This window comes from Aestuariibius violaceus (genome assembly GCF_040779325.2).
GTDB lineage: Bacteria > Pseudomonadota > Alphaproteobacteria > Rhodobacterales > Rhodobacteraceae > Aestuariibius > Aestuariibius violaceus.
The window spans coordinates 1,102,317-1,215,261 of sequence record NZ_JBFONT020000001.1 but is presented as its reverse complement, the minus strand read 5'-3'; the positions used below and the strand labels follow the sequence as shown (position 1 = coordinate 1,215,261).

The following is a 112,945-nucleotide window of genomic DNA, read 5'->3' as shown; positions in this document are numbered from 1 at the left end:
GATCTCCTCGTCTTCCACGCCACGGCCCCTGTCTTTGATGGGCCGGAGGACCACAACGGCTGGCGGAACGCTGATGAGATCCGCTTTTGGTCCGCCTATCTCGACGGCGCGTTCGGCCCGCCCAGTGGCCATCCGGTCGTCCTCGCAGGCGTCGCCAACCTCGACCCGGTCGATGGCGAAGGGCGGCCACAAGCAATCAAGGACCTGCTCGCCCGGCCCGACGTTCAGGACCCGCGCCCGGCCAGTGAAGGCGGCGTCGCCACAGCCGACCCCGACCACCAGGGCGACCCAGCGCTCGACACCGTCGACTGGCCCGACGGCGCTCCCGGCAACTTGCGCGTCGCCTACATCCTGCCCGACGCCCGGCTCACCATTCGCAACGCTGGCGTCTTCTGGCCAGCCGACCCCGATCCTGCCCTCTTCGGGGAAGACGGAAACGCCGCCGGGCCGCACCGGATCGTCTGGGTCGACATCACCCTGCCTTGACCCGCCCTCGACCCCCGGCTACCCCTCGCCCGCCAGCGAAAAAGGAGCCGTAACGATGCCGAACCCGTCCCTACTGATCCTGCCGGGAGACGGCATCGGCCCCGAGGTGATGGCCGAGGTCCGCCGCATCATCGACTGGTTTGGCGCCAACCGCGACCTTGCTTTCGACGTCAGCGAAGGCCTCGTCGGCGGCGCCTCCTATGACGCCCATGGCACACCGCTCACGGACGAGACGATGGCCGAGGCGCAAGAGGCTGACGCCGTCCTCCTCGGCGCGGTTGGCGGGCCGCAATACGACGACCTCGACTTCCCGGTGAAACCGGAACGCGGCCTTCTCCGCCTGCGGAAAGAGATGGACCTCTACGCCAATCTCCGCCCTGCCCAGTGCTTCGACGCGCTCGCCGATTTCTCCTCGCTCAAGCGCGATGTCGTGGCCGGCCTCGACCTGATGATCGTGCGCGAGCTGACATCCGGCATCTATTTCGGCGAACCGCGCGGCATCATGGACGACAACGAAGGCGGCCGCGTCGGCATCAACACCCAGCGCTACACGACCGAAGAGATCCGCCGCGTCGCCCGATCGGCGTTCGAACTGGCCCGTCGCCGGGGCAACAAGGTCTGTTCGATGGAAAAGGCCAATGTCATGGAATCCGGCATCCTCTGGCGGGAAGAGGTGCAGTGGGTCCATGACAACGAATATCCCGATGTCGACCTCAGCCATATGTACGCCGATGCAGGCGCCATGCAGATCGTCCGCTGGCCCAAGCAGTTCGACGTCATCGTGACCGACAACCTCTTCGGCGATCTCCTGTCCGATGCCGCCGCGATGCTCACCGGATCGCTGGGCATGCTGCCGTCGGCCTCCCTCGGCGCGCCGATGGCGAACGGCCGCCCCAAGGCGCTTTACGAGCCCGTCCACGGCTCGGCCCCCGATATCGCGGGCCAGGGCAAGGCGAATCCGATCGCCTGCATCCTCAGCTTCGCCATGGCGCTGCGCTATTCCTTCGACAAGGGCGACGAGGCCGACCGGCTTGAGAAGGCGGTCGAGCAGGTGCTGGCCGACGGTGTCCGCACCGGCGACCTGATCGGCGAAGACGGCACCAAGCCCGTCAGCACCTCCGGCATGGGCGACGCGATCCTGGCCGCGCTCGACAAGGGCTAATTCTCAGGCATCGAAGCGGCCGACCGACCCGCATCGCGGCGATCCGTCGATCCGGCAGCGTCAGCGGCTTGCATCCCGCGCCGGTTGCGGTAGCGGTTGACGCAACGAAAGGGATCTGCCGATGACCCAGAACGCCCGCGGCGCGCTCCTCGCGCTGGCCGCCTTCGGTCTCTTTGCGAGCCACGACGTCGTCGTGAAGGTGCTGGGCGGGATCTACTCGCCGATCCAGATCGTCTTTTTCAGCGTTCTGCTCAGCTTCCCGCTCGCCACGCTGATGCTGATGCGCGACTCGAAGCCGGGAACGCTCCTGCCGAAGCACCCCTGGTGGATGGCCGCCCGCACCGCGGCGGCCGTCATCACCGCGCTCACCGCGTTCTACGCGTTCTCGGTCCTGCCGCTCGCGCAGGTCTACACGATCCTCTTCGCCTCGCCGCTGTTCATCACGATCCTCTCTATCCCGATCCTCGGCGAAACGGTGCGCTTCCGCCGCTGGGCGGCCGTCATCGTCGGACTGGTCGGCGTCCTGGTCGTCCTCAATCCGGCGACGACATCGCTCCAGATCGGCCACGCCGCCGCGCTCACCGCCGCCCTCTGCGGCTCCTTCGCCTCGGTCGTCGTCCGCAAGATCGGGCGGGAGGAGCGGATGGCCGTCATCATGCTCTACCCGATGATGACGAACTTCTTCGTCCTCGGCGCGGCGCTGGCCTTCGTCTACGAACCGATGCCGATCGAACATCTGGGCCTTCTCGCCGTGATCGCCGTGCTGGCCTGGTTCGCGACACGTCTGATCCTCACCGCCTACAAGACGGCAGAGGCGGTGATCGTCGCCCCGATGCAGTATTCGCAGATCCTCTGGGCCACACTCTATGGCCTGCTCTTCTTCGAAGAGATCCCGGAGACGAATACGCTGATCGGCGCGGGCATCATCATCGCAAGCGGCCTTTACATCGTCCTGCGCGAAAGCCGCTCCGGCGCGTCCGAAACGCAACCCGTCCTCCGCACCCGCTCCCGGCCCGAGACAGGCACCACCCTGCGCGTCGGCCCGATCCTTCACGCAATGGCCCGACGGACCGAGGCGGAGCCCAAGAACAGCCTTGCAAAAGAAAGCGACGCGCAGTAGGCCCCGCGCACGGTCGGAGTGTAGCTCAGCCTGGTAGAGCACTGTCTTCGGGAGGCAGGGGTCGGAGGTTCGAATCCTCTCACTCCGACCAATTAAATCAATAGCTTATACCAATGGACGTACAATCAATAAGTCCTCGGTTCGTGTCTGATCGATGGCACCAAGCAGCCTCATCACCCCCGAATATAGGGGCACCTAAGCTATTCATTTCTCGGTTTTTTCCTTCACCTCTGGCTTGATCCCACGATGTGGTCCGACGATAGCGCTCGGGCTTGCGGGTTAGCGAGGCGCGGCGATCGCGGCGAGGATGTCGTCGCGACGCTCGAACGCGTTGGGTCGCACGTCGATACAGGAACAACCTCTCTCCTGAAACGACGACAATCCAGGGAGCGGGGTAAGTGAACCTGACTATTTCGCCAACCAAGCGCTCTTCGTTTGGGGTCCCCTTTTCGCACCCGCCATCGTCCTCGGACCAGTAGCGGACAGAGCTTCATGCTCGCGGTACGCGCGCAGCCATCAGAGGTAAGTGGCCCTACCAGTCAGGAGATCTGTGCCTTTCGACCGATCTTTGCAGGGGTCTGCCGCTGCTTTTGTGCGACAAGGGCCTCGAAGCGGGCCAGAAGCTCGGCATTCTGCCTTTCCTCGTTGAACTCTTTCTCCACCTTCGCGCGGGCGGCCCGAACAATCGCCGTGAGGTCCACATCGCTCCGCGCCAGTCGCGAAATGTTGCTGGCCAGACCGTCGACTGACCCTTCTTCCGACAACAGCCCGCTTTCGTCATGGCGCACCAGTTCGGGGATACCGGAATGACGGGTCGTGCAAACCGGCGTGCCGAGAGCCATCGCCTCCATCAGCGTGACGGGAATCCCCTCCTGATCGCCGTCGGGGGCCGTGATGCTCGGCAGTAGGAAGGCATCGGCATCGGCAATGTGTTTCAGCGTGTCCGAATGTGACAGCGGCCCGAGGAAACGCACGCGCGCGCCCAGACCGGCGGCTGCGACCTGCGCCCGAAGATCGGCGTCGAGTGGCCCGCCGCCGCCGATATCGAAGCGCCAGTCAAGGTCGGGATCTGTCTCGGTCAAACGCGCGAGCGCATCTATCGCGACGGAGAGACCCTTTTTCTCGACCAGGCGACAGACCGTCACCATGCGAAACTGCCGCCCTGGCGGTCGCGGCGCAAAGGCATACCGGCTGACGGGTATGCCCAGGTGATGCGTATCGACCCGATCGGCAGGCGCGCCTGCGTCGATGAGCATCCGCGCGAAGGGACGATTGACCGTTAGAAGCGCATCCCCGTCTTCAAAAAGGGGACGGTACTTTGCCAGACCGCTGCGCCGTGCCTCGACCACGACGTCACGTCCGTGGAAAATCGTGACGAGAGGCCTTCGCTTGTCCCAGCCTCTTTGTGCCCGGGCAACTGCCGCGCCCCGGTAGCCGAAATGTGCGACGACGACATCCGCGTCGATCTGGCGCCGCCAGGACCACGCAGCCTGCGCTTCGGTAATCCGGTCACCAAGCCGGTCGGGCAGAAGCGCCGCCGCGCGCAGAGGCGGTGGTGGCCAGCGCACCATGCGCACCGCCTCCAGTGCCCGTACATCGGCATCAGACAATCCTGCGTCGGCTTCGCTCTCCCGGCAGGCGACCGTGACCTCATGCCCGTTCCGCAATGCATAAAGCACCTGCGAGGTGACGAAGGTCTGCGACCGCGAGGGAAAGGTCGAGGCGCAGAAGCACATCTTCATGAGGCCTCCGCGGTTGCAGTTGGGGCTTCCGCCGTCTCGGTTGCCTTGCGCAAAACCGACATGAATGTTTCGTACTGCTCGGCAAAATCGAGCTCGGGGCGCTTGGCATAGTCCAAGGCCCTCTTCGACACCTCGTCATAGGCATCGGCGTCGAACCAAAGCCGCCGCAACTCCGATGACCATTCGGAAACTGGGGCATCATGCGGCAGCACCACGCCGCCCGGCCCGATCGCCTGCGGCAGCCCGCCCCGATCCGATCCGATTACAGGGATGCCGCTGCAATGGGCCTCAGAGGCGACCCGCCCCCATGCCTCTTCCCATTGGCTTGGCGCAAGCAGGACCCGCGTGCGGCCATACACCTTCGACATGTCCGATGTGCGCCGCATGAAGGTGACGTTCTCGAGGGCGTCGATCTCTGCCTTGATCTGCTCGAACAGGCCATCCCAAAGGGTCCAGGCCTCGACAAACAGAAAGGGAATGTCTGAATTGGCACGTGCCAGATCGCGCGCGATCTCATAGCCCTTCTTGGGGTGAATGTTGATAAGCGTGGCGAATTCGCGCGTGGTGTCGCAGCGATACTTCTCGAAATGAATCGTGGGTGTGATCACCGTGCAGTCTATCCCGTATTCGCGCGCGTAGCTTCGCGCGGTGAACTCGGAATTGGCGATGAAATGAGCACCGGGAATGGCGCTGACGTCGCCGTCGTTCTCGGCAAACTCGACATTGCGCAGGTAAAGCACCACAGGCACCCCCAACTCCGCGAAGCCAAGCCCGAGAGCGGCGGATCTGCGGGTCTGTACGACCACGACATTGGGCCGGAACCGGTCGACTGCGGCGCGAATGCGGGCGGCATCGATCGGCTCCCAGGTGCGCATGACCTCGTACCCCTGGCTACGGTCAATGCTGAACGGCCGACCGGTGAGCTTGCGTTGCACTTTCATGCGGAAGCCGAAAACCCCCCGGCCGGAGAAACCGCAATACACCGCACAATCATGCCCCCGGGAAAGGCTTTCGCGGATCAGGTGATCGGTGCTGTTCTGCGTACCGCCGCTGGCCTCGGGCAACCATCCGTTGCCGCCGGCGAAGAGGATGCGCATGGCTTTTAACTCCGTTCAGTTCAGGGCTTCGGCGGTCTCTGCGCAGTGCGTTGTCCACCACGCGGATGCGGTTTCATGCAGCCGCTGATCGGCGGCGTAGAGTGCGATGATCCGTTCCACCGTATCGGGGCCGATATGGTCGCGCTGCGTCCTTGCTCCACGCGTGCGATTGGTGTGGGCCAGGTCACCGGGGCGAAGGCCTGCAACCTTGATCAGGCCCTGTTCCATCGACGCGAACGGGATCGGATGATCGAGCACCAGGCGGTCGCCGTCGCAGACGTAATCCGATTGCGGGCGAAAGTGAAAATATCGCATGACCTGCTCTCGAAAACGCCGATCTCGCACCAACCGGTCGACGAAGCGGTCGATCGGCAATCCCGCAATCATGTGGGCCCCGAATGCGCGGTCCGTCGCATTTCGGCCCCCACCTGAAAGATAGTCGTAGGCCGACAGGAAACGGTCGACCGGATCCCTCAGGATCGCGAGCTTCGGGCATTTGGCCCAGGCTTCGGGGCAGCTTTCGCGGATCTCCGCCCAGGTGCGGTGTCGCACGCGATAGCCGAACAACGCGTCCTCAACTGAGGTGCCGGCATTCTTCGGAATGTGAATGAGTATGAGGCCCCGCTTGAGGTAAACGCGGTCGAGCGCCGGATCGTAGAGCGGGGTGGCCGAAGCGATCATCCGACCAGGTGCAAGCCGCCAGCCAAGCCTTTGGGCAAGAGGGGTCGGTCCGTTCATCGGTGCCTCCATGTCCATCCGGCGGTCAAGCCGGACGTTTCCTGCTACGCCGGGATAGTCGCCCGGCGCCTTTGAGTGTCAGGTCCAGCGCCTCGCCCAGCGTCTCGCGCCCATATCGGGACGTCGCGAAGATGGCGGCGAATGCCACGTAACAAAGCGCGGTGCCGATCAGCAGCCGCGTCAGCGCGGTCTCCGGCAACGCGTGGCGGCCAATCAGAATGCCGACATAAGTCACGACGCCTGCGCAGAAGATCGGCAAGATCCGCCGCATGATCGTGTCGCGCCGCACCGGCCCCTTTCGGCCGACCAGCCACCAGAGCGGAAACAGCTTCGCGACGGAAACGGCCGCATAGGCCTGCGCGAGTTCGACCACGCCAAATCGGACGCCCCAGGCGAAGGCCAAACAGGTCACGATCGCCGAGGCTAGGCCCCACCACGCCATCTCGATCGTGCGGGCCTGGCTGATGAACAGCCAGCCGGTTGGATTGGCAAGCGGTTGCGTAAGGCCGGCCACGCCAAGCGCCGCAAAGATCGGTGCCGCCGCCGTCCATTGCTGCCCCAGCAGGAAAGGCACCGCCGTATCGGCCATCGCTGTCAAAGCGGCGACGCCGGGCAGGATCGCGAGTTGCATCAGCCCGAAGACGCGGAAGAAGGCGCGCTCATAGCGGGCGGGTTCGTCCTGCAGGCGCGACAGGACCGGCACCATCACCTGCGACAACGGCTGTGCCACGCGCGCAAGCGGAAAGAGCAGAAGCTTGTAGGCACGGTCGTAGAAGCCCAGGGCCTCGCCACCCCAATACCGTCCGATCAGCACGTTATCGAGGTTGCGCGACAGAAAGTTGGTCAGCTTGAACCCGGTCAGGCCGCCACCGAACACGACCAAGTCGCCGGTCCCGGCCGCCCAGGCGGGCCGGCCAGGACGCCAGGGGATCCAAAGCCATACCAGGCCCGCGCCGAGGGCGGCACCGGCGACCGTGCCGGCGACCAGCGCCCAAGCCGACGGCGCGACGAACGCCCAGGCGATCGAGGTTCCCAACGAGACGATCGCGGCGATCCCGGCATTGATCGCCAGCCGTCCGAACATCATACGCCGGTTGAGCAACGCATAATGCTGCGCGCCGATCCCGGTCAGCAACATCGTCAGCGCCATCGCCTGCACAAGAGGCGTCAGATCCGGCGCTCCATAGAATTGCGCGACGAGCGGAGCTGCGAGTATCAAGATAAGCGTCAGCACGCTGCTGACCGCCATGTTCAGCCAGAAAAGCGCGTTGAGTTGGCCGTAGGTCAGGTCGCGCTTCTGCACCACCGCCTGCAGAAGCCCCATTTCCTTGAACATCGACAGGAACGCGATGATCGGGCCTATCATCGCGATAAGCCCGAAGTCCCGCGCCTCGAGCATCCGTGACAGAATCAGGACCGACGCGATCTGGCAGACGACCGTGACACCCTGACTGAGGGCGGTGTGAAAGCTGCCGCGCAGCACGGTTCCACCAAAGCTCGTTGGAGCGTCGGTTTCCACGATGTCGTCCGGATGAGGGCGTGTCATCAGGTCTCTGGGTCCAGTTTCGGGTTCGGACATGCACTGGTTTCGACAGGGTTCGGCATACTGGTCGGCTCGACTTTTCGAAAGCGGAACCGGCGGCTTGGCGGTTTTCGGCGGATAACGGCGGATGCCGCAGCGGCACACGCCATCAGCCGTATTTCGTGCGGTGCCAGCCTGTCGATACGAGGCCCTCAACCCTTGGCTGCGAGAGCAGAAAAAGTGGCAGGGCAGCCCTTCCGCGCCTACAAATTCAGCGCAGTCGGCCAGCCTTTGCGCATCGGTGGCGCGCTGCTTTGACCGCCTCGCCGGTGTGCAATACGTCCATCGTTGACGATGGCTGATGGAGCGGCATTGCGATGACGTCTGACCTTCTGGTCGATACCAGCCGCGCGCCGCGTGTCCTGTACCTCGTGCACGACCTCGACGATCCTGCTGTCTGGCGACGTACAGAAATGCTTCGGCTGGGCGGCGCCTCGGTGACGCTGGCAGGCTTCCGCCGCGGCGATGGTCCGTTGCCCGAAGACGCGCTTGTCTTGGGGCATACGCGCAACGGGCGCATGGCAGAGCGGGCTTTGTCGGTCTTGCATCAACGGCTGCGACCAAACCCCCGTTTGCGGAAGATGGGGCCGTTCGACGCCATCATGGCCCGCAACCTCGAAATGCTGGCCCTCGCGGTGCCGCTGGCCCGGCAATCCGGCGCTCCGCTCACCTACGAGGTGCTCGATATCCACCGGCTGATGGTGGGCGCCTCGCCCGCCTCGCGATTGCTGCGGCGTATCGAGCGACGGCTCTGCCGGCACGTATCGCGGCTTGTCGTTTCATCACCGGCCTTCCTTCGGAACTATTTCGAGCCCTATGGCCAGTGTGGTGCAGCCGCGGTGCTGGTGGAGAACAAGGTCTTGTCCGGCCACGACTTACCCAAGCCCGTCTTCCCGCCCGCCGGTGACGGGCGGCTTCGCATCGGCTGGTTCGGAATCCTGCGCTGCCGCACCTCCCTCCACTGCCTCGACGCGATAACGCGTGAACGGCCCGGCCGTTTTGAGGTCGTGCTTCGCGGAAAACCGGCCCTCGATGCGATGCCGGACTTCCACGACGTCGTGTCCGCCAATCCTGACCTGCGCTTCGAAGGGCCGTATGCCTATCCGGATGATCTGCCGCAGATCTACGGAGAGGTCGATCTGGCCTGGCTGGTCGACCGCTACGACGAGGGCGCGAATTCCGACTGGCTGCTGCCGAACCGCCTGTATGAAAGCGGCATGGCCCATGTCCCCCCAATTGCGCTGGAAGGGACGGAAATCGCGCGGAGAATGGCGTCGCTCGGCATCGGCATTCGGTTGCAGCGTGCCGATGCCGCAGCGGCCCTCGACGCCTTGGACACTCTTGGACAAGAAGGTCTGGCCGAGCTGAGAGAGGCGCAAGCTGCTTTGCCCGAGGATACCTGGCGTGCCAGCCCGGACGATGGGCGGCAACTCCTGTCACAGATGCTGGCGCTCCCGAAGACTGAACCCAAAACCGAACTGCCGGATGGCGGCGTGTTGATCGTGGTTCCGACACTCAACGAAGAAACGCATGTGGGCGCCGTGATCGACGGTCTTGCACCATCCCTCAGGCGTCTGGCCGCAGACGGGCGTGTGGTGCGGTTGGTCATTGCGGATGGCGGGTCGACGGACGCAACGAGGCAGGTCGTGCGGGAGCGGATAGAGGTGCATCCCGACCTCGACCTGCGACTGATGGACAACCCTGACAGGCTGCAAAGCGCGGCCGTCAACCAGGCGGCACGGGACCACGGAAAAGGGATGACCTGGCTGCTGCGGATGGACGCGCATGCCCGTTATCCTGATGACTATGTAGAGACGCTCCTTAGCGAGGCGGGCCGCTCCGGCGCGGCAAGCATCGTGGTTGCGATGCGCGCGATCAGCGAAACACCGACGCAGAGGATCATCGCACGCACCCAGAATTCCCCCCTCGGCAATGGCGGCGCGGCCCACCGCACCGGGAATGCCGGCCGCTTTGTCGATCATGGGCATCATGCGCTGATGCGGATGGAGGCGTTTCTTTCCGTCGGCGGGTATGATGCGACCTTCTCGCATAACGAGGACGCAGAACTCGACCTGCGTCTTGCTCAGGCCGGACATCGGATCTGGCTGACGCAGCGCACCCGCCTCGACTATGTGCCGCGCAAAGACATCGCGTCATTGGCGCGGCAATACCTGCGCTTCGGCGCGGGACGCGCGCGAACGGTCCTGAAGCACCGGGCAAAGCCCCGCTTGCGTCAAATGATACCCATCGCGATCGCGCCTTCGGTCGCTTTGCTTGCGTTGGCGCCGGTCCACTGGATTTTCGCATTGCCGGCGCTGGCGTGGCTTTCGGCTTGCCTGATTGCGGGCGGCCTTCTGGCAGTCGGACAACGCGACCTGTCCGTCATCCTCTGCGGTCCCGTCGCGGCAGTGATGCAACTCGCGTGGTCGGTGGGCTTCTGGAACGGGCTTGCTGCAGGGGCTCCGCACCCGGCGCCGCTTCCGGCGCCCGAAGCATCGGTCGAACTGCCGGACAGGATCGCCGTCGGCGTCTGCACGTTCCGCAGGCCCGGCCTGATCGACACGCTCGCATCGCTGGAGAAGCAGCAGATGCCTAGCGGCACGCGCCTATCCATAATCGTTGCCGACAATGACGACGATCCCACGGCGTTTGAGCTTGTCGAACGCTTCGCCTCGGGCTCGGGGCATGACGTGATCTATCGCCACGCACCGGCCGGAAACATCTCGGTCGCGCGAAATGCGGTGCTCGAGGCGGCGCGCTCCGGTGGTTTCGCGACCCTGGCCTTTATCGACGATGATGAAATCGCGCCACCGAACTGGCTGCAAGGTCTCGCAACACGATTGGCCCATGACGATGCCGATGTCGTGGTGGGTCCAGTTCGTGCGATTTATCCGAACGATGCGCCCGACTGGATGCTGAAAGCGCGCCCCCACGACACGGTGCCGGAACTTGGGTCCGACGGACGACCCATCGCGGGCCACAGCTGCAATGTGGCGATGGATTTGTCCCACCCCGCCTTGCAAGAGCGTCACTTCGACCATGGCCGCGGCCTCTCGGGCGGGGAGGACACCGCGTTTTTTCACGGAGCCGTCGAACAAGGGGCCAGGCTGGCGCTTGCCCCCGAGGCGTTGCTTGAGGAATCCGTGCCGTCGCATCGGGCGCGGCTGGGCTGGCTGCTGAAGCGAAAGTTTCGCATGGGGCAGACGCATGGCACTCTGCTGCGCAGCGGGCCGGCACGTTCCCTTCCGGGGCGTTTGCGCCAATTCGCGCTCGCTGGCGCCAAGGCCGGATATTGCGGGGGCGCGATGGTGCTGTCAGTGCCTTTCGCCCCGAAACGGAATGCGGCGCTTCTGCGCGGCGCGCTGCATGTCGGCACGCTGGCAGGTCTGACCAGCGCACGCACCGTCACGATCTACGGAGGCGCGCCGCACGACACAAAGCGGCCGCGCGCGGCGTGATGATCATGGCATGGGCGCCGACCCGTCGTCTCCCGACCGCGCCTTCGGGGCCGCACCCGTGAGCGCAGAGGCCGAAAGCCGCACCGTCAGCGTGATCATCGCGGCGTACAATGCTGAGGCGACACTGGCACGCGCGATCCGTTCGGCCCTTGCCCAGCCGGAAGCTGCCGAGGTGATCGTCGTCGACGACGCCTCGCCCGACACCACACTGGAAATTGCGCGCGACGAGGCGGCGCGCGACGCGCGGGTGAAACCTCTGAGCCTGGCGCGCAATTCCGGCCCCGGCGCGGCCCGTAACCTCGGGCTCGACTCTGCGACATCGGACTTTGTCGCGGTTCTCGACGCCGACGATGTGTTTCTGCCTGGACGGCTCGCACGGCTGTTAGCCTGCCAAGATGCCGAAATGATCGCCGACAACATCCTTTTTGCGACGCAAGGCGCGCTTGGATCTCTGCCCGATATCTCCGATGAGGAACCGCGGTTCGAAACAATCGACGCGGCCGCCTTCGTGCGCGGCAACCTGCCGCGCCGTGGCATTGCCCGGGGGGAGCTCGGTTTTCTGAAGCCGCTGATGTCGCGCGATTTCCTCGAACGGTATGGATTGCGCTACGATCCGGATCTTCGGCTCGGCGAGGATTTCGATCTCTATCTCAGGATGCTCCGGGCAGGGGCAAAGCTGCGGATGACACGTGTGCCGGGCTATGCGGCACTGGTGCGCGCGGAATCGCTGAGCGCGCAACACGGAACGACCGAGTTGTCGCATTTCCACGATTGCCTGGCCGGGCATGTGGCCGAACGCTCCGGTGACCCCTCGCTCGATCGCGCGATGCGCACACATCTGGCAACGGTGCGCGGCAACCGAGATCATCGCGCCTTTCTCGACACAAGGCGAGAGGACGGAAATCTGGCCGCATTGCGCTACGCAATGGCGGCGCCGATGCGCCCGTTTTCGATCGGCTGGCGGATCCTGCGGGACAAGCTGGGGCTGAGCGTCCGCGCGGGCGATGCCGTCCCCGACGGCGCGGCGCGGCTGCTTCTGCCGATGGAAAGGGACCTATCCGCGCCTGGCGGCAAGCTCTAGGCCGACGCCCGAGGGAACCGTCGCGCCCGCGGCATCTTCGGGCGAAAGTATCACGCGCGCCGTCCGCCAATGCGGCACATATCCCAATGCGTGCAATCCTGCCGATCCAAGCGCCACGACGTCCAGATGGTGCGCTTCAGCAAGTCGTGCCAGCCGGGCAGCAAGGCGCCGCTGATGCCCCTCATCGTGGGCGCCGGGCTGCAAAATGGGTGGAACAGTCACGCGCACGGCATCCTCGGGGGCCGGCACCGTCTCGATGCTGTCGGCTGGCGCCAGAACAACGCATCGCGGGGTCGGGACAACCTCCGCCTTGCTCACGGCGAGCCTCCGCCGCATCCGGTCGGTGACGCTGACGGCGAGATCAAGCGCCATTCGCGGATCCTTCGCAAAACAGAGTGCCGCGCCGGCTGCATCACGACCCTTCAGCGCCGCGACCAGCCTCTGGTAGCGCAGCGCCCGCGTCAAAAGGCCATGCCGTGACCGCAAGGCGGCATCAAGCGCCGCATCCCGGGCGCGAAGTTGCTCCGCCAGTGCGGAGACGCTCCCATGTGCCTCAACCAGCCGTTCCAGCGTCGGCACGGAAAGCCGATGAGAAATCGATCCTGCATGGCGGCGATAGAGGTAGGTCGGATCAGGCAGCAGGCACAGCCTCGCGCCACCAACGACGAGACGAAGCAGCAGGTCGAAATCCTCTCCAATCCGCAGCGTCTCGTCATAGCGCAGCGGTCCAAGGGTGCGGCGACGGATCATCGGCTTCAGGTAGCCGAGGGAGGCGACGCCGCGCCGCGCCACATCGCTGCGCACCAGTTCGGCCGGGGTGATCTCTTGCGCGCCGGTCATGCGCCGCTCCTGCAACAGCGTCCGTCCGGTCGTCGCAGGATCCCCGAAATGCAGAAGATCGTCCGCCACAATGTCGGCGCCGGTCGTTTGCGCCGCTGCGATCAGCCGCGCCAGACGGCTCGGGTGGATCAGATCATCGGAATCGACGATCGCGATCCATTCCCCACGCGCCGCGTCGAACGCCGCATTGCGCGCTGCGGCGGGGCCCCCATTCCGCTCAAGCAAGATGGGCCGAACGCGCTGGTCTTCGGCGGCAAGACGTTGCAGGATCTGCCGGCTGTCATCGCCCGACGCGTCATCCACAACGATGAGTTCAAGCGTCTTGTGAGATTGGTCGAGGACCGACCGCACCGCCGCTTCGAGATAGTCGGCCCCTTCGAAATTCGACATGACGACGGACACCATGTCCGGGGCTGCACCATCGCCGGTCACCGCGGTCATTCGGGGCCGCGCGGGTTTGTCATCCATGCGAGACGCCAAGTCGGGCGCTCAAGCGGCGACTTCTGAACGCTCCATACGCCCCGTCGGTTGGTACAAGGCAACGATACTTCGAGAAAGTGCGGGTCGCAATGTAACGAAGCGTTTCCAAGATCGTCCTCGCATGCCGTAAAAGACCAAGTCCACTCGACCAAGAAATCTTGATGACTGATGGCCCCGTGTCATCCGGATTTCTTGGCTGAAATCCGGCGAAGGCAAACATCCATCCTCGGCTCGGCGGTGCCCTGCCTGCCCCGAACGCCCAATTGCCGAAAATCCGCGCAACAGGGCGTCGAACTGCACGTCTCATCGTCAACACCGTCTGGACACGACCAATCGGTGGTCGGAGAAGCAGTGGGGGCCGGGTAAGTTACCTAAGCCTCACCTTGAAGACTGCGACGTGACGGGGATGAGATAACGCATGACGCTCCGCTCAGACCGTCCGTTGCGCATCCTGTTCGGAAGCGCCCATCCCTACCTGCCGCAGATGTATGGCGGCGCGCAGTCAAGCACGGATGAACTGGTTCGCCATCTGCGTATGCGCGGCCATGAGGCGGCCGTGCTGGCGGGGCTGACCGGCGAGGGCTGGCTCGGATTGCGCGGGCGGGTGGCGCTGAAACTCACGAGGCGCGGCTACGTGCGCGACGTTCAACTGGGATATCCGGTCTTTCGGGCATGGTTCGCCGAACAGGCCGTGGCGCGGGTCGTACGGGATTTCCGCGCCGACGTGGCGATCTTTCAGTCGATGCGGCCGGTGCCGCTTGCACAGGCGGTGGCGGGTCAGGACCTGCGGACGTTCATCTACCTGCGCAACGTCGAAAAGGGGGATCTGGGCGGCCCGATCGACGCGCTGTCAGGTGTGCGATTTATCGCCAACTCCGGCTTCACCGCCAGGCATTTTGCCGAAACCGACGGGATAGATGCCGATGTGCTCTATCCGATGATCGATCCGGCCAAGTACCGCGTGGATGCGCGGCGCGAGAGCGTTGTTTTCATCAATCCGCACCCCAGCAAGGGGGCAGGCGTGGCGCTTGACGTGGCCGAGCTTTGCCCGGACATTCCCTTCACCTTCGTGCGTGGATGGGGCCTGTCACCCGAGGATGAGGAGGTCTTGCAAACCCGCTTGAAGCGCCTGCCGAACGTGACGCTGCTACCCTCGACCAACGATATGCGTTCGGTCTATGCCATGGCGCGCATCGTTCTGGCGCCCAGCCAATGGGAAGAAGCCTTCGGGCGTGTCGCCGCCGAAGCGCAGGTCAGTGGTATACCCGTCGTGGCCTCAGCCATCGGTGGTCTCCCCGAGGCCGTCGGACCCGGCGGCCGCCTCGTCGCACCGGACGCACCGGCGGAAGACTGGGCGCAGGCGATCCGTGCACTGCACTCCGACGAGCAAGCCTATTCCGCTGCGTCGGAAGCCGCACGCGCGCACGCCGCGCGACCGGCCATGGATCCCAAGCGACAGATCGATCAGTTGCTCGAGATCCTGCAATCCTGAATGCCCGTTCACAGCCTTTCGCTAAAGACCTGATACATCGCGGTCGCGACCGTCCCAGAAAGCTTTGAGTCCACGTGGCATTGGCGGCTTGGACCTTGCCCGAAACACTTCAGCCCGGTGTCTCGCCCACTTCCGGCCGGCGGACTGTTTCTGTCGTCATCTCGGGCAATGGCATCCGCACTTCAAGCACGTCACCGCCGGACAGGCGGTCGGTGCGGCTCACGATCACGGGCGCACCTCCGTTATCTTCTTCGCGGAGAAGAAGCAGATCGGGCGAGACTTCCGCAAAAGGCCGCACAAAGCCCGATCCGGTGCCGAGCGCGTTGGCATACAACGCCGCCTCTGTCTCCATCCGGATGCGCAACTCGGCGATGGCAGCTCGCTGATCCTGGATGCCCTGCACCACCTCGCTGGCGCGCGCATTGGCAAGGTCAAGGCGATCCCGGCGTGCCTCGTTGAGGCGTTGTTCCGCATTCAGTCTAGACGTCTCGACTTCAAGCAGGTTCACCTGCTGGTCGGCAAGCCTGCGCTGCAAATCACGCTCGCGCGCGGCGGTCGACAAGCCGCGCTCCGCCAGTTGCTGGGCATCGGCAAGCTCGTCCTCCACGAGGGCCAGCTGCTCCTCCCGCAATTGCGCTTGCTGGCCAAGCCGGTCGATCCGGTTCCGCAACAACGTCTCGAGCTCTTCGATCTGCATCATGTTCGAGTTGAAGGCCGATGCGCGCGACTGCATGATACGCGCCTCCTGCGCGACCAGTTCTTCGCCCAGAGACGCCTGAGAAAGCTCTTCCGGTACAACAATCTCACGACCGTCCCGCTCGGCAGTGAGGCGGGCCAACGTCGCCAGCCGCCGCAACAGCTCTTGCTCGAAGACACGGTAGTTGCCCTGTGCGGTCAGCGCGCTGCGATCACCTTGCAGGAAAGACGCGCCGGGCCGATCAATTCCGCCGGCCAGGCTCAGTGCCTGAACAACCGTCATGCCCGGCTTGAAAGGATACTCACCCGGGGCGCGGACATCGCCCAGAACATAGATCGGCGCATATTCCGCGATGGTGACGACCGCCTCGATCTCGCCGCGCAATCCTATCCGGTCCCGCAGCCGCGTGGCGATCGCATCGGCGATCGTTTCGGTCGTCAAACCTGCGGCCTCGACCCGCCCGACAAGCGGCAGGGTAACGCTGCCATCAGACTGAACCGTGACCGATCCACCGACCTCCGCCCAGGCGGTATAGCTTTCGCTGACGGGATCCCAGCGACCGACCCTGATCTCGAGGACCTGAAAGGGCGCGAGGGTCGGCACCTGGACGCCATCCTGCGACATGGCGGCTGCTGGGGCCAGCAGCAGCCATATCATCGCACTCATTATCCCGTGACGCAGCCGTCTGTCAGGCATAGGTTTCGCGTTCCTCGTAGCTTCCGGACGGCACATAGCGCCGCGCCTTGGCCAGATTGGCGCCTTCAAGGACCGTGGTTGCCAGACGCTCGCGAAAGCGCGGATGATCGCGAAGCCCGTCTGCAACGAAATCCGGCAAGACCCTGCCCCAGGGCACGCGCAGGATCGTCGCATCGTAGCTCCCGGCGAGCGGTTCGGCACTCGTCGCCCGGTCGAGAGGCGGCAGAAGGACGAGGATATGGTCATACCGTTCCCGCAGATCCGCCGCGACCTTGTCCGGCACGGACACTTTCGCGCCCTCCCCGGCATATCGTTCAAGCACCTCGACAAGATGCGCGTTGTCGATCCCGTCTCCGGCCTTGAACCCTTTCCCGGCGTAATCGATGAGCAGCACTTTCCGCCCGCGCGTTTCGGCAAGGCGGCGTGCCAGGTCGGCCGGCAGCGCTTCAGGATCGGCAAGTCCGTCGCCGATCGCCGCGATTGCGGTAATCGTCCCGCCGGGCTTTTGCCGTCCCGCTTCGCAGGCCTGGACCAAACGTTCCAGGGTGCGGTCGCGCGCCGCGGCGCCATCCTTTCCGCCGGCACGCGGCAGCAACCCGGCACAGGGCACACCGACCTCGTCGCGCATCGCAGACGCCGTGCGCAACGGCTTTGGCGCCAATTCGCGCGCGGCACCGATCATGACGCCGAAGAAACCGCCCAGAAGCATACCGGCGAACAGCATACGTTTTTCCTGCGGGCTCGATGCCGCCTTCGGCACTTCAGCGGGAGAGATCACCTTGACCGAGGCGATCGGAAAGCCCTGCTGTTGCATGGTGACTTCGAGACGCGCCAGATAGTCGCGATAAACCTGCGCGTAAGTGTCGGCGATCGCCTCGAGCTGCTCCAACTGGCCGCGCAGGGCCGCGTTGTTTTCGGTCCCATCCGTCATCGTGGCGAGGTTCCGGCGAAGGGCCTGTTCGCGCCCCCGCGCCATGTTGTAGCTGACCCGCGCAGATTCCGTGGCCTGTTCAAGCTCGATCCGAATGGCCTCTCTCAGGTCCTCGATCGTCCTGCCAAGCCCTTCGGCTTGCGGATGCGTTTCGCCCGACAGGTCGACCAGCCGGTTGTAGCGCAGTCTGGCGTCCAGATACTCGCGGCGCAGCTCCTCGACATTGCTGTTCACCCGACCCTCGGCCAGCGGGACCGTGATGATGTCCTCGCCATCCGCCGCGCGGGCGACCAGCATCTCCATGCTTTCAAGACGCGCCTCGGCCTCTGCGGCGGCCGCGGCGGCAGAGACGAGTTCGCTCGCCAGTTCCGATTGCTGCTGTTCGGTAAGGAGGTTGCCACGCGCCTGCAAAAGATCGTTCTCGACGCGGAATTCCTGAACGCGGGCGGCCGCTTCCAGGCTCTGACGCTCCAGCACTTCAAGCCGTTCACGCAACCATTCCTCCGCACTGCCCGCCACGGCGGTCGTGGTCTCCAACTGGAAGCTTTCGTAGGCCGTACCATAGCCCCGGGCGATCCGCGCCGCGCGTTCGGGATTGTAGCCGCGATAGCCGATCTCGATCACGAGAGAGCGACCCGATCGCGACACAGACAGCCGATCCCGCAGAAGCGACGCCGCGCGGTCGCGGTCGGTCTCGGTGAAATCGAAAGTCGCCCCGCTTGCGCCGTCGGTAGGACCATCGGCCTGTCCGTCCTGACCACCGGTGGTCACGGGCTCAGGCGGGGGCGGCGACAGCAGACGCGCGATCGGATCGGTCAAATCCCCGATCGCCCGGGTCACTCTCTGCGTCGCTCCGATCGGCGGGGACATGAAGTCTTCGTCCTCCTCGAGGTTCAGCAGATCGACCACCTGCAACGCCAGGGCCCGCGATCGGATGATCTGGATCTCGCTCTGGATTGCCGTGTCCGACCGGGTGGCGTTGGGCAGAGGGGAAATCTCGTTCAGCAGATCCGCGCGTTCTTCGTCCAGAAGAACGGTCTCGACGGCCGTATAACGCGGGACCGAGCCAAGGATCATCAGAACGGCAAACACGATCCCGATACCGGCGCAGATCGCGACAAGCAGCATTTGCCGGCGGATCGCCCGCAGGATGCTGCCGATATCGATGCGGGGATCTTCGCGATATCCGCCGACAAGATCGGGTTTCTCCTTTGTCCAAGCGACGCGGCGTTCCTCAAAGGGTCGGGTCATTTGGAAGGCTCCGGATGTGTCAGGATCGTTCGGCGCGATGGGGTGCGATGACATCTCATGCGGCCACACCATGGCTCGAAACGTAGGAAGGTCGCGACAGCCGCGTCGCGTCATACGCAGTTCGGCGACGATCGATCAGACTGAGAAGTACAAAGGCGACAAGAAAGGTCCCGGCGGTGTGCGGTGTTATGAAATCGACCTCGGCAACCGATCGTGTCAGGAACATCATGCAAAGCGCGGTGAAGACAAGCAATGTACCGCCATTGCCGGGGCCAAGCGCCACGACAAGCGGCAGCGTGAACAGCAGCAGGCAAAGCGCGCCGGTGACGACAAGGCCAAGCGCACCCAACGCCACATAGGCCTCGATCAGCAGATTGTGGAAATGAAAGCCCGTCCGGGCGGTGATGTAGAACGTCTCCCACAACGCCTCCGCCTCCGGCCGGCCGCGCACCCAGAAGGCATTGTATCCGGTTCCCAGAAGGGGACTTTCCCTGCCGAATTCCAGCGCCCTGTTCCAGAGATACGTGCGCCCGGTCAGCGTGGAGTCGCTGCCGAAGGCGGCGAAGAGCGCGTCGAACGCGCCGCCCCACCAGGCTGCCAGCCCGGCGACCATGGCCGCGCTGACGATGAACAGGACGGCCGCGAACCGCAGACCCGGCGCAAGCCCGAGGACAAGCCGCATCGCCAGCACCGCACTGATCGCCGCGAACCCCGATAGCAGCGATGTCGCCGAATCCGACATGACGAGCAGCACCAGACCCAGCACCAGCGTCGCCAGCGCCAGCGGCAGCAGCCGGGGCGGGCTGCGAAAGGCCCAGAACAGCGAGGACGAGAACAGGATCGCGAGACTTGCGTAATATCCCATCTGGTTCTTGGACGAGAACGCGCCGTTAAAAGCGTAGGTGCCATCGATGTAATCGTAGGAATAGCCGCCCATCATCGCGGAATAGATCAGCACCATCAGGCTGCCGACCGTTCCACCCAGCATGAGATTGGCCCCGCTGACGATCCTCGCGGCGATCATTCCGCAGGTGAAGGTAACTCCATACTGGATCCCTGCGCGCAGCGTCGTACCGGCGGCATCGCTCCAGGCGGTGGAGGCCACGAAGATCGCCGGCACGGTCAGCAAGGCCAGCACACCCGCCGGATGTACCAGAAGGACCCGCGGCGCCAGCATAAGCGGACCGAGCCACAGACCGTAAAAGACGAGGATCGAGATTGCGCCGAACTGGGTGGAATAGGCGAAGACGAACAATGACACCGCGATCGCCGGAACGACATATGCGGTGTTCCGGTCAGGCTCGATGATCGCGCTCTGTCTCAGGTCCATCGCGCTGAAGCTTTCGGGAAGATTGTCAATTCGGGACCTCGACGCCCTGCGCACAAAGGATCGACGCCTCGAACGCGCAGCCCTCACCGGGTGCTGTATACGCGACCCAGTCGACCTCCATGTGCTGCGGGGCATCCTCGGCACGGAAGGTCCCCATCCAGTCGGTCAGCGTATCGGTCGACCAGAGGCTCAGATAGATCTTCTGCGGCTCGTCGGGCAGGTCCCCGTCGGCTTCGGTTCGAATGAGCTCTCCGTCGACATACCATCGCAGGCGGTCTGCTTCCCAGATCACCGATAGCGTAAGGAAGGCGCCGTCATCCTCCATCGGATGCAGTTCCTCGTTGCGGTTGTCGTCGCGCAGATGGAAATTCGTCTGCAGCACCGGCGCGTCGCGCGCCAGGAATTCGAAGTCGATCTCGTTGTGGGGCCGGTCCTGCGGCGGCCCGATGAACGTGAAGAAATTGACGTTCATGCCATGCGCGTAAGGCACCTTCACGCGTGCTTCGAAGGTTCCGTAGTGAAACCGATCCTCCGACTGGATTTCCGCACAGCTCAACGCCCTGTCGCCCTCGGCGTCGTCAGTCAGCGACAGAACGAGGGCCCCGTCACGGACTGCCACGCGGTCGCGGTGCCACAGACAGCTCTGATGGGGGCCGTTGGCCCAGCCGTCGGACACAAACCAGCGGTCACCGTCCAGCGCGTCGAAAGGTTCGAAGAATGAGGCGCCATCGGCACCCGCACCCCCTGCCCAGAATGCGAGAGCAAGCACACCAAAGGCACGCCGGCAGGTCAAGAATGCTGCGGGTGTCACAGTTGCACCTCCGATTGAGGAATACGCTGTTTTCTATAGGACCGCCGACAGTGCGACAAATGGCTGACGGGACACTGAGCATATACCTGCCAGCCAGTCGCGATCATTGCGTGAAACCCGGCCACATTTCGGCAAGATCCCGGCCCAGAAAATCCGACAAGCCGGCATTTCGGGCCGACAGGTGCCGAACGAGGAAGTCACGTGTGCCGTCGCTCAGCGCCTCTGGCGGCGCGTCCTCGGTCAGCACAGCCCGCGACACATGGTTGAACCAAACGCGATAGGCCTTGTGCATCGCGCGCGACCGCAGCGGCGCATTCGAGCCGAAATAGCGCGCATATCGGTACCGCACGAGGTAGCGTCCAACCCTGTTCCACCGCCGCAGTGTCGCCATCCGTCGCGGATAGCGCGTGCGATTGTGCCAATTGTCGGCATTACCGACCGACAGTCGGTCGATCTCCAGATAATCCGTTACCCCGTCGAGCACCCTCTGCCGATCGGCATTGAAATCCTCGAACAGAAACACGTGCATGCGCTCCGGGCCGAGCGCTTCGCGGTAGGCGCGCAGCCTCGGGGCGTAGGTCGACCCCGCAATGATCGACGGCTCGGCGCTCAGCGCGCGTTCGAGTGTCAGGTGGGTCCGGCCACTGCGCAGAAGGTGCCAGTACTGAGAGACCGCCCGCCGGACCGGGTCGCGCAGCATGATGATCGTCTTTGTCCGGGAACTGCGAGCGATGCGGTGAGGCCCGACGTCAGACATGAGGTATGTCGTGCTGTCTTCGCCAAGAACCGCTCCCGCCGGGGCGTCTGCGAAGCGCTCGGCGTACCAATCGCGCATCGCCGGCCCGTCCGGATCGCGCCAGATCAGTGACCCGTCCTGAACACTCAGAAAATCCGGATGCGCGACCGGATCGTCGGCATCGTGGAAATAAACCTCGTTCGGCGCCATCCAGACCCGGGGATGCCGGTCCAGGATCTGGTGTAGCGAAGTCGTGCCGCATTTCGGCGCCCCTCCTATTATGAAATCCGGTTCCACATCCGCTCCTTCTATCTTTGCGCTGCATTGGCAACGCGCGATGCGTAATCGAGAGCGGCAGACCAACAATGTCACGACGCGTTTCAACGCGTGAGCACTTGCGGCGTCCCACCCAAGCCTAACGCCAAAGATGAAGTCTTATTTCGCCGTGCCAAGCCGGAGTGCAAAAAAGATGGGCGCAATTTGGCTCATTTACCCAAAGCATTTCGCTGTGGTAAGAAACAGGGATGTTACAGAAATATGACAAGAAGCCGGTCAAGGCTTCGAATTATGATTTAGATAATAAAAATAATGCGCTAGCATGGAAGATTGCACGCCAGGCCGCGATCTGGAGTCCTGTTGTCGCGTTGATTATTTGGCTTTTTCTCGTCTTCAACCCCAGTACATATGATTTCGCGACAGGCAATTTCCGCACGGCGCGGGAATATACAATCGTCGAAATGACGACCGCTTTTGCATTTCTTGCGGCAGCACTGATCGCCACGCAGACTGCAATCCGGCACATTAAGTTTGGCGGCAAAGTCCAGTCCATCGCTTTCTTTATTTTCGCCGCAATCGCTTTCGTCATGGCGATGGAAGAGACGCAGTGGGGCCAGCCGATTCTCGGCTACCAGATCCCCGGCTGGATGGCCGAGGTCAACGAGCAGAATGAATTCACGTTTCACAATGTTGGCGCAGCGCAGGGACGGGCAGAGATATTCTACTTCGCCTTCATTCTGGCGGTTGCGGCGCTCTATCTGCCGCGCGTACCGGGCATTCCGCCCCGAGCCTGGATGGATTTCCGGCCGAGGCGCGCGCTGCTGCCGCTCTTGGGGTGCATCACTTTCACCGCGTTGTTGAAGGCCGTCGACCCCGTGCTCATACCGGCGGCGGCTCCCGCGGGCGCGGTGCGCTGGACCACTGAGATTACCGAGCTTTACATCGCGATTTGGTCCGTCGCCTACGCTTTCGACAGGCGTCACTCGACTGCGTAGACTTGGCACACATCTGAAGACAGCACCGCAAACGAACGCGGTGTCACGTGCTGCCATGCCGCAAAGACAGGCGCTCCAGTCACGCGGCATCTGCCTCGGCCGGCGCGGATCGAACGGGACGGCCCGATGCGGCGATGTGTCGTTCCGGCGCCTTACGCGACGGGTGGTCCGATTGCGCGACAAAGCGGCATGACGCCTCCCAATCAGGCGGCGATGCCATCTTCCGACCGAAGCGGTCCGCCCCGGCGGTTTGCTGCCACCCCCAACCGGTCGCCGCGCACGTCATTGCCGATCCCCATGCGACGTGCCGACATTGCCAACAATTAACGCTATAAGTTCATCTGCAATAAGGTCAGCGCTCCTCTGACGACCAATCGGACCAACTGACCATATCAGATTTCAACCTATGGTTGCAATCTGATTACTTACGACTGAAACTCCCGCCACGATAGATGTCGGCGCGGGAATCAATCCTTCGCAGCCTGCCCAACCCGACGAGCGAAATCGATCCAGAGCGCCCTGCGCGTTCAGCACCGTGCCCTGACAACCCCTACACCCTCACAACAAAAGGTTTGCCCATGTCCGAAAACTCGAACCAGCTTTCTGAGTCCCAAGTCGATTTCAGCGTCAAAGACAGTTGGAACGGTGGATATGTCGGCTCTCTGGTAATCCAGAACACGTCGTCCGATGCGCTGGACTCGTGGTCGATTGTGGTCCGGTCCGACGATCTGGACATCAAGGATTCCTGGGGCATGACCGCCACCGATCTGGGCGACGGCACGATCCTGCTCGAAGGCAGTGGTTACGGCGCCTCCCTCGAACCGGGTCAGACCATTTCCGTCGGCTTCACCGCCTCTGGCGATGCGCCGGACACGCTGGACATCGTGTCGCCCCCGCAGGATCCAGCGCCGGACGACACAAGTCCCTTCGACAGCGATGATTACGCTCAGGTGCTCGATCTCTCGATGGATTTCTACTACGCCCAGTATTCGGGCGATCTGGACGAGGATCATCCGATCGAATGGCGCGGCGACAGCGGCCTGGAAGACGGTGCCGATGTTGGCCGCGATCTGACGGGCGGCTTCTACGATGCAGGCGACCACGTGAAATTCGGCCTCCCCCAGGCCTATACGTCGACGATCCTGTCGATGGGCGCGCTCGAATTCGAAGACGGATACCGCGCCGCGGGAAGCTACAACGACGTGGTCGCGCATGTGTCGTGGGTCACCGACTACCTGTTGCGCAGCTATGACGACAACGGCACCGCGGACCTGTCCGATGATGTCTTCTACGGTCAGGTCGGCAACCCCGAGGACGACCACGCCTATTGGGGTGCGGCCGAAGATATGGACATGGAACGCCCGGCCTATGCCATCACCGCCGATCAGCCCGGCACCGAAGTCACCGCCCAGGCCGCCGCGGCGCTGGCATCGGGTGCATTGCTGATGCGCGAAACGGGCGACGACAGCCGCGCGGACACGTTGATTGAAGCTGCGGAAAGCCTGTTCGCCTTCTCGGTGCAGTATCAAGGCACCTACACGGACGCCATTCCCGAAGCCGCCGACTTCTACGGCTCCCACAGCGGATACGAGGACGAAATCGCCTGGGCCGCCACATGGCTCTACGAGGCGACAGGCGACGAAGAGTACCTCGCCAAAGCCGAAGAGTACTACCAGCCAAGCGGCACCTACTGGGCCATGACGTGGGACGACCAGTCGATGGCGACCGCCCTGAAACTCGCGGAGTTTACCGGCGATCAGAAGTATCTGGACGATCTCGACCAGCATTTCGATCACTGGCTCTATGTCGTCGATCGTCTGGACGGGACCGACACCAATAACGGCCTGGCCTGGATCGACGAATGGGGATCGAACCGCTACGCCGCAAATACGGCCTTTCTGGCTCTGGACTACGCCCAACTCCTCCGTACGCAGGAAGAGGATGATCGCGCCGACGAGCTTACCGCGTTTGCCCGCGATCAGATCGACTACATGCTGGGCGACAACCCGGACGAGTTCAGCTACGTCGTCGGCTTTGGCGATGATTTCGCGCAACAGCCGCATCACCGCGGCGCGTCGGGAACCGATCACGTCGGAGCGGACGGCGACAATCTGTACGACCTGAACGGCGCGCTGGTGGGCGGCCCGGACCAATCAGGAAACTATGTTGACGACCGAACCGATTATGTCGGGAACGAAGTGGCGATCGACTACAACGCTGCATTCTCCGGCGCGTTGGCCGGATTGCTGGACGATTCCATTCTATGACGGTCCTCGGTCGACGTCCCTGCGGGATGCGGCAGCCGGTCAGGCAAGGATCCTGAACGAAGTCGCAGAACCGGACATGCTTCGGCCGCTCCGACCGTGGACGGTGATCGCTCGAACCAACAGCGCAACCATTGGCGACCAGACACCGGAGCGCCAAACACCGGAACCATCGTCCAGTTCTTTACGCTAGAACTCGCCATTGGCCCCGGGCGACAACGCTTGAATGAAGCTTCCTTTGCCGCTTCGGTCAGGATCAACTTGTCGAACGTCAGGTCAGAAAAGCGCACCTAAGCCGGGCATTCTCTTGCCCGAGCTCTTTCAGGCGCCGCAGGTGCGTCCAACGCCTCCTGCCGTGGCTTATGACGATGCCGTTGAGTGTCTCGCGTCCCCACCATGGTTCATGACGTCGAAAAGGATGCGCGGCATGCCGCGACCGAGACCTCGTCGGCCTATTCGGCGGCAACCACGCCGTCGGGCTGGGGGGCCGGTTCCGTCGCACTGAGGCAGAGCCTCAGAAGCGGCGGCACGGTGAGGAGCGTCAGGAAGGCCGACATTGACAGCCCGCCCACGACGACCGCGCCAAGACCGCGATAAAGCTCCGACCCCTCGCCGGGGAAGATCACAAGGGGCAGCATCCCGCAGATCGACGTCAGGGTGGACATGAAGATCGGGCGGATGCGGTTGCGTGTCGCTTCCTCGATCGCCTCGACCGGCGGCATTCCGTCCTCGCGCAGGTGGTACAGCGACTGGTGCACGATCAGGATGGCGTTGTTCACGACGATCCCCACCAGGATGACGAAGCCCAGAAGCGTGAGCATGTCCAGCGGCTGCACCTGGAACAGGTTCAACAGCGCCAGCCCGCCCACACCGCCCGCCGCTGCGACGGGAACGGAGATGAGGATGACAAGAGGCAGGACGAAAGACTCAAAGAGAACCGCCATCACGAGGAACACGATGACCAGCGCGACCAGCAGGTTGATCTGGATGGCCGACCAGGTCTGGCTCAGCTGGTCGGCGGTCCCGGACACGGTCAGGCGCACACCGTCGGGCAGGCCGCCCTCTGTCAGGGGCGTGACGACCTCGTCCTGCAGAAGCTCGACGGCGGCCTCAAGCGGCAGCGCGTCAGACGGGCGGACCTCCAGCGTGACGGTGCGCAGCCGGTCGCGGTGGCGGATCTCGGTGGGGCCTGCGGTGACGACGACCTCCGACAGCGCAGAGACGGGCACGATCTCGCCCGATGGTGTGACGACGGGGTAGCGGCCGACATCCTGCGTGCGCTGGCCGGTCCGAAGCTCGGGATCGCCCTTGAGCACGAGGTCCAGGCGTTCGGCACCAACGGTGATCTCGGCCACGCGCAGGCCGTCATTGAAGGCATCCACCGTGGCGGCAAGGGCGGAACTGTCAAGGCCCGCATCCGTCAGTCGCAATCGGTCGGGGATAAGCCGGACCTCGGGCGCGCCAAGCTCGAGCCCCGGAATGGGCCGGAACTGATGCCCTTCGGAGCGCGGCAGAAGGCCAGAGACCATTCCGGCGGCCTGTCCCGCAACGGCCAGGATCTCGTTCAGGTCCTGGCCAGAGATGTTCAGCTCGATCGTGCGCCCCCCGCCGACGCCGCGCCCGAAAAGCGAGGGCTGCGTCATGAAACCGAAGGTGCCCGGCTCGGCAAAGATGGGACGCGACAGAACAGGGATCAGCTCCCCCGCACGCTGGCCGTCCACAGCGGCCGCCCCGACGAAAGAATTGCCGGGCGTGGCCACGAAGAAGAAGCTGTCGATGGCGGGCGTGCCGTCTTCTGTTTCCAGCGCGGGCGCCGCGTTCCAGATCGGCTCGGCCAAGTCTTCGATCCGCTGGGCGATGGTCTCGGTCGTATCAAGGTTGTAGCCCGGCGGCGGGATGATCAGGCCGAAGACAAGGTTCCGATTGCCCTCCGGCAGATATTCAAGCCGCGGCAGGAAGGCCCAGGTTGCCACCGCCGCGCTGCCGGCGATGATCGCGACCATGGCAATCCCGACCGTCCGCATCCGCACGGTGACGCGCACATAGGCCATCACGGCCGACTTGAAGGCCCTCGCGGCGTGGTCGAGGCCCCAGAGGCGCATCGTGGTCTGCGTACCGCCGCTTTTGAGTAGCCGCGAGGCCAGCGTCGGGATCACCGTGACGGCCACCAGCAGCGACAGAAGGACCGAAACCGAAATGGCGACGGCGATGTCGCGGAAAAGCTGCCCCGCCTCCAACTGCATGACGAGGACCGGCACGAAGACAAGCACCGTGGTCAGCGCAGACACGAGGATTGCGCCCCAGACCTGCTTTGCACCCTGATAGGCAGCCTCCCGTCGACTGAGCCCCTTTTCGCGCAGGCGATAGATGTTCTCGAGCACCACGATGGCGGCATCGACGATCATGCCGACGGCAAAGGCGATACCGGCCAGCGAGATGACGTTCAGCGTTCGGCCGGTGACGGCCATGGCGACGAACGTGGCGACGATCGAGACGGGGATGGCCAGCGACACGACCAGCGTCGCACGGGGCGATCGCAGGAACAGCATCAGGATCGTCGCCGCCAGGATGCCGCCGATCCAGATGTTCTGAACGACGAGGTCGATGGCGCCCTGGATATAGATCGTCTCATCATAGACCTGCCGCATGATGAGGTTCTGTTCGGCGATGGGCCCGGCCTCCAGCTCCGACAGTGTGCGGCGCACCTCCTCCATCGTCTCGATCACGTTCGCGCCCGGTTCGCGCACGATGTTGAAGGCCAGCCCCGGCTCGCCGCGGAAGCGCAGGCGGGCGGTGGGCTCGCGATAGGCGAAGGACACATCGGCGATATCGGCGACCCGCAGCCGCCCCGCCGAGCCATTCGCGATGTCCGACCGCAGCACGACAGAGCCGATGGTCTCCACCGTGTTCAGGCTGCCCTCGGCGCGCACCACATAGCGGCGCTTGCCTTCCTCCACGTCGCCGGCGGAAAGCGAGATGTTCTCGCGCCGCAGGGTGGCCACGATCTCGGGCACCGTCAGGCCGAAATTGGCCATGCGGCGCGGGTCGATGACAATCTGCAGCTCGCGCGAGACCCCGCCGAAGACGTTGACCGCCGACACCCCCTCGATCCGCTCCAACCGGTCCTGCACGACATCTTCGAGGAAATCGCCATATGTGGGCATCGGGCGGGTATTGCCCTCGCCCGCGCGCAGGATGACCCAGGCGATGGCGCTGTCATCGGCGCCCGAGGTGTCAAGCGACGGCTCGTCGGCCTCCTCCGGATACCCCGAGACCCGGTCGAGGCGGTTGGACACCAGAAGCAGCGTCTGGGACATGTCGGTCCCGATGGCGAATTCCAGCGTCACCTCCGCCTCGCCCGTCTGCGAACGCGAAGTCATCAGCTCCAGCCCGTCAAGCCCGCGCAGCGCCTCTTCCTGCGGATTGACGATCTCGCGCTCGACCTCCGCGGGGGCCGCGCCGGGCCAGTTGGTGGAGACGACCACGATGGGCTTGCGGACATCCGGCGCCAACTGGATCGGGATGCGCGACACGGCGATCAGGCCGAACAGGACGGCCATGATGACCGCCGCCATGACCGCGACCGGCCGGTCGATGGCAAGGCGGATCGGATCCATCAGTTCGCCGCGTCCGTCGCCGCGGCTGTCGGCTGCGGCGCGGCTTCGGATGGCATCGGCGCGACCGGCTGCCCGGGGCGAAGCCGTTCGTTGCCGCGGATGACGACCGTATCGCCCTCCGCCAGACCCGAGACGACCTCGAACCGGTCCCCCACGGCCAGGCCGACCTCGACGGGCCGCGGTTGCGCGATCCCCTCTTCGACGACGAAGACGGTCCAGCCGCCCCGCGCCTGAACCAGCGCATCCTTCGGCACCGTCAGCAGATCGCGCGGCGCGGCAATCGGGATCATCACGGTGACCGACTGGCCAAGCGCCGTCGTGCGCGAGGACGCAAGGTCCGGCGCGGCGAAGCGCACCGGCCGCGTCCGTGTCGCCGCCGTTTCGATCGGAAGAAGCGCGCGCAGCTCGAACTCGAACTCCGCACCGGTCTCGGTCCGGGCATCCACACGCAAACCGGGCGTCATCAGGTCGATATATTGCGCAGGCACGCTGGCCTCGACCTCAAGCGTGGAGGTATCCAGCAGCCGCACCACCGGCGCGCCGGTCTGAATGAACTCGCCCGGATTGACCAGAACGTCCAGGACAGCACCGTCGAAAGGCGCGACGATCGTCGCCCGCTCCAGGTTGTAGGCGGCTTCGGCGCTGGCCGCCTGCGCCACGGCAAGACGGGCTTCGGCCTCGGCAATCTGGCCCTCGACCTCCAGAAGCGCCCCTTCGGCGTCATCGAAGCGGCCGCTTGAGAAGGCGCTCGTCCCTTCAAGGCCGGCAATCCGTTCGAACGCTGTGCGCGTCGTGTCGAGCCGTGTCTGGGCCACGGCCAGCCCGGCCTCGGCGACCGCCACCTCGGCCTCGGCACGGCGCAGAAGGATATCCAGCAATTCAGTGTCCAGGCTCACCATCGGATCGCCTGCGGAAACAGGCGCACCCTCGACCACGTCGACCGAACTGACACTGCCCGCGACCCTCGTGGCCACCTGCCCGTCGCGGGCCGTCACGACCTCGGCGAAGATCGGCACCGTCTCGGCAAAGCGGCGCATGTCGACCGTCTCGACACCGACCGAAGACGGACCCTGCTGCCCCATCGCGGGCAGGACGACTGCAAGGGACAGGATCGCGGCTATGCTGACGTTCCGTAACATACGGATCTCCCTAACAGTGATGAATACAACTAGGCCAGATTTTGTAGAGTCACGCCTCGGTGAAGGCGGCCACCTCCAATGGTCCGATGGAAGGTCTGGCGATTGCGCGGACGGCTCAATCAAATCGGCCTGCCGATTTACCCAGATACCGAAACCGTACCAAACAGAGGCAGAGATGCTCTTCGACACTTTCGGAATCGATAGGAACGCGCTCTCTGCCCGTCCGGAACGCTGACGTCTGGTCAGGCAGGGCAACTGACACAGATCAATGATCCACGGCGTTTTGTGCCCCATCTTCGCGGCATAGAAGAGATAGGACCACCCATGTCGCACACCCCCCACGAGCTGGCCGATGAATTTCCTGACAAGGCCGACCGTATCCACGATCTCAAGATGAAAGACGGCAACTTCCGAAAGCTGACCGAGGATTATCACGAGGTGAACCGCGCCATCCACCGGGCCGAGACGAATGTCGAACCCTGCTCTGAGGAACACGAGGCCCAGCTGCGCCGGCAGCGCCTGTTCCTGAAGGATCAGATCGCTGCAAAACTTGGCTGAGCAGGGCCGCCTGATAGGCGATAACACTCTCTAAACCAAAAACCGAGGCACCGTCCCTCAACCCAAGAGGGACGGCCCTAAACCCCTGCCCGATGGCGCGCGCGGAAAGGCAGGCGCAAGCTTCGATCCGTAACCTGCGATCGGAGCCCAGCCATGACCAAACGCCCTCATCCGAAACCTGTCCCCGCACCCCGCCCCGGCCCGCGCGGCCCCACGACCTATCGCTTCACCGATTGGGCCGCATTTTAAGGAAACTCGGGAAGCGCCTCACGGCGCATCGCCGCCATCAATCCTGCATCCCCCTTGCCAGACGGCGCACACGCTGTCATATGCCCCAGTGCGACACGATACGTTCGACCGTTCCTTGCTCCCTCACCGGCCCAAGTTCTTCGATCAGAGCTGACGACGCCGGGCCATCGCACTTCCGCGGATGGCAAACAGACAAGGAAATCTCACATGGCCAATGGCACAGTGAAATGGTTCAACACCACCAAAGGCTTCGGCTTCATCGCGCCTGAAAGCGGCGGCAAGGACGTCTTCGTCCATATCTCGGCCGTGGAACGCTCGGGCCTGACCGGCCTCTCCGACGACCAGAAGGTCACCTACGATGTCGAAGCCGGCCGCGACGGTCGCGAAAGCGCCATCAACCTTCAGCTCGCCTGAGCCTGACGATCTTGCGGAGGGGCCTGGCGGCTCTTCCGCACTCTACCCGAACAGCGATGGCGGCCGGTCCCCCCGCGCCCAGGCTTCCTCGTCAGCGCGCAGGATCGCCCGGTTGCGCTCGCGGATGATCTCTTCGCTTTTCAACCAGTCCAGGATCCGCATTTGCGCCCATGTCGCGAGGATCCGATTGATCCGCGGCTGATAGCCATTGCCCGTGGCGCGAAAGAACTTGGCAACGCTCTCATCTAACCACAGCGTTACCTTCACCTTCTTCTCGCGCACGTCGATGTCGCGCTCCAGCGTGTGCCACGCCTCGGGCACCTGGCTACGCAGGCTCTCGCCATCGGTGATCATGTCCTGAGTGTCCTCCGCCATCAGCTTCACGAGCTTCTGGCGGGCGATCCGTTCGGTCTTGGTCATGCGGGTCATGGGCCTGTCCTCCTTGGCGTGGCAAACCCTCGCCAGAAAGGGTTAACGAATCGGCGGAGGACCGCGCGGTCCCCTCCGACGTGATGCTGACCAGATGCCGACAGTATGCCGCAGCGGGCATTTTTTCTTGCCAGATCGCGTTAACCGGGCCATATGCGGCCTTGCGACGTTACCTCTATCGACCACTGTTTCCTTCGCGGCTCAGTCACTCGAAGACCCTGACGAAAGCCAACCCGCTGCACTCCCGCGAGCGGTAAGATGTAAAGGAAACAACGACATGCCTAATGGCACCGTGAAGTGGTTCAACACCACCAAAGGCTACGGCTTCATCGCGCCCGATGGCGGCGGCAAGGACGTTTTTGTCCATATCTCGGCCGTGGAACGCTCGGGGTTGACGGGTCTCGCCGACAACCAGAAGGTTACCTACGACCTCGAGGCCGGACGGGACGGACGTGAATCTGCCGTTAATATACAGCCCGCTGACTAAAGCCCTTCTGGCGTTGGCCTTTTCGGCCAGCGCCGCCATATCTCAGGATGCGGGGGAAGCGGCCTTCGCGAAGGCGCTCGCGGATCGCATCCAACCCATTTCCTTCAAGGAAAACAGGGAATTATGCGGCTATATCGGCCGTGACGTCTTCGGCAATCCAGCCAGTTCCGAAATCCGCGTCGGCACCTACGCCACCTGCACCCTCCCCCCCTGGCCGGACAAGCTGGACGTGACCGCGACGTTTCACACGCACTCCACCTATCACCCTGATTACATTTCGGAATTTCCATCCCCCGACGATATCGAGTCCGATCTCGCCAAAGACCTGAACGGCTACATCGCCACCCCCGGCGGCCGCCTCTGGTTCAACGATACGGCCGGCCGCACGATACGTCTCATCTGCACAACCGGTTGCGTCCCGCAGGATCCCGAGTTCCAAAAAGAGACCACAGACCCCGACCTTTCGATCTACAGCCACGCACATCTGCGCAAGATCTTCTCAAATTAGTCTTGGCAAGACGCGGAATGCCTAAGAGGCCCGCGGACCGTCCGGTCCCAAATCGACAGCCTTCTCCACCAATAGGGCACCATCTGGCCAAGGACGCATAAGTTCTTGCACCGCCTCCTCTTTTTCGAAGAGCCAAGTGTCGAAATCATCCGGAGCAAGGATCACCCCCATCCGATGATGAATGTCCTTCACATCGGCATTCGGCTCACAAGTGACGGTCGCGAACTGCGGAACTTCGACACCTCCGGGACCGTGCCAGACGTCATAAATCGCAGCAAAAGCGAGCAAACCTCCGTCCTTCGGCTTGATGGACCAAGCAGTCTTCCGGCGGGTTTCGCCCGTCCACTCATACCAACCGTTTACAGGGACGATACACCGCCTCACCCCTTGAAACGCCGATTTCGCAAAGAGCGTCTCGGACCGGGCGTTGACGATCACCTCCATGACGGGACGACCGCGCGCATTCGTCCTGCCCTGCGGAATAAGCCCCCAACGCATCCGTTCGAGGCGATCTTCCACACGGCAACAAAGCTCCTCCCCCGGGGCGATGTTCAGCCTAGGCGGATCCGCAGCGCCTTGTTCGGAAAGGCACAGGAAGGTGCAGATCTCAGCATGTCCAGACGTCAGAAAGAACCGTCCCGGCATCGGTTAGTCAGACACGCTCTCGACCAGATCGACGACCGCGGGGCCGAGTGCGTCGACGATAACGGACACCCCCTCTGCGTTCGGATGGATCCCGTCTGGCTGCATGAAGGCAGAGGGGCCGTCGCTATCCGAAGCTGCAAGGATGCCGTCAAACCAGGACGGGACAAGTGATACGCCAAATTCATCGGAAAGCTCAGGATACATGCTATCGAAGGCGGCCTTGTAGTCAGGACCGTAGTTTGATGACGCTTCCAAACCGACCATCAGCACTTCGACATCCGCCGCCCGGGCCGCTTCAAGGATCCCTGCAAGGTTCTCACGGCTCACCGCCGGATCGATTCCGCGCAGAAAATCATTCCCACCAAGCGCCACGATCATCGCATCGACCTCCGGTGTGAGCGTCCAGGCAACTCGGGCCAGACCCCCGGCCGTCGTGTCGCCGGAAACGCCCGCATTGATCAGCTCTACCTCATAGCCTTGATCACGCAGCCACATCTCCATCTGCGGGACGAAACCATCGTCCTGTGGAAGTCCATAACCCTGGGTGAGGCTATCGCCAAGCGCAGCGACGACGATCTCGGCCCGCGCCCCGCCGGCGATCACCCCCGAAATCAGCAAAGCCGTCCCAAGGTTGCGCCCACAGCGAAGCGCCCCATATCCCCTCGTGACGCCGCTCAGGAGGATCTTCATGGCCGATACCGTCCTCGCTCTCAAGGACGCGACGCTCTCGCTCGATGGAAATGCCGGCCGGATCGAGATCCTCCACGGCATCAGCCTCGACGTCACGCGGGGCGAAACGCTTGCGCTCGTGGGTCCAAGCGGGTCGGGCAAATCCTCACTCCTCATGCTCATGGGCGGGCTCGAACGCGCCACCTCCGGGTCGGTCACGGCCCTCGGCCAGGACTTGACGGAGATGAACGAAGACGCCCTCGCCCGGTTTCGCAGGGATCATATGGGCGTCGTCTTCCAGTCCTTCCACCTCATTCCCACGATGACGGCGCTTGAAAATGTGGCAACCCCCCTGGAACTGGCGGGAGAAAAGGACGCCTTCGACCGCGCCGGGGCGGAACTCAAAGCCGTCGGCCTCTCCCACCGCGCCGACCACTACCCTACGCAGATGTCCGGCGGCGAACAGCAGCGTGTCGCGCTGGCCCGCGCCTCCGCCCCCCGACCCGAAATCCTTTTGGCCGACGAACCTACCGGCAATCTCGACGAAACGAACGGCTCGGCCATCATCGACCTTCTCCTCGGCCTGCGCGACCGCCATGGCGCGACGCTCGTCATGGTCACCCACTCCATGAGCCTCGCCGCCCGCTGCGACCGCACGATCCGCCTACGCGACGGCCGCCTCGATCTGCCCGCCCACGCCGAGGCCGCTGAATGACGAACCTTCAGCGAGAAGCGCGGGCACATGCCCGAGCGCCGAGCGGATGCTGAGCACCGCCGTCCGCTTCGCCCGCCGGGAACTCCGCGGCGGCCTGCGCGGCTTCCGTATCTTCCTCGCTTGTCTCGCCCTCGGCGTCGCTGCCATCGCTGCCGTCGGCTCCGTCCGGGCCGCGATCCAGGCGGGCCTCGAACGCGAAGGCGCAGCTCTCCTCGGAGGCGATGCCGAACTCCGCTACACCTACCGCTACGCGACCGAGGACGAACGCGCGTGGATGGACGCCAATGCCCTCGCGGTCTCCGAAATCGTCGACTTCCGCTCGCTCGCCACGACCGGCGAAGGAACCGGCGCCGACCGCGGCCTAACACAAGTCAAAGCCATCGACGGCCTCTACCCCCTGATCGGCGAGGTCGTCCTGACCCCCGACATCCCGCTGGCCGATGCGCTCTCCGGTAACGGCACCCTCCCCGGCGCCGTGATGGAGCGTCAGCTATCCGACCGCATGGCGCTCGCCCCCGGTGACACCTTCCGCCTGGGCACGCAGGATTTCGTCCTGACCGCCACGATGATCGACATTCCCGACGCCAATGCCGGCGGTTTCGCCCTCGGCCCCACGACCATCGTCCTCCTCGAAGACCTAGCCAATTCCGGCCTGCTCGCCGAAGGCACGCTCTTCGAAAGCCGCTACCGTCTCGACCTGCCTGACGGCGCCAATCTCGACGCGCTCCGCACGGAGGTGGAACAGACGTTCCCCCAGGGCGGCGCCCGCTGGTCCGATGCCCGCAACGGCGCCCCCGGCATCGCCCAATTCGTCGACCGCCTCGGCGCCTTCCTCGTGCTCGTCGGCCTTTCCGGGCTGGCCGTCGGCGGCGTCGGCGTCTCCGCCGCCGTCCGCGCCTACCTTGCGGGCAAGACCAGCACGATCGCCACCCTGAAGACCCTCGGCGCCACCCGCGCGACGATCTTTCTGACCTACTTCCTGCAGGTCGGCGCGCTGACCATCGTCGGCATCGCACTCGGCCTGATCCTCGGCGGCGCCCTCCCCCTCCTTTTCGCGCCTCTGATCGAGGCCCGGCTGCCCGTCCCGGCGGAATTCACCATCCATCCGGCGCCCCTGGCCGAAGCCGCCCTCTACGGTCTCCTTGCCGCCCTCGTCTTCACCCTCTGGCCGCTCGCCCGAACCGAGGATGTCCGCGCCGCCACCCTCTTCCGCGACGGGGGGGAGGCAGGCGGCTGGCTCCCCCGCCCCGGATACATCGTGGCGACCTTCGCGATCCTTGCCATCCTCATCGCCGCTGCGGCGACCCTCACCGACGCGCTGACCCTCACGCTCTACACAGCCGCCGGCATCGCCGGTTCTCTCGTGATCCTTGCGCTTGCCGCGCTCGCCGTCCGCGCCCTGGCCCGCCGCTCCACCACCGCCGCGCGCGGCAGGCCGGCCCTTCGCGCCGCGCTCGGCGCCATCGGCGGGCCGAGGTCCGAGGCGATCTCGGTTGTTCTCTCGCTCGGCCTCGGCCTCACCGTCCTCGCCTCGGTCGGCCAGATCGACGGCAATCTTCGCCAAGCCATCGCCCGCGACCTGCCCGAGGTCGCGCCGTCTTTCTTCTTCGTCGATATCCAGCCCGACCAGCTCGAGGGCTTCAACGACCGCCTCGCGACCGACCCCGCCGTCTCCCGCGTCGATACCGCGCCGATGCTCCGCGGCATCATCTCGCAGATCAACGGCCAGCCCGCCCGCCAGGTCGCGGGCGATCACTGGGTCCTCGATGGCGACCGCGGCGTCACCTACAACGCCGCCCAACCCGAAAACACCACTCTGACCGAAGGCGAATGGTGGCCCGAAGACTATACCGGCCCGCCCCTCATCTCGTTCGCCGCAGAAGAAGGCGCGGAGCTCGACCTCGAAATCGGCGACGAGATCACCATCAACATCCTCGGCCGCGACATCACGGCCACGATCGCCAGCTTCCGCGAGGTCGATTTCTCTACCGCCGGGATCGGCTTCATCCTCTCGATGAACCCTGCCGCCCTCGCAGGCGCGCCCCACACGCACATCGCCACCGTCTATGCCGAACAGGAGGCCGAGGCGCAGATCCTCCGGGACCTCGCCAACGCCTATCCCAACATCACCGGCATCGCCGTGCGCGACGGGATCGCCCGCGCCTCCGACCTGCTCGACGGGATCGCCGCCGCTGTCTCCTACGGCGCCGCCGCCACACTCTTGACCGGGTTTCTCGTCCTGATCGGCGCCGCCGCCGCGGGCGAGCGGGCGCGGACGACCGAAGCCGCGATCCTCAAGACCATCGGCGCCACCCGGCGCCGCATCCTGACCAGCTTCGCCCTGCGCGCCGCCCTCCTCGGCTTCGCTGCGGGCTGCGTGGCGCTGCTAGCGGGTATCATCGGCGGCTGGTCCGTCACGACCTTCATCATGGACACGTCCTACGCCGTCATCTGGGGCTCCGCCCTGCCGATCATCCTCGGCGGCATCGCGGCCACGCTACTCGCGGGCCTCGCCTTCGCATGGCGCCCGCTCGCTGCACGGCCCGCCCAAGTCCTCCGCGCCCGCGAATGACGCCGGAACCCTTCCCCACCGCTGGCGTTCGCTAGCCATGGCCTACGAACCAAAACGACGCGGCGACTGGCCCGCAGCCCCCGTCATCTACGAGATCTATCCACGCTCCTTCCGCGACACGACCGGCTCGGGCGAAGGCGACCTGAACGGCATCACGGAGGGGCTGAGCCACGTCGTGGATCTTGGCGTCGATGCGATCTGGATCTCGCCCTTCTTCGTCAGCCCCCATGCCGATGGCGGCTATGACGTGGCCGACCACCGCAATATCGATCCGCGCTACGGCACGCTCCGCGATTTCGAAACCCTCGTGGAGACCGCGCACAAGCGTGGCCTCAAGGTCATGATCGATCAGGTCCTCAACCACACCAGCGACAAGCACCCCTGGTTCCAGCGCGCCATCGACGGCAACAGTGACTGCGCCGACCGCTATGTCTGGCGCGATCCCAAACCCGACGGGACGGCGCCGAACAACTGGCTCTCCCAGTTCGGCCCGCCCGCCTGGACGTGGAACCATAAGCGGCGGCAATACTATTTTCACCAGTTCCTCGCAGGCCAGCCGTCGCTCGACCTGCGCAACGAGGTGGTCCAGGACAAGCACCGCACGCAGATCCAGTGCTGGCGCGACCGTGGCGTCGATGGATTCCGCTTCGACGTCTGTACCTCCTACCTCTTCGACCCCTCCATGAAGGACAACCCCCCGGCCTCGCCCGACGTCCAGGACAAGGTCTCGGGCGAGAACTTCGTGCCCTACACGTATCAGGACCATGTCTACGACATGCTGCCGGGCGACGGCGTCGACTACATGAAGAAGTTGCGCGATTGGGCGGGAGACGACGCCTGGCTCTTGGGCGAGATCAGCTCGGGCAACCAGTCCATCGAACTCGCCTGCCGGATGACCGCACCCGACAAACTCGACGCCTGCTACACGACCGACCTGCCCGAAAACAAAGGCAAGCCGCGCGCCATCGCCGACATCCTGTCGCGCGAGGACAAGCCCGGCGCCGCCTGGTGGATGTCGTCCCACGATCAGCCGCGCCACCTGACCATTGCGGGCGACGGCTCCGACCGAGACGCCCGGCTCTTCGCCATGCAATGCGCCCTGCTGCCCGGCCCGTGGCTCGTCTTCCAGGGGGAGGAACTGGCCCTTCCCCAACCGGACCTCACGCGGGAAGAGACGACCGACCCGCTCGACCTCCTCTACTGGCCGGACGGCCCCGGGCGGGAAGGCGCGCGCGTCCCGATCCCCTGGCATGAAGGGGCGGACAATTTCGGCTTCACCTCCGGCACGCCCTGGCTGCCCATGCGCTGGCCGTCCGGAAAGGCAGTGATGCGCCAGGCCGATGACGGCGGCGTGGCGGCGTTCTATCGCAAGCTCACCGAAGCGCGCCGGACCCACGGGCTCGGACGGGGCACGGCAGAGGTCGCAGACATCGCCGACGACTACATTGAACTTTCTCTCAAGACGCCCGAAGGCAATTTCCGGGCCGCCATCAACCATTCCGGCGAAGGGCGCGCCCATCCCGACGGCTGCGGCGATCCGGTTCTTATCAGCCACAAGGGCGACGGCCTGCCGCCCCGCAGCGCCGCGCTCTACACCGCCTGAGCCCGCAGATCCCAGCGCCGGAGGGGCCGCCACAAGGTAAGGTTTCTCTGACTTGGCGAAAGGTCGCCGCCAAAACACTCTCTTCCTGCCAAGCGGATGCCGCGTTTACCGCTATGACGGTCAAGCGCCTGAGGGACGTGTGGTTCGGGGAGAGTGCGAAGAGACATGGTTGGTCAGACTGCCCATCAGAGAGCCCCCCTAGCGGGGCGCGGCGCCGCATGAAGGCGCTCAGCCTCCTGTCCTCCCTTACCGAACGGCACCTCGAACTGACCTTGAAGAGCGGACCGCACCGGACCCGCGTGCTCGACCGTCCGGGCCTCTGGCTGCCCGAGGCCGAACGCGAGCAGATCCGCCAGACCGTCACCGCACTCGCCGCTAAGGTCGAACCGCGCGGCGCGCTCGATTATGGCGTCTTCCTCGACGACGCGCAGGTCTGGTCGCAGCTCTGCCTGACGCTGGTCTACGACCGCCAGACCGGCACCCTCATCGCCTTCAACGCGCTCCGCTGGATCGATCTTGAGGAGACAGGGCGCGAGCCGATCCTGCATCTGGGCCTCGCCATGGTTGACCCCGATTACCAGTCGCGCGGTGTCTCGTGGATCCTTTACGGGCTGACCGTCATGCTCGTCTTCATGCGGGGCGGGCTCAGGCCGATGCGGGTGACCAGTGTCAGCCAGGTCCCCGCCGTTGTCGGCCGCGTCGCGCAATCCTTCAAGGACACCTACCCCGACGGCAAGGCCGACCGCCCGCGATTTCGCCACCTGCGCATCGCGCGCGCGATCATGGCCGATCACCGCGACGCGTTCGGTGTCGGTGACGATGCGTGGTTCGAAGAGGACGGCTTCGTCATCCGCAATGCTTATACCGGCGGCTCCGACGCGATGAAGAAAGCCTTCGACGAGGCCGCCCACCACCGCGACGCCTATATCAACGACCTCTGCCGCGAGACGCTGGATTACTCGCGAGGCGACGATTTCCTTCAGATCGGCGAGATGGACCTTTCGATCGCCCGAGGATACCTCCTGCGCGATGTCCCGCGCGACAGCCGCAAGGCGGTCCTCATGGCCGGTCTCTTCTCGGTCGTTCAAAACTGGGCCGCCCCCGCCGCCAGCTGGCTGAACAGCAAGCGCGAATGGCAGGGCCTGCGGCCGGCGAAAGCTTCAGATGTTTGATTATTCCGAATTCACCACCCGTAACCTGGGCTTCGTGACCGGGGACGAGCAGCAGATGCTGCGCGACGGCCACGTCTTCGTCTGCGGCACGGGCGGGATGGGGGGCGCGGCGATCCTGGCGCTTGCCCGCGCCGGCGTGGGGCGGATGACCCTCTCGGATATCGACAGCTTCGAGATGTCGAACCTCAACCGACAGGTCTTTGCCTGGACCGACACGATTGGTGTCCACAAGGCCGAGGCGACGGCGGAACAGCTTCGCCGAATCAACCCCGACATCCAGCTCGAGGTGCTGCATGACAACTGGGCCGATCAGGTCGACCGGATCGTCGCCGACGCTCAGGTCGTCATCAACGGCACCGACGACCTCGGCGCCTCGCTCCTGCTCTACCGCACCGCCCATCGCACCGGCCGCCCGGTGATCGACAGCTACGCCTCGCCTTTGCCGTCGGTCTATGTCACCGGCCCCGACGAACCCGCACCGGAATTGAGGCTCGGCTACCCGACACGCGACACCGCCTGGAACGCCCTGACCGATGCACAGCGCGACGCGGCCTTCCAGGCAGAGGCGGAGTATGTGCTGACCCACTCCAGCTCTGCGTTCCACATCGACCTCGCCCTTGCCGGAGAGGTCGCCGCAGGCCGCCGCAGCCGTATGTCCTTTGCCCCGATGGTCATCACCTCGGGCATGCTGATGGGCTACGAAGCCATCGCGGCGCTTATCGGCAGGAAGACCCGCACCGATTGCCGCGGCTGGTTCCTCAACCCCTACGCTGCCCGCGTAGAACGCCCGCGAAATCCTGCGATCGCGGCCCTGATCCGGCCGATCGTCCGCCGTAAGCTCAAGCGGATGATGGCGGAATGACCTCGACCGGCACCCTCTACGCCGACGCCTTTGTCTCGGTCCTCGCCGGTATCTCGCTCTTCGGCCTCCGCTGGGGCGTCTCCAAGACAGGCGTCACCGGCCGGATGCGCCGGATGTTCAGCTTCGCCGCAGGTGTGCTCGGTGTGTTCTACCTCCTGCGCGTCCCGGCCTGGCTGACCGAAGCCGATTTGGCCGACCGCGCGGTGATCGCCACAGCCGCGCTGATCCCGCTCGCCATGACACTCGTCGCCGAAACCGCCGTCGGCCGCCACGCCCCGCGCTGGATCAAGCTGATGATGGCGGTCGGCACCCCGGCGTTCATCCTCGGCGCGCTGGTCCTACCGTCCTCTACCGGCCGCATCTACCTGCCGCTCCTCCTCGTCTTTCAGGTCGCCACCTTCATCGGTCTCGCCCGCCTTCTGTGGAGCCAGGGGCTCGACCTCACCCTCGCGCAGCGACGCCTCGCGCGGACCTTCGGTTTGGTCATGCTGGCCGCCAGCCCGCTCGTCATCACTGACTTCTCCTTCACCAACGCCGGGTTCCCGCTTCACCTCTCGGCCCTTGTGATCCTGGTCGGTGTCTGGCTGATCGTGTCCGCGTCCAGCTGGACGGTCCGGCCCACCATCGCACTGGCCGCCTTGGGCTGCTTCGCGGCGCTCGCGACCTTGGGCGGGTTCACCGTCGCCTTGTCCGCCGGCGCGAACCCGGTCACCGCGACCGCCTTCCTGCTGGCCCTCCTGATCTTCGCCGCCATCATTGGCGAAGCACTGCGGCTCAAGGCCGGCACCCTCGCCGGTCGTCTGACAGAATTCCTCGTCATCCCACCGCGGGACAATCAGGAAAGCGACCTGCTGATCCGCCTCGCAGGGCTCGACCCGATCACGCTGGACAGTGCCGAGCTGTCCGAATTCGACGAAACCGCGCTCACCCGCACCTTCGGCACACGGCCGCTCTGGACACCGGACGGCACGACCGACGAGGATACGACCGAACAACTGACGGAAATCCTCCGCCGCACCACAAGCACCCATATCCTGGCGACCGATATCGCCCCCCTGCGCCTCGTCGCGCTCCAGCTGTCCCCCGCCGAAGCGAATGCACAGGTCGAAGGCCTGCTGGCCGCAGCCGCCTGGCGCCTCCGCACAAAGGCCACGCCATGAGCATCGAGATACGAACCGGCGATTTCGAGGCGTTCTTCCAGGCTCCGTTCGAGGCCTATGAGGGTCAGTCCTACGTCTCGCCGCTCAAGGCCGACCTCAAACGTTTCGTTTCACCCGCTGAGAACCCGCTCTTCGACGGCGCGGACGATATCGCGATCTTCACCGCCCATCGCGATGACAAGCCCATCGGGCGCATCACCGCCCATGTCCACCGTGCCTCGAACGACGCCCACGGGCTCAACACCGCCTATTTCGGCTATTTCGACTGCGCCGACGATGCCGAGGCCGCCCGCGCCCTGCTGACCGCGGCCGAAGAGTGGGCCAAGGCCCGCGGTTTCGATACCCTTGTCGGCAACTTCAACCTCACCGCCATGCAGATGATCGGCGTCCAGACCGGCGGTTTCGACCACCCGGCCTATTCCGATTGCATGGCCGGCCCACCCCACCTTCCGCGCCTTCTGGAAGCCAACGGCTTCAAACCGTTTTTCCCTATGTCGACCTACGACATCGACCTCGCCGACTGGGACAGACGCGCCGGCCCCGCCCGCACCCTACCCACCGACCTTACCTTCGCCCCGATCACCCGCCGGACCCTCGCCGCCCGGCTGGACGATGCGCGCCAGGTCCTGAACGAAAGCTTTTCCGACAACCCGATGTTTGTCCCGGTCAGCAAGGCGGAGTACGACTTTCAGGCGAAGGACCTGAAATGGGTCATGGATATGCGCCTCTCCGCCGTGGTCCACTCCGAAGGCAAACCTGTCGGCGCGCTGATCGCGATCCCCGATCTGAACCCGCTGCTGAAACGGATCGGCTCGCAACTGTCTCTCTCCACACCCATCCACTACATGCACCACAGGCTCACCAACCGCCGCATGGTCGTCGTCTATTACGGCGTCCTGCCCGCGTGGCGCGGTCGCGGGCTGACGCTCATCATGCTCGACCACGTCCTCCGCGCGGCACTCAAGGCGGGATATCGGCAGGCGGGTGGCACCTGGATCTCGGAAGAAAACATCGCAAGCCTCCGTCAGAAGGAAAAACTCGGCGCGCGAACACTGCAATCGCTCCACCTTTTCCGAAAATCTCTGTGACGCTCGACCGTCAGACCTTCCTCTCCTGCGCGGCAGAGGCCGGGCTTGCGCCCAGCATTCACAACACCCAACCCGCCCACTGGACGCTGCGACCCGACGGCACCGTCACCCTTCATTGCCGCAAGGACGCCGCCCTGCCCGTCGCCGACCCGTCGGGCCACGACCTCCTTCTCAGCTGCGGCACCGCGCTCGAAGGCTTCCTGATCGCGCTGTCCCGCCACGGGCGTACCGCGTCGGTCACCGCGCTCGACGGCACGATCGGCGCCGATATCGCCACGCTCTTTATCACCGAAACCGACGCCGGTCCCGATCCGCTGGCCGACCACGTCAAGGCCCGCACAACCTATCGCGGCGGCTTTGCTCCCGCGGAGGATCGCAAGCAGGCCATCACGAACTGGGCGGCCAACCAAAACGACGTCGCCATCGTCACCGAAAAGACCCGCCTGCGAGAGATCGCGAAATACGGCGACGCCCTTGCCCACAGCATTCTCCGCAACGATGGCTTCCGGGAAGAGCTTCTGGATTGGAGCCGCCTCAGCCCCGCCCACCCCCGCTGGGCGCGGGACGGGCTCAACGCCGCCGCCTTGTCGCTCCCGGCCTGGCAGGCCCGGCTGATGCCGCTTTTCTTCGGCCGGGCGCTCTTCACCCTTTTCGACAGGATCGGCATGGCCCGGCCCCTGACCGCGGAAGCGGACAAGACCCTCTCCGCCACCGCCCTCGTCTTCCTCGCCGTGCCCGCCGGGACGTCCGCCCTCGACGCTGGACGCCCCTATTACCGGCGACTCCTCGACCTCGCCGCGCTCGGCTTCGCCACCTGGCCTCTCTCCGTCCTCGTGGACGATCCGGAGGCGCAGGAAGGGTTTCTCAAGGAATTCGGTTTCGAGGACCACCGCCTGATCGCCGCCCTGCGCGTCGGCCCGCCAGACGGCATACCTGCGGAAAGGGCCCGCCGCCCGCTCGGTGAGATCGCATCGGTCGACGGCTGACCGCTAGCGGCAGAACGACCCGCTGCGATACCGCGCCGTATCGAAGTGGAAGTGATCCTGGTGGAACCGGTCCGAATCCGGCCCAAGGACCGTGCCGAAGATCCCACAGGCCGCGCTGTGCATCTGGCGCAGCTGCTGGCCATGCGCCGCGCTCCGCCAACCGGTCAGCAGTGTAATCTCCGTCCCGTCCCGCAGAATGAAACCAGAGATATCGATCGCGCGCCCCTTGCCATGCTCGGAAATCCGCCCACCCGGCTGATTGTTCCGCGTCCGGCACGAGTAATGCGCAGCCACCCGCAGCCGCGCGAGCCCGCCACCGGTCGATCCGATCGCAGGCTTCACCCCCTGCGAGACCCAGCGGTAAAACGCATCCGCCGTTACGCAATCCATCGTCGCCTGCTGGGTCAGCGGAACGCCATCGACCGATCGGATGCGCACCGGATTGGCCACACCGCAGCCCGGAATCCGCCCCGGCACCGGCGGAATGACCTCCCCCTGGATCAGCAGGTTCCCGCATACCGCGCCTGCCCGCCGCTCTCTCTGCACACGCTGCCCCATGGCAAGGATCGCCTCGGACCGTTGCGCGGGCCGCAGCGAGACCCGCACGGCTTCCTCTGTCGCGGAATAAAGGATCACCGACCGCTCGAAGGCGATCTGGGCGAACCGCTCGCTCGGCCGCGCTTCCGGGCGCGCCGCTGCCGGGCCAGCCGTCTCGGGCGCTGCGGGAACCGGCAGCGCCGCTGGCAAACCGCGCCTCTGCGGCCGCACGGAGGGCGCCAGCCCTTGCGGAAAGCTCAGCGCCACCTGCGCGACAGGGTCAAGCCCGCTGCCCGCCTCCACCGCGAATGACAGAATTGCGGGGGTAAGATCCGCCGGCGCGGACAGATCCGCCTCTCCGGCGACAACCGGCGCGGCAATCCTGCCCAGCGCAGTCTCCGATCCGCCGCCACCCACAGCCAGTGCCTCGACCGGCGCGTCCCGCGCCACAGGCCGCGCCGAAGCGGCCAGTTCCACCACCTTAGCAGGCCCGGACGGGCGCGCGCTTGGACGCAGCGGATCGGCCTGCCCGGCCAAACCGACCGCGATCAGCATCAATGCCAGGCTCCCGACCTTCATGGTCTCCGCCCGAAATTCGGCGCATCGGTATCCTGCCCCGCCTCAACGATCCCCCGGCGGATCGCCCGCGTCCGGGTGAAGTAGGCATGCAGATGGTCCCCGTCGCCCGTCCGGATCGCCCGCTGAAGCGCGAACAGCTCTTCCGTGAACCGACCAAGGATCTCCAGCGTCGCGTCGCGATTGGTCAGGAACACATCCCGCCACATCGTCGGATCCGATGCGGCGATCCGCGTGAAGTCCCGAAACCCGGCAGCGGAGTATTTCACCACCTCGCTATCCGTAACCCGCCGCAGATCATCGGCCACGCCGACCATCGTATAGGCGATCAGATGCGGCGCGTGCGATGTCACGGCAAGCACCAGATCGTGGTGATCGGCATCCATCTCATCCGTATAGGCGCCAAGCGCCTGCCAGAACCGCGCCAGCCGGTCGACCTCCCCCCGATCCGCGCCCTCAGGCGGGACGAGGATCGTCCAGCGGTTGTCGAAAAGCTCTGCAAAGCCCGATTGCGGCCCGGACTGCTCCGTTCCGGCAAGCGGATGGGCCGGAACGAAATGCACGCCCTCGGGCAGCCGCGGCCCGACATCCGCGATCACCGCCCGCTTGACCGAACCGACATCCGACACGACCGCACCGGGCTTGAGCATCGGCGCGATCTCTTCGGTCACCGCACCCATCGCGCCGACCGGAACGCAAAGCACCACAAGATCCGCATCCGCCACGGCATCGGCCGCGCTCTCCGCAACCTCGTCGACCAGGCCCATTTCCTTGGCGATCGCCCGGGTCTCGGCAGACCGCGCGGTGCCCACGACCGTCCCGGCGGCGCCCGCACGGCGGATCGCATGGGCCATCGAAGACGCGATCAGACCCAGCCCGATCAGGGCGACCTTGCGGTAGATGACGCTCACTGCTGGGCAGCCTTGAACTGTCCGATCGTATGGGCGACACGCCGGCAAGCCGCTTCGTCGCCGACGGTAATTCGAAGGCAGTTTGGCAGGTTATAGCCCGCCACCCCTCGCACGATGATCCCGTTTTCCTTAAGAAACGCGTCACAGGCTTCCGCCTCGGCCCTGTCGGCAAAACGGGCTAGGACGTAGTTCGCCATGGAGGTGTCGGAGGGCACCCCATGGCTCGCCAAAGCCTCAGCCAGCCAATGCCGCCAGCGGCTGTTGACCTCTCTGCATCTTTCCGTATGAGCAATGTCGCGAACCGCCGCTTCCGCCGCCATCAAAGCCGCGCTGGAAAGATTGAACGGTCCGCGGATCCGCCGAAGTACATCGATCACCTCTTGCGGGCCATAACCCCACCCGATGCGCAGCCCGCCAAGCCCGTAGATCTTCGAAAACGTCCGGGTCATCACGACATTTGGCCGCGCCTCGATCAGCGCGAGGCCCGCATCGTAGCCTTCGACATACTCCGCATAGGCACCATCGAGCACCAAAAGACAGTGGCCCGGTAGGCCATCCGCTAGACGAGCGAGTGCGTCAGTGCCGATCATCGTTCCGGTTGGGTTGTTCGGGTTCGCTATGAAGACGAGGCGGGTGTTGTCCGTCACCGCATTCAGAATCGCATCGACATCCGTTACTCTGTCGCATTCCGCCACGGAAACCGGCGTCGCGCCAGCTGCCAGCGTCCAGATCCGATACATCGAGAAACCGTGTTCAGTGTGGATCACCTCGTCCCCGGGACCTGCATAGGCCTGGCAGAGAAAGTCAATGATCTCGCCCGAGCCGGCGCCACAGATGATACGGGCCGGATCGACACCATGCACGTCGCCAATGGCTTCCCGCAGGTCCAGATGGTCGGAGGACGGATAGCGGTGCAGCTCTGTTGCGGCGCGCCGGAAAGCCTCGACCGCAGCTTCTGACGGACCAAAGAGATTCTCGTTCGACGACAGCTTCAGAACGTTTGATTGACCGGGAAGGCGGCTTGCTCCGCCCTCATAGAGCTCGATATCGAGGATACCAGGTTGCGGTCTAAGGATCTGTGTCATCGGGTCTGGTCCAGGATAGCAGCCGCGTTGTTCTAGCTGGACGGATCGGTTCTGGCCAGTAGGTCGATGGGAGGGGTGGCCGTCCACGCAATCTGTTGCCGCAAGAAGGGTTTTCTAGAGAATCCTCGAGATGCAAATCCTTCCAGAAGGATTTGACGCTTCAAGATCTTCTGGAAGATTTTGCGCGCCGACAAAAAAGCCGCCCGGGCGAGGGCGGCTTTTGGACTGGCTCAGCGCCAGATCAGTTTTTGGCGTAGAATTCGACGACGAGGTTCGGTTCCATCATCACCGGGTAGGGCACGTCGCCCAGTTGCGGCATGCGGGTGAAGGTCGCGGTCATCTTGGAATGGTCCGCCTCGATGTAGTCCGGCACGTCCCGCTCGGGCAATTGGGCGGCTTCGAGCACGGAGGCCAGCTGCTTTGACTTCTCGCGGACCTCGATCACGTCGCCTTCCTTCACGCGGTAGGAAGGGATGTTGACGCGCTGGCCGTTCACCTTGACGTGGCCGTGGTTCACGAACTGGCGGGCCGCGAATATCGTGGGCACGAACTTGGCGCGGTAGACGACGGCGTCGAGGCGCCGCTCGAGCAGGCCGATGAGGTTTTCACCGGTATCGCCGCGAACGCGTTCAGCCTCGGCATAAATGCGGCGGAACTGCTTTTCGGTCAGGTCGCCGTAATAGCCCTTGAGCTTCTGCTTGGCGCGCAGCTGGATACCGAAATCGGACAGCTTGCCCTTGCGGCGCTGACCGTGCTGGCCGGGGCCGTATTCGCGGCGGTTGACGGGGCTTTTCGGACGGCCCCAGATGTTTTCGCCCATGCGGCGGTCGATCTTGTACTTGGCAGACGTGCGTTTGGTCACGGCTGATCTCCTTCAGGGGACCCTCGTCCGCCCTTGCGGGCGTTCTCGGGCGGTTTCATGAAGGGCGTTGTCCTTTCCCGTTTCCGGGCGACAGGCCTCCCCTTGCGGGGGCCGCCAACACCAACGAAGGCCGCCATCTATGCGGACAGGCGCGGCCTGTCAACCACATCCGACGGGTCGCGCGGCGCCGTCGCCAACGGCGCCAATTTTGACGATTTCCGTCAAGGCGCCCTGCCGGTCGGCCAGCTAGGCTCGGACCCGAGGAGATTTCGATGTCAGATACCTTTCTTGACCATGTCGCCCGGACGCTCGAGGAGATCGAGGCCGACGGCATGATGAAGCGCGAGCGGCTCATCACCTCGCCCCAGGGGGGCGAGATCACCGTGGGCGACGCGCAGGTGCTGAACCTCTGCGCGAACAATTATCTTGGGCTTGCCGACCACCCTGCCCTGATCGCGGCCGCCAAGGACGCAATGGACGACAAGGGGTTCGGCATGGCCTCTGTCCGGTTCATCTGCGGGACGCAGGACCTGCATCGGGAGCTGGAGGGCCGCCTCGCGCGCTTTCTCAACAAGGACGATGCGATCCTCTTTGCGGCCTGTTTCGATGCCAATGGCGGGCTTTTCGAGCCGCTTTTGGGGCCGAAAGACGCGGTGGTTTCGGACGCGCTGAACCATGCGTCGATCATCGACGGGATCCGGCTCTGCAAGGCGAAGCGGTATCGCTATGCGAATTCCGACATCGAGGATCTGGAGCGGCAGCTGACGATGGCCCGGGCGGATGGGGCGCGCTTCGTCATGATTGCGACGGACGGCGTGTTCAGCATGGACGGCTATCTGGCGAAGCTGCCCGAGATCGTGGCGCTTGCTCGGGCGCATGATGCACTCGTCATGGTCGATGATTGCCATGCGACAGGCTTCATGGGGCCGAAGGGGGCGGGCACGCCGGCGCATTTCGGGGTGGAGGTGGATATCCTGACGGGGACGCTCGGCAAAGCACTGGGGGGCGCGATCGGGGGGTATATCGCGGGACCGCAGCCGGTGATCGACCTGTTGCGGCAGCGGGCACGGCCCTATCTGTTCTCCAATTCGCTGCCGCCTGCGGTCGTGGCTGCGGGGCTTGAGGCGTTGCGTCTGGTCGAGGAGGGCGACGATCTGCGGGAGCGCCTGTTCGACAATGCGCGCTACTGGCGCGCGGGGCTTGAGCGACTCGGGTTCGACCTATTGCCCGGCGAGCATCCGATCATTCCGGTGATGCTGGGCGAGGCCCGTCTGGCGCAGGACATGGCGGCGCGGCTGTTCGAGGAGGGGGTCTATGTCTCGGGCTTCTTCTTCCCTGTCGTGCCACGCGGGCAGGCGCGGATCCGGACGCAGATGAATGCTGCGCTGACGCGCGACGAACTCGACCGAGCGCTCGGCGCGTTCGAGCGGGCGGGGAAGTCCACCGGGGCGCTGTCGTGAGCGGTACGATGCGCGCCCTTGTGAAGAGCGCCTCGGCGGAGGGGCTGACGCTGGAGACCGTGCCGGTTCCCGAGATCGGGGCCGACGACGTTCTCATCCGCATCCACAAGACGGGGATTTGCGGGACAGATATCCATATCTGGAACTGGGATGAGTGGGCGCAACGGACGGTGCGGGTCCCGCTGACGATCGGGCATGAATTCGCGGGCGAGGTCGTTGAGCTCGGCGCGAATGTCACCGATCTGACGATCGGGCAGCGCTGTTCTGGCGAGGGGCATCTGATCGGGCATGCGTCCCGGCAGGCGCGGGCGGGGAAGTTCCATCTGGACCCGGATACGCGCGGGATCGGGGTGCACGAGCCCGGCGCGTTTGCCGATTACCTGCGGCTGCCCGCCTTCAACGTCGTGCCGCTGCCCGAGGCGATCCCGGATGAGATCGGTGCAATCCTCGATCCGCTGGGCAATGCCGTCCATACGGCGCTGAGCTTCGATCTGGTGGGCGAGGACGTGCTGGTGACGGGGGCCGGGCCGATCGGGATCATGGCGGCCGCCGTCGCGCGGCATGTGGGCGCACGGCATGTGGTCATCACCGATATCAATTCCGACCGCCTGGCGCTGGCCGCCCGAGTGGCGGATGTGGTGCCGGTCAATGTGGCCGAGACGGCGCTGGCCGAGGTCGTGGGCCGGTTACGGCTGGCACAGGGATTCGATGTGGGGCTCGAGATGTCGGGCAGTCAGGCGGCGCTGGACCAGATGGTCGAGGCGCTGGTGATGGGAGGCCGCATCGCGATGCTGGGGATCCCGCCGGGGCGGTCGCCGGTCGACTGGTCGCGGATCGTCTTCAAGGCGATCACGATCAAGGGGGTCTATGGCCGCGAGATCTTCGAGACGTGGTACAAGATGATCGCGATGCTGGAGAACGGGCTGGACGTGGGCGCGGTCATCACCGACCGGTTACCCGCTGCAGACTTCGCGCAAGGGTTTCAGACCATGCGGTCAGGGGGCAGCGGCAAGGTGGTGCTCGACTGGAGCTAGCCGCATTTCGAGAAGCCGCAATTGCCACAGACTGCGCAGCCTTCGACCATGCGCAGATCGAAGCTGCCGCAGGAGGCGCAGGCGGCGCCGCGGGGACGGTCTCCGGCGACCATGACCTCTGCCTTGGGGTCGATCTTAAGGCCCAGCCCCTCCCCGTCGAGGAAGCCAATGGCGATCATGTGCTGTTCAATCACGCCGCCGATGGCCGCAAGGATGGAGGGGACGTAGCGGCCCTTCATCCAGGCCCCGCCGCGGGGGTCGAAGACCGCCTTGAGTTCCTCGACGACGAAGGTTACGTCGCCGCCGCGGCGGAAGACGGCGGAGATCATCCGGGTGAGCGCGACCGTCCAGGCGAAATGCTCCATGTTCTTGGAATTGATGAAGATTTCGAAGGGGCGGCGGCGGCCGTTCAGGAGGATGTCGTTGAGCGTGATGTAGATCGCGTGTTCGCTGTCGGGCCATTTGAGCTTGTAGGTGTGACCTTCGAGCGATGTGGGGCGGTCGAGAGGTTCCGACATGTAGACGACATCGCCGGTGGCGGTCGGGACGTCTTGAGTATTTTCGGCCAGATGAAGGGTGGGTTTCTCTTTCTTTTCAGGCGTGTCGCTGACGGAGAGGACCGAGCCGGTCACCGCATTAGGGCGGTAGGTCGTGCAGCCTTTGCAGCCTTGGTCCCAGGCAGCCATGTAGACGTCCTTGAAGGCGTCGAAGGAGATGTCTTCGGGGCAGTTGATGGTCTTGGAGATGCTGGAATCGACCCATTTCTGGGCGGCGGCCTGCATCCGGACGTGATCGAGGGGTGCGAGCGTCTGCGCGTTGACGAAATGGTCGGGAAGGTCGGCATCTGCGCCGAATTTCTCGCGGTAGAGCTGGACGGCGTAGTCGACGACCTCCTCCTCGGTGCGGGAACCGTCGGGTTGCAGGACCTTGCGTTTGTAGCTGTAGGCGAAGACCGGCTCGATGCCTGAGGAGACGTTGCCCGCGTAGAGACTGATCGTGCCGGTGGGGGCGATGGAGGTGAGGAGCGCGTTGCGGATGCCGTGCTGGGCGATGCCGTCGCGGATGTCGTGGTCCATATCGCGCAAGGAGCCGGAGGCGAGGAAGGCGTCGGCGTCGAAGAGCGGAAAGGCGCCCTTTTCCTTCGCCAGGTCGGTCGAGGCGGCGTAGGCGGCGCGGGCGATCCGGTAGGTCCAGTCTTCGGTCTGGGCCGCGGCCTCCTCCGTCCCGTAGCGGAGGCCGAGCATGAGGAGCGCGTCGGCGAGCCCCGTGATGCCGAGGCCGATGCGGCGCTTGTTCTGGGCCTCTTCCTCTTGCTGGGGGAGCGGGAAGCGGGAGGCATCGACCGTGTTGTCCATCATCCGGATGGCGGTCGCGACCAGAGTGTCGAGTTCGTCTTCGTCAATGCGCGCCTTCGTCTCGAACGGGTCGCGGACGAGGCGGGCGAGGTTGATGGAGCCGAGCAGGCACGCGCCGTAGGGCGGCAGGGGCTGTTCGCCGCAGGGATTGGTGGCGGCGATCGTCTCCACGTAGCGGAGGTTGTTCATCGCATTGATGCGGTCGATGAAGATCACGCCGGGTTCGGCGTAGTCGTAGGTAGACTGCATGATGCGGTCCCAAAGGGAGCGCGCGGGTAAGGTTTTGTAAACCTTTCCTTCGAAAACGAGGTTCCAGTCGTCGTCGGCCTTCACGGCCTCCATGAACGGATCAGTCACTAACACCGAAACATTGAAATTCCGTAAACGTTGCGGGTCGGATTTTGCGGTGATGAACTCCTCGATATCCGGGTGGTCGCAGCGCATAGTCGCCATCATCGCGCCGCGGCGGGCGCCGGCGGACATGATGGTGCGGCACATCGCATCCCAGACATCCATGAAGGAGAGCGGGCCGGAGGCGTCGGCGGCCACACCTTTGACCAGCGCGCCCTTGGGGCGGATGGTCGAGAAGTCGTAGCCGATGCCGCCGCCCTGCTGCATGGTCAGCGCGGCTTCCTTCAGGCCCTGAAAGATCCCCTCCATCGTGTCGGGGATGGTGCCCATGACGAAACAGTTGAAGAGCGTAACAGAACGTTCGGTGCCCGCGCCGGCGATAATGCGGCCCGCGGGGAGAAAGCGGAAATCCTCGAGTGCGGCGTAAAAGCGCGGCTCCCACTCGTCGGGGGTGTCCTCGACGGCGGCGAGCGCCTCGGCAATGCGGGTCCAGGTGTCTTCGACGGTGGTGTCGATGGGCGTGCCGTCCGCCTCTTTCAGCCGGTACTTCATGTCCCAGATGGTTTCGGAAATGGGCGCGGCGAAACGGCTCATCTATGGCTCTCCTCAGCGGGCGGCAGGACGGACGACGTTAGGCCCTGCGGCGATGTCGGTCAATTGTGAGCCGCAGGGAATCGGGCTAGATTGTATCGATATATGGGGTCTTCATGACAGATTTTATCCACATGCAGAAGCTTTCGGTCGGGTCCGAAAGCGTCGAGAGCCTGAGGGACTGGCAGCAGAGGCGGTCGGGCCAGCGGTTAGAGGGCCGTTATTTCCATACCACCAGGATGTGGCCGAAGCGCGAGGCGGAGCTGACGAATGGCGGGTCGATTTACTGGGTGATCCAGGGCGTGATGCAGGTGCGCCAGAAGATCGTCGGGCTGCGGGAACGGGTCGGGCAGGACGGGATCAGTCGCTGCGCGATTTTGCTGGATGACGAGCTTGTGCGGGTTGAGCCGGTATTGCGGCGGCCCTTCCAGGGATGGCGGTACCTGAAGCCCGAGGATGCGCCACGGGATTTGGCGAAGAGCCGCGAGGGCGAGCCGGGGCTGCCGGCGGAGCTGAGCGCGGCCTTGGCGGAGATCGGGGTGCGCTAAAGGGGTTGTCCGCGGGAGCTAGCGCTCAAGCAGCCGGGTTTTCAGGTCGTCCAGAGTGCGCTGTTCATCGGCGTCAAGCGGCGCGGTGCGGCTCTGCCAGAGCGTTGCCTGGCTGCGCAGGATCGGTTCCTCGTCCAGCGGGCGCAGGTGGTTTGCGTGGAGGGTCTCTCCGGTGGTGGTGATGTCGGCGATGGCTTCGGCCGTTTCGGCGGCGACGGTGCCTTCGGTGGCTCCCTGGCTGTCGACGATCTGGTAGTCGGCGACGCCTTTCTCTTTGAGCCAGGCGCGGGTCATGCGGTGGTACTTGGTCGCGATGCGCAGGCGGTGGCCGTGGGTCGCGCGGAACTGGGCAGCGGCGGCATCGAGATCGTGTGCTGTGTGCACATCCGTCCAGGCGGCGGGGACGGCGAGGATGAGGTCGGCGTGGCCGAAGCCGAGTTCGGCGAGAGGCGTGATGAGAGTGTCTGGGGTGGCGAGGCGCTCGCGGATGAGGTCGGTGCCGGTGACGCCGAGATGGATGCGGCCCGCGGCGAGCTCGCGCGGGATCTCTGCGGCGGAGAGAAGGAGGAGGTCGAGCCCGTCGATGCCGCGGGCGGCGGCGGCGTATTCACGGTCGGCGCCGGTGCGTTCGAGAGTGATGCCGCGGGCGGCGAACCAGTCGATCGTCGCGTCCATCAGGCGGCCCTTGGAGGGGATGGCGAGCTTGAGGGTCATCCTGCGGCCTCCAGCGCGAGGTCGGGGCGGATGATGCCGCCGACGGCGGGGATGGCGCGGCCATCGCCCAGAAGGCGCGTCAGCGCGTCGTAGCGGCCGCCTGTTGCGACGGGCTGGGTGCCGGGGCCGCGGGAGAAGCCGAAGACGAAACCGTCGTAATATTCCAGCAGCGTTCGGCCGAAAGTGGTCTGGAATGGCAGGGTCTGGGCGTCGATCCCGAGGGCGGAGAGGGCGTCGAGGCGGGCCTCGAGCCGGTCCGTCGCAGGGGTGAGGTGCGGCATCGTCCGGGCGAGGCCGCGGAGGGAGGCGAGCGCCGTGGGCACGGTGTCGCGCAGGGCGAGGATGGCGTCGAGGGTTTCGCGGTCGCTGCGGGAGAGCGGCGGGGTGGCGGCCTCTTCCGCGAGGGCCTTGTGACGGGCGGCGATTTCCCCGGCGGTGCGTTTGCCGATGAGCGGGGCGTCGGTTTGGGGCGCCTCCGGCCGGCTGGGCGGATCGGTGAAACGGTTCAGAAGGTCGCGGAACCGTGCGGGGCGCCAGATGTGGCGCTTGAGGGCGCGCTTGCGGGCATCGGTCGTCGAGAGGCCGTCGATGGCGGCGCCGAGGATGCCGAGATCGCCGGTAGAGGGCGTCAGGCCGAGGGGCGTCAGTGCGTCGTGGATGGCGGCAAAGACCTCGGCATCGGCTTTGGCCGGGTTCGTCCGGTCGAAGATTTCGTAGCCGACCTGCAGGAACTCCGCCGGGCGGTCAGGGTGGTCTTCCTGGCGGCGGAAGACCTGGCCCGCATAGGCGTAGCGGGCTGGGTCGGCGCCGTGGGTCATATGGTGTTGGACGAGAGGGACGGTGAAATCGGGGCGCAGCATCATCTCGCCCCGGTGGGGGTCGAGCGTGGTGTAGGCGCGGGCGCGGATGTCTTCCCCATAGAGGTCGAGGAGCGTTTCGGCGGGCTGCAGGATCGCCGTCTCGAACGGGCTCGCGCCACGGTCGGTGAAGTGGCCGAGCAGGCGGTCGGCCTCGGCACGGAGGGCGGGGGCGGTCATCCTAGCCGTGCCGGTCGAGGATCTTGCGGATCTCTGGGACGAGTTGGTCGCGGGGGACCTCGATTTGCGAGGGGTTTTCCTTCCACTCTTCGTGGCTCGCCGTCTCTGACAACTGGGCTCCGAGGATAAGGTCCTTGATCTGGACAACGCCGCGCTCGGCCTCGTCGCTGCCCTGGATGATGGCGGCGGGGCTTTGGCGCTTGTCGGCGTACTTGAGCTGGTTGCCGAAGTTCTTGGGGTTGCCGAGGTAGAGCTCTGCCCGGATCCCGGCGTTGCGGAGGTCGGCGACCATGCTCTGGTAGTCGGCCATGCGGGCGCGGTCCATGACGGTGACGACGACGGGGCCCTGAGCCGAGGCGCTGACGCGGTTCGTCGCGTAGAGCGCGGCGAGGAGGCGGTCGACGCCAATGGAGATGCCCGTGGCGGGGACGGACTGGCCGGTGAAGCGCTTGACGAGGTCGTCGTAGCGCCCGCCGCCCGCGACGGAACCGAACTGGCGGGGGCGGCCCTTGTCATCGGTGATCTCGAAGGTGAGTTCGGCCTCGTAGACGGGGCCGGTGTAGTAGCCGAGGCCGCGGACGGTAGATGGATCAATCAGAATGCGATCGGGACCGTAGCCTTGGGTTTCGAGTAGTTCAGCGATCTGCTCGAGTTCGTCTACACCTTCCAGACCAGTGGCGGATTCTGAAATTAGCTTTCTCAGATTTGAGAGCGTCTCCTCGTTGCTAGCCCCTCGGGCAAGCATAAAGCCAAGAATCCGGTCGATTTCCTCGTCTGTGCGGTTCCAACCATCAATGAACGCGCCGGAGTCATCGAGGCGGCCGGGACCTAATAGCTCACGAACACCCTTCTCACCGACTTTATCGAACTTATCGATTGTTCGAAGAACTGCATCCGTGACCCCTTCGTCCCAGATTTGATCGAGTTTAGAATCCAAAGACTCTTCACCTTCTGACGACCTCGTCGAACCCGCGGCACCGAAAGTAAGCTCGATTAACCCGTTGAGAACTTTGCGGTTGTTGATGCGGATCACGTATTGACCGCCGAGGCCCAGCGCCTCGAACGTGTCGGCGAGCATGGCGCAGATCTCGGCATCCGCAGCCATCGAGGCCGTGCCAACCGTATCCGCATCGCATTGATAGAACTGGCGAAACCGGCCTGGGCCGGGCTTCTCGTTGCGCCAGACGGGGCCCATCGCGTAGCGGCGATAGGGGGTTGGCAGGTCATTGCGGTGCTGGGCGTAGACGCGGGCGAGCGGGGCCGTCAGGTCGTAGCGGAGGGCCAGCCAGTCGCCATCGTCCTCTCCCGGTTCCTGGAAGGCGAAGATGCCCGCGTTGGGGCGGTCGACGTCTGGGAGGAAGGAGCCCAGCGCCTCGACCGTCTCGATGGCGGGGCTTTCCAGCACGTCGAAGCCGTAGCGGTGATAGACCTCGGCGATGGTGCGCAGCATTTCGGAGCGGGCCGTGACCTCGGCCCCGAAATAGTCCTGAAAGCCGCGCGGGTTGGCGGCGCGGGGGCGGGGGGTCTTCTTTTGCTTGGCCATTGGCGCCGTCTCCTTCGCGGGACGCCCTCTAGCGCGGCGCTTGGCCCGGGGCAACAGGCGCCGCTAGCGGCGTTCGTAGATCCCGATCTCGCCGACGATGTAGGGCGTCGTCGGCTTCGGGCCGATGGGCTTGACCAGAAGCGTGGCGAGCGGTGCGAGAATGATGGGCACCGATCCCGCCGCCTTGAGCTGGGCATTGCCGGCGCGGCAGGCGGTCAGAAGCGCGGCGCGTTCGAAATCGGGCGGGTCGGAGAGCTTTTCGGAATCGAAGCCGGTGGTCGCGTTCCGCTCGGCGATGATGCGGACAAGCGGGAAGGCCCGGTCCTGCGGGCCAGGTTCGGTATCCATGCCGCAATAGACGTCATAGCGCAGCATTTGCATCGCGGCGGTGGCCACCGCGTTTTCGCAATCGGGCTGCTGGAGGATCCAGGCGATGGCGTCGGTCGCCTCCCGGCGGCCGTAATCGAGCCCGGTCACGACGGCCCGCCAGAGGCCGGGATCGCGCTGGATCGCCAGCCAGTCGGTCAGCCCGTCGAGGCCCTGAACGAACCGCAGGCGGGCATCGGCGGCGGGGTTTGGGTAGGTCGCGAGATCACCCATCCGGGCGACCTTTTCGACCAGCTCCTCGTGCATCCGCTCGAATTCTTCCTGGGCCTGTTCGATACGATGGGTGCGGCGCAGCATCCGCATGTAGCCGAAATAGACGCCTGCGCCGAGGACGAGGATCAGGATGACATCTTGCATGATCGCGTCGCGCGGGGCTCCGCTCTGGGACAGGAAGGACGACCGGACCGACTCGGCACAGAAACAAACGGGATCGCCATAGCCGATCCGGCCGGAAAGCTCACCCCTGCCCGATCAGGCCCAGCCGAGAAACGTATCCTCGTCGAGAAGCGTGTTCATCGCGGGGCGGCGGCCCTTGGGGGAAACCGTGAGCGTCGAGACCGGCGCGCAGACAATGGGTTCGACGCCCACGGCCCGTAGCTGCATGTTGGCCTCGAGGCAGGCATTGAGGAGGCCTGCACGGTTGAAGGTCGGCGCATCGGCGAGCTTGTGCGTTGGAAAGCCTTCGTTGGCGTCGCGTTCGGCGATGGTGCGGATCAGGCCATAGGCCGGGTCTTCGATGCCGGGATCGCGGGCGAGGCCGCAGTAATAGTCGTAGCCCAGCATCTCCATCGCCGCGGCGGCGACGGCGTTCTGGCAATCGGGCTGTTTGAGGATCCAGGCGACGGCGCCGAACGTCGAAGGAAGTTCGTAATTGAGGCTGGTGACGACGTCGTGCCAGAGCGCCTGATCGCGATCCTCGGCCAGCCATTCGATCAGGTTGTCGAGGTTGCGGATATGGCTCAGATCGCCTTTTCCGTTGGGTCTGGCGCGGCGCGGGCGGGACAGAACGGCGGCGGGTGGCGTCAGATGCGTGCCCCCTGCCCTGCGTGTTGGTGACCCGCTGGCGCCTCTCATGCGCCCGAAGATGCGGGCAATTCCGACAACACAGGCAGACACCACGACGGCAAGGAAAATCTGCTGATCCATGGGGACTCGTACTTCGCTGGTGCTGAACGAGATTGGCGCCAGAGTGTGACCGCAATGAGGCTGGTTAATAGCTACAAATCGACCTTTTCTAGATCGGCAGCTCGGTCGTCGACTTGAGTTCCTTGAGCGACAGCGACGATGTGACCGACCGAACGAAGGGCGCAGCGAGGAGGCTGCGGGACATAAAGTCCTGATATGCCTCGACATCTTTGCAGCGGATCTTGAGCAGGTAGTCTCCCGTTCCGGTGATGGCGTGTGCCTCAAGAATCTCGGGAGAGGTTCGGATGACGCGGCCGAACCCATCGAGCGAGGCCTCGCTGTGATCGGCCAGCTTCACCGTTGCGAAGACACAAAGCGGCACACCCGCCTTGCGGGGGTCGAGGAGAGCGACGCGGGCGGTGATCAGCCCGGCCTTGTCGAGCTCGGCGATGCGGCGCCAGACGGTGCTTTGGGCGGCGCCAACGGCCTCGGCGAGTTCGCCGACGGGGCGGCTGGCGTCGCGTTGGAGTTCTCGCAGGATACGCCGTTCGAGATCACTCAGTTTCATCTTTCGAGGGTATGCGAAATGGTTGTTTCCTTCAAACGGTTCTCGCGAGGCATTTTGAACCGCTTTCTCCCAGGGGATCTGCGAGAGTCTTTCTAAAGGAGGACGAATGATGTCGAAGACGAGCGGGTATGCCTCGAAAGAGGCGGATGCGAACGGCGTTTACACCTACGATGACGCGGATCGGGCGGTCTGGAAGACGCTGTTCGAGCGGCAGATGACGGCGCTTGACGGCAAGGCGGCGCCGGAATTTCTGGCGCGGGTCAAGGTGTTGGGGTTGAACGCGGAGGAGGTGCCGCAGATCAAGGCGGTGGATGCGCGGCTGAGAGAGCTTTCGGGGGCCGGGGTCGAGGGGGTGCCGGCGATCATCCCGCCCTCGCAGTTCTTCGAGCTGCTGAGCCGCCGGCGGTTTCCGGTGGCGACGTTCCTGCGGCGGCGGGAACATCTTGATTACATTGAGGAACCGGATCTGTTTCACGAGGTGTTCGGCCATTGCCCGCTGCTGACCGATCCAGATTATGCGGCCTTTATCGAAGGGTTCGGGAAGAAGGCGGTGGCGCTGGACAAGTCTTACCGCTGGCACCTGTTTCGGCTGTTCTGGTTCACGGTCGAGTTCGGGATGATGGAGACGCAGGATGGGCTGCGGGCCTATGGGGCGGGGATCGTGTCGTCGCCCGCCGAAGCGAAACATGCCTGCGGCGGAGCGGCGGAGATCCTGCCTTTCGATCTGATGACGGTCTTGCGAACGCCCTACCGGATCGACATCGTTCAGCCGGTTTACTTTAAAATCAAGGACTTCGCGGAGCTGCGGGCCTGCCTCGACGCGGATTTCGCGGCGCTGATCGCAGAGGCGAAGCGGCTGGGGGATCTGCCCGCGCGGTTCGACGAAGCCGCCTGACCTTGGCGGGGCGGCCCGGACCGCTTAGAGCGGAGGGATGGATGATCGTCTGACCGCCATCGAGGAGACCCTGGCCGAGCTTTTGCGGAGCGTCGACGAGATGTCGGCGGTCGTGGCAAAGCAAGATGCGGAGATCGCGCGGCTGACGGCGCGGGTCGAGTATCTGATGCGCAGGCAGGCGGAGGCCGAGGCCGGTGCCGAAGGCGGCGTGGTCGTGGGAGATGAGCGGCCGCCGCATTGGTGAGTGCCGCAGGTCTTAACCGTTTCTGAGCGGTGCGGCGGGACGATTGGCGCCGCGCAATGCGACTCACCCGTTAATGCTGGCTGGAGCCGCGAATTCGGGCTGCGGCATCCCGTCGGCGTTTGGTCGGCATCACGTCGGAGGTTCGAACCAGGTTCGGGCGGTTAACCCACCGTACCGGGGAGAGACGCGCAACGGGATTGTTTTCCATTTCGAGACAATCACCTCTTGATCAGATTCAGTGTTGAGTTGGAGATCTGGGGAGATCCGCGCGATGCGCGCGGACGCCCCTGCGGGGAGCGGGACGCGGCAGGCAGGTGGGTCTCCTGGTGTGGAGAGGTTGGGAAAGGTTCGCGTGGGGGAGGTCTTCGATCGTTCGGACCTACGGTCCTCAGCCTCCGGCGGGAGTATTTTGGGCCAGATGAAGGGGGGGCTTTGTTCCGGGAATGGGGCGTTAAGGTTGATGGGTTTTAGGGTTAGTGGCGGTGTCGGCGCGCTGGGAGCGGTGGCACCGGGTGGGGACGTCTGGACTGGTGCAGCTCTTTATTGCGCGCGACAGTCAGCGGGGTCTTGGATCGCCTAGGGCGGCGGACCGATTGAGGTCCCGGGGGATTTCGGGGCGGTTTCGATGACGTGGGCGACCTCAATCGCCTTTTCGGCCAGGAATGGGTCGGTGGTGTCCGCCAAGGCGAAAGAGTGGATGCGATCGTGCAGGTCGGGCGCGGTGTAGAACGGGTAGGACGGCGCATCGTCGGGCCAGAAGGCATCGATCCAGATGCCGGGCTGTTTTGCATCGCACCAATCGTGCCAGAGCTGGGTGACGAGGCGGTCGATCGGCCAGGCATGGACCTGCTGGAAGAGGTCGGGGACGCGCCATCCCGCGATGCCGAACATGCAGAGGATATCATCGAGGTAATAGGCGCCCCCCGGGCGGTGCTGGTCGAGGGTGAGGCGCTGGAAGCGGTCGAGGACGGTCCATTCCCCGGACGTCCAGTTCTCCGGATTGCCTGTGGGGAAACGGTTCAGGGCGACCTCGTTGCCGACGGAAGAGACCTCTTCACCGGCCGCGAGCGCGTCGAGGATGCGAGGGAGGAGGAAGGCCCAGATGTCTTTGGCGAGCGGGATGTCGGCGGCGGCGAAGTACCAGTCGCGGAGGTAGTGGAACGGGAGGCCCTGCTGGCCGTGGTTGAAGAAGTCCGCTTCGATCTGCGGGTCCATGCAGCACTCGCAGACGCCGGTTCCGGCGGGGACCGGGCGTTTGAAGACGCGGTAGCCCTCTTCGATCAGCGGATGGAAGGGGCTGTCCTCGGGGGTGTGGCCGTCGGGGCCGCGGGTCTTGGGGCGGAGTTTTGCCATAACTCTATGCATACGGATCCGGACCCGGAGGGGAAGGGCCGGCTTTGCGCCGGCCCCGCCTGTCTTCTGCGGGAGCTATTTCAGGACGGCCGGGATCGGAGGCGTTCCTGTCAGGCCGACCCCCGCTTTGACCTCTTCCGCGGTGCTGGCCACGCCGAGGAAGTTGTTCATCGCGGCGTAGTACTGGCCCATATGGTCGCTCAGCAGCTGGCCGATATGCTTGCCGTTGACCTGGGTGTTCGAGGCAAGCTCGGCCAGGACGGCGACCCAGGTTGTGACGATCACCCCGGCGGCCGACAGACGCTGCATGGTCACGTCGGTGATCAGCGGGTTGAAATCGGCGCAGGCATCGATGACGACGTAGGTCTCGTACCCGTCGCGGAGCGCGGAGATTGCGGGGAACGCCGCGCAGACCTCTGTCGCCAACCCGGAGATGACCAGCTTTTTGCGGCCCGTCGCCTCGACCGCCTTGCGCGATGCCTCGTCCTTCCAGAAATTGACGAAGGGCCGGTCGATCACGTCGACCTCGGGGAAGATCGCCTTCAGCTCGGGCATGGTGGGGCCGTTCGGGCCGGTGGGCCAGCTGGTGCCCATAAGGACGGGGATATCGAACGCCTTGGCCGTGCGGGCGTGGCCGAGGATGTTGTTCTTGAGTTGCAAGGGATCGATCGAGGTCAGGAACTGCATCAGCCCGACCTGATGGTCGATCATCAGAAACACGCAATTGTCGGGGGTGAGATCGGAACTGGGGAGCGACATATTTCTAATCTCCTTTGGACGGCTTGAAACGCCGGAGCCAAGCGGGCAGATCTGTCCGATGGCACCGACAGAACGCGACATGGCCCAAGAAGGCCTTGAAACAATTGCACAAATCTGGGCTGCCGCGTTGGCAGAAACGGGATGATCATCGGCGACCTCATCGATGCGCGTATCCTGACGGAGCTGCGGAACCGGGGCAGTTTCAACGGGGCGGCCCGCGCGTTGCGCCTGCCGACGACGACGGTGAGCCGGCGGATCGCCAAGATGGAGGAACGGGCGGGGTTGCGGCTGTTCGACCGGACCTCGCGGTCGGTACGGATCACCGAGGCCGGGATCGTCGCGGCCGGGCACGCGACCGAGATGCTGACCCAGGCGGAGGCGGCGGATCTGTCGATCGACAATCTGCGCGAAAGGCCGGCGGGGCTGATCACGATCAGCACGCCGGTGATCTTCGGGCAGGCGAGCCTGGGGCCGATCATGACGGGGTTTCTGCGGCGCTATCCGGAGTGTGCGTTCAGCGTCGATCTGTGCGACCGCCATGTGGATCTGGTGGAGGAGTGCGTCGATGTCGCGATCCGCATCGGGCCGCCGGAGGATGACGAGATCATCATCAAGCCGCTGGGGGTGGTCTTTGCGTATCTCTATCGCTCTGCGGCGCATCCGGCGCCGGAGGATGCCGATCAGCTTGGGGGTCTGCCGATCGGTCTGTTGCATCCCGGGTTCGGGCAGGCGCCGTCGCTGGTTCTGACCTCGGCGACAGGACACGAGCGCGACATTCCGGTCGCGCCCAGGCTTGTCGCGATGAACCCCTGGCTTTTGCAGGAGGCGGCGCTTGACAGCGATCTGGTGGTTGTCCTGCCGGAGATCGTGGCACGGGAGGCGGTGGCTGACGGGCGGCTGAGGCGTGTCTTGCCCGGCTGGTGGGTGCGCCGGGCCCCGGTAAATCTGGCCTTCACGTCAAGACGGCTGATGCGGCCGGCGGTCCGGGCCTTCGTCGACTACGCCGCCGAGGAGGTCCCGCAGCGGTTGGACGAAGAGGTCGGGTCGGGCACCCCCTGAGCTGGGTCGTTGGGTCTTATCGGAGCAGAGCGTTGTCTTGCGCTGCGCAGTTGCGATCGATCTGAGCCCGGGCCGTTGCGAGAAGCGGGTCGAGATCAGAGAAGAACTGGCTGATCTTGGCCCGCCCGCCCGGAGCGAAGGTGAGGTGATACTCCATCGTTTCTGTCGCGCGCTCGATCGCCTTGAGATGCGTCCAGCGATATTCTCTCTGGGCAAGCGTCCAGTGGGTGACGGACAGCGAATGGGCATCGTAGGCAACTCGCGCGCGGAGAAACCACAGGGCATTCTTGAGAAAGAAGAGCGCAAGGCCACCTGTCAGGGCGCCCCCCCAGAGATCGGCCAGCCGGGTCGCCGCCCAGCCGAACGCAGAGGACAAAGCGAGGCAGGCGGTGAGGCCGAGCCAGAAGGCCCCGGGTTTGAGGAAGAGAACCCTCTGTCCGGCCAGGATCTGTTCAGTCCGGTCCCGGCCGCGTCCGGCCAACCGGATGGCAAGCGCGCTGAGGAGAAGGACGCCGCCGAACGGAAGGACAATTTCGATCGCGATCCGTTGTGCGATCTCGTTTTCGGAAAGGAGCGCGGTGATCCGGGAGACGATTTGTGGGTCGGTCAGAATCAGCCAGGCTGTGACGGCGAGACCGAGAAGGAGGAGTGACAGAAGGAGAGGTTTCAGCGCTTTGCGCATCCGGGGGCCTGTCGCTTGAGGTTCAGATCCAGTGATCGGGAGGGAATGGGGCGGCAGGATGGCGGGTGCTGTTCTGTCCGGTCGGTTGGGATGGTTCGCGCAGCGGAGGTCTCAGACCCTTCGGACCTGAAAAGCTCCATTGGAGCTTTTCCGGGACGGTCCTCAGCCTCCGGCGGGAGTATTTGGGGCCAGATGAAGGAGAGGGCTTTGCTCCGGGGGGAGGCGTTAAGGTTAACGGGTGTTGAGGTTAATCATGCTGGGGACGTCTGATGGCGGAGCGGCGGGCGCGTCCGGTCCGTGGTTTGGGTGGTTCGTGTGGGTTGGGTGCCGTGGGCGACGTACCCTGGTGATCGGTATTCAGTATGTGAGACTGTTTCTCCCGTGGCCGAAATCGGGGATGCTCCGGGGAGCTGATCGAACAGCGGTCCGATCGGTAGGGCCTGATTTTGGATATGAGCGCAGAGCGGACGGATGGAACCGTCATGACCCGATTTGCCGCGGTCCTTCTTGCGTTGGTGCTGTCAATTCAGGCCACGGATTTGAGCGCCTGCATCATGTGGCAGCGGCAGGACTTTCGCGATGTTCTGAGTGCCGATCTGGTCGTGGAGGGGAGTGTCGAAACCTATGAGATCGTCCGGGGGGACCATTCGCTCGGACAACATGCAAGGATCGGCTTTGCGGTCGACAGGGTTTTCCACGGTAGGGCGGAGGACAGGATCGTGTTTCTTTGGTTCAACTCCACATTCGGGCTGCCGGAGAACCTTGATCAAGAGATCCCGGTGGTCGTCGCGCTTTGGACCTATGAGACGTTGGGTTCGCAATCGCATTGGCCGCTGCCGCCGCGCCTAGATCTGGACACGCTGATCGTCGTCCAGAAGCCCTGTTCCGCGCCGTTCATGTTCGACGCGCGGGACCGGGAGGGGCGGGCTTTGCGCGGCATCTTCAACGGATTTGGGCAGAGGCATATCGAGGCGGCCGTTGCAGCGCTCTTTCTGGGACGGGACTTTCCCTAGGGACGGCAAAGTGGCGGACGGGTTCGAAACCAGACGGCGTGCCGTCAGGCATCCTCGACAGCCACCACGCCCGGGAGAGACTTCACCGCACCCTTTATTTGGGGGGTGACGGGATAGTCGCGGCCGGTTTCTATTTCGACCTCTCCGGGCAGGGTGTCGTCCATCAGGACGAGGATGACCGGGCCCTTGCCCGCGCGGAGGACCGTCTTGGCGGCGTCTTCGAGGACATTCGCGATGGTGGGGACGGCGTCGGGGTTGTCGATGAAGACCTTGAGGCCGGTCGAGCCTGCCTCGGCCACAGCGAGGTCGATGGGCGCGGCGGAGCGGCCGAGGAGCTTGAGCTGGTCGGCCTCCATCGTTGCCTCGACCTGTAGGACGACCTGGGCGCCGGTTTCGAGGTAGTCGCGGGCGGCCTCGAGCGTGTCGGAGAAGAGCGTGACCTCGTATTGGCCCGTCGGATCGGAGAGCTGGACGAAGGCGAAGCGGTTGCCGCGGGCCGACTTGCGCTCCTGCCGGCCGGCGACGGTGCCGGCCATCTTGACGATGGCGGGGCCCTGTTCGACGCGCTTGGTGACCTCGTCGAGGGTAAGGACCTGCTTGCGCTTGAGCGGCGCCATGTAATCATCGAGCGGGTGGCCGGAGAGGTAGAAGCCCACCGCCTGAAACTCCTCGGACAGGCGTTCGGCGGGCAGCCAGTCCTGCACCGGGGAGAGGCGCGGTTCGGGCAGGTCGTCGCCCGCCTCGCCGAAAAGCGAGGTCTGGTTTGAGCCGCGCTGGTCGTGGATCGCCGCGGAATAGGCGGTGAGCGCGTCGAGGCTGTCGAAGATACGACGGCGGTTGGGGTCGAGCTGGTCGAAGGCCCCTGCCCTCGCCAGCATCTCGAGCGGGCGCTTGCCGACGCGCTTGAGGTCGACGCGGCGGGCGAGGTCGTAGATATTGACGAAGGGTTTGTTCGCGCGACCTTCGGTGATGAGCTTCATTGCCTCGACGCCGACATTCTTGAGCGCGCCGAGGGCGTAGAGGAGCGTGCCGTCGCGAACGGTGAAGGTCGCCTCTGACCGGTTGACGCAGGGCGGCTGCCAGGGGAGGCCGAGGCCCTTCTTCACCTCCTGGAAGTAGACGGCGAGCTTGTCGGTCAGGTGGATGTCGCAGTTCATGACGCCGGCCATGAACTCCACGGGGTGGTTCGCCTTGAGCCAGGCGGTCTGGTAGCTGACCACGGCGTAGGCGGCGGCGTGGGATTTGTTGAAGCCGTAATTGGCGAACTTGTCGAGGAGGTTCCAGACCTCGAGCGCTTTCTTCTCATTGACGCCGTTTTCCTTCGACCCGGCGAGGAACTTCGGGCGTTCGGCATCCATCGCCGCCTGGATCTTCTTACCCATGGCGCGGCGCAGCATGTCGGCGCCGCCCAGCGAGTAGCCCGCCATTTTCCGGGCGATCTCCATCACCTGTTCCTGGTAGACGATGATCCCTTGGGTTTCGTCGAGGATCGGGTCGATCAGGGGATGGATGCTTTCGCGGTCGGTCAGGCCATTCTTGACCTCGCAGAATTTCGGGATGTTTTCCATCGGGCCGGGGCGGTAGAGCGCGACGAGGGCGATGATGTCTTCGATGCAGTCGGGCTTCATGCGGCGGAGCGCATCCATCATGCCCGAGCTTTCCACCTGGAAGACGGCGACCGTCTTGGCGGCGGCGTAGAGCTTGTAGCTGGCCGCGTCGTCGAGGGGGATCGCGCCGATATCGTTTTCGGTGCCAGGAGCGGGGTCGTAGAGGTCGGTGCCGTCCGCGGCCGTGTGGATCGGCCGGGTCGCCGTGATGAGGTCGACGGCGTTCTGGATGACGGTCAGCGTCTTGAGGCCGAGGAAGTCGAACTTGACGAGGCCCGCCTGTTCGACCCATTTCATGTTGAACTGGGTCGCGGGCATGTCGGAGCGCGGGTCCTGATAGAGCGGCACCAGCTTGTCGAGGGGACGGTCGCCGATAACGACGCCCGCGGCGTGGGTGGAGGCGTTGCGCAGCAGCCCTTCGAGCTGCTGGGCGTAGGTGAGGAGGCGGTCCACGACCTCTTCGTTCTTGGCTTCCTCGCGCAGGCGGGGTTCGTCGGCCAGCGCCTTTTCGATGGAGACGGGTTTGACGCCTTCGACCGGGATCATCTTCGACAGGCGGTCGACCTGGCCGTAGGGCATCTGCAGGACGCGGCCCACGTCGCGGACGGCAGCCTTGGAGAGCAGCGCGCCGAAGGTGATGATCTGGCCGACCCGGTCGCGGCCGTATTTCTCCTGTACGTAGCGGATGACCTCTTCCCGCCGGTCCATGCAGAAGTCGATGTCGAAGTCGGGCATCGAGATCCGCTCGGGGTTGAGGAAGCGTTCGAAGAGGAGGGAGTAGCGGAGGGGATCGAGGTCGGTGATCGTGAGCGCATAGGCGACGAGCGAGCCCGCGCCGGAGCCGCGGCCGGGACCGACGGGGATGTCCTTTTCCTTGGCCCATTTGATGAAGTCGGCGACGATCAGGAAATAGCCGGGAAAGCCCATGCCCTCGATGATCTTGAGTTCGAAGTCGAGGCGCTTTTCGTAATCTTCCACGGGCGCGGCGTGGGGGATGACGGCGAGGCGGGCCTTGAGGCCGTCCTGCGCCTGACGGCGCAGTTCCTCGACCTCGTCGTCAGCGAATTTGGGGAGGATCGGATCGCGGGTGGTTGCCTTGAAGGCGCAGCGTTTCGCGATCTCGACGGTGTTTTCGAGCGCTTCGGGGAGGTCGGCGAAGAGGGCGGCCATCTCCTCCTGACTTTTGAAGTAATGCTCCGGGGTGAGGCGGCGGCGGGGGTCGTTCTGGTCGACATAGGCGCCGTCGGCGATGCAGAGGAGCGCATCATGCGCCTCGTAGAGGTCCGGTTTGGGGAAGTGGACGTCGTTGGTGGCGACGAGCGGGAGGCCCATCGCGTAGGCCATTTCGACATGACCGCGTTCGACCAGCCGCTCGTCGCTCCCTTGCGGGCGCTCCTCGCTGGGGTGGCGCTGGAGTTCGACATAGAGGCGGGTCGGGTAGATGGCGGCGAGGCGGGTGAGGAGCGCCTCGGCCCTGGGCCTTTGGCCCGCGGCAAGGAGTTTGCCAATCGGGCCGGTTAGGCCGCCGGTGAGCGCGATGAGGCCGGCACCGTGTTGGGCGAGTTCGTCCACGGTGACTTGCGGGAGCTCGCCTGCGGCGTCGAGATAGGCGCAGGAGTTGAGCGCCATCAGGTTCTCATAGCCCTCCTCGGACTGGGCGAGGAGGACGATGGGGGCGGGGGGCTCGGGGCGCTTGCCCGGTTCGGGGTCGAGGTACTGCAGATCGATCTGGCAGCCGAGGATGGGCTGGATTCCGGCCTTCTTGGCGCCTTCGGAGAATTCGAGCGCGCAGAACATGTTGTTGGTGTCGGTGACGGCGACGGCGGGCATTTGATGCTTCGCCGCGAGCCCGGGGAGGGCTTTGACCGGCACGGCCCCTTCCAGGAGCGAGTATTCGGTGTGGCAACGGAGGTGGATGAATCGGGGGGCGCTCATGTCGGCGAGGTTAGCGGGGGCTGCGTGGCAGATGTAGGGGGGAAAATGGCGGAGGGTGCATTTTCTTGTGGGTAAGGGTGCCTCCGGCGGGAGTATTTGAGGCCAGATGAAGAGGCACGGCGCCTGAGGGGGCGGGGTTTCTTGCGGGCGAGGCGTCAAGGTTAATGGCTGAGGTGGTAGGCGGGAGCGCCATGGGAAAGTGCGTCTTGTGGGGCGGTTCCGTCCGATTGGGGACGTGGGATTCGGGGATTAAGGTTAACGGCGAAAGCCCAAAGGGGGTGGGCTCAAGCTCGGGCGTGATCGGCGCGAGGGATGTCAGGTTCCGCGGTCGGATCAGGAGGAGGTTTGGCGGGTCCATGTTGCTCGGGTCAGCCGGTAGCTGAAGGTCGCGACGGGTGGAGCGCCGAGAAATCCGAGAGGTTCTTCCCGGACGAAGCGGGCGCCGAGTTTGGCGGTCGCTTTCTGCGAGCGGATGTTGGTGGGCGCGATGTGGAACCAGACCTCTGGGACGTGGGCGAAGGCGTGGTCGAGCATGAGGCGCTTGACCTCGCGGTTGGCGCCGGTGCCCCAGTAGCTGTGGTGGAGGAAGGTGAAGCCGATGCCGATCCCATCCTCCTCGCCCGGGACGGGGTAGTAGCGGGAGCAGCCGGTGATCCGGTCCTGCGCGCGGTCGGTGAGGGTGAGCGTGCCCCCTGCGGCGAGGAGCTTTTCGGCGTAGGGGGTGAAGATTTCGGGTTTGTACCGGTCCGTCGCGGGATGCCCGGCCCAGGTGACGGGGTCGCTCACGGCTTCGGTGAGCGCGGGAATGTCCCCGGCCCGGAGAGGTGCCAGGCGGAAGGTCGGACCGTCGAGGGTTGGAGGCGGGTCGAAGGGGGGCATGGAGACCGGATCGCCCGGAAAGCGATCCGGTTCAAGGTGGTTACTTGAGCCAGACCGCGCCGGAATTGCAGAGCGCGCGGCAATCGGTGGCGTCTTTGCCACGGTCACTGGCGAGCATCAGGGAAAACGTGCCGGGACCGGTGAAGCGCGGGTCGTCGCAATCCCCATCGCGGGCATAGGGGGAGCTGTCGTCGCCGTATTCGATCCGGCGGCACTGCGCCCGGTCCCATTGGGCACGGCTGCGGGCGGGGCGGATCTGCTCGGCCTGATAGAGGGTGGCGCAGTCGGTGGAATCGGACTTGATGTTCGAGCTTCTCAGTTGATCGGCCATGCCGGCGCCGGTGAAGCGCGGGTCGTCACATTCGCCGTCGTTGGCGAATCGGCTGCTGTTGGTGCCGAAATCGATGCCGTCGACGACCAGCGGCGCGCAGGCGGCGAGGAGGAGAAGCGCGGTGAGCGCCGCGGGGATAGGGCGGGTCATGGGGTGGTCCTTGGGTAAGGGTTTGGTGGGAAACGAATTTACGGTTTGAAACGCGGGGAGCGTAGCTTGTGGCGCGCAGGCCGGGCTAGGCTTGCGTTAAACTCGGTTAAAGGATGTGGCGCGCGGCCCACAGCGATGGTTAGCGATATGGCTAGCTTTTGGCGCAGCAGCATGATAGTTAGCCATATGGCTAACGAATCGTCTCTCGACGCGCTCTTTGGCGCGATGGCGGATCCGACGCGGCGGGCTGTTGTTGCCCGGCTCGTGGAGGGGCCGGCGGCGGTGAAGGAGCTGCATGCGCCCCATGACATCGCGCTGCCCACCTTCCTGCGGCATCTGAAGGTGCTGGAGGCGTCGGGGCTTGTCCGGTCGGAAAAGGCGGGGCGCGTGCGAGTGGTGCATCTGGAGGCGGCGGCGCTCTCGGCGGCGGAAGGCTGGCTGCGGGATCAGCGGCGGATGTGGGAGCGGCGGCTTGACCGGCTTGAGGCGGTCGTCGCGGAGCTATCGGAAAGGACGGATGATGGCGGTTGATTTCGGGACGTTTTCTCTGGAGCGGCGCTTTGCGGTGGCGCCGGAGGTGCTGTGGCGGCTTCTGATCGAGAGCGAGGCGCGGGCGGCCTGGGGGGCACCGAGTGACGAGGACGTGCTGATCGTCGAGGAGAGCGACGTGCGCCCGGGCGGGCGGGACCGGCATCGCTGCGGGCCGCAGGACAACCCGATGTATATCGTGGATACGGTGTGGTTCCGGCTGTCCTCTCCAGAGGTCGCGGCGTTCACCGAGAGCGTCCGGGTCGAGGAGGAGTACATGACCGTCAGCCTCGTGGCCTATGACCTCGTGGCGGACGGGGATGGCACGCGGCTGAAGGTCGATGTCGCCGTCTCTTCCTTCGTCGGGCCGGACGGGATCGGGGATCATGAGAGCGGTTGGACGAGTGCTCTGGCCAGGTTGGAGCGGCTGTTGCCGGAATTGCTCGCGCCGGCGGGCTGAGACTTTCCTTGGATCATGGAAGGAGGCCAACATGGCGGTTGAGCATCAGAGTTTCACGATCGAACGGAGCATCCGCGCCTGTCCTGGCCACGTCTTTGCAGCCTGGACGGATCCGGCGCTGAAGCGGCGGTGGTTCGTGGATCACGAGGGGCCGGGTTGGGAGACACTGGACTATGCGCTCGATTTCCGGGTTGGCGGACGGGAGCACGGGCGCTGGAAGATGGCGGCGACCGACGTGACGATGGCGGGAGAGCATGCGAACGAGACGGTCTATCTCGACATCGTGGACGGCGAGCGGATCGTCTACGCCTACACGATGGCGATGGACGGGCGCGTGCATTCCGCGTCGCTGATGAGCGTGGAATTCGAGGAGTCGGGTGGCGGGACGCTGCTGCGGCTGACCGAGCAGGGCGCTTTCTTTGACGGTTCGGATGGGATTGAGCGGCGCAAGGGCGGCTGGGAGTGGCTGTTGGGCGCTTTGGCCTCGGCCCTGGCGGAGGAAGTTCAGGATGCGTGACGATGACCCGGCGGCGGTGCCGTTCGATCCGGAGCGGGATCTGCGACTGGAGCGGCAGATGGCGGTGCCGCCGGAGGCGGTCTGGCGGTGCTGGACGGAGCCGGAGCTGATCTGCCGCTGGTTTACGCCGAAACCGGTCGAGACGGTGCGGGCCGAGATGGTCGCGGCGCCCGGTGGGGCGTTCACGACGGTGATGCGGATCCCCGATCAGGGGGAGATGGAAGGCACGGGCTGCGTTCTGGTGGCCCAGCCTGCCCGGCGGCTTGTCTGGACCTCGGCACTGGCGCCCGGGTTCCGGCCGGTGCCGCCGCCGGAGCCGGGGGCGTTCGTCTTTTCGGCCGATGTGCGGATGCGGGCCATCGAGGGCGGCTGCGCCTATGAGGTGATCGTGCGGCATCTGGCGCCGGAGGACGCGCAAGCGCACGAGGCGATGGGCTTTACGACCGGCTGGGGGACGGCGGCGGCACAGTTGGAAGAGGTGGCGCGCGGGCTTTGAGGCTTGGTTTGCCGCTCGGCGCGCATTAGCTCTGATCGCGAAGAGCGAAGGAGCGGGCGATGACCGGGATCGAGACCGTGGAGGCGATGGAGCGGGCCGTGGGCCTGGGCGATTGGGATCTGGCGGCGGAGTATCTGGCGCCGGATCTGGTCTATCGCTGTGCGGGACTGCCGGCGCGGCAGGGGGTGCAGGGGCTGCGGGACCATATGGCGGCGCAGGGCAAACTGGTCCGGTGGGAGGGGCATGAGACGCATCTGGCCTGGGAGAAGGACGGGATCGTGGTGATCGAGGTGACGTCGTTCTTTCACCGGCAGGAGGACGGGGCGCGGATTTCCGTGCCCTGCACGGATATATATCGCTTCGATGAAAAGGGCCGCATCGCCGATTGGGGCGTCTATGCGGATATCTCGGTTTTCCGGGCCGATGCGCGGCAGGATGTCCTGAGCTAGGGCCAATCGGCCCGCGGGAGGCTTGTCAAAGGCGGCGCGGCGCGGTTTCATTGCGGCTGGCCGCCTTCTACGCCGCATCGAGGGCGGGCCTTAAGGCAGCGATCGGTAAGGCGGCGGGTTTGCACCATGGAGGTATCGTTCCGGCTGAACGGGGAGGCCGTGCGGGTCGATGTCGGGCCGACGGTGACGCTGTTGGACTGGCTGCGCGAAGTGCGTGGGCTGACCGGGACCAAGGAGGGCTGCAACGAAGGCGATTGCGGCGCCTGTTCGGTGATGGTTGTGCGGGACGGTGACGCCCTGGCGCTGAACGCCTGCATTCTGTTCATGGGGCAGCTGGAGGGGTGCTCGGTGCGGACGGTCGAGGGGATCGCGGGGCCGGCCGGAGAGATGCATCCGGTGCAGGAGGCGATGGTCGCCCATCACGGGTCGCAATGCGGGTTCTGCACGCCGGGCTTCGTGGTGACGATGGCGGTGGCGCATCTGAACGGACGGCGGGATCATGCGGATCAGATCGCGGGGAACCTGTGCCGATGCACGGGATATGCGCCGATCCTGCGGGCGGCGGCGGCGTGTGAGGACAGGGAGGTTCCTGCGTGGCTGGCCGGGGAAGTCCGCGCGGAGCGCGCGGACGCCCCTGCGGGGAGCGGGGCGCGGCAGTCGAGTGGGTCGCTTGAAACCGAGGGGGCGGGGACGGTTCGCGTAAAGGCGGTCTCCGACCCTTCGGACCTGAAACGCTCCACCGGAGCGTTACCGAGACGGTCCTCAGCCTCCGGCGGGAGTATTTTGGGCCAGATGAAGGTGCCGGGGATTGGCGGGCGGGCGGGGTTTCGGCCTGGCTCGGCTGATGAGCTGGCGGCGTGGTATCTGGCGCATCCGGAGGCTGTGCTGATCGCCGGGGCGACGGATGTGGGGCTTTGGGTGACGAAGGGGCTGCGCGATCTGGGAGAGGTCGCGTTTCTGGGAGGCTGTTCGGATCTGCGGGGGATCGCGGTTGGAGAGGAGCGGGTTCGCGTCGGGGCGATGGCCTCGGTCGAGGAACTGCGGGAAGTGGTCGCTGAGTTGCATCCGTCATTCGCGGAGATGTTGCGGCGGTATGGGTCGGTGCAGGTGCGGAATGCGGCGACGGTGGGCGGGAATATCGCCAATGGCTCGCCGATCGGGGATTCGCCTCCGGCGCTGATCGCTTTGGGAGCCCTCTTGCATCTACGGAAGGGGGAGGACCGGCGGGAGATGCCGCTGGAGGACTTCTTTCTGGAGTATGGCAAGCAGGATCTGGCGCCGGGGGAGTTCGTCGAGGCGGTCTCGTTTGCTCGGCAGGCAGATCGGCTGCGCTGTTACAAGCTGTCGAAGCGGTTCGATCAGGATATCTCGGCCGTGTGCGGCTGCTTGTCTGTGACGGTCGAGGACGGGGTGATCGGGGCGGCGCGGGTGGCGTTTGGCGGGATGGCGGGGGTGCCGAAGCGGGCGGGCGCGGTCGAGGCGGCTTTGGTGGCGGCGCCTTGGGCGCGGGAGACGTTCGCGACGGCGTCCGGGTTGTTGGGTGAGGACTTCTCGCCTTTGTCGGATATGCGCGCCTCTGCCGCCTATCGGCTGGCGGCAGCGGAGGGGATGGTGCGGCGGTATTTCGAGGATCTGGAGGGCGGCAATGTTTCGGTCCTCGGGATGGCGGCGGAATGAAGGACGACGTGCGCCGCGACGTGGTAGGCCGCGCCCTGCCCCACGACAGTGCCGCCCTGCATGTGAGCGGACGGGCGCGGTATGTGGACGACCTGCCGGCGCCGCCCGGGTGCCTGTCGCTGGCCTTCGGGCTGAGCGAGGTCGCGCGGGGGCGTATCGTCGCCATGGATCTTGAGGCGGTGCGCGCGGCGCCGGGGGTCGTGACGGTGTTGACGGCGGAGGATCTGCCCTTCGCCAATGACGTCTCGCCGTCGGTGCATGATGAGCCGCTGCTGGCGGAGGGGGAGGTGTTTTATGCGGGCCAGCCCCTGTTCGTCGTGGCGGCGGAGAGCCATCTGGCGGCGCGGGCGGCTTTGCGGTTGGCTTTGGTTGAATATGAGCAGTTGGAGCCGATCCTGACGGTGGATGACGCGCTGGCGGCCGGGAGCCGGTTCGAGGACGGGCCGCGGATCTATGCCAAGGGCGATGTGGAAGGGGCTCTGGTCGGGGCAGCGCATGTCGTCGAAGGGGTGCTGGAGGTCGGGGGGCAGGAGCACTTTTACCTCGAGGGGCAGGCGGCTTTGGCCTTGCCGCAGGAGGACGGGATGATCGTCCATTCCTCGACCCAGCATCCGACGGAGATCCAGCACAAGGTGGCGGAGGCCCTGGGGCTGTCGATGGCCGATATCCGCGTCGAGGTGCGGCGGATGGGCGGTGGGTTCGGCGGCAAGGAGAGCCAGGGGAATGCCCTGGCCGTCGCCTGTGCTGTCGTGGCGCGGGCGACAGGGCGGCCGGTGCGGATGCGCTATGACCGGGACGACGATTTCGTCGTGACGGGCAAGCGGCATGATCTGCGGATCGCGTATCGGGCGGGGGTCGATGGGGACGGGCGGATCCTGGGGGTGGATTTCACGCATTATGTGCGCTGCGGGTGGTCTCAGGATCTGTCCTTGCCGGTGGCAGACCGGGCGATGCTGCATGCGGATAATGCGTATCTGTTGCCGGCGGCGCGGATTACGTCGCACCGGTTGAAGACCAATACCCAATCGGCGACGGCGTTCCGGGGGTTCGGGGGACCCCAGGGCATGGTCGGGATCGAGCGGGTGATGGATCATGCGGCGCATGTGCTGGGGGTGGACCCGGTGGAGCTACGGCGGCGGAATTACTATGCGGAGCGGACAGAGGGGGGCGCTGCCCCCCGCGCTGACGCGCCCCCCCGGAGTATTTCCGGCCAGATGAAGGAGGTACGGGTCGCGCCGGAGGGCGATGTCGCGTCGCGCGGGGCGGTCGGGTCGGTGCCGTCGGATCGGGGCGGGATGCGGCTGGGAGAGGATGCGCTGCCGCTGAGCGATGCGCGGCCGCGGCGGGACGCGGCCGCGGAAGAGACGGCGCTTTCCGGGATGACCGGACATGTCGCGGGAACACGGCGGGGGAACACGACGCCCTATGGGATGGAGGTGACCGATTTCGAGCTGGGGGCGATGACGGCGCGGCTGCTGGAGACGTCGGGCTATGAGGCGCGGCGGACGGCGGTGCGGGCGTGGAATGCCGGGAACGAGATCTTGAAGAAGGGGATCGCGTTTTCGCCGGTGAAGTTCGGGATCTCGTTCACGCTGACCCATCTCAATCAGGCGGGGGCGCTGGTGCACGTTTATCAGGACGGGACGATCGCCATGAACCATGGCGGGACCGAGATGGGACAGGGGCTGTTCCGGAAGGTCGCGCAGGTGGCGGCGTCGCGCTTCGGGGTCGATCCGGACGTCGTGCGGATCACGGCGACGGATACCGCGAAGGTGCCCAATACCTCGGCCACGGCGGCCTCGAGCGGGTCGGATCTGAACGGGATGGCCGTCAAGGCCGCCTGCGACACGATCCGGGAGCGGATGGCGGAATGTCTGGGGCAGCTCTATCAGGCGCGGCCTGCGGATGTGGTTTTTGCCGAAGGACGAGTGCGGGTCGGGACGGAAGAGATGAGCTTCGCCGATGCCGCCAAGATCGTCTACGAGAACCGGGTGAGCCTGAGTGCGACCGGGTTCTACCGGACGCCCAAGGTCAAATGGGACCGGATCAAGGGCGAGGGACGGCCGTTCTTCTACTTCGCCCATGGCTGCGCGGTGAGCGAGGTTGTGATCGACACGCTGACCGGCGAGAACCGGATTCTGCGGACGGATATCCTGCACGATTGCGGGGAATCGCTGAACCCGGCGCTCGATATCGGGCAGATCGAAGGGGGCTTCGTCCAGGGCGCCGGATGGCTGACCATAGAGGAGCTGGTCTGGGACGACGACGGGCGGCTGAGGACGCACGCGCCGTCGACCTATAAAATCCCCTGCGCCTCGGACACGCCAGACGTGTTCAACGTGGCGCTTTGGGACGGGTCGAACCGGGAGGAGACGATCTATCGCTCCAAGGCTGTGGGGGAGCCGCCGTTCATGCTGGGGATCTCGGTTTGGCTCGCTTTGAGCGACGCGGTGGCGGCCTGCGGGGAGGGCTATCCGATGCTGGATGCGCCCGCGACGCCGGAGCGGGTGCTAATGGCCGTGCGGAGGGTGCGCGATGAGCTTTGATCTGGACGGGCTGAAGCGGGCGGTGGCTTTGCATGGAACGGTCGCGCGGGTGGTCGTGGCCGAAACCCGAGGCTCGGTGCCGCGGGAGGTGGGCGCGGCGATGCTGGTCTGGGCGGACGGGCAGAGTGGGACGATCGGCGGCGGGGCGCTGGAATTCGAGGCGGCGCGGGCGGCGCGGGACGGCGCGATGAGAGCCGTGCGGCACCCGTTGGGGCCGGCCTTGGGGCAGTGCTGCGGCGGGGCGGTGACGTTGGTGACGGAGGTGTGGGATGCGTCCTCGGTCGAGGCCTTGGCGGGGCCGGTTGTCGCGCGGGATATCGAGGGGCGCGGAGAGACCCTGGCGGTACGGCGGGCGCGGGGGCACGGGGTTGCCACCTTCGTAGATGGCTGGATGATCGAGCCGGTTCTGGCGCCGGAGCGGGAAATGTGGATCTGGGGCGCGGGACATGTGGGGCGGGCCTTGGTGGAGGTGCTGGCCCCCCTGCCCTGTCTGCGGATCGTTTGGGTGGATACCGATTTGAAACGGTTTCCGGAGACGGTGCCGGAAGGCGTGACGGTGCTGGCCGCGGCGCGGCCGGAGGTGTTGGTCGCGCGGGCGCCGGAGGCGGCGGGGCATCTGGTTCTGACGTACTCCCACGCCTTGGATCTGGAATTGTGTCACCGGCTGCTGGCGCGGGGCTTTGCGCGATGCGGGTTGATCGGGTCGGCGACGAAGTGGGCTCGGTTTCGGTCCCGTCTGGGGGCCTTGGGGCATGGGCCAGAGGAGGTGGCGCGGATCGACTGCCCGATCGGGGATCCGGCGCTGGGCAAACATCCGCAGGCGATTGCGATCGGGGTCGCGCGGGAGATGCTGGCGGCGCCCCTGGCGCTGGCCGGGGAGAAATGGGCGTGACGTTGTTCCGGGCGAGCGGCCTGTCGAAGGCCTATGGCGCGGTGCAGGCCAACAAGGACGTCTCGTTCGATGTGGCGGCGGGCGAAGTGCATGCCTTGCTGGGTGAGAACGGCGCGGGCAAGTCGACGCTGGTGAAGATGATCTACGGGCTGGTCGCGCCGGATGCGGGACGGATGGAGATGGCGGGGGCGGAGTATGCGCCCGGCGATCCGAACGCGGCGCGGGATGCGGGCGTGGCGATGGTGTTCCAGCATTTCTCGCTCTTCGATGCGCTGAGCGTGGCGGAAAACATCGCTTTGGGGATGGCCGATCCGCCTGCCCAGAAGGCGTTGTCGGCGCGGATCCGGGAGGTGAGCACTGAGTATGGCCTGCCGCTGGATCCGGCCCGCGCGGTGGGCGATCTGTCGGCGGGGGAGCGGCAGCGGGTGGAAATCGTGCGCTGCCTGCTGCAGGCGCCGCGGCTGTTCATCATGGACGAGCCGACGAGCGTGCTGACGCCGCAGGAGGTGGAGATCCTGTTCGCGACGCTGCGCCAGATCAGCGCGGAAGGGACGGCGATCCTGTATATCTCGCACAAGCTGGAGGAGATCCGGACGCTGTGCGACCGGGCGACGATCCTGCGGGGCGGCGAGGTCGTGGCGCGCTGCGATCCGCGGGAGAAGACGGCGCGGGAGCTGGCGGAGCTGATGGTCGGCGGGCTGCTGGAGCGGCCCGAGCGCGAGGCGCGGCCGGTGGGCGACGTGGTGCTGCGGCTGGATGGGCTGTCGGCGCCGTCGCGCAATGCGTTCGGGACGGCCTTGAAGGACATCTCGGTCGAGGTGCGCGCCGGTGAGGTGCTGGGCATCGGCGGGGTCGCCGGGAACGGGCAGGACGAGTTGCTGGCGGTGCTGTCCGGAGAGGCGCGGGTCGGGCCGGGGATGGTTCGGTTCGGCGACCGGGGGGTCGGGGCGCTGGGGCCGGAGGCGCGCCGGGCACTGGGCCTGTGCTGTGCGCCGGAGGAGCGGCTGGGCCACGCGGCGGCGCCGGGGATGAGCCTGACGGAGAATGCCGCCCTGTCTGGGATGACGCGGAAGGGGCTGGCCCGCAGCGGGTTCGTGCGCTGGCGGGCGGCGAAGGGGTTCGCTGAGGAGGTGATTGGGGCGTTCGATGTGCGGACTGCGGGCGCCGAGGCGGCGGCGGGATCGCTGTCGGGCGGGAACCTGCAGAAATTCGTGATCGGGCGCGAGGTGCTGCAGCGCCCGGCCGTTCTGGTCGTCAATCAGCCGACCTGGGGGGTCGATGCGAAGGCGGCTTCGCAGATCCGGCAGGCGCTGCTGGATCTGGCGGCGGAGGGGGCGGCGGTCGTGGTGATCAGCCAGGATCTGGACGAGCTGGTCGAGGTGTCGGATCGCTTCGCGGCCTTGAACGAAGGGCGGCTGAGTGCGCCGCTTGGGACGGCGGATCTGACGGTGGATCAGATCGGCCTCATGCTGGGCGGGGCCCATGATATGAGTGCCGCGCATGTGGCAGAGTGAGGATTTGAGTATTTATGGCCAGATGAAGCGGGGGGCTGCTCCGGCGCGCGGGGCGTTAAGGTTAATGGGTGTTAACGTTAACCGGTGGTTAATGGGTGGGGTGGGCCGGGTTTCCGGAGAGGCGGCGGATTGTCTTCCTCGGACGGGAGGGGCCTGCGCTCGTCTGGCCGATCGCGTTGCGGCGCGTTGGGAGTGGTGCGCGCAGGCGTGGCTTGTCCGGCGTGTCCCGGCTCGTCCGGAATGGTGTTTGTTCTCTCGTCCGGATCGGCGCGTTTCGGCGGATCGGGGCCGGTATGGAGCGGATCGGTTTATGGTCAGTGGAGGAACAGTACGCAGGGTGTCCCCGCGCAACACGTCTGCGGGGTGGTCCTTTTGGGACTGGTCACTGGTGACGGCCATTGGTTGGTCTGAGAAAGATGTCCGCGGCGCGGGTCACGTGACCGAGAGCGCCCTCTTCGAGACTGATGTCCGGACCGACTTGCGATCAGCGGGACGGCATCGGGTCCGGGTTGGAGCCACATCGAGGTCGCGGCGGCGAAAAGATCGAGGCGGGCCTGTGCTTGGTCTGTCCGGCCGGGACCACGGCGAAGCTGTGCATCCTTCGAGGCCCGGCGCGGCATTTGCCCCTCTTCCCACGATCGGGCACGGGGGGCGGTCATGATCGCGCTGGAGCGGCGGGCGGCGCCGTCGGCCGTGATGGCCTGGGTGACGCCGCTGATCGCGGTTTTCGCGACTATGGTGGCGGGCGGGCTGCTCTTCGCGTTGCTGGGCAAGGATCCGGTGGCGGCGATCCGGGTGATCTTTTGGGAGCCGCTTTTCGGGGAATTCGCCTTCTATTACCGGCCGCAGCTTCTGGTGAAGGGCGCGCCGCTGATCCTGATCGCGATCGGGCTGGCCCTGGGGTTTCGCGCGGGGATCTGGAATATCGGAGCGGAAGGGCAATACATCCTTGGCGCGATCTGCGGGGCGGCGGTGGGGCTGGCACTTTACCCAGCCGAGACACGGTGGATCTTTCCGCTGATGGTGCTCTTCGGCGCGCTGGGCGGGTTCCTCTGGGCGATGATCCCAGCGCTGCTACGGGTCACGTTCGGGGCGAACGAGATCCTGGTGTCGCTGATGCTGGTCTATGTGGCCGAGCGGCTGTTGAGCGCGATGGCGCTCGGGGCGCTCAGGAACCCGGAGGGGATGGGTTTTCCGGGCTCGCGGAACCTGTCGCAATGGGAGGCGTCGGCCAATGCGGAGCTGATTGCGGGATCGGGGATGCACTGGGGCGTGGTCGCGGCGCTGATCGCGGTGATCTTCGCCTATGTGCTGCTGGAGAAGCATGTGCTGGGCTTTCATATCCGACTGACGGGTGAGGCGCCGAAGGCGGCGCGGTTCGCCGGCGTCGTGCCGGGGCGGCTCATTGTGATCTGTCTGGGGATCTCGGGGGCTCTGGCGGGTCTCGCCGGGCTTTTCGAGGTGACGGGGCCGGCGGGGCAGATCACCATTGATTTCAACACGGGCTACGGGTTCACGGCGATCATCGTGGCCTTCCTGGGCCGCTTGCATCCGGTGGGGATCCTGTTCGCGGGGCTTCTGATGGCGCTGACCTATATCGGCGGCGAGATCGCGCAGTCGCAGCTGGGGCTGCCGGGGGCGGCGATTTCGATGTTCCAGGGGATGCTGTTGTTCTTCCTGCTGGCGGTCGACGTGCTGACGCGGTTCCGGCTGCGGATCGGGCGGCGGGAGCCGGTGCAGGCGCTGCGGACGGAGGCGGCGGAATGAGACACGTTGGGACGATCTTGGGGTCTTTGATAAGCGTCTTCGTCGGGGTCTTGTTTGGAGCCCTGTCGACCACCGCCATGAACGGTACTGAGACAACAGCATGGGTTTTCGGCATTGTTCTTGGTGCGGTTCTGGTCGCAGGTGCGCTTTGGCTATGGCTTCTTTGGTATGCCGCCAATCGTCAGGAGGATCTGGAGCTAAGAGCAAGAGCGAGCTCGAGGCTGCAGACAGATAAACGCAGCTGGTTTTTCCTCCTCCTTGGCTTCCTTCTTGGTCTCTCTCTGTCGCTGCTCGGTTTTATCGGATCTCAGGTGGGAACGCCCTGATGGACCTGTCGTCGATCAATCCCGTCTTGCTGGTCGCCTCGCTGATCGTGGCGGCGACGCCTTTGCTGTTCGCGGCGCTGGGGGAGCTGATCGTCGAGCGGGCGGGGGTGCTGAACCTTGGCGTCGAGGGGATGATGATCACCGGCGCGATCTGCGGGTTCATCGTGGGCGTGGAGAGCGGCAATCCGTATCTGGGGTTTCTGGGCGCGGCTTTGGGCGGGGCGCTGTTGAGCCTGATTTTCGGGGTGCTGACGCAGTACCTTCTGAGCAATCAGGTGGCGACGGGGCTGGCGCTGACGCTGTTCGGGTTGGGGCTGTCGGCGCTCCTTGGGCAAGGCTATCAGGGCGTGAAGGGGCCGACACCGGCCCGGCTGGACCTGCCGGTTCTGAGCGATCTGCCGGTGGTCGGGCGGATCGTGTTTTCTCAGGATCTGATCGTCTATGCGGGGCTCGCGCTGACCGTGGCGGTCGCGTGGTTCCTGAATCGCAGCCGGGGCGGGATGATCCTGCGGGCGGTGGGCGAGAACCACGATGCGGCGCACGCACTGGGCTACAAGGTGATCCGGATCCGGCTGATGGCGATCGCCTTCGGCGGGGCCTGCGCGGGGATCGGCGGGGCCTATATCAGCCTTGTCCGGGTGCCGCAGTGGACGGAAGGGATGACTGCGGGTGCGGGGTGGATTGCGCTGGCGATCGTCGTCTTCGCCTCGTGGAAGCCCTGGCGCGCGCTGATCGGTGCCTGGCTCTTTGGCGGGGTGACGGTGCTACAGCTGAATTTGCAGGCGGCGGGCGTCGCGATCCCGGTCGAGTACCTGTCGATGTCGCCCTATCTTGTCACCATTCTGGTGCTCGTCCTAATGTCCTCGGGCCGCGCCCCGGCGTCTTTGGGGCGCATCTTTCACAAGACCGGCTGAGGGAATGCCGGGGCCACCAACAGGGGAAATGAGAATGAAACGCAGGACACTACTTGGCGCCGCCGCGGCGCTCGGGCTCGCCAGCATGGCGTTTGCCCAGGACGATCCAACCAAGGTCGGCTTCGTCTATGTGGGGCCGGTCGGCGATGGCGGCTGGACCTATGAGCACGATCAGGGGCGGTTGGCCGTCGAGGCGCATTTCGGCGATGCGGTCGAGACGGTGTTCGTCGAAAGCGTGCCCGAAGGCGCGGATGCGGAGCGGGTGATGACGCAGATGGCGCTGGACGGCGCGGACCTGATCTTTACCACCTCGTTCGGCTATATGGATGCGACGATCGCCGTGGCCGAGCGGTTCCCGGACGTGAAGTTCGAGCATGCGACGGGCTTCAAGCGGGCCGAGAACGTGTCGACATATTCGGCGCGGTTCTATGAAGGGCGTGCGATCCAGGGGCATATCGCGGGGAACATGACCGAGTCGAACATCATCGGCTATATCGGCTCGTACCCGATCCCCGAGGTGATCCGGGGGATCAACGCCTCCTACCTGCACGCCAAGGCGGTGAACCCAGATGTCGAGTACCGGATCATCTGGGTCTACACCTGGTTCGACCCCGCGCAGGAGGCCGAGGCGGCGCGGACGCTGATCGACCAGGGCGCGGACGTGATCCTGCAGCATACGGACTCGACTGCACCTCTGGCGGCGGCCGAGGAAGCGGGCGGTGTGATCGGCTTTGGGCAGGCGTCTGACATGAGTGAGTTTGCGCCTTCGCCGCGTGTATCGTCGATCATCGATGACTGGGCGCCCTATTACATCGACCGCGTTCAGGCGGTGATCGACGGGACCTGGGAGAGCGAGGATACCTGGGACGGCATCGCGCCCGGCATGGTCAAGATCGGCGAGATCACCGATGCGGTGCCCGAGGAGCTACGGGCCGAGGCGTTGGACATGAAGGCACGGATCGAGGCGGGCGAGTACCATCCGTTCACCGGGCCGATCAATCGTCAGGACGGGTCGGTCTGGCTGGCCGAGGGCGAGACGGCGTCTGACGAGGACCTGCTGGGCATGAACTTTTATGTCGAGGGGCTTGAAGGCGAGATCCCGCAGTAAGGGGTGGTTCTTGACGGTAAGGCCCTTCCCTGGCGGGAGGGCCTTTTTCTTTGCGCCGGGCTGTGGGACGGTCGCGCCATGATGGGATTGACGACACGTTCGGGCGCGCCGGTTTCGCGCTTTGCCTATGGGGCGATGCAGTGGGGCGGGCGGGCGTCCGAGGATGATGCGGCGGCGATGTACCGGGCCTGCCGGGCGGCCGGGATCAGCCATTTCGATACGGCCCATGCCTATACGGACGGGGCGTCCGAGCGGATGCTGGGCGCGCTTGTCGGGCCGGAGCGGGACGCGGTGTTCGTGGCGACGAAGGTCGCCTATGAAGGCGGGTCGGGGCGCGGGAACATCCTTGGATCCTTCAGCGAGAGCCGGGAGCGCTTGGGGCTGGAGGTGGTCGATCTGCTCTACCTGCACCGGTGGGACGGGGATGCGCCGCTGGAAGAGACGTTTTCGACCCTGGCGGAGCTGCAGGAAGGCGGGTCGGTCCGGTATCTGGGGGTGTCGAACTTCGCCGCGTGGCAGGTGATGAAGGCGCAGGTGGTGGCAGAACGGTTCGGGACGCGGATCGATGCGATCCAGCCGATGATGAACCTGGTGAAGCGGCAGGTCGAGGTGGAGATCCTGCCGATGGCGGCCGATCAGGGGATCGCGGTCTTCCCCTATTCGCCGCTCGGCGGCGGCTTGCTGACCGGGAAGTATGCGGCGGGCGGCGCGGGGCGGTTGAGCGAGGATGACCGCTATGCGGCGCGCTATGGGCTGAGTTGGATGCGGGAGGCGGCGGACGGGCTGGCCAGGACCGCAAGCGAGGTCGGCGTGCCTGCGGCGACGCTGGCAGTGGCGTGGCTGGCACGGCACGCGCCGGAGGTGGGGCCGATCCTGTCGGCGCGGACTGCAGAGCAGCTGGAGCCGTCGCTGGCTGGGATGACCTTTGCCATGGACGATGCGCTGTACGAGCGGATCACGGCGCTGTCCCCTGCCCCGCCGCCTGCGACCGATCGGATCGAGGAAGCATGAGCCGGATCGTCGTGATCGGCGGGGGCATCGCGGGGCTGTCGGCGGCGGCGGCCTTGTCGGAGGACGCCGAGGTGACGTTGCTCGAAGGCGAGCGGGCGGTTGGCTATCACGCCTCGGGGCGGTCGGCCGCGATGTATTTCGACAGCTACGGGAACGAGACCGTCTGGGCCCTGAACCGCGGCAGCCGGGCGGGGCTGGAAGCCGCCGGTGTCCTGTCGCCGAGGGGCGTGTTGATGGTGGCGCCGATGGGTTTTGAGGGCTTCGAGGACGCGGCGCAGGGGATGGCCGAGATCGGCGTCGCCGAGGCGCAGGAGCGGGTGCCGATCCTGGGGCCTGCAGTGGCGCGGGCGGCGTGGATCGAAGAGGCGTTCGATATCGACACCGACCTTCTGTTGCAGGGCTTCGCCAAGGCGGTGCGGGCGGCGGGCGGGCGGGTCGTGACCGGGGCCAGCGTGACCAGCATCGTGCGGGACGGCGCGGTCTGGCGGGTCGAGACGGCGGAGGAGACCTTTGTCGCCGAGCGGCTGGTGAATGCGGCGGGGGCCTGGGCGGACGGGATTGCGGCGATGGCAGGGATCGCGCCCAAGGGGATTCAGCCTTATCGGCGATCGATGGCGCGGCTGCCCGCGCCTGGCGGGCATGACGTGACCGGGTGGCCGTTCCTGCTGGATGCGGGCGAGACTTGGTATGCCAAGCCGGATGCGGGGAAATGGCTGGTCTCCCCCGCAGACGAGGACCCGGTGGAGGCGCAGGACGCCTGGGCGGACGACATGGTGCTGGCCGAGGGGCTGGCGCGATACGAGGCGATGGTCACAGCACCTGTGACGCGGGTCGAGGGCTCTTGGGCGGGGCTGCGGAGTTTCGCGCCGGACCGCACGCCGGTGCTGGGGCCGGACCCGGCGGAGCCGTCCTTCATCTGGTGCGCCGGTCAGGGCGGATATGGGTTTCAGACGTCGTTTGCCGCGGCACGGCTGGTCGCCGATCTAGTGTTCAGGCGCGCGCCTACACTTGCCGAAGAGGCTGTGAACGCTTTGTCGCCCGGGCGGTTCTAGGCCCGCTCAGGCGACGGATCGTGCGTATTGCTCGGCCCCCACGGTCGGGTAGGCCAGGGCCGGAACCGGATCGCCGGTGCCGCGCAGGATCGGAAATGTCTGAACCAGTGTTTCGCGGGCCCGTTCGGGCACATCCGCCAGACGGTCGGCGCAGACGTGGTAGGTTTCCACTGGCAATCCGCTGGCCATAACGATCTGCGGTGTATCGAAGACCACGTTGTAGAACGTGATCTCTTCGGCCTCCCGATCAAGGCGCGCCCCCTCTGTGAGGTCGGTGAGGGTGCGCGCCTTGAGAAGGCCGCCCTTCGCGTCGATTTCACTCAACAGGTAGGCGGGCACGAGGATCTTATGATCCGGCGCAAGCGTGAGGGGGCGCTGCGGCATCATCGGCCCGACGACGCGAGGGGCGAGGTGGACCGGACAGCGAGACGGATCTGCCTGCATGTCGGCCCGGGTAATTGTTCGGGTCCACACGGCGCGGACCGGCTGAAGACCATTGTCACGGGTTACTACCAGATCGCCGGACCGGATGAACTCCGCCCGGCGGGCACCACAAGGTGTCCGAAGCAAGGCATCGGCGGAAACGCCAGTGACGGCACAATCCGCCAGACGGTCCCCGATCTTGGACATGAAAGTCATTTCCGCGCCCCTTTGAGTCTCCCACGGAAACAGTGCTGCACAGCACCGTGGCAGGATCATGGTCGGAATGCGGTTAACTTAGTTGAATTAAGGCAAAGCTTTGTCAGGAGCTAGGAATCCACACGAATCCGCTTATTGCCGGGGTCGTAGGGGCTGTCTTCGGTGACGATTGCGGGCCAGAGGCGGTCGAACATCTTGACCTCAAGCTCGGTTCCCGGGGTGGCATGATCGGGGGTGACGTAGCCCATGGCGATGGATTTTGCCGCCGCGACGGAGTAGCCGCCCGAGGTGCAGCGCCCGACACGTTCGCCGTTCCTGTAGAGCGCCTCGCGGCCCCAGGGATCGGCATCGTTGGGCCCCGCGATGTGGAGGGTGATGCATTTGCTGCGGAGGCCCGTCGCCTCCATCGCGGCCTTGCCGTGGAAGTTTTTGGTGAGGTCGACGAAGCGGTCGAGGCCCGCCTCGAGCGGAGTGGCGTCGCGGCCAAGTTCGGTGCCGAAGGCGCGGTAGGACTTCTCCTGCCGGAGCCAGTTCTGGGCGCGGGCGCCGACGAGCTTGAGCCCGTGTTTCTCGCCCGCCTCCATCAGCCGGTCGAAGAGGTGGTTCTGCATCTCGATCGGGTGGTGCAGTTCCCAGCCAAGCTCGCCGGTATAGGCGACGCGGATGGCCTTGACGGGGACCATGCCGAGTTCGATGTCGCGGGCCGAAAGCCAGGGGAAGCGCTTGTTCGACAGGGCCCTCTCGGGCTCGGGGTCGCGGATGAGGTCGGCCAGGACATCGCGGGATTTCGGACCGGCGATGGCGAAGACGCCCCATTTGGTGGTCACATCCTCCTCGTTGATGCGGCCAAACTCATCCTCTTTCTCCCAGATCGCCTTGTAGAGATAATCTTCGTCATAGGCGTGGAGGCCGCCTGCGGAGACAAGGTAATAGTCGTTCTCGCCCTGGCGGACGATCGTGTATTCGGTGCGGGTCGTCCCGGCGGTGGAAAGCGCATAGGTCAGGTTGATGCGGCCGACTTTGGGCAGCCGGTTGGTGGTGAACCAGTCGAGGAAGGCCGTCGCGCCGGGGCCGCTGATGCGATGCTTGGCGAAGGCGGTGGCGTCGATCAGGCCGACACCGTTCCGGATCGCCTCGGCCTCGTCCCTTGCGTATTGCCACCAGCCACCGCGGCGGAAGCTGTTCGACGCCATGTCGTCGAAGCCCAAGGGCGCGAAATAATTGGGTCTTTCCCAGCCGTTGACCTGTCCGAACTGGGCGCCGTGGTCCTTCATCCGGTCATAACAGGGGGCCGTGCGGAGTGGCCTTGCGGCAGGGCGTTCCTCGTCCGGCCAGTGGACCTTGAGGAGGAACGGATAGGTCTCTTCGTTCTTCTGGACGGCGTATTCCGAGGTCATCCAGTCGCCGTAGCGCTTGGGGTCGAGGGACCCCATGTCGATCTCGGCTTCGCCTTCGGTCATCAGTTGGGCGAGGTAGTGCCCTGCCCCGCCAGCGGCCGTGATCCCGAAGGAGAAGCCTTCGGCCAGCCACATGTTCTGCAGGCCCGGCGCTGGCCCGAGGAGGGGGTTGCCGTCGGGCGTGTAGCAGATGGGGCCGTTGAAATCGTCTTTCAGACCAACCTCTTCCGTCGACGGGATGCGGTGGATGAAGTCCATGTATTCCTGCTCGATCCGCTCGAGATTCAGCGGGAAGAGATCGGCGCGAAAGCTGTCGGGGACGCTGTAGCGGAAGCGGGCGGGGGCGCCGTCTTCGTAAGGGCCGAGGATCCAGCCGCCGCGTTCCTCGCGGACATACCAGCGGGCGTCGACGTCGCGCAGGACGGGATGCTCTCCGTTGGTCTTGCGCCATTCGACGAGGGCGGGATCGGGTTCGGTGACGATGTATTGATGCTCGACCGGGACGGCGGGCGTCTTGATGCCGAGGAGCCGCGCAGTGCGCTGAGCATGGTTGCCGGTGGCCGTAACCACATGATCCGCATGGACAATCACCTGCTCGTCTGTGGCGATGAGGTTGCCGCCCTTTTCGGCCATCTTGGTGAGCGTGACCTCCCAATGGTCGCCGGCCCAATGGTAGGCATCGGCCTGCCATTTGCGTTCGATCACCGCGCCGTGCTGGCGGGCGCCCTTGGCCATGGCCATCGTGACGTCGGCGGGATTGATGTAGCCGTCGGTCGGGTGGAAGATCGCGCCTTCGAGGTCTTCGGTGCGCACCAGCGGGTAGCGCTCCTTGATTTGCGCAGGCGTCAGCCATTCATAGGGGATGCCCACGGTTTCAGCCGTGGTGGCGTAGAGCATGTATTCATCCATGCGCTCGCGCGATTGGGCCATGCGCAGGTTGCCGACGACCGAGAAGCCGGGGTTGAGGCCCGTCTCTTCCTCCAAGGTCTTGTAAAACTTGATGGAATAGTCGTGGATGTGGCTCGAGGCGTAGCTCATGTTGAAGTAGGGCAAGAGGCCTGCGGCATGCCAGGTAGAGCCGGAGGTCAGCTCGTCGCGTTCGATCAGCATGGTCTCCCAGCCCGCCTTGGCGAGGTGGTAGGCGATGGAGGTGCCGACGGCGCCGCCGCCGATCACGAGCGCTCTGACATGGGTTTTCATCTCGGACTCCTTCACCTGTAACGGGGCGAGCCTAGGACCGTCAGGCGCCCCGCGGCAAGCGGGAGGCGACGGTTTCGCGACGGATGCGACGCAACGCGCGGTGGGGGGCTGCCGGACTGTAACGCAAAGACGGGATGATTCGGGCTGAAATCCTTAAGTCTCAGGGAAAACAGCGTGTCGGCTTTCTGTCGGACATCCGTCGGCTTTTGGTCGGAGGGGATACGTCATCCGGCGCCTGGTTAACGCAACGGACCGCGCGCAACGGCCCTGTTCGTTGACAGGAGGTTAAGGCGCCGGGAGGGCCGCATAGGCGGCGGCCGATGGATGGATCCGGTCCTGTAAGCCGCCGCTTATGTGTCGTGATCGGGGTGCTGGTTCGAGACGACGCCCGCGTTCCAGGCTTCGTCTCCGGCGGCGGCCTCGCCGGTGCGCACAGGCAGATCGGCCAGCATCGCGAAAGCGCGGCGGGTGGCCAAGGCGTTCACCTGCACCTCGGGCATCGCAAGATCGGGGTTATCGAGCGAACCGATGGAGACCTCGAGGAGGCCCTCGCCCTCGTAGGTGAGCGGCGTGCCGCAGTCGGCGCAAAAGCGGCGCCAGTTGCGGTTGGAGCTGTCGAAGCGGGCGGGCGGGCCGCGCGTCCAGACAAGGCCTTCGGTCGTCACCAGAGGGCCGAAGAAAGACCCGAACGCCTTCTGGCACATCCGGCAATGGCAGATGGACGCGCGGCCGAGGCTTTGGGCGCGGTAGCGGATGGCGCCGCACTGGCAGCCGCCGGTGATGGGGGTGGCTGAGATCATGCGACGATCCTAGCGGATGTGGTCGACGATCCAAGTCTCTGAACCGGTGCAATGGGGCATCGCCTGACCCGGAGGGCGTTTCACCGATCCTGCTTCATCCGGCATCACCGGAAGCCCGAAGGCTCCGCGATACGCAATATCGCAAAATCGTCCTCCTGGGGGAGGTCGGGCGACGCCCGGCGGTGCCGCCGGGCACGGCGTTTGGCTCACGTCATACTCTGTCAGGTAACGCCAACGAACGGACACGAGGCCGGATCAGCGACCCTTGGGTCTGTACGCATGAAGGCCCGGTCCCAGCGCTTTGGCTTCGTAGGCTTTGACCACCCTCATCGCTGTTTGCCCGTAGGTCCCAAGGTCTTCTGCGAGTTCAGGAAAGAGTTCGAACAATTCCTGGAGAATCGCGTCGGACATCGCGTCCATCGCCGTATCGCCGGGGAAGAAGGATTCGGTCCAGAGCCCCTCAACCTCGACCAGTTCGTGGCGATCGAAGAAGATGTGGACGTAATCTGCCTGCGTCGCATCCTGATCCACGCAGATGCCTGCCCCGTCAATCAGGAAGCGGGCGGGGATGAGGACGTCGGAGACACCGAAGATGAGCTGTGCGCGGGCGGACCGGGTGGCGATCCGGTGCTGCGGGGAGACGATGACGTCGCGCCTGAGAAGGCCGCACCCGAACGCATCGGCCCGGATGCGAACGGGTCGCAGATGGGGATTGCGCCTCAGATCGTCGGAGCGGAGGCGCCGGCGGCCTACCCAGCGGACGGGCCGGGGCGGCCCTTCAGCGACATTGACCAGATCGCCGGGGTGGAGCGTTTCGATCCTGCGCGGCCCCTCCGGCGTCTCGATCAGTGACCCGGCGGTGAAACAGACGAAGTCCGGGAGGTCTACATAGTCGATCGGATCTGCAACGGTGGCGCCGTTGTTCGTCCCCACGATGATATCGCCAACCTCGACCGAGCCTTCGGTGACGATCATGTATTCACGGGTGCCGAACTGAATCAGCGTGAAGGTGACAGGGGTGCCATCGACCTCACCGGTATAGGTCTCGAAGGTTCCGAGATCGGAGGAGTCGCCCTGAAAATCTGGCAGAGAGCTGACGTCGAATTGCGGGCTTCCGTCACCATCGGGGTCTTCGAGCGTTCCGTCATCGTCTGTGATATCGACGGTGAACGAGTTGATCACCTCGACATCTTCGGTGTCGAAGGGGTCGGCATTGAGTTCGTAAACGACGATGGTGGCCATAGTCGTTTGCCCTCTCTGGCAGGGGTCCCTGCCGGAAGCAGATAATATGCACTGAAGGCTGTCAACTTATGATAGAGATTTGTGCTGCGCCCTTTAGGTCGGCGACACGAGATGCGCAGATTTCAGCCAGTTAGGACGGCATTGCCTGTCTAACTTCAGGTTGAGGTACGTCTGTCGGCGGGTAGCCGGAACCAGCGGTGCAGGCCGGTTCCTGAAATCTGGCTGCCGTCAGGCACCGATGCGAAGGGCCGCTGCCTCGTGCTGCTTCAGGCAGGCCGCGGCAAGCGGGCCGTAGCCGTCGGGGCCGTTTGCGAGTTCGGGGAAGAGCGCGACCAGTTCGTCGCGCGCCGCGCGGTCGACGGCCTTCATCGCCATGTCGCCGGGATAGAAGCTTTCGCAGGGCGCGCCTTCGGCGTCGACGATGCGGTGGCGGTCGAACATGATGTGGCAAAAGGTGATCCGCCCGCCGCTGCGCTGGCTGACGCCGGGCGCACCGAGGAGGTGCTTGGCGGCGACGAGGACGGTGTCTTCGCCGAACATCAGCTGCGCCTGCGACCCGTCGATGGCGACGCGGTGTTCGGGAGAGAGGACGAGTTCGCGGGTATTGCCGATCACGCCGGGGGCGAAGACGATGGGGGCGAAGGCGCCTTCGGCCTCGACTTCAGTGGTGCCGACCCAGGTGACGACAGCGTCGGGATCGTCGCGCGTCCACACACGGTCACCGGTCGAGATGTCTTCGACGGCGCGGGTGCCGCCGGGAACGCGGATCCGGGTGCCGGCGGCAAAGCAGGCAACGAAATCGGTATAGGTGCTGTCGCCCGCGTTATCGCCGCCGACCTTGCGATAGGTCGCGCCGGGCGTGAGGGGGACGGTAGTGCCGAACCCCCACACATCCTGTGTGACACCGCCTTGCGAGAACACGGTGAGTTCGATGACCGGACCGACGAGATTGCCGTTCGCGTCCACCTCCTGGATGAGGATCTGAGATTCACTTTCGACCTGCGTGCCGTTTGCGACGAGGCCCGAGCCGTCGGTGATGACGTGGTTGGCTTCTTCATCATCGTCGAAGATGTCCGGATCGGCACTTGTATCGTCGACGGTGACGACCTGCGGACCGAAGCCGGGGTTGTAGACGAACTCTGTCCCGTTCGGGGTGTCGGAGTTGTTGATGATCCCGTTGCCGACGAGGCCGCCGCTGGAAGATGACGTGACCACCAGGGCATCATTGTCGAAAGCGATGAATGTGCGTGCAACCATAAAGCCGGCCCCCTTGTTACGGGCAGCCCCGGCGATCGTCCCGACCGGTCTGCCAGATCAACATTTACCTGTGAAAGACCTACATGGCCGTCCGGCAGGGTTGCGGCAGGGTTCGGGCGTTTGCGTGCCTTAACCAAATTAATTTCCAATTTTGCCCGGCGTTTCGGGCATGATGCTGCATCGCCGCATCACTTTATCCACCCATGCGAGAGACCTTGTTTATAAGGCTCTCGCATGGGTGGAGGGATGACGAAGACAGCGCTTTGACGGGCGAATCAGGTGCGCGGCGCCTAGCCCAGACGAAGCACCGCCGCTTCGCGCCGTTTCAGGCAGGCGGCGGCGAGCGGGCCGTAGCTGTCGGGGCCGGTCGCAAGCTCGGGGAAGAGCGCGATGAGTTCGGCGCGGGCGGCCTTGTCGACGGCCGTCATCGCCATGTCGCCGGGATAGAAGCTTTCGCAAGGGGCGCCTTCCGCGTCGAGGATGCGATGGCGGTCGAACATAATGTGGCAGTAGGTGATGGTGCCCCCCTCGCGCCGGCTGACGCCGGGCGCGCCGAGGAGGTGCTTGGCGGCGACGAGCACGGTCTCTTCCCCGAACATGAGCTCGGCCTGGGCGCCGTCGATGGCCACGCGGTGTTCGGGGGAGAGGACGAGTTCGCGGGTGTTGCCGAGGGTTCCGGGGGCGAAAACGATGGGGGCGAAGGCGCCTGTCGCCGCGACGGTGGTCGCGCCGGTCCAGGTGACACGGGCGCGGGGGTCGCCGCGCGTCCAGACCGGATCGCCCAGGGCGATATCCTCGACCGGGCGGAGGCCGTGGGGCGTGCGGATCAGCGTTCCCGCGGCGAAGCAGGGGACGAAATCGGTATAGATGCTGTCGCCGATGATATCGTCGCCGACCTTCTCGTAGGTGACGCCGGGCTCGAGCGGGGCGGTGGTGGAGAAGCCCCAGACATCCTGTGTCACGCCGTTCTGAGAGAAAACGATGAGCTGGATCACCGGACCGGTGAGATTGCCGTCGGCATCGACGGCCTGGATTAGGATGACGGATTCGCTTTCAACCTGAGTTCCGTCCTCGACCAGCCCGGCGCCGTCGGTGATGACGTGGTTCTCTCCATCGTCGTCTTCGAAGACGTCCGGATCGCCGCCGGTATCCTCAAGCGTGACGAGCTGCGATCCGAAGCCGCCCTGGAACACGAAGCGCGTCCCATCGGGCGTGTCGGACGCATTGATGATGTTGCTGTCGAGGATGTCGGGGTTGGTCGAGGACGTGACGACAAGGGCTTCGCTGTCGATCGCGAAGAAGGAACGGCTTACCATTTGAACGCTCTTTTGTTTCTGTCATGGTGAGGCCGCCATCGGTGCTAGGGGAAAGCGGGGCGTGCCTCAAGCCGTGTGAATGGCGATTCCGGCGGGTTGACCGTGGTAATTTTCCGTTTGAGCATTTGAACTTAGCCACAATCCGGTCGCGGCATCTTCGGGCCGGGCCGCCCCCGTGGTTGTGGCGCCCCCGGCGGCGCCGTAGGAAGAGGCGTCGGACATGGGTCAGGGGGGCCGCACTTGCAGGTCTGCACGAGGATCGCGGGGTTCCGGGCGGAGATCGCCCGCTACAGGGCGGCGGGCGAGAGCGTGGGCCTGGTGACCACGATGGGCGCGCTGCATAACGGGCATCTGGCGCTGGTGGCGGCGGCGAAGGCGGACCACGACCGGGTGGTCACGACGATCTTCGTGAACCCCACGCAATTCGGTGAGGCGAAGGATCTGGAGACCTATCCGCGCGACGACGCCGGCGATCTGGAGAAGTTCGAGCGGGCGGGGGTCGATGCGGTCCTGATGCCGTCGGTCGAGGAGATCTATCCGGAGGGCGACGAGACGATCGTCGAGACGGTGCGGCTGGCCAATGTGCTGCACGGCAAGGTGCGGCCCGGGCATTTCCGGGGGGTGGCGACGGTTGTGACCAAACTATTCAATATCGCTCAGCCCGATGCCGCCTATTTCGGCGAGAAGGACTGGCAGCAGCTGCAGGTGATCAAGCGGATGGTGCGGGATCTGCATATGCCGGTGCGGGTCGTCGGGGTGCCGACGGTGCGGGAGGCCGACGGGCTTGCCATGTCATCGCGCAACGTGCGGCTGGGGAAAGAGGACCGGGCGGCGGCGGCGGTGCTGTCGCGGGGGCTGGACCGGGCGGGGGAGGTCGCGGCGCGCAAGGGCTCGATCTCGCAGATGGAGAGCGCTGTGCGCGGGGCGGTGAACGGGGAGCCGCGGGCGAAGCTGCGGGCCATCGATATCGTCGACGTCGCGACGCTGGAACCTGCAACCGGCGCCTTCGACCGGCCTGTCGCAATTCTGCTGTCGGCCGATCTGGGCGGCGTTCTATTGATCGATCAGAGGGAGTTCAGTCCATGAGCAAGGAAAGCGTGATCCGCCGGGTGACGGCGCCGCAGATTGCCGCGCGCAAGGGAGGTGAGCCGATCGTCTCGCTGACCTCCTATCACGCGCATACGGCGGCGATCGTGGAGAAATACGCGGATTTCATCCTGGTCGGCGACAGCCTGGGCATGGTGATGCACGGGATGGAGAATACGCTGGGCGTGTCGATCGAGCTGATGATCGTGCATGGCAAGGCGGTGGTGCGCGGCACGAAGCGGGCGCTGATCGTGGTGGATATGCCGTTCGGATCCTACGAGGAGAGCCCGGAGGTCGCCTTTCGCAATGCCGCGCGGATCATGAAGGAGACGCAGTGCGGGGCGGTGAAGCTGGAAGGCGGGGTGAGCATGGCCGAGACGATCCGGTTCCTGACGGAACGCGGGATCCCGGTGATGGGCCATACCGGGCTGACGCCGCAATCGACGCATGTGATGGGCGGGTTCAAGACGCAGGGACGGGACGAGGAGCAGTGGCCTGATCTGATCGCCGATGCCAAGGCGGTGGAAGAGGCCGGTGCCTTCGCCGTGGTGCTGGAAGGGCTGGTCGAGCCGCTGGCGCGCAAGATCACCGGGGAGATCTCTATTCCGACCATTGGCATCGGCGCCTCGGCCGCCTGCGACGGGCAGATCCTGGTGCTGGAGGACATGCTGGGCCTCGGCGACTGGGCACCGAAATTCGTGAAGGTCTACGGCAAGTTGGGCCCGATGATCGAGGAGGCGGTGAAGACCTACGCCGAAGAGGTGAAGGACCGGAGCTTTCCGGGAGAAGATCAGGTGTATCGGTAAGGCCATCGCGACACGCCGGCCAGATGTCTGGCCCGGCGGCACCGGCGGGCCGCGGCCTCCCCCCGGGAGGGCGCGACCCTCACAGCACAGCGCCCAAAGGTAAGCATTCCCCTACTGGACCTTTCATTCGCGATGCGCGAATTTCCAACCCATTGGGACAGAACGGGATTTCGATGGGACGGATCAAGCTGGCGGAGGCGGCGGCGCTGGTCGATGCCTCTTATTCCATTGGCCGGTGCGATATTCTGAAGGACCGGCTTGCGCGCGACCCGCTGGATCATTGGGACGTGCAGGCGGTGCTGATCGACGACGGCACGCTGCTGATCCCCGGCAGCAATCACTACCGGGATTACATCAAGTTCAACCTGGGCCATTTCCGGTTCGGCGACGGCAAGTACCGGATGAGCGATCTGGCCCGCCAGCAGGACGGGTCGGGGGCGCTTTGGCACCGGGGGTTCTTTGCCCATGCGAAGGTGATCCACGACTGGCTGGGAGATCGGCCGCCGAAGCGGATCATCGGGCATTCGCTGGGGGCGGCCTCGGCCCAGATCCTGTCGCAGAAATGGAAGGTGCCGACGCTGTGCTTCGCCTCGCCCCGGCCGCATTACGGGCACCACCCGCTGGTTGACGAGCGCTGGACGATGAACATCTGCCGGGACGGGGATCCGGTGATCGGCTTTCCCGGCAAGTTCCGCCATGTGGGCGCGGTGACCATGCTGAAATCGGGGATGCGCGGCTTTGCCCTGCGCCACGCGATGCCCCATTACCGGCGGCTGCTTCTGGAGCACGCGGCCAACCCGAAGCTGCCCGTCCACTGGCCGAAGGGTGAGGGAAACCTGACTGGTGCGGGAGCGAAGGCCGCGTAGACTGACCTTGCGTAATGAGTGGGGTGTTTCATGAGGAAGATGACGCTGAAGGCGGCGGCGGAACTGGCCGCGGCCTCTTACGATCCAGAGAACGCGGCGGCGACGCGGGGGCGGATCAGGGTCACGCACGACAAGGACGACGTGCAGGCCTATCTGCTGGATGATGGGGTGCTGCTGATCCCGGGGAGCAACTCGCTGGCCGATTACACCAAGTATAATCTGCGGATGCTGCGGCTGTTCCGGCAGAAGACCCAGGTCCATATCCCGGGGACCGAGCCGGGGGCGAGCGGGGCGATCTGGCATCAGGGGTTTCTGGCCCATGCACGGTCGATCTACGACAGGTTCAACGACCGGCGACCGGAGTTCATCATCGGCCATTCGCTGGGCGGCGCCTCGGCCCAGATCCTGTCGATGAGCTGGGACGTGCCGGCCGTGGCCTTTGCCGCGCCGCGGCCTTTGCGCAGCGCGGTGCCCGTGCCGAACGAAGGCAAGTGCCTGACGGTCTGCGACAGCCGAGACTGGGTGACGGACCTGCCGCCCGGGCGGTTCCGGCATCTGCGACTGGCGCAGCGGCTGAACCTGTCGGGCGGCTACGCGTTCCAACATCCGATGAAGCACTACAAGATGCTGATCGATCCCGGCGTGCGGGCGCGGGTTCTGCCGATGGTGTGGCCGGTGATCGGCTGAGGTTGCCTCAGCAGGTGTGCGGCTCGACCGGGGCGGACGGGTTCCTCGCCCGCCGGACCGCGGCGAGGCCGGCGGCGTGCGCTGCCGCCTCCATCCCTTCGGCATCGGCGAGGTAGGCGGCGGCGAAGCCGTCCATCCCAAGGCGGCGGTACTGGATCGTGTGGCAGACCTCGTGCGCCCAGAGATAGAGCGTCGTCTCGTCCCCCGGCGGGTTGCCGAACACGATGACATGGCCCGCGACGACCGCGTGGTTCGCCGTGCCGCCCGCATCGAGCTGGGCGCCGTTGATCAGCGCGGGCAGCGTCGCCGGGCTGCGATCGACGATGAAGCGGACGGGGTCGAGATCGGCCGCGGTGTAGTAGAGGGTAAGTTTGCCGCGGATGTTGGACGGGATCGGGTCGGCCTCTGCCGCGTAGGTGTCGCGGGCCTGGGTGAGGGCGGCGGTCAGCGCGGAGGCGAAGTAGCTTGAGACGTCGATCTGCGGGGATGGCCGGGCGACGGGCCGAGTATCTGCAGGCTCCCCCAAGAGCGGGGTGGCGAGACAAAGGGCGAGAAGGGCGGCGCGACGGGGCATGGGCAGTCGGGTGCTTGTGACATCGCCAAGATAGGCGGGTTTCGGGCAGCGGAGAAGTGTGTGGTGCATGAACCCGGTGTGGGTCGTATCAGCGCACCAGCCAATCCTGGACCACCTGATAGAGAGGCATGGACCGGACACCGCCCACCTCTTTGATATGGGTCGCGACGCCGGAGAGGAACATGGCGCCAACGGCGACGTAGAAGGCGCCAACGAAGACATGACCCGTCAGGTCTGTCGATGCCCGGCGGGGATCGCGTGAATCATACGCGACCTTGATCGGACGGCCCTCCATAGCCCTGACGCTGCCTGGTGTATGCCGTCGCCAGAACGGTGACGGCGCCATCTCACGGAATTCGACCGGGCCTTGCGGCGTCTCGAACCGGATCGTCAGGTGGGCCTCCGCCTCTTCGTCGTAGCGATGCAGCGCCTTCAGGCGCGTCGCCACGATCGTTCCGGTTGCGGTTGCCTTGTGAAAGAGGATGTTCCGGACGCGCAGCAGCTTGAGAAGGCCGGCCGTCACGCCTGCGACGCCGATCGCGATGGCCAGTGCCGCGTAGAGCGCATCTGCGTTCAACGGTTGCATCCCATGTTCCGTCTCCGACGCATTGTTTCTCGATCAGGCTTGTGTCCGGAATATGACGGGGAGCGCCTCTCACAACATCCCCGGCACGACTTGATCTGGCGGCCGGTGGCCGTCGTCGAAGGTCTTGATGTTGAGGAGGACTTTTTCGCCCATCTCCAGACGCCCCTCCTCGGTCGCGGAGCCCATATGGGGCAGCAGGACCACGTTGCGGAGTTCGCGGAGGCGGGGGTTGATGTCGGTGCCGTGCTCGTAGACGTCGAGGCCGGCGCCGGCGATCTCTCCGGCGCGGAGCATGCGCGTCAGGGCGTTTTCATCCACGACCTCGCCGCGTGAGGTGTTCACGAGGACGGCCTGGGGCTTCATCAGCTTCAGACGCCGGGCGTTCATCAGGTGGAAGGTCGACGGGGTGTGCGGGCAATTGACCGAGAGGACGTCGACGCGGGCGATCATCTGGTCGAGGCTGTCCCAATAGGTCGCCTCGAGCTCTTCCTCGATCTCGGGGCGGAGGCGTTTGCGGTTGTGGTAGTGGATCTGCATCCCGAAGGCGCGGGCCCTGCGGGCGACGGCCTGGCCGATGCGGCCCATGCCGAGAATGCCCAAGCGGCGCCCGCCGACGCGGCCGCCGAGGAAGGCGTTGGGCGCCCACCCCTCCCACTCGCCCTTTTGCATGACGGCGAGGCCTTCGGGGATGCGGCGGGTGACGGCGAGGATCAGCGCCATCGTCATGTCTGCCGTATCCTCGGTCAGCACGCCGGGGGTGTTGGAGACGAGGATGCCGCGCTGGCGGGCGGTGGCGACATCGATATGGTCGACCCCGGCCCCGTAATTGGCGATGAGCTTCAGCCGGTCGCCGATGGCGGCAAGGAAGGGCGCGTCGATCTCGTCGGTGATCGTGGGGACGAGGACGTCGGCGTCGCGGGTGGCGGCGATCATCTCGTCCCGGGTCATGGGGGTGTCGTCGGGGCGGAGTTTCGCATCGAAGAGTTCGGACAGCCGGGTTTCGACCCGTTCGAGCAACCGTCGCGTGACGACAACAGTGAGGCGCTTGCCGGGCATGTCCGCTCTCCCTTCGAGGTTCCATCGCGCGTCGGTCTCTGGCAGTGTGGGGGAACGGTGAGAGGGGCACAAGACCCCCCGCCGATGAGGAAGAGCAGGCAGATGATGCGTTGGATTCTCTTGGTTTTGTGCCTTGCCGGGGCCGCAAGCGCGCAGGAGCGCGGGCCGGTCACGAACCTGCCCCTGCCGCGGTATGTGTCGCTGAAGGCAGCAGAGGGGAACGTGCGGCGCGGGCCGTCGCTGAGCCACCGGATCGACTGGGTGTTCAAGCGGCGGGACATGCCGCTGGAGATCACGGCGGAGCATGGTCACTGGCGGCGGGTGCAGGACCGGGACGGCCAGGGCGGGTGGATGCATTATTCGCTGCTGTCGGGGACGCGGACCGTGCTGGTCGAGGACGAGGTAGTGCTGCGGGCGCGGCCGGATGCGGCGGCGCTGGAGACGGTCAAGCTGGAGGCGGGCGTGGTGGCGCGGCTGGGCGAATGTTCGGTCGAGTGGTGCCGGTTGCGGGCCGGCGGCTATCGCGGCTGGGCGCGCAAGGACGGGCTGTGGGGGGTCGCGGCGGACGAGGTGCGGGAATAGCGGCGGGGGGCGCCGCGGATCGGATCCCATTGGTCGTGGCTTATGCGTCGCATTGGGGCCTGCCGGCCGAATCACCCGCAAAATAAGGTTAATCCTGTATTTTGGGGGTGCGGCATCGCGTCGGCATCTGGTCAGCATTCCGTCGGACATTCGTCGGTCGGATCCCGGTCGTTAACGGAGCGACCGGCGATTTTGGCGCGCAACGGGTCGAAACAATTCAGGGTGTGATCGGGAATTGTCGTGCGTGCCATTTTGGGCAGAGCGGCCGAGATTTCTTCCGGCAGGTTCCTGAGCGCCGGGCGGGCGCCTGACCGGGGGCTGGCGCTGCGACGGTTGAACGGTGCGCTTTATGGTTGCCAAGCTCGTCCCACAGAAGGGGCGGGCAGTGCTCCGTCCCCAAAGCGCCAGACCGTCGGGCCGGTCAGGCGCTCGCCCGGCGCGGCGGTGCCGCTTGTCCCGGGCGGGATGGTCCCCTTGGCATGCGCCAGCCCTCAACGAGCAAAAATGTACGCTCTGCCCGGCAGTGCGCCTAATCAGGGTCGCGTGGAGTGAACTTAAACGCCGTCCGTTCTCCAACAGAACAGACATGCTCCAACATCTCTTTCTCACACGCGCCAAACCGCCTGAAATTCGCTCGTCCCTCGCGAAGGGTGATGCCGTGGTTCGGCCCGGACGGCAGGTCCAGCTTGTCGAGGTCCTGCCCATCGTCCTCCCAGAAGCACACCGGACAAATCAGGTAATTCCCACGCTCCGGCAAGGTCACGTAGTCGCAACACGGGCACTGGTGCCTCGAGGTGTGGTCCTCCGGCTCGTACCAGGTCCAATCGTTTTCATTGCCCGTCATCAGGCGGGGCCTAGCACGCGAGACGCAAGCCGGGTCAGCGGCGATCCGCGGGCCGGCGCGGCGGGAATTGGCGCTTGAGATGTAAGTCCGGAGTCAAACTTGCAGAACCTATCGACGTGCCACCCTGCTATTGACCCTTCTGGTTTTTAGGACCGTGCTTTCCGCATGATCGCAGCTCTCGATGCGGATCGTGGGATCGAGCAAAGACGCGTCTTAGAGAACTCAACGTCTTGCCGTGGTCAGTTGTGACTTCGATAGAGCAGACCAATTCCTTCGGGGAGTTTGCCCGAACGAATATGGCTCCATTCTGAACTCGGCTAAGGGAGATTTTTCTCGATCTGAGATGTCGACGCAAAGCGCCCCGATAATACTCTGCAGTCTCAGGGAACGGGCTTTCTTCGTTTTCTTCCCCAACCAACGGAAAGCGCAGTTGCTCGTCAGTTGATGATTGAAGAAAGCTTTGGAACTTTCCGAGCGCCCAATAACCATCCAGATCATTGTATCTGCTTACGAAGCTATCAAGAAGATCAGCGCATATACCTTGCAACTCATTCCGTCGTGCCATTCGGGCCTCCATGAACAGCGGAGTTGGCAAAACTCGGGTGAGCATTGCCCCGGCACGTTTGAGCGCAGGAATCGAAGCTAGACGGATTTATAGCAGAGGACAAGTCTGTCCGTGTCGCATGGAGGGGCGCCAGCCACTGAGCGCAACAGAAATCGGACGCGCGCCTGCCCGTGGGGTGGCGCTGCCAACGGTTGGGCTGCGCGCTTTTATGGTGCCGCGTTCATCTTCCCTCGATGCTCAGGACTTGCGACACCAAAGCACCAGCCCGTCGGGGCGGGCAGGCGCTCGTCCGGCGGCCCGTTGGGCCTTGATTCCGGACTTATGTGCCCCGCAACCGGTGTTTCACCGGGACGTGGGACCAGAGGCGGCGCGAATTCGGGCAGGTCGGTCAAAACCTCGCTATCCGCGCGTGAGACCGGCGCGGGCGACTTTGGGCCTACTGGACAGGCTCGGCTCGGGCGGGCAGGCTTGTGCTCCTGTTTGACGAAGGAGGACCCACCGATGCGCCCCGCGGCCATCGCGACTGCTGCGTTTCTTGCTGCGCTGGCCCCGGCCGGCGTCTCGGGCAGCTGCGCGGAGGATGCGATGATCGTCTTCGATGGATCGGGCTCGATGTCGGAGATGGGGTTCAACCTGCTGGACGAACCGCGGATCGCCGAAGCGCGGCGGGCCATGCATCGGGCCATTCCGCAGGTGGCGCCGCACCGGCGGATCGGCCTGATGGTCTATGGCCCGGGGGATCAGGGGGCGTGCCGGAACATCGACGTGGTCTTTCCGCCGCGGGACGATGCGGGGCTGGACATCCTCGACACGCTGGACCGGCTGGAGCCGTCGGGGGACACGCCGCTGACCGCGTCGGTCTTCGGGGCGGCGGAGGTTCTGGATTATCAGAACCAGCCCGGCGTCGTCGTTCTGGTGACGGACGGGAACGAGAATTGCGGCGGCGCGCCCTGCGAACTGGCGAGCCTGTTGCGGACGGAAGGGATGGCGCTGACGGTGCATGTGATCGGCTTCAAGGTGCGGGGCGGGCATTTCAGCTGGACCCATTCGAACGGGGCGGATTTCACGCGGTCCGAGATCGTGGCGAGCTGCCTCGCGGATCTGACGGGTGGGGTTTACGTGCATACCGAGACGGTCGACGAGCTGGTCGAGGCGCTGCAGCAGACGCTGGGGTGTCCTCTGTTCGGGCAGGCCAGCCGCGGTCGTGCGACCCGGTTCAACTGATCGCCGCGCATGACCTTGGACACCCATCCGCGCGTTTTCGGCTACGGCTCTCTCGTCAACACGGCGACGCATGCTTACGAGGATGCGCGGCCTGCTGTACTGCCCGGCTGGCGGCGGGAATGGCGGTCGACCGCGATCCGCGAGGTGGCGTATCTGTCGGCCTATCCCGATCCGGACGGAGCGATCGAGGGGCTGACGGCGGCGGTGCCGGGCCGGGACTGGGCGGCGCTGGATGCGCGGGAGCGGGCCTATAGGCGCCACGACGTGACCGACCGGATCGCGGCGGGGGCTGCGCCGGTTTCGGTTTACAGCGTGGAGGACGGGGCGCTGGACGGGACGCGGCATCCGATCCTTTTGAGCTATCTCGATACGGTCGTGCAGGGGTATCTGCGGGTTTTCGGGGAGGACGGCGCGCGGCGGTTCTTCGACACGACCGACGGGTGGGAGGCGGCGGTGCTGGATGACCGGCTGGCGCCGATCTATCCGCGGGCGCAGGCGCTGAAGGCGCGGGAGCGGGCCTTTGTCGATACCTGCCTGGCGGCGCAGCCGGTCGCGGTGATCGGGCCGAGGTGAGCCGCTAGGCGGCGAGGCCGGTCTGGGCGGTCAGCCAGGCGAGCGCGGCGTAGCGGCCGGTCTTGGCGATGCTGACCAGCAGCAGGAAGACCCAGAGGCGCGTGCGCATGATGCCCGCGACCACGGTGAAGCCGTCGCCGAAGGGGGCCCAGGACAGCAGCAGCGTCCAGACGCCCCAGCGCGCGTACCAGTCCTGGGCGCGCTGCAGCTGCCGGTCGCTGACGGGAAACCAGCGCGAGCCGCGAAAGCGTTCGATCCCCGCGCCCATGACATAGTTCACGACCGAGCCGAGGATATTGCCGACCGAGGCGACGAGCAGGATCAGCCAAAGCGCGATGCGACCGTCGATCTGCATCGCGGCGAAGACGATCTCGGACTGGAAGGGCAGGATCGTCGCCGCGCCGAAGGCGGCGGCGAACAGACCTGCAAGTGCGGCGATCTCCCCCATCCGGGCTCAAGGCGCTGGGATGGGGGCCGGTTCCGTGGCGGTCAATCGCTGTCTGCGGTGGCTTCGGCCTGCGGTGATGGCTCTGGCCGCGGTTCGCGCGGTTCGCGGGGCGGGCGGCCGACGACCTCGCGCAGTTCGTCGAGTTCGATGAAGTTGTCGGCCTGGCGGCGCAGATCGTCGGCGATCATGGGCGGCTGGGAGCGGATGGTCGAGACGACCGAGACCCGAACGCCCTTGCGCTGCAGCGACTCGACCAGAGGCCGGAAATCGCCATCGCCCGAGAAGAGCACGATGTGATCCACGTGGGGGGCCAGTTCCATGGCATCGACCGTCAGTTCGATATCCATGTTGCCCTTGACCTTACGCCGGCCCTGGCTGTCGGTGTATTCCTTGGCCGGTTTCGTCACCATGGTGAAGCCGTTGTAGTGCAGCCAGTCGACCAGGGGCCGGATCGGCGAGTACTCGTCATTTTCCAGAAGCGCGGTGTAGTAGAAAGCCCGCAGCAGCTTTCCCCGGCGCATGAATTCCTGACGGAGCAGTTTGTAATCGATATCGAACCCGAGGGCCTTGGCTGCCGCATAAAGGTTCGAACCATCGATGAAGAGCGCCAAGCGCTCGTCCCGATAAAACATCTGAAATATCCTCTCACCGGGCACCGCCTGAGTGGTGGTGGTTGACAATGAAAGTGCGATGCCCGTTTGGGTTTGTGGAGGAAACGGATTCATGACGCAAGCCCGCGATACAGCGACCCGCCGTCAGTCGGCCTTGATCTGCCTAGGGTCGAATTTGCCGGTGGGCGAGGCGGGGCCGGAAAAAATCGTTCAAAATGCGGTTGCTGAGATCGGGCGGGTGGTCGGAGTTGTCGTAGGGGAAAGCCGCCTTTTCACAACCCCGTGTTGGCCGCCGGGGGCGGGGCCGGACTATGTGAACGCGGCTGTGCGGTGCGAGACGGGGCTGGCGGCGGGCGACGTTCTGGCGGCGTTGCACGGCATCGAGGCGGCGCAGGGCCGGACGCGGCGGGCCCGGTGGGAGGCGCGGGTGCTGGACCTCGACCTGATCGCTTTGGGCGATCTGGTCTGCCCGGATGCGGAGACGCAGAGCCGCTGGCGCGACCTGCCGGTGGAGGAGCAGGCGAAGGTTGCTCCGGACGGGTTGGTGCTGCCGCATCCCCGAATGGCGGAGCGGGCCTTCGTGCTGGTGCCTCTGGCGGAGGTGGCGCCGGACTGGCGGCATCCTCTGACGGGGCAGAGCGTGCTGGAGATGCTGGACGCCCTGCCGGAGGCGGCGCGGGGGGAGATCCGGGCGCTGTAGGTCAGCCGACCGGTCCGCAGACCGGGCAGTCGGGGCGGCGCTTGACCTTGATGCGGCGGGTTTCGCCCCAGAGGGCGTCGTAGATCAGCATTTCTCCCCTGAGGGTCTGGCCGGCATCGGTGAGGAGCTTCACCGCCTCGACGGCCATCATCGCGCCGAGAACGCCGGGAAGGGGGCCGAGGACGCCCGCCTCGGCGCAGGTCGGCACCAGCGTCGGGTCGGGGCGGTCGGGGAAGAGACAGGTGTAGCAGGGCGCGCCGTTCGCGGGATCGTAGACGCTGATCTGACCCTCCCACTGGGTGAGGGCGGCGCTGATCAGGGGCTTTCCGGCGACCACGGCGGCGGCATTGGCGACCTCGCGGGTGGCGAAGTCATCGGTGCCTTCGAGGATCAGGTCGTACTCGGCCACGAGGTCATCCGCGATCTCTTCGGTGAAGGCGCGATTGTAGGGTTTGACGGTGATGAAGGGGTTCTGCGCGGTGAGCGTGTCGGCGGCGGAGAAGACCTTGGCTTTGCCGATGGCGGCGTCGCGGTGGATCGTCTGGCGCTGGAGGTTGGAGCTTTCCACGATGTCGCCGTCGATCACACCGATCGTGCCGATCCCCGCGGAGGCGAGATATTGCAGCGCGGGGGAGCCGAGGCCTCCGGCGCCGATCACCAGGACGCTGGCCCGTTTGATCGCGACCTGGCCGGGGCCGCCGATTTCACGCAAAGCGATGTGGCGGGCGTAGCGGTTGAGCTCGATCTCGGTCAGCGGGCCTTGGGGGATCGGCGCGGGCGCGCGGGGGTCGGGCAGGGTTTCTGTCTGGTTGGCGCGGGCGCGGAGATTTCCGAGAAGCTGGCGGTAGAGATAGACGAGCCCGCCAAAGGCGAGCAGCAGCAGCCAGAGCGCGGGCGAGCTGCCGGTGGCCTGGCGGAGGGGATGGCCTTCGGGCAGGGCGATCTGGATCGCGAGGACGGCGACGATGAGCAGGCCGAGCATCGTCCAGCGGGCCTGTTTCGGCGTGCCCATCGCGGCGCCGATGCCCCAGATGACGGCGGCCATGAGGAAGACGACGATCATGCGGTGCCGGTGGAGCCGAAGCCCCCTGCCCCACGGTCGGTGTCGTCCAGATTGTCGGCGATCCTGTAGGCGGCGGTCAGAACGGGGGCCGCGACCATCTGGGCGATGCGGGCGCCGTGGTCGATGGTGAAGCTGTGGGAGCCCTGGTTCATCAGGATGACGCCCAGGGGGCCGCGATAGTCGCTGTCGATGGTGCCGGGGCTGTTCGGCAGCGTGATCCCGTGGCGCAGGGCGAGGCCGGAGCGGGGGCGGATCTGAACCTCGTATCCTTCGGGGATGGCGAGGCGGAGACCGGTGGGGATCAGCGCCCGTTCACCGGGGTCGAGGGTGATCCCGGTGTCTCGCGAGGCGGGCGGCAGGTTGGCGCGCAGGTCGGCACCGGCTGCGCCTGCGGTGGCGTAGGCGGGGAGCGGGATGGTGCGGTCGGCATCCTCGGTCCAGGCGGTTGCGATCTCGATCATGGGGGGCAAGGTAGGGTCAGGCGAGCGCTTCGGCCACCAGCGTGGCGATGCGCTGGGCCGTCTGGCGCTTGGTCATGCGGGGCCAGGGGTCGGTGCCGTCCCGGGTAATGCGGGTGATCTGGTTCTCGGCGCCGCCCATGATGCCAGTCGAGGGCGAGACGTCGTTGGCGAGGATCCAGTCGCAGCCTTTCTTGTCGAGCTTGGTCTTGGCATGGGCTTGGACGTCGTTGGTTTCGGCCGCGAAGCCGATGACGAGTTTGGGGCGTTGGGCGTGGTTGGAGATCGTTTTTAGGATGTCCGGATTTTGCGTGAGGCGGATTTCGGGGGCCTCTGCGCCTGATTTCTTGATTTTCTGGGCCGAGGCTTCTTCGACGCGATAATCGGCAACGGCGGCAGCGAAGATGGCGGCGTCGGCGGGCAGCGCTGCTTCGGTGGCGGCGAGCATCTGGGCGGCGGTTTCGACCTCGATGACGTTGACGCCTTTCGGGCGGGGGGCCGTGGCGGGGCCGGTGATGAAGGTGATCTGAGCGCCCTGCCCCGCCAGCGCCTCGGCGATGGCCGCCCCCTGCTGGCCGGAGGAGCGGTTGGCGATGTAGCGGACGGGGTCGATGGGCTCGTGGGTCGGGCCGGAGGTGATGAGGATGTGGCGGCCCTTGAGGGGGCCGTCGGTGAGGGCTGCTTCGATAGCGCCCAGGATCTCGTGCGGTTCCGACATCCGGCCGGGGCCGTATTCGCCGCAGGCCATGTTGCCCTCGTTTGGGCCGGCGATGAGGATGCCGTCGGAGCGGAGCGTGGCGAGGTTGCGCTGGGTGGCCGCGTGTTCCCACATGCGGACGTTCATGGCGGGCGCGATCAGGACGCGCTTGTCGGTCGCCATGAGCAGGGTCGAGGCGAGCTCGTCGGCGTGGCCGTGGGCCATCTTGGCCATCAGGTCGGCCGTGGCAGGGGCGACCACGACGAGGTCGGCGGCACGGGAGAACTCGATATGGCCCATCTCGGCCTCGTCGGTGAGGTCGAAGAGGTCGGTATAGACCTTCGACCCGGCCAGCGCCGAGACGCTGAGGGGCGTCACGAACTGCGCGCCGCCCCTGGTCAGAACGGGCGTTACCCGCGCGCCTGCCTTGGAGAGCTGGCGGATCAGGTCGAGCGATTTGTAGGCCGCGATGCCGCCGCCGATGATGAGCAGGATGCGCTTTCCGTCGAGCATGGCACAGGATTAGGCGGTTCGGGCGGCCGGGTCCATGGGGCTAGGGTCAGGACCCTAGGTGATGGCCTGAAGCCGGTCCTTGGACATGTCGCCTGGAACGATGGTGATGGGGATCGGCAGGCTGCCGGAGCTGCGCGAGAGTTGGGTGACGAGCGGGCCGGGGCCGTTCTTGTCGGTGCCTGCGCCGAGGACGAGGATGCCGATATCGGTATCTTCCCTCAGGAGCGCCATGAGTTCCGGCACCGCCTCGCCCTCACGGATCACAAGCTCGGGGTCGACGCCCTGCTTGTCGCGCATCCACTTCGCGAAGACCTCGAAATGGGCGTGGATGCGTTCGCGGGCTTCTTCGCGCATGATCTCGCCCACGCCGATCCAGTGGTTGAATTCCTCGGGCGGGATGATCGACAGGACGGCGACGCCGCCGCCGGTCTTGGCGGCGCGCATGGCGGCGAAGCGCATCGCGTTGAGGCATTCCCGGCTGTCGTCGAGAATGACCAGAAACTTCCGCATCGGGATCTCCCTTTCCCCTCGGAAGACCATACTGCCGGGCGCGGGGGCCGCTGGCAATCGTCAACGGGGCAGGACGGCCTTGAGGAGACGCGTTCCGGTGAGTTGTGCCGCGAGGATCAGAAGCTGGAGTGCTGCGGCGTAGGCCAGGATCAGGGTCGTCGCGGCGAGGTCCGAGAGGCGCACGGCAAGGCGGAAGACGCGGGACCTTCCCAGAAGCTCGAAATGGCCGCGGGTGGCGGGGCCGGCGGCATTGGCGACACGGGCGAGGCGGGCGGCATCCTCGGCCGTTTCGACTTGGCGCAGGAGGACGAGCGTGTCGGCGAGCGAGGTGTGCCGGGCAACGGTCGCGAGGTCGCCGCTGAGGCGCTGGAGGCGAGCCAGGCGCGCGGTGTCGAGGACGGTGTCGAGCGCGGCCTCCCCCCGCAGGAAGGGCAGGATGCGGTCGGCCCGGAGGCCGATCCGGCCCGCATCGGCGAGAGTGGCCGCGAAGGTGGGGGTCAGCGCCCCTGCCCTGCGGGCGAGGCGGAGGCCCGTGGCACCAGCCTTGACCGTCGCGCTCGACCCGCCGGAGATAGCAACGGCGGCGGTCGCGCCAAGGCCGACAACGGCAAGGGCTGCGTCGACCTCATCGACGGGCTCTCCCTGCGCGGCGGCCATTCCGGCCCGGCGCAGGGCGTTGACGTCGCCCGCGGGCGTCAGCTCGAACGGGATGGCGCAGGCGGCGATGTGCGAGAGGCGTTCGCAGCTGGCGATATCGACCATGCAGGCCCCGCAATCGAGGGCGGTTTCGGTCCAGCCCTCCGGGATCACCGCCGCCTCTGCCCGCTGGCGGAGGTCGGGCGGCAAAACCGCATCATGGGTCCCGGCGAGGTCGAGGAGGAGGGCGATGCGGTCGGTGTCGCCGTCCACCAGGGCCTGTTCCAGCCGCGCAGGGATCGCACCGGCGCGAACGGTTCGCAGGGTGGCCCGGTCGAGGGCGGCGGCCAGATCATCGGTCGTTCGGTCGACGAAGGCCCGGGCGAACGGGTTGGCATTCAGCGCGGCGGCCAGCGCCAGGCAGGTCAGCGCAATCGGGAGAAGGCGCAGGAGGGTTCGGACAGACGGCGTCATCTCGGGCGAGCCTAGGGGATCGTGCGGCCCCCGTCAGCAGTGCCGAAAACGGAGGTCCGGCCGGCGTCCGGCGGCAGGCTGGGACCGCCGCCGGAGCAGGAGCGGTGCGGAGGGATTGGCAGGCAGGCCGGGGAGGCACGCGCTCTCCCGCAGGCGACGGTCCGCCGATTCGGAAACGGCTTCATGACGGCCCCCCGACTGTCGCGGGCCGTCAGGTCAGAAGGCCCACGATTTCATAGGTGCGCTGCAGGATCGGCGCGGCGATCTCACGCGCGCGCTCGGCCCCACGGGCGAGCGTGCGGTCGATCTCGGCCGGGTCTGCCGTCAACCGCCGCATCTCGGCCGAGATGGGCGAGAGCTTGTCGACGGCGAGGTCCGCAAGCATCGGCTTGAATTCGGAAAACGGCTTGCCGCCGATTTCGGGCATGACCTCCGCGATTGTCCGGTCGGAGAGGGCGGCGTAGATGCTGACGAGGTTTTTGGCCTCGGGCCGCTCGGCCAGCCCCTCGGCCTCGGACGGCAGCGGTTCGGGGTCCGTGCGGGCCTTGCGGATCTTCTGGGCGATGGCATCGGCATCGTCGCCCATATTGATCCGGCTGGCGTCGGAGGGGTCGCTTTTCGACATCTTCTTCGACCCGTCGCGCAGGCTCATCACGCGGGTCGCCTCACCCTCGATCACCGGTTCGGTGATCGGGAAGAAGTCGACGCCGAAATCGTGGTTGAACTTGATCGCGACGTCGCGGGTCAGCTCGAGGTGCTGTTTCTGGTCGTCGCCGACGGGCACATGCGTCGCGTGATAGATCAGGATGTCGGCGGCCATCAGCGCCGGATAGCCGAAGAGGCCGAGCGAGGCGTTCTCGGCGTTCTTGCCGGCCTTGTCCTTCCACTGGGTCATTCGCTTCATCCAGCCCATCCGGGCCACGCAGTTGAAGATCCACGCAAGCTGGGCGTGTTCGGGGACGCGGGCCTGGTTGAAGAGGATGGATTTTTCCGGGTCGATCCCGGCGGCCATGAAGAAGGCGGCCAGTTCGCGGGTATTCGCGGTCAGCGCCGCGGGATCCTGCCAGACGGTGATCGCGTGCAGGTCGACCATGCAATAGATCGTCTCGAACCGGCCTTCGTCCTGCATCTGGACGAAGCGCTTCATCGCGCCAAGGTAATTGCCAAGCGTGAGGCCGCCCGAGGGCTGGATCCCCGAGAAGACGCGGGGGGTGAAGGCTGCATCGGGCATGAACGGGCTCTGTCTGGTCAAGCGGGCCGCGCTGGCTTACCCATGGCCCGGACCCCCGTCAAGAAGGCCCGCCCGATGCAAGGACCCAAAGCCGTCAATCCCCTGCCGCCGAGCGTGCTGGCTCTGTTTGCCGTCATGGCGCTGGTCGAGGTCGTTCTGTCGCTGGGCGGGTCGGTCGGGATCGGGGGCGCCCAGGCGATCGGTTGGCGGAACGAGGCGCTGTCGGAATTCGCCCTGCCGCCCCGGATGCTCTCCGCGATGGCGCAGACGGGGGATTACCAGCTGGACTACCTGCGCCGTTTCGTGACCTATCCCTTCGTGCATGGCGGGTTCCTGCACGCGGCCTTTGCCTGCGTCATCCTTCTGGCGCTCGGCAAGTTCGTGGGAGAGGTCTTTTCTTCGGCGGCGGTCATCGTCGTGTTCTTCACCTCCGGGATCCTGGCCGCTCTGATCTATTCAGGGCTGGCGTGGAGCAACTATCCCCTCTTCGGCGCCTATCCGGCAGTCTACGGGCTGATCGGGGCCTATACCTATATCCTCTGGGTCGGGATCGCGGCGACGGGCGGGCGGCAGATCGAGGCGTTCCGCCTGATCCTGATCCTCGCGGGCCTGCATATCGCCTTCAGCGTCTTCGGCGTCTCACCGCACATCATCGCTGATTTCGCGGGCTTCGCGGTGGGCTTCGCCGTGGCCCCCCTGGCCGCACCCGGGGGCGTCAAGGCGCTGATGACCCGGATCAAGCGCCGCTGATCCCTTCATCTGGCCACAAATACTTCCGGGGGGTCCGGGGGGCAGCGCCCCCCGGTTGGTCGCCGCGCGCAGGCGCGGCGAAACCCCTGCCCCAGAGCGCTTCTGGCTACTGCCATCTCGCTCTAGCGCTTAAGCGCCCGGCGGAACTCCGACAGGCGGAACGCGCCGTATAGCTGCCCGGCCGCCCCGTAGCTGACCATGCCGATCGCCACGAGGATCGCCAACGCCGCGTAGCGCGTGCCCGGCATGCCGAGGAACGGCGTCATCGACACCGACGCGGCCCAGAGGACGAACCCCATCGTTGCCGAGGCCGCGAGGATGCGCCAGATGCGGCGGCGGAAGCGGGCGTCGAAGGAGGCGGCCTCTCCCATCCCCCGCGCGCCGCGCCAGAGCAGGATCATCATCGCCCAGCCCGCGATCGTGGTTCCGAAGGCGGCGGCGATGTAGCCGACAGTGGTCGAGAGGCCGATGGCGATGGCCGCGTTGATGACCATCGCGGCAAGCGCGTAGTAGAACGGCCGCTTCGTGTCCTCGCGGGCGAAGAACAGCGGCTGGAGCGCCTTTTGCATGACGAAGGCGGGCAGGCCCAGGCCATAGACGGCGACGGCGAGCGCCGTGGCGGCCGTATCGTCGGCCCCGAAGGCGCCGCGCTGGAACAGGACCTCGACCAGCGGCAGCGGGATGACCACCAGCGCGACGGCGGCCGGCACTGTCAGGGCGAGGCTCAGCTCGCTCGCCCGGTTGAAGGCGTCACGGCCGCCCGCCGTGTCGCCCGCCTTGAGGCGGCGGGAGAGGTCGGGCAGCAGCACCACGCCGATGGCGATGCCGACGACGCCAAGCGGCAGCTGGTAGAGCCGGTCGGCATAGCTGAGCCAGGCGACGGCGCCGTCGAAATGGCTCGCCACCTGGCGGCCGATCAGCAAGTTCACCTGCACGACACCACCGGCGAGCGCGGCGGGGGCGGCGATGATGGCGAGCCGTTTCAGCTCGGGCGTCAGGCGGGGCATGACCGGGGTGAGCGACATGCCGGCGCGGCGGGCCGCCACCCAGACGAGGGCCAGTTGGGCGATACCGGCCAGCACCGCGCCCCAGGTCAGGAGCGTACCGTGGTGGAGGCCCGTCAACTCGGCGGCGCCGACGGCCTCGATGACGACGAGCTCTTCGAGGATCGCGGTTTCGGCCAGCAGGAGGACGGCGACGAGGATGACGTTCAGCAGGACCGGCGCGGCGGCGGCGGCGGCGAAGCGGCCCATGGCGTTCAGCACGCCCGAGACGAGCGCGGCGAGCGAGATGAAGAGGATATAGGCGAAGACGATGCGGCCGAAGGTGACGGTCAGCTCGAACCGGACATCTCCGGCAAAGCCGCTGGCGATGGCATAGACCAGCGCAGGCATGAAGATCTGCGCCAGCAGGGTGAAGACGATGAGGATCGTCGCAAGGCCCGAGAGCGCGTCGCGGGCAAAGGCTTCGGCATTCTCCTCGCCTTCGAGCTTCTTCGAGAACATCGGCACGAAGGCCATGTTGAAGGCGCCTTCGGCGAAGAAGCGGCGGAACATGTTGGGCAGCGAAAACGCGATCAGGAACGCCTCGGCCACCGGGCCGGTGCCGAGGAAGGCCGCGATCATGATGTCGCGCACGAAGCCGAGGATCCGGCTGAGCAGCGTCCAGACACCGACCGTCAGGAAGCCCGCGACCAGTCTGATCGGCTTCAAGAGGCGGCCCGTTCGGTGCCGGCCGCGATCGCGTCGCGCAGCTTTTTCTCGAGGCTCTTCTGTTTGGCCTCGGACTGGTACTTCAGGCCGAACATGTCCTTGACGTAGAAGGTATCCACCACCTGTTCCCCGTAAGTCGCGATGACCGCGCTGGAGATATACACGTTCGCGCCCGCAAGGGTTCGGGAGAGGTCGTGCAGAAGGCCCGGACGGTCGCGGGTATCGACCTCGATGATCGTGTAGATGTCGGAGCCCTCATTGTCGAAGGTGATGGAGGTGGGCACGCGGAAGGCGCGTTCGCGCTTTTTCAGGCGATCCTTGTCGCGGCCCGTCAGCGCGTCGCGGGCGACGAAATCGCCGTTGAGCGTGCGTTCGATCATCTTGCGCAGCCGCGGCAGGCGGTCGGCATCGTAGGGGGTTTCGGCGGCGTCCTGGATCCAGAAGGCGGCGGTGACGAAGCCGTCCTTTGTGGTGAAGGTGCGGGCGTCGACAATGTTGGCGCCGACAAGAGCCAGGGCCCCTGTGATGCGGGCGAAGATACCCGGATGGTCGGTCATGGCAAAGCAGATGCGGGCGGCGTCGCGGTCCTGGTCCATGGTCAGGTCGATGCGGATCTCCCCCGGTTCAAGGCCACGGAGGAGCCGCGCGAAATCCACATGGGCGGTCACGTGCAGGCCTTGCCAATAGGGCGGGTAGTGGCGGGCGAGCTCGGCCTTAATGTCCTTGGCGGGCCAGCCTTCCAGCGCCTCGCGCAGCTTGCGCTTGGCTTCGGTCTCGCGTTCGGTCCGGTTGATGTCCTCGAGGCCGGTTTCCAGGCCGCGGCGGGTCTGGCGGTAGAGGGCCCGGATCAGGACGG

103 protein-coding genes and 1 tRNA gene (2 of these 104 only partly in view) are annotated in these 112,945 nt (G+C 65.6%); 52 read left to right on the top strand and 52 right to left on the bottom strand.

Annotated features, from left to right (window positions below; translation table 11 throughout):
* From AADZ90_RS06105 to AADZ90_RS06090, 4 genes are all read left to right on the top strand, one after another.
* Window positions 1–486 carry the 3' portion of an endonuclease/exonuclease/phosphatase family protein gene (locus AADZ90_RS06105; RefSeq protein WP_367308627.1) on the top strand. Its footprint begins 456 nt before the window's first position, so only the last 486 of its 942 coding nucleotides appear in the window; the start codon falls outside the window, past its left edge; the stop codon is at window positions 484–486.
* Window positions 487–541: 55 nt separating this feature from the next.
* A complete protein-coding gene (gene leuB, locus AADZ90_RS06100; protein WP_367308628.1) occupies window positions 542–1,648 on the top strand; it encodes a 3-isopropylmalate dehydrogenase in 1,107 nt (368 codons plus the stop codon).
* 121 nt (window positions 1,649–1,769) lie between these two features.
* The gene (locus AADZ90_RS06095; protein ID WP_367308629.1) at window positions 1,770–2,768 is read left to right on the top strand and encodes a DMT family transporter; all 999 of its coding nucleotides are present in this window, start codon (window positions 1,770–1,772) and stop codon (window positions 2,766–2,768) included.
* A 14-nt stretch (window positions 2,769–2,782) separates the two neighbouring features.
* Window positions 2,783–2,859: transfer RNA gene (locus AADZ90_RS06090), tRNA-Pro, on the top strand.
* Between the two features lie 448 nt (window positions 2,860–3,307).
* Here the strand turns inward: AADZ90_RS06090 and AADZ90_RS06085 are convergent.
* The 4 genes from AADZ90_RS06085 to AADZ90_RS06070 are packed head-to-tail and all read right to left on the bottom strand — an operon-like array spanning window position 3,308 to window position 7,891.
* A complete protein-coding gene (locus AADZ90_RS06085; protein WP_367308630.1) occupies window positions 3,308–4,510 on the bottom strand; it encodes a glycosyltransferase in 1,203 nt (400 codons plus the stop codon).
* Window positions 4,507–5,607 carry a glycosyltransferase gene (locus AADZ90_RS06080; RefSeq protein ID WP_367308631.1) on the bottom strand — a complete coding sequence of 367 codons (1,101 nt, stop codon included), beginning with the start codon at window positions 5,605–5,607 and terminating at the stop codon, window positions 4,507–4,509. The genes AADZ90_RS06085 and AADZ90_RS06080 overlap by 4 nt, the downstream gene beginning before the upstream one ends.
* A gap of 15 nt (window positions 5,608–5,622) precedes the next feature.
* Window positions 5,623–6,345, bottom strand: a complete 723-nt coding sequence (locus AADZ90_RS06075) for a sulfotransferase family 2 domain-containing protein (protein WP_367308632.1) — start codon at window positions 6,343–6,345, stop codon at window positions 5,623–5,625.
* A gap of 25 nt (window positions 6,346–6,370) precedes the next feature.
* Window positions 6,371–7,891 (bottom strand): lipopolysaccharide biosynthesis protein, encoded by a 1,521-nt coding sequence (locus AADZ90_RS06070; RefSeq protein WP_367308633.1) that lies wholly within the window; start codon window positions 7,889–7,891, stop codon window positions 6,371–6,373.
* Window positions 7,892–8,244: 353 nt separating this feature from the next.
* Between AADZ90_RS06070 and AADZ90_RS06065 the strand changes: the two genes are divergently transcribed.
* Window positions 8,245–11,385 (top strand): glycosyltransferase, encoded by a 3,141-nt coding sequence (locus tag AADZ90_RS06065; RefSeq protein ID WP_367308634.1) that lies wholly within the window; start codon window positions 8,245–8,247, stop codon window positions 11,383–11,385.
* A gap of 10 nt (window positions 11,386–11,395) precedes the next feature.
* Complete coding sequence (locus tag AADZ90_RS06060; RefSeq protein ID WP_367308635.1) at window positions 11,396–12,466, top strand: glycosyltransferase family 2 protein; 1,071 nt, start codon at window positions 11,396–11,398, stop codon at window positions 12,464–12,466.
* On the opposite strand, the gene AADZ90_RS06055 is transcribed toward AADZ90_RS06060, so the two are convergent.
* The gene (locus AADZ90_RS06055; RefSeq protein ID WP_411996952.1) at window positions 12,440–13,774 is read right to left on the bottom strand and encodes a glycosyltransferase family 2 protein; all 1,335 of its coding nucleotides are present in this window, start codon (window positions 13,772–13,774) and stop codon (window positions 12,440–12,442) included. The two genes, AADZ90_RS06060 and AADZ90_RS06055, sit on opposite strands and share 27 nt — an antisense overlap.
* A gap of 430 nt (window positions 13,775–14,204) precedes the next feature.
* On the opposite strand from AADZ90_RS06055, the gene AADZ90_RS06050 reads away from it, so the two are divergent.
* Window positions 14,205–15,278, top strand: a complete 1,074-nt coding sequence (locus tag AADZ90_RS06050) for a glycosyltransferase (protein ID WP_367308637.1) — start codon at window positions 14,205–14,207, stop codon at window positions 15,276–15,278.
* A gap of 109 nt (window positions 15,279–15,387) precedes the next feature.
* Here the strand turns inward: AADZ90_RS06050 and AADZ90_RS06045 are convergent, their stop codons facing one another.
* The 5 genes from AADZ90_RS06045 to AADZ90_RS06025 form a co-directional block, all read right to left on the bottom strand.
* A complete protein-coding gene (locus AADZ90_RS06045) occupies window positions 15,388–16,632 on the bottom strand; it encodes a polysaccharide biosynthesis/export family protein (protein ID WP_411996951.1) in 1,245 nt (414 codons plus the stop codon).
* A 31-nt stretch (window positions 16,633–16,663) separates the two neighbouring features.
* Window positions 16,664–18,853, bottom strand: a complete 2,190-nt coding sequence (locus AADZ90_RS06040; protein ID WP_367308639.1) for a GumC family protein — start codon at window positions 18,851–18,853, stop codon at window positions 16,664–16,666.
* A gap of 55 nt (window positions 18,854–18,908) precedes the next feature.
* Window positions 18,909–20,183, bottom strand: coding sequence for an O-antigen ligase family protein (locus AADZ90_RS06035; RefSeq protein ID WP_367308640.1), 1,275 nt, complete (start codon window positions 20,181–20,183; stop codon window positions 18,909–18,911).
* A 25-nt stretch (window positions 20,184–20,208) separates the two neighbouring features.
* Window positions 20,209–20,952 carry a family 16 glycosylhydrolase gene (locus tag AADZ90_RS06030; protein ID WP_367308641.1) on the bottom strand — a complete coding sequence of 248 codons (744 nt, stop codon included), beginning with the start codon at window positions 20,950–20,952 and terminating at the stop codon, window positions 20,209–20,211.
* Window positions 20,953–21,097: 145 nt separating this feature from the next.
* Entirely contained in the window at window positions 21,098–22,027 is a 930-nt protein-coding gene (locus tag AADZ90_RS06025) for a sulfotransferase family protein (RefSeq protein ID WP_367308642.1), read from the bottom strand.
* Window positions 22,028–22,254: 227 nt separating this feature from the next.
* Between AADZ90_RS06025 and AADZ90_RS06020 the strand changes: the two genes are divergently transcribed.
* Window positions 22,255–23,001 (top strand): hypothetical protein, encoded by a 747-nt coding sequence (locus AADZ90_RS06020; RefSeq protein WP_367308643.1) that lies wholly within the window; start codon window positions 22,255–22,257, stop codon window positions 22,999–23,001.
* 578 nt (window positions 23,002–23,579) lie between these two features.
* Entirely contained in the window at window positions 23,580–25,268 is a 1,689-nt protein-coding gene (locus AADZ90_RS06015) for a glycoside hydrolase family 9 protein (RefSeq protein WP_367308644.1), read from the top strand.
* 449 nt (window positions 25,269–25,717) lie between these two features.
* Here AADZ90_RS06015 and AADZ90_RS06010 read toward each other — a convergent pair whose 3' ends face one another.
* Together AADZ90_RS06010 and AADZ90_RS06005 are read right to left on the bottom strand one after the other, a co-directional pair.
* Window positions 25,718–28,882, bottom strand: coding sequence for an efflux RND transporter permease subunit (locus AADZ90_RS06010; RefSeq protein WP_367308645.1), 3,165 nt, complete (start codon window positions 28,880–28,882; stop codon window positions 25,718–25,720).
* Window positions 28,882–30,021 carry an efflux RND transporter periplasmic adaptor subunit gene (locus AADZ90_RS06005; protein WP_367308646.1) on the bottom strand — a complete coding sequence of 380 codons (1,140 nt, stop codon included), beginning with the start codon at window positions 30,019–30,021 and terminating at the stop codon, window positions 28,882–28,884. Before AADZ90_RS06005 ends, AADZ90_RS06010 begins: the two co-directional genes overlap by 1 nt.
* A gap of 324 nt (window positions 30,022–30,345) precedes the next feature.
* Between AADZ90_RS06005 and AADZ90_RS06000 the strand changes: the two genes are divergently transcribed.
* Window positions 30,346–30,579 (top strand): HP1242/YdcH family protein, encoded by a 234-nt coding sequence (locus tag AADZ90_RS06000; RefSeq protein ID WP_367308647.1) that lies wholly within the window; start codon window positions 30,346–30,348, stop codon window positions 30,577–30,579.
* Window positions 30,580–31,035: 456 nt separating this feature from the next.
* Window positions 31,036–31,242 (top strand): cold-shock protein, encoded by a 207-nt coding sequence (locus AADZ90_RS05995; RefSeq protein WP_367308648.1) that lies wholly within the window; start codon window positions 31,036–31,038, stop codon window positions 31,240–31,242.
* A 42-nt stretch (window positions 31,243–31,284) separates the two neighbouring features.
* On the opposite strand, the gene AADZ90_RS05990 is transcribed toward AADZ90_RS05995, so the two are convergent.
* Window positions 31,285–31,671, bottom strand: coding sequence for a BrnA antitoxin family protein (locus AADZ90_RS05990; protein WP_367308649.1), 387 nt, complete (start codon window positions 31,669–31,671; stop codon window positions 31,285–31,287).
* Window positions 31,672–31,948: 277 nt separating this feature from the next.
* On the opposite strand from AADZ90_RS05990, the gene AADZ90_RS05985 reads away from it, so the two are divergent.
* Both AADZ90_RS05985 and AADZ90_RS05980 read left to right on the top strand, forming a co-directional pair.
* Window positions 31,949–32,158 carry a cold-shock protein gene (locus AADZ90_RS05985; RefSeq protein WP_367308650.1) on the top strand — a complete coding sequence of 70 codons (210 nt, stop codon included), beginning with the start codon at window positions 31,949–31,951 and terminating at the stop codon, window positions 32,156–32,158.
* Window positions 32,124–32,666, top strand: a complete 543-nt coding sequence (locus tag AADZ90_RS05980; RefSeq protein ID WP_367308651.1) for a DUF4329 domain-containing protein — start codon at window positions 32,124–32,126, stop codon at window positions 32,664–32,666. The genes AADZ90_RS05985 and AADZ90_RS05980 overlap by 35 nt, the downstream gene beginning before the upstream one ends.
* 21 nt (window positions 32,667–32,687) lie before the next feature.
* Here AADZ90_RS05980 and AADZ90_RS05975 read toward each other — a convergent pair whose 3' ends face one another.
* Together AADZ90_RS05975 and AADZ90_RS05970 are read right to left on the bottom strand one after the other, a co-directional pair.
* Window positions 32,688–33,311 carry an SOS response-associated peptidase gene (locus AADZ90_RS05975; protein WP_367308652.1) on the bottom strand — a complete coding sequence of 208 codons (624 nt, stop codon included), beginning with the start codon at window positions 33,309–33,311 and terminating at the stop codon, window positions 32,688–32,690.
* Window positions 33,312–33,314: 3 nt separating this feature from the next.
* The gene (locus tag AADZ90_RS05970; protein ID WP_367308653.1) at window positions 33,315–34,001 is read right to left on the bottom strand and encodes an arylesterase; all 687 of its coding nucleotides are present in this window, start codon (window positions 33,999–34,001) and stop codon (window positions 33,315–33,317) included.
* On the opposite strand from AADZ90_RS05970, the gene AADZ90_RS05965 reads away from it, so the two are divergent.
* The 8 genes from AADZ90_RS05965 to AADZ90_RS05930 all read left to right on the top strand — a co-directional run bounded on the left by AADZ90_RS05965 (window position 34,000) and on the right by AADZ90_RS05930 (window position 44,138).
* Window positions 34,000–34,695 (top strand): ABC transporter ATP-binding protein, encoded by a 696-nt coding sequence (locus tag AADZ90_RS05965; RefSeq protein ID WP_367308654.1) that lies wholly within the window; start codon window positions 34,000–34,002, stop codon window positions 34,693–34,695. The two genes, AADZ90_RS05970 and AADZ90_RS05965, sit on opposite strands and share 2 nt — an antisense overlap.
* Before the next feature lie 46 nt (window positions 34,696–34,741).
* Entirely contained in the window at window positions 34,742–37,267 is a 2,526-nt protein-coding gene (locus AADZ90_RS05960) for an ABC transporter permease (protein WP_367308655.1), read from the top strand.
* 37 nt (window positions 37,268–37,304) lie between these two features.
* Window positions 37,305–38,870 carry an alpha-amylase family glycosyl hydrolase gene (locus AADZ90_RS05955; RefSeq protein ID WP_367308656.1) on the top strand — a complete coding sequence of 522 codons (1,566 nt, stop codon included), beginning with the start codon at window positions 37,305–37,307 and terminating at the stop codon, window positions 38,868–38,870.
* Window positions 38,871–39,088: 218 nt separating this feature from the next.
* Complete coding sequence (locus tag AADZ90_RS05950; protein WP_367308657.1) at window positions 39,089–40,042, top strand: hypothetical protein; 954 nt, start codon at window positions 39,089–39,091, stop codon at window positions 40,040–40,042.
* On the top strand, window positions 40,035–40,904 hold the full coding sequence (locus AADZ90_RS05945; RefSeq protein ID WP_367308658.1) for a ThiF family adenylyltransferase: 870 nt from the start codon (window positions 40,035–40,037) through the stop codon (window positions 40,902–40,904). Before AADZ90_RS05950 ends, AADZ90_RS05945 begins: the two co-directional genes overlap by 8 nt.
* Window positions 40,901–42,064 carry a hypothetical protein gene (locus tag AADZ90_RS05940; protein WP_367308659.1) on the top strand — a complete coding sequence of 388 codons (1,164 nt, stop codon included), beginning with the start codon at window positions 40,901–40,903 and terminating at the stop codon, window positions 42,062–42,064. Before AADZ90_RS05945 ends, AADZ90_RS05940 begins: the two co-directional genes overlap by 4 nt.
* Complete coding sequence (locus AADZ90_RS05935; protein ID WP_367308660.1) at window positions 42,061–43,152, top strand: GNAT family N-acetyltransferase; 1,092 nt, start codon at window positions 42,061–42,063, stop codon at window positions 43,150–43,152. The genes AADZ90_RS05940 and AADZ90_RS05935 overlap by 4 nt, the downstream gene beginning before the upstream one ends.
* Complete coding sequence (locus AADZ90_RS05930) at window positions 43,149–44,138, top strand: hypothetical protein (RefSeq protein ID WP_367308661.1); 990 nt, start codon at window positions 43,149–43,151, stop codon at window positions 44,136–44,138. The genes AADZ90_RS05935 and AADZ90_RS05930 overlap by 4 nt, the downstream gene beginning before the upstream one ends.
* A 3-nt stretch (window positions 44,139–44,141) precedes the next feature.
* On the opposite strand, the gene AADZ90_RS05925 is transcribed toward AADZ90_RS05930, so the two are convergent.
* The 4 genes from AADZ90_RS05925 to rpsD form a co-directional block, all read right to left on the bottom strand.
* Complete coding sequence (locus AADZ90_RS05925; protein WP_367308662.1) at window positions 44,142–45,254, bottom strand: extensin-like domain-containing protein; 1,113 nt, start codon at window positions 45,252–45,254, stop codon at window positions 44,142–44,144.
* Window positions 45,251–46,162, bottom strand: a complete 912-nt coding sequence (locus tag AADZ90_RS05920; protein WP_367308663.1) for a prephenate/arogenate dehydrogenase family protein — start codon at window positions 46,160–46,162, stop codon at window positions 45,251–45,253. The genes AADZ90_RS05925 and AADZ90_RS05920 overlap by 4 nt, the downstream gene beginning before the upstream one ends.
* Window positions 46,159–47,247 carry a histidinol-phosphate transaminase gene (gene hisC / locus AADZ90_RS05915; RefSeq protein ID WP_367308665.1) on the bottom strand — a complete coding sequence of 363 codons (1,089 nt, stop codon included), beginning with the start codon at window positions 47,245–47,247 and terminating at the stop codon, window positions 46,159–46,161. The genes AADZ90_RS05920 and hisC overlap by 4 nt, the downstream gene beginning before the upstream one ends.
* A 241-nt stretch (window positions 47,248–47,488) precedes the next feature.
* A complete protein-coding gene (gene rpsD / locus AADZ90_RS05910) occupies window positions 47,489–48,109 on the bottom strand; it encodes a 30S ribosomal protein S4 (RefSeq protein WP_367308667.1) in 621 nt (206 codons plus the stop codon).
* A gap of 272 nt (window positions 48,110–48,381) precedes the next feature.
* Between rpsD and AADZ90_RS05905 the strand changes: the two genes are divergently transcribed.
* Window positions 48,382–49,569, top strand: a complete 1,188-nt coding sequence (locus tag AADZ90_RS05905) for a glycine C-acetyltransferase (protein ID WP_367308668.1) — start codon at window positions 48,382–48,384, stop codon at window positions 49,567–49,569.
* Window positions 49,570–49,577: 8 nt separating this feature from the next.
* On the top strand, window positions 49,578–50,603 hold the full coding sequence (tdh, locus tag AADZ90_RS05900; protein ID WP_367308669.1) for an L-threonine 3-dehydrogenase: 1,026 nt from the start codon (window positions 49,578–49,580) through the stop codon (window positions 50,601–50,603).
* Here the strand turns inward: tdh and AADZ90_RS05895 are convergent.
* Complete coding sequence (locus AADZ90_RS05895; RefSeq protein WP_367308670.1) at window positions 50,600–52,903, bottom strand: adenosylcobalamin-dependent ribonucleoside-diphosphate reductase; 2,304 nt, start codon at window positions 52,901–52,903, stop codon at window positions 50,600–50,602. The two genes, tdh and AADZ90_RS05895, sit on opposite strands and share 4 nt — an antisense overlap.
* A 113-nt stretch (window positions 52,904–53,016) precedes the next feature.
* On the opposite strand from AADZ90_RS05895, the gene AADZ90_RS05890 reads away from it, so the two are divergent.
* Complete coding sequence (locus tag AADZ90_RS05890) at window positions 53,017–53,448, top strand: DUF1489 family protein (RefSeq protein ID WP_367308671.1); 432 nt, start codon at window positions 53,017–53,019, stop codon at window positions 53,446–53,448.
* 18 nt (window positions 53,449–53,466) lie between these two features.
* On the opposite strand, the gene hisG is transcribed toward AADZ90_RS05890, so the two are convergent.
* The 6 genes from hisG to AADZ90_RS05860 all read right to left on the bottom strand — a co-directional run bounded on the left by hisG (window position 53,467) and on the right by AADZ90_RS05860 (window position 58,822).
* The gene (gene hisG / locus AADZ90_RS05885; protein WP_367308672.1) at window positions 53,467–54,162 is read right to left on the bottom strand and encodes an ATP phosphoribosyltransferase; all 696 of its coding nucleotides are present in this window, start codon (window positions 54,160–54,162) and stop codon (window positions 53,467–53,469) included.
* The gene (locus AADZ90_RS05880; RefSeq protein WP_367308673.1) at window positions 54,159–55,199 is read right to left on the bottom strand and encodes an ATP phosphoribosyltransferase regulatory subunit; all 1,041 of its coding nucleotides are present in this window, start codon (window positions 55,197–55,199) and stop codon (window positions 54,159–54,161) included. The genes hisG and AADZ90_RS05880 overlap by 4 nt, the downstream gene beginning before the upstream one ends.
* A 1-nt stretch (window position 55,200) precedes the next feature.
* Complete coding sequence (gene hisS, locus AADZ90_RS05875; protein ID WP_367308674.1) at window positions 55,201–56,742, bottom strand: histidine--tRNA ligase; 1,542 nt, start codon at window positions 56,740–56,742, stop codon at window positions 55,201–55,203.
* 63 nt (window positions 56,743–56,805) lie between these two features.
* Window positions 56,806–57,486: a hypothetical protein gene (locus AADZ90_RS05870; RefSeq protein WP_367308675.1), complete on the bottom strand. Its 681-nt coding sequence runs from the start codon at window positions 57,484–57,486 to the stop codon at window positions 56,806–56,808.
* A gap of 114 nt (window positions 57,487–57,600) precedes the next feature.
* Complete coding sequence (locus tag AADZ90_RS05865; RefSeq protein ID WP_367308676.1) at window positions 57,601–58,275, bottom strand: hypothetical protein; 675 nt, start codon at window positions 58,273–58,275, stop codon at window positions 57,601–57,603.
* An 88-nt stretch (window positions 58,276–58,363) separates the two neighbouring features.
* Window positions 58,364–58,822: an Lrp/AsnC family transcriptional regulator gene (locus AADZ90_RS05860; protein WP_367308677.1), complete on the bottom strand. Its 459-nt coding sequence runs from the start codon at window positions 58,820–58,822 to the stop codon at window positions 58,364–58,366.
* A gap of 109 nt (window positions 58,823–58,931) precedes the next feature.
* Between AADZ90_RS05860 and AADZ90_RS05855 the strand changes: the two genes are divergently transcribed.
* Both AADZ90_RS05855 and AADZ90_RS05850 read left to right on the top strand, forming a co-directional pair.
* Window positions 58,932–59,717 (top strand): phenylalanine 4-monooxygenase, encoded by a 786-nt coding sequence (locus tag AADZ90_RS05855; protein WP_367308678.1) that lies wholly within the window; start codon window positions 58,932–58,934, stop codon window positions 59,715–59,717.
* A gap of 37 nt (window positions 59,718–59,754) precedes the next feature.
* Window positions 59,755–59,961, top strand: a complete 207-nt coding sequence (locus AADZ90_RS05850) for a SlyX family protein (protein WP_367308679.1) — start codon at window positions 59,755–59,757, stop codon at window positions 59,959–59,961.
* A 576-nt stretch (window positions 59,962–60,537) separates the two neighbouring features.
* Here the strand turns inward: AADZ90_RS05850 and AADZ90_RS05845 are convergent.
* Window positions 60,538–61,314, bottom strand: coding sequence for a hypothetical protein (locus AADZ90_RS05845; protein WP_367308680.1), 777 nt, complete (start codon window positions 61,312–61,314; stop codon window positions 60,538–60,540).
* A gap of 75 nt (window positions 61,315–61,389) precedes the next feature.
* Window positions 61,390–62,073: an isochorismatase family protein gene (locus tag AADZ90_RS05840; protein WP_367308681.1), complete on the bottom strand. Its 684-nt coding sequence runs from the start codon at window positions 62,071–62,073 to the stop codon at window positions 61,390–61,392.
* Between the two features lie 141 nt (window positions 62,074–62,214).
* Between AADZ90_RS05840 and AADZ90_RS05835 the strand changes: the two genes are divergently transcribed.
* A complete protein-coding gene (locus tag AADZ90_RS05835) occupies window positions 62,215–63,132 on the top strand; it encodes a LysR substrate-binding domain-containing protein (RefSeq protein WP_367308682.1) in 918 nt (305 codons plus the stop codon).
* A gap of 16 nt (window positions 63,133–63,148) precedes the next feature.
* Here the strand turns inward: AADZ90_RS05835 and AADZ90_RS05830 are convergent, their stop codons facing one another.
* On the bottom strand, window positions 63,149–63,814 hold the full coding sequence (locus AADZ90_RS05830; RefSeq protein WP_367308683.1) for a hypothetical protein: 666 nt from the start codon (window positions 63,812–63,814) through the stop codon (window positions 63,149–63,151).
* Between the two features lie 482 nt (window positions 63,815–64,296).
* On the opposite strand from AADZ90_RS05830, the gene AADZ90_RS05825 reads away from it, so the two are divergent.
* Window positions 64,297–64,827: a hypothetical protein gene (locus AADZ90_RS05825; protein ID WP_367308684.1), complete on the top strand. Its 531-nt coding sequence runs from the start codon at window positions 64,297–64,299 to the stop codon at window positions 64,825–64,827.
* Between the two features lie 44 nt (window positions 64,828–64,871).
* On the opposite strand, the gene dnaE is transcribed toward AADZ90_RS05825, so the two are convergent.
* The 3 genes from dnaE to AADZ90_RS05810 form a co-directional block, all read right to left on the bottom strand.
* Window positions 64,872–68,369: a DNA polymerase III subunit alpha gene (gene dnaE / locus AADZ90_RS05820; RefSeq protein ID WP_367308685.1), complete on the bottom strand. Its 3,498-nt coding sequence runs from the start codon at window positions 68,367–68,369 to the stop codon at window positions 64,872–64,874.
* A gap of 333 nt (window positions 68,370–68,702) precedes the next feature.
* The gene (locus tag AADZ90_RS05815; protein ID WP_367308686.1) at window positions 68,703–69,248 is read right to left on the bottom strand and encodes a GNAT family N-acetyltransferase; all 546 of its coding nucleotides are present in this window, start codon (window positions 69,246–69,248) and stop codon (window positions 68,703–68,705) included.
* A gap of 40 nt (window positions 69,249–69,288) precedes the next feature.
* The gene (locus tag AADZ90_RS05810; protein WP_367308687.1) at window positions 69,289–69,729 is read right to left on the bottom strand and encodes a hypothetical protein; all 441 of its coding nucleotides are present in this window, start codon (window positions 69,727–69,729) and stop codon (window positions 69,289–69,291) included.
* 186 nt (window positions 69,730–69,915) lie between these two features.
* On the opposite strand from AADZ90_RS05810, the gene AADZ90_RS05805 reads away from it, so the two are divergent.
* The 15 genes from AADZ90_RS05805 (at window position 69,916) to AADZ90_RS05735 (ending at window position 84,986) form a co-directional block, all read left to right on the top strand.
* Window positions 69,916–70,260, top strand: a complete 345-nt coding sequence (locus AADZ90_RS05805) for an ArsR/SmtB family transcription factor (RefSeq protein WP_367308688.1) — start codon at window positions 69,916–69,918, stop codon at window positions 70,258–70,260.
* On the top strand, window positions 70,250–70,717 hold the full coding sequence (locus AADZ90_RS05800) for an SRPBCC domain-containing protein (protein ID WP_367308689.1): 468 nt from the start codon (window positions 70,250–70,252) through the stop codon (window positions 70,715–70,717). Before AADZ90_RS05805 ends, AADZ90_RS05800 begins: the two co-directional genes overlap by 11 nt.
* Window positions 70,718–70,748: 31 nt before the next feature.
* Window positions 70,749–71,234 (top strand): SRPBCC family protein, encoded by a 486-nt coding sequence (locus tag AADZ90_RS05795; protein WP_367308690.1) that lies wholly within the window; start codon window positions 70,749–70,751, stop codon window positions 71,232–71,234.
* Window positions 71,227–71,730 (top strand): SRPBCC domain-containing protein, encoded by a 504-nt coding sequence (locus tag AADZ90_RS05790; RefSeq protein WP_367308691.1) that lies wholly within the window; start codon window positions 71,227–71,229, stop codon window positions 71,728–71,730. The genes AADZ90_RS05795 and AADZ90_RS05790 overlap by 8 nt, the downstream gene beginning before the upstream one ends.
* Window positions 71,731–71,789: 59 nt before the next feature.
* Window positions 71,790–72,179 carry a nuclear transport factor 2 family protein gene (locus AADZ90_RS05785; RefSeq protein WP_367308692.1) on the top strand — a complete coding sequence of 130 codons (390 nt, stop codon included), beginning with the start codon at window positions 71,790–71,792 and terminating at the stop codon, window positions 72,177–72,179.
* Window positions 72,180–72,305: 126 nt separating this feature from the next.
* Window positions 72,306–73,856, top strand: a complete 1,551-nt coding sequence (gene xdhA, locus AADZ90_RS05780) for a xanthine dehydrogenase small subunit (protein WP_367308693.1) — start codon at window positions 72,306–72,308, stop codon at window positions 73,854–73,856.
* Entirely contained in the window at window positions 73,853–76,402 is a 2,550-nt protein-coding gene (locus tag AADZ90_RS05775; RefSeq protein ID WP_367308694.1) for a xanthine dehydrogenase molybdopterin binding subunit, read from the top strand. Before xdhA ends, AADZ90_RS05775 begins: the two co-directional genes overlap by 4 nt.
* The gene (gene xdhC, locus AADZ90_RS05770; protein WP_367308695.1) at window positions 76,392–77,294 is read left to right on the top strand and encodes a xanthine dehydrogenase accessory protein XdhC; all 903 of its coding nucleotides are present in this window, start codon (window positions 76,392–76,394) and stop codon (window positions 77,292–77,294) included. The genes AADZ90_RS05775 and xdhC overlap by 11 nt, the downstream gene beginning before the upstream one ends.
* Complete coding sequence (locus tag AADZ90_RS05765; protein ID WP_367308696.1) at window positions 77,285–78,808, top strand: ABC transporter ATP-binding protein; 1,524 nt, start codon at window positions 77,285–77,287, stop codon at window positions 78,806–78,808. The genes xdhC and AADZ90_RS05765 overlap by 10 nt, the downstream gene beginning before the upstream one ends.
* A 657-nt stretch (window positions 78,809–79,465) precedes the next feature.
* On the top strand, window positions 79,466–80,575 hold the full coding sequence (locus tag AADZ90_RS05760) for an ABC transporter permease (RefSeq protein ID WP_367308697.1): 1,110 nt from the start codon (window positions 79,466–79,468) through the stop codon (window positions 80,573–80,575).
* Window positions 80,572–80,901 carry a hypothetical protein gene (locus AADZ90_RS05755; RefSeq protein ID WP_367308698.1) on the top strand — a complete coding sequence of 110 codons (330 nt, stop codon included), beginning with the start codon at window positions 80,572–80,574 and terminating at the stop codon, window positions 80,899–80,901. Before AADZ90_RS05760 ends, AADZ90_RS05755 begins: the two co-directional genes overlap by 4 nt.
* Complete coding sequence (locus AADZ90_RS05750) at window positions 80,901–81,815, top strand: ABC transporter permease (RefSeq protein WP_367308699.1); 915 nt, start codon at window positions 80,901–80,903, stop codon at window positions 81,813–81,815. Before AADZ90_RS05755 ends, AADZ90_RS05750 begins: the two co-directional genes overlap by 1 nt.
* Before the next feature lie 34 nt (window positions 81,816–81,849).
* Window positions 81,850–82,923, top strand: a complete 1,074-nt coding sequence (locus AADZ90_RS05745) for a BMP family ABC transporter substrate-binding protein (RefSeq protein ID WP_367308700.1) — start codon at window positions 81,850–81,852, stop codon at window positions 82,921–82,923.
* A 78-nt stretch (window positions 82,924–83,001) separates the two neighbouring features.
* Window positions 83,002–83,934 (top strand): aldo/keto reductase, encoded by a 933-nt coding sequence (locus tag AADZ90_RS05740; protein ID WP_367308701.1) that lies wholly within the window; start codon window positions 83,002–83,004, stop codon window positions 83,932–83,934.
* Complete coding sequence (locus AADZ90_RS05735; protein ID WP_367308702.1) at window positions 83,931–84,986, top strand: NAD(P)/FAD-dependent oxidoreductase; 1,056 nt, start codon at window positions 83,931–83,933, stop codon at window positions 84,984–84,986. The genes AADZ90_RS05740 and AADZ90_RS05735 overlap by 4 nt, the downstream gene beginning before the upstream one ends.
* Before the next feature lie 6 nt (window positions 84,987–84,992).
* On the opposite strand, the gene AADZ90_RS05730 is transcribed toward AADZ90_RS05735, so the two are convergent.
* The 6 genes from AADZ90_RS05730 to AADZ90_RS05705 form a co-directional block, all read right to left on the bottom strand.
* Window positions 84,993–85,625: a Hint domain-containing protein gene (locus AADZ90_RS05730; protein ID WP_367308703.1), complete on the bottom strand. Its 633-nt coding sequence runs from the start codon at window positions 85,623–85,625 to the stop codon at window positions 84,993–84,995.
* A gap of 110 nt (window positions 85,626–85,735) precedes the next feature.
* Entirely contained in the window at window positions 85,736–88,222 is a 2,487-nt protein-coding gene (locus AADZ90_RS05725; RefSeq protein WP_367308704.1) for a GcvT family protein, read from the bottom strand.
* A gap of 350 nt (window positions 88,223–88,572) precedes the next feature.
* Window positions 88,573–89,022: a GFA family protein gene (locus tag AADZ90_RS05720; protein WP_367308705.1), complete on the bottom strand. Its 450-nt coding sequence runs from the start codon at window positions 89,020–89,022 to the stop codon at window positions 88,573–88,575.
* Between the two features lie 255 nt (window positions 89,023–89,277).
* Window positions 89,278–90,264, bottom strand: coding sequence for a Hint domain-containing protein (locus AADZ90_RS05715; protein WP_367308706.1), 987 nt, complete (start codon window positions 90,262–90,264; stop codon window positions 89,278–89,280).
* A 228-nt stretch (window positions 90,265–90,492) separates the two neighbouring features.
* Window positions 90,493–91,521: a Hint domain-containing protein gene (locus AADZ90_RS05710; RefSeq protein ID WP_367308707.1), complete on the bottom strand. Its 1,029-nt coding sequence runs from the start codon at window positions 91,519–91,521 to the stop codon at window positions 90,493–90,495.
* Between the two features lie 290 nt (window positions 91,522–91,811).
* A complete protein-coding gene (locus AADZ90_RS05705; protein WP_367308708.1) occupies window positions 91,812–92,837 on the bottom strand; it encodes a Hint domain-containing protein in 1,026 nt (341 codons plus the stop codon).
* A gap of 240 nt (window positions 92,838–93,077) precedes the next feature.
* On the opposite strand from AADZ90_RS05705, the gene panC reads away from it, so the two are divergent.
* The 4 genes from panC to AADZ90_RS05685 all read left to right on the top strand — a co-directional run bounded on the left by panC (window position 93,078) and on the right by AADZ90_RS05685 (window position 96,282).
* Complete coding sequence (gene panC, locus AADZ90_RS05700) at window positions 93,078–93,923, top strand: pantoate--beta-alanine ligase (RefSeq protein WP_367308709.1); 846 nt, start codon at window positions 93,078–93,080, stop codon at window positions 93,921–93,923.
* Entirely contained in the window at window positions 93,920–94,729 is an 810-nt protein-coding gene (panB, locus tag AADZ90_RS05695) for a 3-methyl-2-oxobutanoate hydroxymethyltransferase (RefSeq protein ID WP_367308710.1), read from the top strand. Before panC ends, panB begins: the two co-directional genes overlap by 4 nt.
* 173 nt (window positions 94,730–94,902) lie before the next feature.
* Window positions 94,903–95,595, top strand: a complete 693-nt coding sequence (locus AADZ90_RS05690) for an alpha/beta hydrolase family protein (protein ID WP_367308711.1) — start codon at window positions 94,903–94,905, stop codon at window positions 95,593–95,595.
* Between the two features lie 30 nt (window positions 95,596–95,625).
* Window positions 95,626–96,282, top strand: a complete 657-nt coding sequence (locus AADZ90_RS05685; RefSeq protein WP_367308712.1) for an alpha/beta hydrolase family protein — start codon at window positions 95,626–95,628, stop codon at window positions 96,280–96,282.
* 7 nt (window positions 96,283–96,289) lie between these two features.
* On the opposite strand, the gene AADZ90_RS05680 is transcribed toward AADZ90_RS05685, so the two are convergent.
* The 3 genes from AADZ90_RS05680 to AADZ90_RS05670 form a co-directional block, all read right to left on the bottom strand.
* A complete protein-coding gene (locus tag AADZ90_RS05680; protein ID WP_367308713.1) occupies window positions 96,290–96,856 on the bottom strand; it encodes an eCIS core domain-containing protein in 567 nt (188 codons plus the stop codon).
* Between the two features lie 88 nt (window positions 96,857–96,944).
* Complete coding sequence (locus AADZ90_RS05675; protein ID WP_367308714.1) at window positions 96,945–97,442, bottom strand: DUF3592 domain-containing protein; 498 nt, start codon at window positions 97,440–97,442, stop codon at window positions 96,945–96,947.
* Window positions 97,443–97,511: 69 nt separating this feature from the next.
* Window positions 97,512–98,498: a 2-hydroxyacid dehydrogenase gene (locus AADZ90_RS05670; RefSeq protein ID WP_367308715.1), complete on the bottom strand. Its 987-nt coding sequence runs from the start codon at window positions 98,496–98,498 to the stop codon at window positions 97,512–97,514.
* A 102-nt stretch (window positions 98,499–98,600) separates the two neighbouring features.
* Here AADZ90_RS05670 and AADZ90_RS05665 point away from each other — a divergent pair, with 102 nt between their 5' ends.
* The gene (locus AADZ90_RS05665; RefSeq protein WP_411996950.1) at window positions 98,601–99,080 is read left to right on the top strand and encodes an SH3 domain-containing protein; all 480 of its coding nucleotides are present in this window, start codon (window positions 98,601–98,603) and stop codon (window positions 99,078–99,080) included.
* A 529-nt stretch (window positions 99,081–99,609) separates the two neighbouring features.
* On the opposite strand, the gene AADZ90_RS05660 is transcribed toward AADZ90_RS05665, so the two are convergent.
* Window positions 99,610–99,924: a CPCC family cysteine-rich protein gene (locus AADZ90_RS05660; protein ID WP_367308717.1), complete on the bottom strand. Its 315-nt coding sequence runs from the start codon at window positions 99,922–99,924 to the stop codon at window positions 99,610–99,612.
* 1,066 nt (window positions 99,925–100,990) lie between these two features.
* Here AADZ90_RS05660 and AADZ90_RS05655 point away from each other — a divergent pair.
* Window positions 100,991–101,713, top strand: a complete 723-nt coding sequence (locus AADZ90_RS05655; protein WP_367308718.1) for a vWA domain-containing protein — start codon at window positions 100,991–100,993, stop codon at window positions 101,711–101,713.
* A 9-nt stretch (window positions 101,714–101,722) separates the two neighbouring features.
* Window positions 101,723–102,286 (top strand): gamma-glutamylcyclotransferase family protein, encoded by a 564-nt coding sequence (locus AADZ90_RS05650; protein WP_367308719.1) that lies wholly within the window; start codon window positions 101,723–101,725, stop codon window positions 102,284–102,286.
* 4 nt (window positions 102,287–102,290) lie between these two features.
* Here AADZ90_RS05650 and AADZ90_RS05645 read toward each other — a convergent pair whose 3' ends face one another.
* Window positions 102,291–102,734: a YqaA family protein gene (locus tag AADZ90_RS05645; protein WP_367308720.1), complete on the bottom strand. Its 444-nt coding sequence runs from the start codon at window positions 102,732–102,734 to the stop codon at window positions 102,291–102,293.
* A 41-nt stretch (window positions 102,735–102,775) separates the two neighbouring features.
* A complete protein-coding gene (locus AADZ90_RS05640; protein WP_367308721.1) occupies window positions 102,776–103,366 on the bottom strand; it encodes a LabA-like NYN domain-containing protein in 591 nt (196 codons plus the stop codon).
* A 91-nt stretch (window positions 103,367–103,457) separates the two neighbouring features.
* Between AADZ90_RS05640 and folK the strand changes: the two genes are divergently transcribed.
* Window positions 103,458–104,045 (top strand): 2-amino-4-hydroxy-6-hydroxymethyldihydropteridine diphosphokinase, encoded by a 588-nt coding sequence (folK, locus tag AADZ90_RS05635; RefSeq protein WP_367308722.1) that lies wholly within the window; start codon window positions 103,458–103,460, stop codon window positions 104,043–104,045.
* 1 nt (window position 104,046) lies between these two features.
* On the opposite strand, the gene AADZ90_RS05630 is transcribed toward folK, so the two are convergent.
* From AADZ90_RS05630 to trpS, 6 genes are all read right to left on the bottom strand, one after another.
* A complete protein-coding gene (locus AADZ90_RS05630) occupies window positions 104,047–105,108 on the bottom strand; it encodes a HesA/MoeB/ThiF family protein (protein WP_367308723.1) in 1,062 nt (353 codons plus the stop codon).
* Window positions 105,105–105,569: a dUTP diphosphatase gene (gene dut, locus AADZ90_RS05625; RefSeq protein ID WP_367308725.1), complete on the bottom strand. Its 465-nt coding sequence runs from the start codon at window positions 105,567–105,569 to the stop codon at window positions 105,105–105,107. The genes AADZ90_RS05630 and dut overlap by 4 nt, the downstream gene beginning before the upstream one ends.
* Before the next feature lie 16 nt (window positions 105,570–105,585).
* Window positions 105,586–106,776 (bottom strand): bifunctional phosphopantothenoylcysteine decarboxylase/phosphopantothenate--cysteine ligase CoaBC, encoded by a 1,191-nt coding sequence (gene coaBC / locus AADZ90_RS05620; RefSeq protein WP_367308726.1) that lies wholly within the window; start codon window positions 106,774–106,776, stop codon window positions 105,586–105,588.
* 54 nt (window positions 106,777–106,830) lie between these two features.
* Window positions 106,831–107,286 carry a universal stress protein gene (locus tag AADZ90_RS05615; RefSeq protein WP_367308727.1) on the bottom strand — a complete coding sequence of 152 codons (456 nt, stop codon included), beginning with the start codon at window positions 107,284–107,286 and terminating at the stop codon, window positions 106,831–106,833.
* Window positions 107,287–107,346: 60 nt separating this feature from the next.
* Window positions 107,347–108,396, bottom strand: coding sequence for a hypothetical protein (locus AADZ90_RS05610; RefSeq protein ID WP_367308728.1), 1,050 nt, complete (start codon window positions 108,394–108,396; stop codon window positions 107,347–107,349).
* Between the two features lie 211 nt (window positions 108,397–108,607).
* Entirely contained in the window at window positions 108,608–109,627 is a 1,020-nt protein-coding gene (gene trpS / locus AADZ90_RS05605) for a tryptophan--tRNA ligase (protein WP_367308729.1), read from the bottom strand.
* A gap of 75 nt (window positions 109,628–109,702) precedes the next feature.
* Between trpS and AADZ90_RS05600 the strand changes: the two genes are divergently transcribed.
* A complete protein-coding gene (locus AADZ90_RS05600) occupies window positions 109,703–110,377 on the top strand; it encodes a rhomboid family intramembrane serine protease (RefSeq protein ID WP_367308730.1) in 675 nt (224 codons plus the stop codon).
* 122 nt (window positions 110,378–110,499) lie between these two features.
* Here the strand turns inward: AADZ90_RS05600 and murJ are convergent, their stop codons facing one another.
* Window positions 110,500–112,089, bottom strand: a complete 1,590-nt coding sequence (gene murJ, locus AADZ90_RS05595) for a murein biosynthesis integral membrane protein MurJ (RefSeq protein ID WP_367308731.1) — start codon at window positions 112,087–112,089, stop codon at window positions 110,500–110,502.
* Window positions 112,086–112,945, bottom strand: the final stretch of a protein-coding gene (locus tag AADZ90_RS05590) for a [protein-PII] uridylyltransferase (protein WP_367308732.1). 1,948 nt of this gene lie beyond the right edge of the window; 860 of the gene's 2,808 nt are visible here — the last part of the coding sequence; its start codon lies beyond the right edge, outside the window — the gene reads right to left on this strand; its stop codon occupies window positions 112,086–112,088. The genes murJ and AADZ90_RS05590 overlap by 4 nt, the downstream gene beginning before the upstream one ends.

Coding starts and splice junctions, on each gene's coding strand:
- leuB (WP_367308628.1), top strand. CDS start 542: ATGCCGAACCCGTCCCTACTGATCCTGCCGGGAGACGGCATCGGCCCC.
- AADZ90_RS06095 (WP_367308629.1), top strand. CDS start 1,770: ATGACCCAGAACGCCCGCGGCGCGCTCCTCGCGCTGGCCGCCTTCGGT.
- AADZ90_RS06085 (WP_367308630.1), bottom strand. CDS start 4,510: ATGAAGATGTGCTTCTGCGCCTCGACCTTTCCCTCGCGGTCGCAGACC.
- AADZ90_RS06080 (WP_367308631.1), bottom strand. CDS start 5,607: ATGCGCATCCTCTTCGCCGGCGGCAACGGATGGTTGCCCGAGGCCAGC.
- AADZ90_RS06075 (WP_367308632.1), bottom strand. CDS start 6,345: ATGAACGGACCGACCCCTCTTGCCCAAAGGCTTGGCTGGCGGCTTGCA.
- AADZ90_RS06070 (WP_367308633.1), bottom strand. CDS start 7,891: ATGACACGCCCTCATCCGGACGACATCGTGGAAACCGACGCTCCAACG.
- AADZ90_RS06065 (WP_367308634.1), top strand. CDS start 8,245: ATGACGTCTGACCTTCTGGTCGATACCAGCCGCGCGCCGCGTGTCCTG.
- AADZ90_RS06060 (WP_367308635.1), top strand. CDS start 11,396: ATGGGCGCCGACCCGTCGTCTCCCGACCGCGCCTTCGGGGCCGCACCC.
- AADZ90_RS06055 (WP_411996952.1), bottom strand. CDS start 13,774: ATGGATGACAAACCCGCGCGGCCCCGAATGACCGCGGTGACCGGCGAT.
- AADZ90_RS06050 (WP_367308637.1), top strand. CDS start 14,205: ATGACGCTCCGCTCAGACCGTCCGTTGCGCATCCTGTTCGGAAGCGCC.
- AADZ90_RS06045 (WP_411996951.1), bottom strand. CDS start 16,632: ATGATATGGCTGCTGCTGGCCCCAGCAGCCGCCATGTCGCAGGATGGC.
- AADZ90_RS06040 (WP_367308639.1), bottom strand. CDS start 18,853: ATGACCCGACCCTTTGAGGAACGCCGCGTCGCTTGGACAAAGGAGAAA.
- AADZ90_RS06035 (WP_367308640.1), bottom strand. CDS start 20,183: ATGGACCTGAGACAGAGCGCGATCATCGAGCCTGACCGGAACACCGCA.
- AADZ90_RS06020 (WP_367308643.1), top strand. CDS start 22,255: ATGTTACAGAAATATGACAAGAAGCCGGTCAAGGCTTCGAATTATGAT.
- AADZ90_RS06015 (WP_367308644.1), top strand. CDS start 23,580: ATGTCCGAAAACTCGAACCAGCTTTCTGAGTCCCAAGTCGATTTCAGC.
- AADZ90_RS06010 (WP_367308645.1), bottom strand. CDS start 28,882: ATGGATCCGATCCGCCTTGCCATCGACCGGCCGGTCGCGGTCATGGCG.
- AADZ90_RS06005 (WP_367308646.1), bottom strand. CDS start 30,021: ATGTTACGGAACGTCAGCATAGCCGCGATCCTGTCCCTTGCAGTCGTC.
- AADZ90_RS06000 (WP_367308647.1), top strand. CDS start 30,346: ATGTCGCACACCCCCCACGAGCTGGCCGATGAATTTCCTGACAAGGCC.
- AADZ90_RS05995 (WP_367308648.1), top strand. CDS start 31,036: ATGGCCAATGGCACAGTGAAATGGTTCAACACCACCAAAGGCTTCGGC.
- AADZ90_RS05990 (WP_367308649.1), bottom strand. CDS start 31,671: ATGACCCGCATGACCAAGACCGAACGGATCGCCCGCCAGAAGCTCGTG.
- AADZ90_RS05985 (WP_367308650.1), top strand. CDS start 31,949: ATGCCTAATGGCACCGTGAAGTGGTTCAACACCACCAAAGGCTACGGC.
- AADZ90_RS05975 (WP_367308652.1), bottom strand. CDS start 33,311: ATGCCGGGACGGTTCTTTCTGACGTCTGGACATGCTGAGATCTGCACC.
- AADZ90_RS05965 (WP_367308654.1), top strand. CDS start 34,000: ATGGCCGATACCGTCCTCGCTCTCAAGGACGCGACGCTCTCGCTCGAT.
- AADZ90_RS05970 (WP_367308653.1), bottom strand. CDS start 34,001: ATGAAGATCCTCCTGAGCGGCGTCACGAGGGGATATGGGGCGCTTCGC.
- AADZ90_RS05960 (WP_367308655.1), top strand. CDS start 34,742: ATGCTGAGCACCGCCGTCCGCTTCGCCCGCCGGGAACTCCGCGGCGGC.
- AADZ90_RS05955 (WP_367308656.1), top strand. CDS start 37,305: ATGGCCTACGAACCAAAACGACGCGGCGACTGGCCCGCAGCCCCCGTC.
- AADZ90_RS05950 (WP_367308657.1), top strand. CDS start 39,089: ATGAAGGCGCTCAGCCTCCTGTCCTCCCTTACCGAACGGCACCTCGAA.
- AADZ90_RS05945 (WP_367308658.1), top strand. CDS start 40,035: ATGTTTGATTATTCCGAATTCACCACCCGTAACCTGGGCTTCGTGACC.
- AADZ90_RS05940 (WP_367308659.1), top strand. CDS start 40,901: ATGACCTCGACCGGCACCCTCTACGCCGACGCCTTTGTCTCGGTCCTC.
- AADZ90_RS05935 (WP_367308660.1), top strand. CDS start 42,061: ATGAGCATCGAGATACGAACCGGCGATTTCGAGGCGTTCTTCCAGGCT.
- AADZ90_RS05925 (WP_367308662.1), bottom strand. CDS start 45,254: ATGAAGGTCGGGAGCCTGGCATTGATGCTGATCGCGGTCGGTTTGGCC.
- hisC (WP_367308665.1), bottom strand. CDS start 47,247: ATGACACAGATCCTTAGACCGCAACCTGGTATCCTCGATATCGAGCTC.
- AADZ90_RS05905 (WP_367308668.1), top strand. CDS start 48,382: ATGTCAGATACCTTTCTTGACCATGTCGCCCGGACGCTCGAGGAGATC.
- tdh (WP_367308669.1), top strand. CDS start 49,578: ATGCGCGCCCTTGTGAAGAGCGCCTCGGCGGAGGGGCTGACGCTGGAG.
- AADZ90_RS05895 (WP_367308670.1), bottom strand. CDS start 52,903: ATGAGCCGTTTCGCCGCGCCCATTTCCGAAACCATCTGGGACATGAAG.
- AADZ90_RS05890 (WP_367308671.1), top strand. CDS start 53,017: ATGACAGATTTTATCCACATGCAGAAGCTTTCGGTCGGGTCCGAAAGC.
- hisG (WP_367308672.1), bottom strand. CDS start 54,162: ATGACCCTCAAGCTCGCCATCCCCTCCAAGGGCCGCCTGATGGACGCG.
- AADZ90_RS05880 (WP_367308673.1), bottom strand. CDS start 55,199: ATGACCGCCCCCGCCCTCCGTGCCGAGGCCGACCGCCTGCTCGGCCAC.
- hisS (WP_367308674.1), bottom strand. CDS start 56,742: ATGGCCAAGCAAAAGAAGACCCCCCGCCCCCGCGCCGCCAACCCGCGC.
- AADZ90_RS05870 (WP_367308675.1), bottom strand. CDS start 57,486: ATGCAAGATGTCATCCTGATCCTCGTCCTCGGCGCAGGCGTCTATTTC.
- AADZ90_RS05865 (WP_367308676.1), bottom strand. CDS start 58,275: ATGGATCAGCAGATTTTCCTTGCCGTCGTGGTGTCTGCCTGTGTTGTC.
- AADZ90_RS05860 (WP_367308677.1), bottom strand. CDS start 58,822: ATGAAACTGAGTGATCTCGAACGGCGTATCCTGCGAGAACTCCAACGC.
- AADZ90_RS05855 (WP_367308678.1), top strand. CDS start 58,932: ATGTCGAAGACGAGCGGGTATGCCTCGAAAGAGGCGGATGCGAACGGC.
- AADZ90_RS05850 (WP_367308679.1), top strand. CDS start 59,755: ATGGATGATCGTCTGACCGCCATCGAGGAGACCCTGGCCGAGCTTTTG.
- AADZ90_RS05845 (WP_367308680.1), bottom strand. CDS start 61,314: ATGGCAAAACTCCGCCCCAAGACCCGCGGCCCCGACGGCCACACCCCC.
- AADZ90_RS05840 (WP_367308681.1), bottom strand. CDS start 62,073: ATGTCGCTCCCCAGTTCCGATCTCACCCCCGACAATTGCGTGTTTCTG.
- AADZ90_RS05835 (WP_367308682.1), top strand. CDS start 62,215: ATGATCATCGGCGACCTCATCGATGCGCGTATCCTGACGGAGCTGCGG.
- AADZ90_RS05830 (WP_367308683.1), bottom strand. CDS start 63,814: ATGCGCAAAGCGCTGAAACCTCTCCTTCTGTCACTCCTCCTTCTCGGT.
- AADZ90_RS05825 (WP_367308684.1), top strand. CDS start 64,297: ATGACCCGATTTGCCGCGGTCCTTCTTGCGTTGGTGCTGTCAATTCAG.
- dnaE (WP_367308685.1), bottom strand. CDS start 68,369: ATGAGCGCCCCCCGATTCATCCACCTCCGTTGCCACACCGAATACTCG.
- AADZ90_RS05815 (WP_367308686.1), bottom strand. CDS start 69,248: ATGCCCCCCTTCGACCCGCCTCCAACCCTCGACGGTCCGACCTTCCGC.
- AADZ90_RS05810 (WP_367308687.1), bottom strand. CDS start 69,729: ATGACCCGCCCTATCCCCGCGGCGCTCACCGCGCTTCTCCTCCTCGCC.
- AADZ90_RS05805 (WP_367308688.1), top strand. CDS start 69,916: ATGGCTAACGAATCGTCTCTCGACGCGCTCTTTGGCGCGATGGCGGAT.
- AADZ90_RS05800 (WP_367308689.1), top strand. CDS start 70,250: ATGGCGGTTGATTTCGGGACGTTTTCTCTGGAGCGGCGCTTTGCGGTG.
- AADZ90_RS05795 (WP_367308690.1), top strand. CDS start 70,749: ATGGCGGTTGAGCATCAGAGTTTCACGATCGAACGGAGCATCCGCGCC.
- AADZ90_RS05790 (WP_367308691.1), top strand. CDS start 71,227: ATGCGTGACGATGACCCGGCGGCGGTGCCGTTCGATCCGGAGCGGGAT.
- AADZ90_RS05785 (WP_367308692.1), top strand. CDS start 71,790: ATGACCGGGATCGAGACCGTGGAGGCGATGGAGCGGGCCGTGGGCCTG.
- xdhA (WP_367308693.1), top strand. CDS start 72,306: ATGGAGGTATCGTTCCGGCTGAACGGGGAGGCCGTGCGGGTCGATGTC.
- AADZ90_RS05775 (WP_367308694.1), top strand. CDS start 73,853: ATGAAGGACGACGTGCGCCGCGACGTGGTAGGCCGCGCCCTGCCCCAC.
- xdhC (WP_367308695.1), top strand. CDS start 76,392: ATGAGCTTTGATCTGGACGGGCTGAAGCGGGCGGTGGCTTTGCATGGA.
- AADZ90_RS05765 (WP_367308696.1), top strand. CDS start 77,285: ATGGGCGTGACGTTGTTCCGGGCGAGCGGCCTGTCGAAGGCCTATGGC.
- AADZ90_RS05760 (WP_367308697.1), top strand. CDS start 79,466: ATGATCGCGCTGGAGCGGCGGGCGGCGCCGTCGGCCGTGATGGCCTGG.
- AADZ90_RS05755 (WP_367308698.1), top strand. CDS start 80,572: ATGAGACACGTTGGGACGATCTTGGGGTCTTTGATAAGCGTCTTCGTC.
- AADZ90_RS05750 (WP_367308699.1), top strand. CDS start 80,901: ATGGACCTGTCGTCGATCAATCCCGTCTTGCTGGTCGCCTCGCTGATC.
- AADZ90_RS05745 (WP_367308700.1), top strand. CDS start 81,850: ATGAAACGCAGGACACTACTTGGCGCCGCCGCGGCGCTCGGGCTCGCC.
- AADZ90_RS05740 (WP_367308701.1), top strand. CDS start 83,002: ATGATGGGATTGACGACACGTTCGGGCGCGCCGGTTTCGCGCTTTGCC.
- AADZ90_RS05735 (WP_367308702.1), top strand. CDS start 83,931: ATGAGCCGGATCGTCGTGATCGGCGGGGGCATCGCGGGGCTGTCGGCG.
- AADZ90_RS05730 (WP_367308703.1), bottom strand. CDS start 85,625: ATGACTTTCATGTCCAAGATCGGGGACCGTCTGGCGGATTGTGCCGTC.
- AADZ90_RS05725 (WP_367308704.1), bottom strand. CDS start 88,222: ATGAAAACCCATGTCAGAGCGCTCGTGATCGGCGGCGGCGCCGTCGGC.
- AADZ90_RS05720 (WP_367308705.1), bottom strand. CDS start 89,022: ATGATCTCAGCCACCCCCATCACCGGCGGCTGCCAGTGCGGCGCCATC.
- AADZ90_RS05715 (WP_367308706.1), bottom strand. CDS start 90,264: ATGGCCACCATCGTCGTTTACGAACTCAATGCCGACCCCTTCGACACC.
- AADZ90_RS05710 (WP_367308707.1), bottom strand. CDS start 91,521: ATGGTTGCACGCACATTCATCGCTTTCGACAATGATGCCCTGGTGGTC.
- AADZ90_RS05705 (WP_367308708.1), bottom strand. CDS start 92,837: ATGGTAAGCCGTTCCTTCTTCGCGATCGACAGCGAAGCCCTTGTCGTC.
- panB (WP_367308710.1), top strand. CDS start 93,920: ATGAGCAAGGAAAGCGTGATCCGCCGGGTGACGGCGCCGCAGATTGCC.
- AADZ90_RS05690 (WP_367308711.1), top strand. CDS start 94,903: ATGGGACGGATCAAGCTGGCGGAGGCGGCGGCGCTGGTCGATGCCTCT.
- AADZ90_RS05685 (WP_367308712.1), top strand. CDS start 95,626: ATGAGGAAGATGACGCTGAAGGCGGCGGCGGAACTGGCCGCGGCCTCT.
- AADZ90_RS05680 (WP_367308713.1), bottom strand. CDS start 96,856: ATGCCCCGTCGCGCCGCCCTTCTCGCCCTTTGTCTCGCCACCCCGCTC.
- AADZ90_RS05675 (WP_367308714.1), bottom strand. CDS start 97,442: ATGCAACCGTTGAACGCAGATGCGCTCTACGCGGCACTGGCCATCGCG.
- AADZ90_RS05670 (WP_367308715.1), bottom strand. CDS start 98,498: ATGCCCGGCAAGCGCCTCACTGTTGTCGTCACGCGACGGTTGCTCGAA.
- AADZ90_RS05665 (WP_411996950.1), top strand. CDS start 98,601: ATGATGCGTTGGATTCTCTTGGTTTTGTGCCTTGCCGGGGCCGCAAGC.
- AADZ90_RS05660 (WP_367308717.1), bottom strand. CDS start 99,924: ATGACGGGCAATGAAAACGATTGGACCTGGTACGAGCCGGAGGACCAC.
- AADZ90_RS05655 (WP_367308718.1), top strand. CDS start 100,991: ATGCGCCCCGCGGCCATCGCGACTGCTGCGTTTCTTGCTGCGCTGGCC.
- AADZ90_RS05650 (WP_367308719.1), top strand. CDS start 101,723: ATGACCTTGGACACCCATCCGCGCGTTTTCGGCTACGGCTCTCTCGTC.
- AADZ90_RS05645 (WP_367308720.1), bottom strand. CDS start 102,734: ATGGGGGAGATCGCCGCACTTGCAGGTCTGTTCGCCGCCGCCTTCGGC.
- AADZ90_RS05640 (WP_367308721.1), bottom strand. CDS start 103,366: ATGTTTTATCGGGACGAGCGCTTGGCGCTCTTCATCGATGGTTCGAAC.
- folK (WP_367308722.1), top strand. CDS start 103,458: ATGACGCAAGCCCGCGATACAGCGACCCGCCGTCAGTCGGCCTTGATC.
- AADZ90_RS05630 (WP_367308723.1), bottom strand. CDS start 105,108: ATGATCGTCGTCTTCCTCATGGCCGCCGTCATCTGGGGCATCGGCGCC.
- dut (WP_367308725.1), bottom strand. CDS start 105,569: ATGATCGAGATCGCAACCGCCTGGACCGAGGATGCCGACCGCACCATC.
- coaBC (WP_367308726.1), bottom strand. CDS start 106,776: ATGCTCGACGGAAAGCGCATCCTGCTCATCATCGGCGGCGGCATCGCG.
- AADZ90_RS05615 (WP_367308727.1), bottom strand. CDS start 107,286: ATGCGGAAGTTTCTGGTCATTCTCGACGACAGCCGGGAATGCCTCAAC.
- AADZ90_RS05610 (WP_367308728.1), bottom strand. CDS start 108,396: ATGACGCCGTCTGTCCGAACCCTCCTGCGCCTTCTCCCGATTGCGCTG.
- trpS (WP_367308729.1), bottom strand. CDS start 109,627: ATGCCCGATGCAGCCTTCACCCCCCGCGTCTTCTCGGGGATCCAGCCC.
- AADZ90_RS05600 (WP_367308730.1), top strand. CDS start 109,703: ATGCAAGGACCCAAAGCCGTCAATCCCCTGCCGCCGAGCGTGCTGGCT.